The sequence below is a fragment of the Paenibacillus kribbensis genome (assembly GCF_002240415.1).
GTDB lineage: Bacteria > Bacillota > Bacilli > Paenibacillales > Paenibacillaceae > Paenibacillus > Paenibacillus kribbensis.
In genome coordinates this window covers 4,499,430-4,614,772 of sequence record NZ_CP020028.1, presented here as the reverse complement: position 1 = coordinate 4,614,772, position 115,343 = coordinate 4,499,430, and the positions used below count along the sequence as shown (strand labels likewise).

95 protein-coding genes and 2 pseudogenes (2 of these 97 cut by a window edge) are annotated in these 115,343 nt (G+C 48.5%); 81 read left to right on the top strand and 16 right to left on the bottom strand.

Annotation, left to right across the window (positions count from 1 at the left end; translation table 11 throughout):
• The 12 genes from B4V02_RS20530 to B4V02_RS20475 form a co-directional block, all read left to right on the top strand.
• On the top strand, positions 1–757 hold the 3' portion of the coding sequence (locus B4V02_RS20530) for a TatD family hydrolase (RefSeq protein ID WP_094156193.1). Its footprint begins 41 nt before the window's first position; the window shows 757 of its 798 coding nt (coding positions 42–798); its start codon lies off the left edge, out of view; it ends in the stop codon at positions 755–757.
• 456 nt (positions 758–1,213) lie between these two features.
• Positions 1,214–1,810 (top strand): ECF transporter S component, encoded by a 597-nt coding sequence (locus B4V02_RS20525; RefSeq protein WP_007428950.1) that lies wholly within the window; start codon positions 1,214–1,216, stop codon positions 1,808–1,810.
• Entirely contained in the window at positions 1,810–3,303 is a 1,494-nt protein-coding gene (locus B4V02_RS20520) for an ABC transporter ATP-binding protein (RefSeq protein WP_094156192.1), read from the top strand. The genes B4V02_RS20525 and B4V02_RS20520 overlap by 1 nt, the downstream gene beginning before the upstream one ends.
• Positions 3,278–4,069 (top strand): energy-coupling factor transporter transmembrane component T family protein, encoded by a 792-nt coding sequence (locus tag B4V02_RS20515; RefSeq protein ID WP_094156191.1) that lies wholly within the window; start codon positions 3,278–3,280, stop codon positions 4,067–4,069. The genes B4V02_RS20520 and B4V02_RS20515 overlap by 26 nt, the downstream gene beginning before the upstream one ends.
• A 139-nt stretch (positions 4,070–4,208) precedes the next feature.
• Positions 4,209–4,934 (top strand): methionine ABC transporter ATP-binding protein, encoded by a 726-nt coding sequence (locus tag B4V02_RS20510; protein ID WP_094156190.1) that lies wholly within the window; start codon positions 4,209–4,211, stop codon positions 4,932–4,934.
• Positions 4,927–5,598 carry a methionine ABC transporter permease gene (locus B4V02_RS20505; protein ID WP_094156189.1) on the top strand — a complete coding sequence of 224 codons (672 nt, stop codon included), beginning with the start codon at positions 4,927–4,929 and terminating at the stop codon, positions 5,596–5,598. The genes B4V02_RS20510 and B4V02_RS20505 overlap by 8 nt, the downstream gene beginning before the upstream one ends.
• A gap of 374 nt (positions 5,599–5,972) precedes the next feature.
• Complete coding sequence (locus B4V02_RS20500; RefSeq protein WP_094156188.1) at positions 5,973–6,830, top strand: MetQ/NlpA family ABC transporter substrate-binding protein; 858 nt, start codon at positions 5,973–5,975, stop codon at positions 6,828–6,830.
• 348 nt (positions 6,831–7,178) lie between these two features.
• A complete protein-coding gene (locus B4V02_RS20495; protein ID WP_094156187.1) occupies positions 7,179–7,598 on the top strand; it encodes a hypothetical protein in 420 nt (139 codons plus the stop codon).
• A 15-nt stretch (positions 7,599–7,613) separates the two neighbouring features.
• Positions 7,614–12,581, top strand: a complete 4,968-nt coding sequence (locus B4V02_RS20490; protein WP_094156186.1) for a DUF4132 domain-containing protein — start codon at positions 7,614–7,616, stop codon at positions 12,579–12,581.
• 296 nt (positions 12,582–12,877) lie between these two features.
• Complete coding sequence (locus tag B4V02_RS20485; RefSeq protein ID WP_094156185.1) at positions 12,878–13,861, top strand: Gfo/Idh/MocA family protein; 984 nt, start codon at positions 12,878–12,880, stop codon at positions 13,859–13,861.
• Between the two features lie 494 nt (positions 13,862–14,355).
• Positions 14,356–17,094, top strand: coding sequence for a beta-glucosidase (locus B4V02_RS20480; protein ID WP_094156184.1), 2,739 nt, complete (start codon positions 14,356–14,358; stop codon positions 17,092–17,094).
• A gap of 228 nt (positions 17,095–17,322) precedes the next feature.
• The gene (locus B4V02_RS20475) at positions 17,323–18,849 is read left to right on the top strand and encodes a glycoside hydrolase family 30 protein (RefSeq protein WP_094156183.1); all 1,527 of its coding nucleotides are present in this window, start codon (positions 17,323–17,325) and stop codon (positions 18,847–18,849) included.
• Positions 18,850–19,098: 249 nt separating this feature from the next.
• On the opposite strand, the gene B4V02_RS20470 is transcribed toward B4V02_RS20475, so the two are convergent.
• Positions 19,099–20,061, bottom strand: a complete 963-nt coding sequence (locus tag B4V02_RS20470) for a hypothetical protein (RefSeq protein WP_094156182.1) — start codon at positions 20,059–20,061, stop codon at positions 19,099–19,101.
• Between the two features lie 212 nt (positions 20,062–20,273).
• Between B4V02_RS20470 and B4V02_RS20465 the strand changes: the two genes are divergently transcribed.
• The 9 genes from B4V02_RS20465 (at position 20,274) to B4V02_RS20425 (ending at position 27,929) form a co-directional block, all read left to right on the top strand.
• Entirely contained in the window at positions 20,274–20,954 is a 681-nt protein-coding gene (locus B4V02_RS20465) for a response regulator transcription factor (RefSeq protein ID WP_007428963.1), read from the top strand.
• A complete protein-coding gene (locus tag B4V02_RS20460; protein WP_094156181.1) occupies positions 20,947–22,353 on the top strand; it encodes a sensor histidine kinase in 1,407 nt (468 codons plus the stop codon). Before B4V02_RS20465 ends, B4V02_RS20460 begins: the two co-directional genes overlap by 8 nt.
• 266 nt (positions 22,354–22,619) lie before the next feature.
• A complete protein-coding gene (locus B4V02_RS20455) occupies positions 22,620–22,949 on the top strand; it encodes an iron-sulfur cluster biosynthesis family protein (protein WP_094156180.1) in 330 nt (109 codons plus the stop codon).
• A 35-nt stretch (positions 22,950–22,984) separates the two neighbouring features.
• Positions 22,985–23,449 (top strand): V4R domain-containing protein, encoded by a 465-nt coding sequence (locus B4V02_RS20450; RefSeq protein ID WP_094156179.1) that lies wholly within the window; start codon positions 22,985–22,987, stop codon positions 23,447–23,449.
• Positions 23,450–23,567: 118 nt separating this feature from the next.
• Entirely contained in the window at positions 23,568–24,125 is a 558-nt protein-coding gene (locus tag B4V02_RS20445) for an SLOG family protein (protein WP_167383812.1), read from the top strand.
• A gap of 154 nt (positions 24,126–24,279) precedes the next feature.
• Entirely contained in the window at positions 24,280–26,145 is a 1,866-nt protein-coding gene (locus B4V02_RS20440; protein WP_425270777.1) for a rhamnogalacturonan lyase, read from the top strand.
• Positions 26,146–26,318: 173 nt separating this feature from the next.
• Entirely contained in the window at positions 26,319–26,552 is a 234-nt protein-coding gene (locus tag B4V02_RS20435) for a hypothetical protein (RefSeq protein ID WP_094156177.1), read from the top strand.
• 111 nt (positions 26,553–26,663) lie between these two features.
• Positions 26,664–27,527 (top strand): DL-endopeptidase inhibitor IseA family protein, encoded by an 864-nt coding sequence (locus B4V02_RS20430; protein ID WP_094156176.1) that lies wholly within the window; start codon positions 26,664–26,666, stop codon positions 27,525–27,527.
• Between the two features lie 156 nt (positions 27,528–27,683).
• On the top strand, positions 27,684–27,929 hold the full coding sequence (locus B4V02_RS20425) for an HPr family phosphocarrier protein (protein WP_007428972.1): 246 nt from the start codon (positions 27,684–27,686) through the stop codon (positions 27,927–27,929).
• Positions 27,930–28,011: 82 nt separating this feature from the next.
• Here B4V02_RS20425 and B4V02_RS20420 read toward each other — a convergent pair whose 3' ends face one another.
• Positions 28,012–28,800, bottom strand: coding sequence for a formate/nitrite transporter family protein (locus B4V02_RS20420; RefSeq protein WP_007428973.1), 789 nt, complete (start codon positions 28,798–28,800; stop codon positions 28,012–28,014).
• 85 nt (positions 28,801–28,885) lie between these two features.
• Positions 28,886–29,668, bottom strand: coding sequence for a Cof-type HAD-IIB family hydrolase (locus tag B4V02_RS20415; RefSeq protein ID WP_094156175.1), 783 nt, complete (start codon positions 29,666–29,668; stop codon positions 28,886–28,888).
• Between the two features lie 199 nt (positions 29,669–29,867).
• On the opposite strand from B4V02_RS20415, the gene B4V02_RS20410 reads away from it, so the two are divergent.
• From B4V02_RS20410 to B4V02_RS20335, 16 genes are all read left to right on the top strand, one after another.
• Positions 29,868–30,260 (top strand): WXG100 family type VII secretion target, encoded by a 393-nt coding sequence (locus B4V02_RS20410; protein WP_244188371.1) that lies wholly within the window; start codon positions 29,868–29,870, stop codon positions 30,258–30,260.
• Between the two features lie 463 nt (positions 30,261–30,723).
• On the top strand, positions 30,724–31,665 hold the full coding sequence (locus B4V02_RS20405) for an ATP-grasp domain-containing protein (RefSeq protein WP_094156174.1): 942 nt from the start codon (positions 30,724–30,726) through the stop codon (positions 31,663–31,665).
• Between the two features lie 280 nt (positions 31,666–31,945).
• Entirely contained in the window at positions 31,946–32,392 is a 447-nt protein-coding gene (locus B4V02_RS20400) for a tellurite resistance TerB family protein (RefSeq protein WP_007428978.1), read from the top strand.
• 27 nt (positions 32,393–32,419) lie between these two features.
• A complete protein-coding gene (locus B4V02_RS20395; protein ID WP_007428979.1) occupies positions 32,420–33,013 on the top strand; it encodes a TerD family protein in 594 nt (197 codons plus the stop codon).
• 45 nt (positions 33,014–33,058) lie between these two features.
• The gene (locus B4V02_RS20390; protein WP_010347450.1) at positions 33,059–33,634 is read left to right on the top strand and encodes a TerD family protein; all 576 of its coding nucleotides are present in this window, start codon (positions 33,059–33,061) and stop codon (positions 33,632–33,634) included.
• A 31-nt stretch (positions 33,635–33,665) separates the two neighbouring features.
• Positions 33,666–34,247, top strand: a complete 582-nt coding sequence (locus B4V02_RS20385; RefSeq protein ID WP_007428981.1) for a TerD family protein — start codon at positions 33,666–33,668, stop codon at positions 34,245–34,247.
• 102 nt (positions 34,248–34,349) lie between these two features.
• On the top strand, positions 34,350–35,603 hold the full coding sequence (locus B4V02_RS20380; RefSeq protein WP_094156173.1) for a TerD family protein: 1,254 nt from the start codon (positions 34,350–34,352) through the stop codon (positions 35,601–35,603).
• 26 nt (positions 35,604–35,629) lie between these two features.
• Positions 35,630–36,364: a TerC family protein gene (locus B4V02_RS20375; RefSeq protein WP_094156172.1), complete on the top strand. Its 735-nt coding sequence runs from the start codon at positions 35,630–35,632 to the stop codon at positions 36,362–36,364.
• A gap of 232 nt (positions 36,365–36,596) precedes the next feature.
• On the top strand, positions 36,597–37,709 hold the full coding sequence (locus B4V02_RS20370) for an HpcH/HpaI aldolase/citrate lyase family protein (RefSeq protein ID WP_244188370.1): 1,113 nt from the start codon (positions 36,597–36,599) through the stop codon (positions 37,707–37,709).
• Between the two features lie 52 nt (positions 37,710–37,761).
• A complete protein-coding gene (locus B4V02_RS20365; protein ID WP_094157052.1) occupies positions 37,762–39,102 on the top strand; it encodes a phosphoribosyltransferase family protein in 1,341 nt (446 codons plus the stop codon).
• Entirely contained in the window at positions 39,099–40,250 is a 1,152-nt protein-coding gene (locus B4V02_RS20360; protein ID WP_094156171.1) for a cysteine protease StiP family protein, read from the top strand. The genes B4V02_RS20365 and B4V02_RS20360 overlap by 4 nt, the downstream gene beginning before the upstream one ends.
• Positions 40,247–41,083, top strand: a complete 837-nt coding sequence (locus B4V02_RS20355) for an HAD family hydrolase (RefSeq protein ID WP_094156170.1) — start codon at positions 40,247–40,249, stop codon at positions 41,081–41,083. Before B4V02_RS20360 ends, B4V02_RS20355 begins: the two co-directional genes overlap by 4 nt.
• A 17-nt stretch (positions 41,084–41,100) precedes the next feature.
• The gene (locus tag B4V02_RS20350; RefSeq protein ID WP_094156169.1) at positions 41,101–42,132 is read left to right on the top strand and encodes an ATP-grasp domain-containing protein; all 1,032 of its coding nucleotides are present in this window, start codon (positions 41,101–41,103) and stop codon (positions 42,130–42,132) included.
• A gap of 58 nt (positions 42,133–42,190) precedes the next feature.
• Positions 42,191–42,871, top strand: a complete 681-nt coding sequence (locus tag B4V02_RS20345; RefSeq protein WP_094156168.1) for a hypothetical protein — start codon at positions 42,191–42,193, stop codon at positions 42,869–42,871.
• Between the two features lie 98 nt (positions 42,872–42,969).
• Positions 42,970–44,070, top strand: a complete 1,101-nt coding sequence (locus tag B4V02_RS20340) for a toxic anion resistance protein (RefSeq protein ID WP_094156167.1) — start codon at positions 42,970–42,972, stop codon at positions 44,068–44,070.
• A 474-nt stretch (positions 44,071–44,544) separates the two neighbouring features.
• Positions 44,545–45,090 carry a hypothetical protein gene (locus tag B4V02_RS20335; protein ID WP_094156166.1) on the top strand — a complete coding sequence of 182 codons (546 nt, stop codon included), beginning with the start codon at positions 44,545–44,547 and terminating at the stop codon, positions 45,088–45,090.
• A 150-nt stretch (positions 45,091–45,240) separates the two neighbouring features.
• Here the strand turns inward: B4V02_RS20335 and B4V02_RS20330 are convergent, their stop codons facing one another.
• From B4V02_RS20330 to B4V02_RS20310, 5 genes are all read right to left on the bottom strand, one after another.
• Positions 45,241–46,371 carry a Fic family protein gene (locus tag B4V02_RS20330; protein ID WP_094156165.1) on the bottom strand — a complete coding sequence of 377 codons (1,131 nt, stop codon included), beginning with the start codon at positions 46,369–46,371 and terminating at the stop codon, positions 45,241–45,243.
• A 418-nt stretch (positions 46,372–46,789) separates the two neighbouring features.
• Positions 46,790–47,170: a DUF3899 domain-containing protein gene (locus B4V02_RS20325; RefSeq protein WP_094156164.1), complete on the bottom strand. Its 381-nt coding sequence runs from the start codon at positions 47,168–47,170 to the stop codon at positions 46,790–46,792.
• Positions 47,170–48,813 (bottom strand): peptide ABC transporter substrate-binding protein, encoded by a 1,644-nt coding sequence (locus B4V02_RS20320; RefSeq protein ID WP_094156163.1) that lies wholly within the window; start codon positions 48,811–48,813, stop codon positions 47,170–47,172. The genes B4V02_RS20325 and B4V02_RS20320 overlap by 1 nt, the downstream gene beginning before the upstream one ends.
• Positions 48,814–49,024: 211 nt before the next feature.
• On the bottom strand, positions 49,025–49,975 hold the full coding sequence (locus B4V02_RS20315; RefSeq protein ID WP_094156162.1) for an ABC transporter permease: 951 nt from the start codon (positions 49,973–49,975) through the stop codon (positions 49,025–49,027).
• 1 nt (position 49,976) lies between these two features.
• Complete coding sequence (locus B4V02_RS20310; protein ID WP_094156161.1) at positions 49,977–50,903, bottom strand: ABC transporter permease; 927 nt, start codon at positions 50,901–50,903, stop codon at positions 49,977–49,979.
• A 329-nt stretch (positions 50,904–51,232) separates the two neighbouring features.
• Between B4V02_RS20310 and B4V02_RS20305 the strand changes: the two genes are divergently transcribed.
• Genes B4V02_RS20305 through B4V02_RS20295 form a run of 3 tightly spaced genes read left to right on the top strand, consistent with a single transcriptional unit; the run spans position 51,233 to position 53,448 of the window.
• The gene (locus tag B4V02_RS20305; protein WP_007428999.1) at positions 51,233–52,000 is read left to right on the top strand and encodes an amino acid ABC transporter substrate-binding protein; all 768 of its coding nucleotides are present in this window, start codon (positions 51,233–51,235) and stop codon (positions 51,998–52,000) included.
• A 20-nt stretch (positions 52,001–52,020) separates the two neighbouring features.
• Positions 52,021–52,680 carry an amino acid ABC transporter permease gene (locus B4V02_RS20300; protein ID WP_094156160.1) on the top strand — a complete coding sequence of 220 codons (660 nt, stop codon included), beginning with the start codon at positions 52,021–52,023 and terminating at the stop codon, positions 52,678–52,680.
• A 15-nt stretch (positions 52,681–52,695) separates the two neighbouring features.
• Positions 52,696–53,448, top strand: coding sequence for an amino acid ABC transporter ATP-binding protein (locus B4V02_RS20295; protein ID WP_094156159.1), 753 nt, complete (start codon positions 52,696–52,698; stop codon positions 53,446–53,448).
• Between the two features lie 283 nt (positions 53,449–53,731).
• Here B4V02_RS20295 and map read toward each other — a convergent pair whose 3' ends face one another.
• Both map and B4V02_RS20285 read right to left on the bottom strand, forming a co-directional pair.
• Positions 53,732–54,478, bottom strand: a complete 747-nt coding sequence (gene map, locus B4V02_RS20290; RefSeq protein WP_094156158.1) for a type I methionyl aminopeptidase — start codon at positions 54,476–54,478, stop codon at positions 53,732–53,734.
• Between the two features lie 125 nt (positions 54,479–54,603).
• Entirely contained in the window at positions 54,604–54,900 is a 297-nt protein-coding gene (locus B4V02_RS20285; protein ID WP_425270776.1) for a DUF6809 family protein, read from the bottom strand.
• A 293-nt stretch (positions 54,901–55,193) separates the two neighbouring features.
• On the opposite strand from B4V02_RS20285, the gene B4V02_RS20280 reads away from it, so the two are divergent.
• Positions 55,194–55,394, top strand: a complete 201-nt coding sequence (locus B4V02_RS20280; RefSeq protein WP_094157050.1) for a helix-turn-helix domain-containing protein — start codon at positions 55,194–55,196, stop codon at positions 55,392–55,394.
• Between the two features lie 312 nt (positions 55,395–55,706).
• Here B4V02_RS20280 and B4V02_RS20275 read toward each other — a convergent pair whose 3' ends face one another.
• Together B4V02_RS20275 and B4V02_RS20270 are read right to left on the bottom strand one after the other, a co-directional pair.
• Positions 55,707–56,120, bottom strand: coding sequence for a MarR family winged helix-turn-helix transcriptional regulator (locus tag B4V02_RS20275; RefSeq protein WP_010346642.1), 414 nt, complete (start codon positions 56,118–56,120; stop codon positions 55,707–55,709).
• 276 nt (positions 56,121–56,396) lie between these two features.
• The gene (locus B4V02_RS20270; protein WP_094156156.1) at positions 56,397–57,443 is read right to left on the bottom strand and encodes an NADH:flavin oxidoreductase/NADH oxidase; all 1,047 of its coding nucleotides are present in this window, start codon (positions 57,441–57,443) and stop codon (positions 56,397–56,399) included.
• Between the two features lie 412 nt (positions 57,444–57,855).
• Between B4V02_RS20270 and B4V02_RS20265 the strand changes: the two genes are divergently transcribed.
• From B4V02_RS20265 to B4V02_RS20255, 3 genes and pseudogenes are all read left to right on the top strand, one after another.
• A complete protein-coding gene (locus B4V02_RS20265; RefSeq protein WP_094156155.1) occupies positions 57,856–58,281 on the top strand; it encodes a MaoC family dehydratase in 426 nt (141 codons plus the stop codon).
• Positions 58,282–58,704: 423 nt separating this feature from the next.
• Positions 58,705–59,808, top strand: a complete 1,104-nt coding sequence (gene tnpB / locus B4V02_RS20260) for an IS200/IS605 family element RNA-guided endonuclease TnpB (protein WP_094156154.1) — start codon at positions 58,705–58,707, stop codon at positions 59,806–59,808.
• A 110-nt stretch (positions 59,809–59,918) separates the two neighbouring features.
• Positions 59,919–60,258 (top strand): annotated as a pseudogene (locus B4V02_RS20255) (MmcQ/YjbR family DNA-binding protein).
• Between the two features lie 138 nt (positions 60,259–60,396).
• On the opposite strand, the pseudogene B4V02_RS26775 reads toward B4V02_RS20255, so the two are convergent.
• Positions 60,397–60,546 (bottom strand): annotated as a pseudogene (locus tag B4V02_RS26775) (GNAT family N-acetyltransferase); the annotation flags it as partial.
• A gap of 587 nt (positions 60,547–61,133) precedes the next feature.
• Positions 61,134–62,114, bottom strand: coding sequence for an NADP-dependent oxidoreductase (locus B4V02_RS20250; protein WP_094156153.1), 981 nt, complete (start codon positions 62,112–62,114; stop codon positions 61,134–61,136).
• 171 nt (positions 62,115–62,285) lie between these two features.
• Between B4V02_RS20250 and B4V02_RS20245 the strand changes: the two genes are divergently transcribed.
• Positions 62,286–62,870, top strand: coding sequence for a TetR/AcrR family transcriptional regulator (locus B4V02_RS20245; protein ID WP_094156152.1), 585 nt, complete (start codon positions 62,286–62,288; stop codon positions 62,868–62,870).
• A 271-nt stretch (positions 62,871–63,141) separates the two neighbouring features.
• Here B4V02_RS20245 and B4V02_RS20240 read toward each other — a convergent pair whose 3' ends face one another.
• The gene (locus tag B4V02_RS20240) at positions 63,142–63,354 is read right to left on the bottom strand and encodes a hypothetical protein (RefSeq protein WP_094156151.1); all 213 of its coding nucleotides are present in this window, start codon (positions 63,352–63,354) and stop codon (positions 63,142–63,144) included.
• 211 nt (positions 63,355–63,565) lie between these two features.
• On the opposite strand from B4V02_RS20240, the gene B4V02_RS20235 reads away from it, so the two are divergent.
• The 32 genes from B4V02_RS20235 to B4V02_RS20085 all read left to right on the top strand — a co-directional run bounded on the left by B4V02_RS20235 (position 63,566) and on the right by B4V02_RS20085 (position 109,191).
• Positions 63,566–67,609, top strand: coding sequence for a DUF5695 domain-containing protein (locus B4V02_RS20235; protein ID WP_094156150.1), 4,044 nt, complete (start codon positions 63,566–63,568; stop codon positions 67,607–67,609).
• Between the two features lie 133 nt (positions 67,610–67,742).
• Complete coding sequence (gene melA / locus B4V02_RS20230; RefSeq protein ID WP_007429012.1) at positions 67,743–69,041, top strand: alpha-glucosidase/alpha-galactosidase; 1,299 nt, start codon at positions 67,743–67,745, stop codon at positions 69,039–69,041.
• A gap of 13 nt (positions 69,042–69,054) precedes the next feature.
• Positions 69,055–70,881 (top strand): cache domain-containing sensor histidine kinase, encoded by a 1,827-nt coding sequence (locus B4V02_RS20225; protein ID WP_094156149.1) that lies wholly within the window; start codon positions 69,055–69,057, stop codon positions 70,879–70,881.
• A 16-nt stretch (positions 70,882–70,897) separates the two neighbouring features.
• On the top strand, positions 70,898–72,487 hold the full coding sequence (locus tag B4V02_RS20220; RefSeq protein WP_094156148.1) for a response regulator: 1,590 nt from the start codon (positions 70,898–70,900) through the stop codon (positions 72,485–72,487).
• A 162-nt stretch (positions 72,488–72,649) separates the two neighbouring features.
• Complete coding sequence (locus B4V02_RS20215; RefSeq protein WP_007431941.1) at positions 72,650–73,966, top strand: ABC transporter substrate-binding protein; 1,317 nt, start codon at positions 72,650–72,652, stop codon at positions 73,964–73,966.
• A gap of 33 nt (positions 73,967–73,999) precedes the next feature.
• Positions 74,000–74,905: a carbohydrate ABC transporter permease gene (locus B4V02_RS20210; RefSeq protein ID WP_094156147.1), complete on the top strand. Its 906-nt coding sequence runs from the start codon at positions 74,000–74,002 to the stop codon at positions 74,903–74,905.
• Positions 74,902–75,828, top strand: coding sequence for a carbohydrate ABC transporter permease (locus tag B4V02_RS20205; protein WP_094156146.1), 927 nt, complete (start codon positions 74,902–74,904; stop codon positions 75,826–75,828). The genes B4V02_RS20210 and B4V02_RS20205 overlap by 4 nt, the downstream gene beginning before the upstream one ends.
• An 18-nt stretch (positions 75,829–75,846) precedes the next feature.
• A complete protein-coding gene (locus tag B4V02_RS27025) occupies positions 75,847–75,972 on the top strand; it encodes a hypothetical protein (protein WP_279628240.1) in 126 nt (41 codons plus the stop codon).
• Between the two features lie 54 nt (positions 75,973–76,026).
• Positions 76,027–77,124, top strand: coding sequence for a M24 family metallopeptidase (locus tag B4V02_RS20200; protein WP_425270794.1), 1,098 nt, complete (start codon positions 76,027–76,029; stop codon positions 77,122–77,124).
• A gap of 35 nt (positions 77,125–77,159) precedes the next feature.
• On the top strand, positions 77,160–78,683 hold the full coding sequence (locus B4V02_RS20195) for an Ig domain-containing protein (RefSeq protein WP_094156144.1): 1,524 nt from the start codon (positions 77,160–77,162) through the stop codon (positions 78,681–78,683).
• Positions 78,684–78,850: 167 nt separating this feature from the next.
• Entirely contained in the window at positions 78,851–80,071 is a 1,221-nt protein-coding gene (locus B4V02_RS20190) for an NAD(P)/FAD-dependent oxidoreductase (RefSeq protein WP_094156143.1), read from the top strand.
• Positions 80,068–81,087: a 4-hydroxyproline epimerase gene (locus B4V02_RS20185; RefSeq protein ID WP_094156142.1), complete on the top strand. Its 1,020-nt coding sequence runs from the start codon at positions 80,068–80,070 to the stop codon at positions 81,085–81,087. The genes B4V02_RS20190 and B4V02_RS20185 overlap by 4 nt, the downstream gene beginning before the upstream one ends.
• Before the next feature lie 66 nt (positions 81,088–81,153).
• Positions 81,154–82,041 carry a dihydrodipicolinate synthase family protein gene (locus tag B4V02_RS20180; protein ID WP_094156141.1) on the top strand — a complete coding sequence of 296 codons (888 nt, stop codon included), beginning with the start codon at positions 81,154–81,156 and terminating at the stop codon, positions 82,039–82,041.
• A gap of 14 nt (positions 82,042–82,055) precedes the next feature.
• Positions 82,056–83,492, top strand: a complete 1,437-nt coding sequence (locus tag B4V02_RS20175) for an aldehyde dehydrogenase family protein (RefSeq protein ID WP_094156140.1) — start codon at positions 82,056–82,058, stop codon at positions 83,490–83,492.
• Positions 83,485–83,982 (top strand): (2Fe-2S)-binding protein, encoded by a 498-nt coding sequence (locus tag B4V02_RS20170; protein ID WP_094156139.1) that lies wholly within the window; start codon positions 83,485–83,487, stop codon positions 83,980–83,982. Before B4V02_RS20175 ends, B4V02_RS20170 begins: the two co-directional genes overlap by 8 nt.
• The gene (locus tag B4V02_RS20165; RefSeq protein ID WP_094156138.1) at positions 83,979–84,314 is read left to right on the top strand and encodes a (2Fe-2S)-binding protein; all 336 of its coding nucleotides are present in this window, start codon (positions 83,979–83,981) and stop codon (positions 84,312–84,314) included. Before B4V02_RS20170 ends, B4V02_RS20165 begins: the two co-directional genes overlap by 4 nt.
• Positions 84,311–85,534, top strand: coding sequence for an NAD(P)/FAD-dependent oxidoreductase (locus B4V02_RS20160; RefSeq protein WP_094156137.1), 1,224 nt, complete (start codon positions 84,311–84,313; stop codon positions 85,532–85,534). The genes B4V02_RS20165 and B4V02_RS20160 overlap by 4 nt, the downstream gene beginning before the upstream one ends.
• A 584-nt stretch (positions 85,535–86,118) precedes the next feature.
• Entirely contained in the window at positions 86,119–87,063 is a 945-nt protein-coding gene (locus B4V02_RS20155) for a stalk domain-containing protein (protein ID WP_094156136.1), read from the top strand.
• A gap of 5 nt (positions 87,064–87,068) precedes the next feature.
• Positions 87,069–90,350: a DUF5704 domain-containing protein gene (locus B4V02_RS20150; RefSeq protein WP_094156135.1), complete on the top strand. Its 3,282-nt coding sequence runs from the start codon at positions 87,069–87,071 to the stop codon at positions 90,348–90,350.
• 328 nt (positions 90,351–90,678) lie between these two features.
• The gene (locus B4V02_RS20145) at positions 90,679–91,566 is read left to right on the top strand and encodes a LysR family transcriptional regulator (RefSeq protein ID WP_157136307.1); all 888 of its coding nucleotides are present in this window, start codon (positions 90,679–90,681) and stop codon (positions 91,564–91,566) included.
• 196 nt (positions 91,567–91,762) lie between these two features.
• Entirely contained in the window at positions 91,763–92,986 is a 1,224-nt protein-coding gene (locus tag B4V02_RS20140; RefSeq protein ID WP_094156134.1) for a M20 family metallopeptidase, read from the top strand.
• A complete protein-coding gene (locus B4V02_RS20135) occupies positions 92,979–94,397 on the top strand; it encodes a YfcC family protein (protein ID WP_094156133.1) in 1,419 nt (472 codons plus the stop codon). The genes B4V02_RS20140 and B4V02_RS20135 overlap by 8 nt, the downstream gene beginning before the upstream one ends.
• Before the next feature lie 396 nt (positions 94,398–94,793).
• A complete protein-coding gene (locus B4V02_RS20130; protein ID WP_244188369.1) occupies positions 94,794–96,488 on the top strand; it encodes a PucR family transcriptional regulator in 1,695 nt (564 codons plus the stop codon).
• A gap of 342 nt (positions 96,489–96,830) precedes the next feature.
• On the top strand, positions 96,831–98,063 hold the full coding sequence (gene allC / locus B4V02_RS20125; RefSeq protein WP_094157049.1) for an allantoate deiminase: 1,233 nt from the start codon (positions 96,831–96,833) through the stop codon (positions 98,061–98,063).
• 64 nt (positions 98,064–98,127) lie between these two features.
• Entirely contained in the window at positions 98,128–99,366 is a 1,239-nt protein-coding gene (locus tag B4V02_RS20120; RefSeq protein ID WP_007429024.1) for an MFS transporter, read from the top strand.
• 78 nt (positions 99,367–99,444) lie between these two features.
• A complete protein-coding gene (allE, locus tag B4V02_RS20115) occupies positions 99,445–100,212 on the top strand; it encodes a (S)-ureidoglycine aminohydrolase (RefSeq protein WP_007429025.1) in 768 nt (255 codons plus the stop codon).
• A gap of 77 nt (positions 100,213–100,289) precedes the next feature.
• Positions 100,290–101,339 (top strand): ureidoglycolate dehydrogenase, encoded by a 1,050-nt coding sequence (gene allD / locus B4V02_RS20110; protein ID WP_094156131.1) that lies wholly within the window; start codon positions 100,290–100,292, stop codon positions 101,337–101,339.
• A 58-nt stretch (positions 101,340–101,397) separates the two neighbouring features.
• Positions 101,398–103,158, top strand: a complete 1,761-nt coding sequence (fdrA, locus tag B4V02_RS20105; RefSeq protein WP_094156130.1) for an acyl-CoA synthetase FdrA — start codon at positions 101,398–101,400, stop codon at positions 103,156–103,158.
• 78 nt (positions 103,159–103,236) lie between these two features.
• Entirely contained in the window at positions 103,237–104,496 is a 1,260-nt protein-coding gene (locus B4V02_RS20100; protein ID WP_094156129.1) for a YlbE family protein, read from the top strand.
• Positions 104,471–105,475, top strand: a complete 1,005-nt coding sequence (locus B4V02_RS20095) for an oxamate carbamoyltransferase subunit AllH family protein (RefSeq protein ID WP_094156128.1) — start codon at positions 104,471–104,473, stop codon at positions 105,473–105,475. The genes B4V02_RS20100 and B4V02_RS20095 overlap by 26 nt, the downstream gene beginning before the upstream one ends.
• Positions 105,405–106,340, top strand: a complete 936-nt coding sequence (gene arcC / locus B4V02_RS20090) for a carbamate kinase (protein ID WP_094156127.1) — start codon at positions 105,405–105,407, stop codon at positions 106,338–106,340. The genes B4V02_RS20095 and arcC overlap by 71 nt, the downstream gene beginning before the upstream one ends.
• Before the next feature lie 391 nt (positions 106,341–106,731).
• Positions 106,732–109,191: a rhamnogalacturonan lyase gene (locus B4V02_RS20085; protein ID WP_094156126.1), complete on the top strand. Its 2,460-nt coding sequence runs from the start codon at positions 106,732–106,734 to the stop codon at positions 109,189–109,191.
• Positions 109,192–109,491: 300 nt separating this feature from the next.
• On the opposite strand, the gene B4V02_RS20080 is transcribed toward B4V02_RS20085, so the two are convergent.
• Complete coding sequence (locus B4V02_RS20080; protein ID WP_094156125.1) at positions 109,492–110,532, bottom strand: LacI family DNA-binding transcriptional regulator; 1,041 nt, start codon at positions 110,530–110,532, stop codon at positions 109,492–109,494.
• A 457-nt stretch (positions 110,533–110,989) separates the two neighbouring features.
• Here B4V02_RS20080 and B4V02_RS20075 point away from each other — a divergent pair, with 457 nt between their 5' ends.
• The 4 genes from B4V02_RS20075 to B4V02_RS20060 form a co-directional block, all read left to right on the top strand.
• A complete protein-coding gene (locus B4V02_RS20075; protein WP_007429036.1) occupies positions 110,990–111,952 on the top strand; it encodes an ABC transporter permease in 963 nt (320 codons plus the stop codon).
• A 15-nt stretch (positions 111,953–111,967) separates the two neighbouring features.
• Positions 111,968–112,849, top strand: coding sequence for a carbohydrate ABC transporter permease (locus tag B4V02_RS20070; protein WP_007429037.1), 882 nt, complete (start codon positions 111,968–111,970; stop codon positions 112,847–112,849).
• A 61-nt stretch (positions 112,850–112,910) separates the two neighbouring features.
• The gene (locus B4V02_RS20065) at positions 112,911–114,500 is read left to right on the top strand and encodes an ABC transporter substrate-binding protein (protein WP_094156124.1); all 1,590 of its coding nucleotides are present in this window, start codon (positions 112,911–112,913) and stop codon (positions 114,498–114,500) included.
• Positions 114,501–114,525: 25 nt separating this feature from the next.
• A protein-coding gene (locus B4V02_RS20060; protein ID WP_094156123.1) for a glycoside hydrolase family 32 protein crosses the window boundary here: on the top strand, positions 114,526–115,343 show its 5' portion. The gene runs 640 nt beyond the window's last position; 818 of the gene's 1,458 nt are visible here — the first part of the coding sequence; the start codon lies at positions 114,526–114,528; its stop codon lies beyond the right edge, outside the window.

Genomic DNA, 115,343 nt, shown 5'->3' with positions numbered 1-115,343 from the left:
GATGCACCGTTCGTTTCATGCGGATCGGGAGCAGGTGGTAGAGAGAGCGTCAGCCGAAGGGATTACGCCGCTGATTATTACTGGGACAAGTGTCCGCAGTAGCCGAGATGCTTCTCAGTATGCAGCGCGTTATCCAGGCAAGCTGTACACGACGGCTGGCTTGCATCCTCATGATGCCAAAAACTGCAGCGCAGATACGATTCAGCAGCTCCGCCAGCTCGCGGGTCAGCCGCAGGTCGTATCCATAGGGGAATGCGGACTGGACTATAACCGTGATTTTTCTCCACGTGATGTGCAGCGTCGATGGTTTGGGGAGCAAATCCAACTGGCAGGTGAGCTGAATATGCCGTTATTTCTGCATGAACGGGATGCGCATGAGGACTTTGTCGCTATGCTGCGGGAGCATCAGGGGGTGGTGGATAAGGCAGTGGTGCATTGCTTTACTGGAACTGCACAGGAATTGCATAATTATATAGAAATGGATCTGTATATTGGTATTACAGGCTGGATCTGTGACGAACGGCGCGGCAAGCATCTGCGTGAACTGGTCAGGGATATTCCGCTGGACCGTTTGATGATTGAAACGGATGCTCCATTTCTGACCCCGCGTAATCTGCCCGTGAAGCCAAAAGATGGCCGTAATGAGCCCATGTATCTCGCTCACATTGCTGCTACGGTTGCCGAATGCACAGGTCGGAGCATGAGGGAGATCGAAATTGCGACCACGGAGACGGCCAAACGCTTTTTCGGATTATAGGATTGTCAAAGCCATAGATGTGGTGTACATTATAGTGAATTAAGAAAGCATTGTCGGGAGCTTGAGAAAGTCAGGCTGAGAGGGTGGCCCCTGCCGCCGACCGTGAAATCTGATCTGGGTAATGCCAGCGTAGAGAAACCTGGAACACTATACAAGTAACAGGAATACCGCCTGTTTTGTGGTTTGTCGATGGACTCATATCATATAACAAGCTAAGGATCTGTGGGTCTGTAAAATGCTGCGGACGACTATGGAGCATTTTGTTCTGCCCCTGACTTTGGTTGATTTTAGTAGAACGGCTTAGGCTACGGTTATATGAGATATATCGACAAATGATGATTTGTATGGTGATCACCTTAGTACTGCGCATAAAGCTTGCCTGGAGATTCGGCTCCGGACAGGCTTTTTTTATTGGCCAAGAGGCCTATTTTAAGGAAAAAGGGGAGCATATCATCAATGAATACGAATGTAAGAGCGTCCAAAGGGTTGAAGCTGACAGATATTTTGGTCACGATTGTGATATCCGTTGTGTTCGGGCTGGTCTATAAAATATGGGGGCCTGCCTATGATTTGATGAAGCCATTCGGTCTGCACGCTGAACAACTGATGTATGGCATGTGGTTTATGGCAGGCACGTTCGCTTATCTCATCATTCGCAAGCCGGGGGTTGCGATTTTGGCAGAGGTGGCTGCGGCCACGGTCAGTGCTTTTCTGGGCAGTGAATGGGGTATGTCCACCTTGTACTATGGTTTGCTGCAAGGCTTGGGAGCGGAGCTGTTCTTCGCGGTTTTCCTGTACCGGAACGCCAACCTGTGGGTCACATCACTGGCTGCTGTTGGAGCGGCTGTTGCCTCTCTGATTTTGGACTTCAGCTACGGGTATATTGATCAGCTTTCGACCTGGAACTATGTTTTGTATATTGGATTCCGTATGCTAGGCAGCATTGTGATTGCCGGGATATTCGCATTCTATCTGGCCAAGGCACTGGAGGTAACCGGGGTCACACGAACCTTGAGACCTGCAACGCAGCAGGATTACAAGGGGCTGGATTAATGAGTCGGGCAGCCGAGGATGTGGTGGCATCGATCACCCGTCTTCGTTTGAAATTTCCCGGTGAGCAGAAGCTGCTTTTTCATAATATGTCTTTATCCGTCCGTAAAGGGGAAAAGCTACTGCTGCTTGGGCCAAGCGGATGCGGAAAATCAACGCTGCTTCAGGTGCTGAGCGGTCTGATTCCACGTACGATAGAAGTACCTATGAAATGCGATGCTGCCGTAATCCCGGCTCTTTCCGGTATCGTATTTCAAGACCCGGATACGCAGTTTTGCATGTCATATGCAGATGAGGAACTGGCTTTTGTGCTGGAAAATAATCAGGTTCCGCGGGAGCAAATGCCGTCCCGTATTCGCAAGCTGCTCAAGCAGGTCGGACTTTCGCTAGATGATGTACACATGCCTATTGGCAGCATGTCACAGGGAATGAAGCAGCGTCTGGCTATTGCATCTGTGCTGGCGATGGAGCCGGAGGTGCTTTTTCTGGATGAACCCACGGCTCTGCTGGACGAAGAAGGCACCGCACAGGTGTGGGATGCGATTCGCCACATTTTGGAAGACCAGACGCTGGTGATCGTAGAGCATAAAGTGAATGAAATTGTCCATGATGTGGATCGGATTGTAGTGCTTTCTGCTCAAGGAGAGATCATTGCGAACGGGGACGCGGAAGAAGTATTTCATGTGCATCGGCAGGCCTTGTCCGATTACGGTGTATGGTATCCGGGGGTATGGGATGAAGCTTCCTCGCCGCGTTGGAGAGAGCAAGTAATGCAGCAAAATGGGGCGGGTAATGTCGATAGACCCTCCGTCTCGGCCGTCTCGGCGGCTGAATCTGCTTTGCTGGAGCTGGAACGTTTCTGCGGTCTTCGCGGATCAAATCCGGTTATTCAGGTGGAGCAGGCACGGGTGAAGCCGGGTGACTGGATTGGCGTAGTCGGTGAAAACGGGGCGGGTAAAAGCTCGCTGCTGCTTTCCATGATGCGTTTGCTTCACACACAGGGGCGTTATCATGTGGACGGAGTAGAGGCTGGCGGTACGGAAGAGCTGGCAGAGCGTATTGCGTTTGTGTTCCAAAATCCCGAGCTGCAATTTGTAGCGCATACCGTACGCAAGGAATTGGAGTATTCGTTACCCAAAAGCTTGTTTACGGCTGAACAGCGCCGGGAACGGGTTGATCGAATACTGGTACAGTTCGGACTGGAACGGCTGGATGAACGTCATCCGTATCAGCTTTCACTCGGACAAAAGAGACGGCTGAGTATTGCCACGGCTATGATCCGTGAGCCAGCCGTGCTGTTGCTGGATGAGCCGACCTTTGGGCAGGATGCGCGCAATACCTTTGTTATTCTGGACATGCTGGAGGAGCTTAGAGCGGCAGGTACAGCCATAGTGATGGTCACACATGACCCGGAAATCGTTCGTCGGTACTGTACAGGTACATGGCGGGTGCAGAAGGGAGAGCTGCGGCATGAACCTGTCTTTTCCCCATCGTGAAACCTGGCTGCATCGTGTTAATCCGGGGCTAAAGCTCGTGATGTTTTTCTTGCTGTTCGTGGTCGTGATTGTCATTCATAATCCGAACGTCATGTTGAATGCAGCGTGTGCTATGCTGCTGCTGCTCGTCTGGTCGGGGCACCCGTGGAAGCGACTGCTGCTGTATGGTTCTCCTTTTATACTGGTGTTTATTTCGACTTCAACAGGCATGATGCTGTTTGGTAAAGGGGTAACGACCTGGTGGACATGGGGCCTGATCCATATTACGCAGGAAAGCTTTTATCGGGGTATGCATTTGGGCTTTCGTGCGCTGAGTATGGCGGCAGCAGGGCTGCTATTTGGTTTGACGACTCGCCCGGTGAATCTTTTTTATTCGCTGATGCAGCAATGGAGACTTCCTCCGAAGTATGCGTACAGCTTTTTGGCAGCCATGCGGCTGATGCCGATTATGCTGGAGGAATTCCAGACATTGAGGCATGCCCATCGCATTCGAGGCTCGCGGCAGCATGTGTCCAAATGGAATATGTATGCCACGCTTCGCAGATATGCGATTCCCCTGCTCGCTCAGAGCATCCGGCGGGCACAGCGTATCGCTGTCGCCATGGAGGCCAAGGGCTTTGTGAACGAAACCAGGCGCACGTATTATTATGTGATCCGTTATTCGGCTGTAGATATTATGTTTATTTGCTATTTTGTGGTGATGCTTACGCTGGCCTGGGAGTTAGGTATCCGCTTTCCTTATGTAGAAGTGTGGGATGTGCGCTAATCTACTGCCAAAAGGCTATGCCCGCTTTCTGCTCTGTGTTATATTAATGCAATGGGAATTGACCGCTCGTACAGACCTGACTGGGCTGGCGAGCTTATTGCATTTTCCCTGAGAAAAGGAACATCAGGAGGCCGGTTTCATGATTACGCTGCATCAGGTAAGCAAGCATTATATCACCTCAAGCGGCCCATTTCATGCGGTTCAATCCGTGTCCCTTCAAGTGGAGGAAGGGGAAATCCACGGTATCATAGGTGCCAGCGGTGCCGGTAAGTCCACGTTGCTCCGGCTGATGAATGTATTGGAGCGGCCGGATGAGGGGAACGTGATTGTGAATGGGGAAGAGCTGACTCGCATGCCGGAAAAACGTCTCCGTGAATCGCGGCGATCCATCGGGATGATTTTTCAACATTATCATCTCGTTCACAATCGAACGGTTAGTGGAAATGTGGCAATGCCGCTGGAGCTGGCGGGCGTCCCGAAAAAAGAGAGAGCGGAACGCGTGCGTGAATGCCTGCAATTCGTAGGCCTAGCTGATAAGGCAGAGCAGTATCCAGCACAGCTGAGCGGAGGTCAAAAGCAGCGTGTGGCGATTGCCAGAGCACTGGCCAATCGACCTGCGGTGCTGCTTTGTGATGAGCCGACCTCGGCGCTTGATCCGCAGACGACTGCGGATATCCTTGGCGTGCTGCGGGAGATTAACCGAGAGCTGGGGGTTACCATTGTGATCGTAACGCACGATATGGACGTGGTGCGCAGCATTTGTACCCGTGTATCAGAGATGCGGGACGGACATTTGCTTTCAACGAAGCGGGTGGCTGGCCCTGCGGTCGGCTCAACCGTGAAAGCAGGTGAAGTTGATGAATGACATGCTGAGCATCATTGCACAGTATCAGTCAGAGATATGGAAAGCCATCGGAGAGACGTTTATCATGGTGGGGATTTCCATCGCAGCGGCTGTTCTGCTGGGGCTTCCGGCAGGAACGATTTTGTATTTGTGCGGCAAAGGGCAAAAATATGAAAATCGGCTGTTGTTCACCATACTGAATAGTCTGGTCAATGTCATCCGCTCGTTCCCGTTTTTGCTGCTCGTCGTATTTATGATCCCATTTACACGTCTGGTTGTGGGGACGGCGCTGGGTACGATGGCTGCTACGGTTCCCTTGTCCGTAGTTGCCATTGCCTATTATTCAAGGCTGGTAGAGCAATCGCTGCTGGAGGTGCCCAAGGGTGTGATTGAAGCCGCTACTTCAATGGGCGCGTCTACCCTTCAGCTTGTCTTCAATTTTTTATACGTGGAAGCCCGTTCCGGGCTTGTACTGGGGTTGACCACGTCGACCATCAGCTTCATCTCCTACTCCACGGTGATGGGCATTGTGGGCGGCGGCGGGGTTGGTGATTTTGCCATCCGCTACGGTTACCAGCGGTTCGAAACAGGCTTGATGGCGTTCACCATCGTTGTCATGATCATTTTCGTACAAGCCATCCAGTTCACCGGAAGCACCATATCCCGCCGGATCGACAAGCGGTGATGATAAGTCGTAGCCAGCTATGACTTATCATCCTTTATTGAGCATCAAGCGCCATTGCAGTCTATGGCAAAAAAGGAAACTGGGGAATGTTATCCTTGAGTACCAATAGATTGTAGGCACACTTGCACCACCCACTATGGGAAATAAGAATGACTTTACAGTGGCTCAAAAGCGGAGAGAAGGATTTGAATCTGGAGAAGCGTTAGCGTTCGCCTTTGAAATGGGATTCTAACCTATAAATTACTTTATAAATCAGAGAGAATCCCATTTCAACAGCGATCGTAAGATCAAATCATTCGCGGAGCGGCTGCGGTCCCCTCTGTAACTCACTTTTTATCTTCCCAATCACAATTTACTTGGAGGTTCCTCATCGAATGAGTCGCAAAAACAATATGAAAACAAACCTGAAATTAATCACACTATTGGCTGTCGTTATGCTGTTGGTTGCCGGATGCGGCGGTCAAAAGCAGGCATCGCAAGAAACACCAACGAAAGAAGCGGCTTCCCAAAAAGAAGTGACCCTGAAAGTAGCAACACTGATCCCGCCGATGACGGATGTGCTGGATATCGTGAAACCGTTGCTCAAGCAGGACGGAGTCAATCTGGAAATCGTCGTGCTGTCAGACAATATCCAACCCAACAACGCCTTGGCAAGCCACGAAGTGGATGCTAACTTTTTCCAGCATGCTCCTTATATGCAGCAATATAATGAAAGCAATAAGGCCGATCTGGTAGCGGTAAAACCGATTTACAACGCCATCTACGGCGCGTATTCCAAAAAATACAAGAACATTAAAGACCTGCCCGAAGGCGCGACCATTGCTATTGCCAATGACCCGGCTAATACCGGACGTTCTCTAGTTATGATGGAGCAAAACGGTCTGATCAAGCTTAAAGCAGGTGTAGGCTATAATGCTACACAGGCCGATATTATTGAGAACAAGAAAAAATTTGTGTTTAAAGAAGTGGATCTGTTGATGCTGGCGCGGTCACTGGATGATGTGGACTTGGCTGCCATGTACCCTGCCTATGCCAAGCCGCTGGGTCTGACGCCGAAGAAGGACGCGCTGATTACAGAAAAGGATGATGGTCACTTCGCCATTAATCTGGTAGCACGCAAGGATAACGCGGATTCGGATGCAATTCAAAAGCTGGCGAAACGTATGACCGGACCAGAGGTCCGCAAATTTTTTGAGGATAATTTCAAGGAAAGCGTTGTTCCTGCATTTTAAAACATATGTATTGTGAAACATCGTTTTATGGTGAAATGTGACCTGTATAAGGTAATGAAGTCTGTGACGAGCAGATGAAATTACTGGTGCAGGTCTTTTTCTTTTCTAACCTTTATATGGATATTTTTTAGTGAAAACAGGGTATAAAGTCTTGGTTTTTAAGGTTTTGGCGTACGATACTGCTATAAATTTTGGTCATTAAGGGTGATGGAGTAATGCTTGTGAGCATATTAAAATAAATATACGAACAAACATTCGTTTTCATTTTCGTTAACAATGTTTTGTATATAGGCAAAAAATTCAGCTGACAACAGATCAAAAGTGGAAGTAAGAAGGAAGGGGAACGCTATGAAGCTGGTTGTAACTGTAAAAAGTTTGGGAAAACGCAAGCCAGCACTCGCACGACAAGAGATGGAGCTGAGTCCTGTTCCACAAACATTACGAGAATTGATTGCCGCAACCGTTGCCCTGAATATCCAAAGACTGCAGGAAAAGCAGGATAGCGTAGCGCTGATTCCTTTCCTTACAGGGGAGGAAATTCAGATGCAAGGCGAGACAGGCAAGGTCGGATTTGGTTCCATTTATAATGACGCTATACCTGATATTAAGGATGCTGTAGACACTGCAATGCAGGCTTTTGAAGATGGCTTGTACAGGGTTTTTGTACGTGACGAGGAAGCTGCTGAACCAGACGTTCCTTTGTTGCTGAAGGATGGAGACGAGATCGTATTTATAAGGCTTATAATGCTGGCCGGAGGCCTATGGTAGAGGGGGAAATGAAATATGCATCAGGAGAAAAATGAGCAGGAATATTTCACCATACTGAAGGAGCGCGCGGCGCAACTGGATGGACAACAACAGGAGTTGGCACGGTATGTTGTAGAACTGGGTCAGCTTCATTACATACACGAGGATGAGAAGGCTTTTAATGAATGTCAGAGAATATTGAAAGCACAGGCGGCAGAAAGCGGAGAACCGCTGTTCAAGCCATTGACAGAGGTGTTGCGTCGGCTGATTGGGCACACAGCAGGTGATGTGTTCGCACATCTAACGGAGCATGTGACTGAATATCCGTACAGTACAGGGTATGAGCGCAAACCGTTTCGCACTTCGGATATTACGGCTCATACTTCCCGGATTTATAAAAGAATGGTGCAGTTGATCCGAATGGACTGGATCGGTTTCTCCATCATGGATTATTTAACGAAAAAGGACTATGAACAAGGCAGGGATTACCGGATTCAGGAGACGATTAGTGATTGGATAGCCTATGAGCTGGATAACGGCAATTCACAGGTGCTTGAGGCATTAAAAGGTATTATTTATGGTGACAATCAGGTGGCGTTGCTTACGCGCAATATGATTAAAGGCATGCTCCTGAGCCATCAGGAAGGGAATTATCACATGATTGGCGAGCTGCTGACAGCGGCCAAGCTACAGGAGGGGCTGCGCCAAAGCATTGTGGAACAAATGGATGAAGGAACCCTAGAGGCTCTTATATATCTGTTGAAGTTGATTATAGACCAAGGCTTTATTCGTTACAGCTCAGTAGTCCGGGCGCTTGCGGTATGGACGGGCATGGGACTGGAATCTGCCAATCAGCGGGTAGTTCGCCAATTGATCGAGCAGGCGTATGAAGCCTTGACCCGCAGCGAACTGCGCCAAGAGTGGTTGACCAGCGCAAATGCCAATGAAGTGTATATGAGTCTGTGGGCAACGGCAGTACATGAGGAGCGTGACTTGTATGGGCAGGTCCGAAAACTTATGGAGCAGGGGGCACCTTACCAGAAAATCGTAGCGCTTTATGTGCTGTCTAACAGTGAGAACAAGGATGTACGTCTCGGAGTTGCCAGAGAGTATCTGGACCAGACGGACCCGGAGCTTCAATATTGGATACTGACGAACTATACAAGCAATTATTTTTATGAATGGGTAGAAGGCGGGACGGTCGCGGATCGGATTGTTAAGGTAGCGCATACTCCTTTGCTGGACAGTAAAGAGGAGCGGCGCAAGGATTTTGAGCGACTTCATGACCTGTTTGTACATATGAAAAAAGGGGAGTCCACCGAGCCTTCCAAGGTGCTGGATTTTGTAAACGTCTATCACCGTTCGGATGCTCCAATTCAAAAAATGCTGTATCTCGCTGGCTATGATATGGACGCGGCCTGGATTGGGGAAATCATAGCCTTGAAGGATCAGATTAGCCCTAACCTGCGTGGTGAGCTGTTAAATCATTTTGTGCAAAAACCTGATGACAAGGTGCAACGTGATTTTATATTTTCTAGCCTGTCCGACAAAAGCATGAGTATCCGTGAGTTCGCTGTTGCCAAGGCACGCAAGCTGACGCTGACGGAAGCAGAAATGCAGCAAATGGAGGCTTTATTAAAGCTTAAGACAGGCTCTCTGCGGCAAAGTGTCATTGGTGTGCTGCTCTCACAGCCGCAAGAGCCTTTGGCTGGCTCGCTGGAACGGTTGCTTCGGGCCAAGGCGGAGCTGCAACGATTGGGTGGACTAGAAATACTGACGAAGATCTATGCAGACCCCGAGTGTGCAGAACAATATGAAAGCCTGCGAGCTTTGGCGGATATCATCCAGCAACCGACAGCCAAGGAGGAGCAACTGCTGTCCAAGCTGGGGCAGGATGATGCTTATACAGGAGCAAACGGCTTTGGTTTGTACGATCCGAATGCCAGAGAAGCTTGGCTGGAAGAGAAAGCTGATCTTGGAGATTTTCGATTAGCCGATGTTTTTGTATGCCCCTTGGATAAGCTCAAGCAGTTCTTGAGTGGACTGGATGAGCTTGTCCACCATCATCGTGATGTGGAATATACTGCGGAATATTATTCGGGCTACAAAGATACGTTGCTTATTGGGACAAACCTTCGTCCTCTGCGGCTGGTTCAGGTCGACGAAGAAGTAGCTTCCAGGCTGTCTTTATATCCTCTTTACGAGGAGTGGGACCGTTATTTGCAGGAAAGCGGCGTGGAAGCGCGTGAACTGCTGGAGCTTGTTTTTTATGACCGTTTGGAGCCTATGGATCAAACGCTGGATCGCTACTATCGGTATTTCTCTTATAACATGGACTATTCGGAACGAAGCAAACACAAGCTGCTGGAAGGGTGGCGCAAAGACTTCGCCGAGCAAATGTATCCTGTGGATCGGATTAACGAGGTTCAGAAGTGGCTGGCAGAGCTGACCTATTCCGATCAGGTAAGCACACTGATTAATGCTTATTTCATGGATACATCCGGCGAGGAAACATTTGACGTAATCGACCTTGCTTTAAATTCACTAATGCAGGCCATGCCCAAGGACAGACCTGCTGAGGATATGGGAATGTTTCACCTATTGTCCGGTCCGTGGGTGGCACTGGAGAAGGGGCGGGTCTATGATGGCGAGTCCTTTAAGCGTTTTTTCCATACCTTTGTGAACTACGCAGAATTGCCAAGAGCGGAAAACCGCTTTTATTCGCCACTGGATCTGGAAGATTATTTCAAGGCATATGGCAACAGATTGATTGGTGTAGGGGAAGTATATCGGGAGCTGCTGGCTGGCAGTGATAGCCGGAGTCATATGAGTACCTTAACGAATGCCCGTAATACATGGATTACCAGCTCGCCAGAATTTGTAGAAATACGACGTACAGTTATTGATCGGATGCTGGAGGTTGAATTGGCTCGGGGGGACTTGCCTACTGAGGTTACGCCAAAGGTCATGGGCTTGAGACGGATAGAAGGCATGGACTATTTTGTCCGCATTCTGGAAGGTCTTGACAAGGAAACGTTCGTCCGTGGTTATGTGTACGGCTATGGCGATCGTATTACCAAAAAAGAATCATTCAGCCACTTGCTCAAGGCGTGTTATCCGAGTGAAGGCGAAGATGCCGTGCTGCTCAAGGAAAAGCTGAAAAACGCTAAAATTACGGATAAACGTCTGCTGGAGGCGGCGATGTATGCCCCGCAGTGGATTGAAATTGTAGCCAGTTATCTTGGGTGGCAAGGGCTTCGCAGTGCGGCATGGTACTTCCATGCGCATATCAATGAAGGTTTTTCGGCTGAGAAGGAAACGATTGTAGCCCATTATTCACCGATTGCTCCACAGGATTTTAATGACGGTGCCTTCGATATTCACTGGTTTCATGAAGCCTATGAGACGTTGGGCGAAGAACGATTTGATCTGCTGTACGATTGTGCCAAATATATTTCGGCTGGAGCCAATCACCGCCGATCCCAATTGTTTGCGGATGCGACGCTGGGCAAGCTGAAGCTGGATGAAATAAAACAATCCGTGGAAGATAAGCGGAATAAGGATCATTTGCTGACCTATAGTTTGATTCCACTTGCAGGGCCTCCTGAATCAGATATACGGGAACGTTATGACTTTATTCAACGGTTTCTCGAGCAAAGCAAAAAATTCGGAGCACAGCGGAAGGCCAGTGAAGCTCTGGTCTCGCGGATTGCGCTCGGAAATTTGGCACGCAATGCAGGTTACGATGATGTAACCCGGCTCGTATGGGATATGGAAGCACGTAAGCTGGAAGATCTCCGGTCTTATTTTGAGCCACATGCATTGGAAGAGGGGACAACGATACAACTTGTCATTGATGCAGAAGGGGCAGCAGATATTGAGGCTGTCAGCAAAGGGAAGACGCTGAAGTCTATTCCGGCTCGTTTTAAGAAAGATGAGTATGTTGCTGCCTTAAAGGAACTTAAAGGGGATCTGGCAGACCAGTACCGCAGAGCCCGCAAGGAGCTGGAACGCTCTATGGAATCCGGTACGGCTTTCATGGTGAAGGAGCTAAAGGGATTATTGGGTAATCCTGTGCTTGCTCCGTTGGTACGGACGCTGGTATTCAAGGCTGGGGATCATCTCGGATATTTCAATGAGGATACGTTGGCATTGGCCGCTCCTTCTGCAGAACAGCATACTGTGGGAGAAGAGGACAAGCTGATTATCGCTCATCCGCTTCATCTGTACGAAAGCGGCTGTTGGGGCGACTTCCAGAAGGACTTATTTGATCGTCAGATTCGTCAGCCGTTCAAGCAGGTGTTCCGTGAGCTGTACTTGCCAAACGCGGATGAACGTGCAAGCGCAACGATTTCCCGCCGATATGCAGGACATCAGGTACAGCCGAATAAGACGGTATCCCTGTTGAAGGGCCGCCAGTGGACGGTCAGCTATGAGGATGGACTCCAAAAGGTGTATTATGCCGAAAATCTGATTGCTAACCTATATGCCATGGCGGATTGGTTCTCTCCAGCGGATACCGAGGCTCCTACGCTGGAAACGGTGCAATTCTTTGATCGGACAACGTATAAAAGTGTACCGTTGGAGGAAGTTCCCCCTGTCCTGTTCTCCGAAGTCATGCGGGATGTGGATCTGGTTGTCAGTGTTGCTCATGTGGGCGGCGTCGATCCGGAAGCCAGTCTTACGACCATTGAGATGCGCAGTGTTATTGTGCAGGAATCATTGCGTTTGCTGAAAATCAGCAATGTACGCCTGGATGGAAATTATGCACGTATAGATGGCACGCTTGGTGAATATGCGGTGCATTTGGGAAGTGGTGGTGTCTACAAGCAAGCGAAGGGAGCGCTGCATATCATTCCGGTGCATTCCCAGCATCGCGGGCGCATTTTCCTGCCGTTTCTGGATGAGGACCCAAGAACAGCCGAGATTTTATCCAAAATTGTGCTGCTGGCTGAGGACCAGAAGATTAAGGACCCGCAAATTCTTACACAGCTTCAAGCGTAGGACGTATGAACTCAACTTTCGCGCCTGGAAAATTGTTTCGAATCCTTGACTGTTTAGGTGGAAACTCAGTTTGGTCACTATTTACACCCAAACACCCGCTTGTTTGATATCATGGAAGAGAAATTGGTTTTAAGTCTGGCTGCGGAAGTTGAGTGATTTTATACTAAGGAGTAACAATTTATCGGGAATCACACTCGTCACCAAGCAGGAATTCCTTTTGTTTAGGGCAGGCGTTTGCTAGAATAAAGAAGAATGTGTAAGTCAACGTTAACCATATTGCTGGGAGGGACACAAGCATGAGCAATAAGATTAAATGGGGAATTGTCGGCACAGGATGGATCTCAGATCAGTTTGTGGCGGATTTGGCACATGCTACGAACGGAGAAGCGTATGCCGTTGGATCACGCACTATTGAAAGCGCTACCGAATTTGCAGCCAAGCATCAAATGGCTCGGGCTTACGGAAGCTATGAGGAATTGGCGCAGGATTCCGAGGTTGATGCTATTTACGTAGGAACCCCTCATCCTTTTCATACAGAAAATGTTCTGACAGCTCTTCGGGCAGGCAAAGCCGTTTTGTGTGAGAAGCCCTTCACCGTGAATAGCAAAGAGTTGGAAGAACTGATCGGCTTTGCGCGTGAGCGCAAGTTATTTTTGATGGAAGCCATGTGGACACGTTTTCTGCCTCCGATTCGCCAAGTGCGGGAGTGGGTATCTGCGGGACGCATTGGCGAGGTCAAGCTGGTTAAGGCGGAATTTGGTTTTCGTGTAGACTGGAACCCGGAGGGGCGGCTTTTGAACCCTGAGCTGGGCGGAGGTGCTTTATTAGATACGGGAATTTATCCGGTTTCTTTTGCTTCGATGATCTTCGGTCCTGAACCTGAGCATGTATGGAGTACTGCTCATATCGGGGAAACGGGCGTTGATGAGACATTTTCCATCCTGCTGGATTATGGCAAAGGACGCACGGCCATGCTGAATGGGGCGGTTCGACTTGGACTGACGAATGAAGCCTATATTCATGGAACAAAGGGCTATATCCACATTCCGTCCTTCCTGAACAGCAAATCAGCTGCTTTATATGTGGATGGTGAAGAGGTGCAGCATTTTCAGGATGACCGTGCTTCTACAGGATACGCCTTTGAAGCGGAAGAAGTGGGGCGCTGCCTGAACGAAGGCTTGCTCGAAAGCTCCACGATTTCGTTGGATGAATCACTAGGGATTATGAAGCTGATGGATCAAATTCGCGCACAGTGGGGACTGCGGTATCCGTTCGAATAATCACATAATCATATCTAATCCAGGGACCTTTCAGGTCGCTGGATTTTTTGTTTTTATCGTCGTATTTTCATACATCATGTACTTCCAATTTTGCAACAGTGACTTTGGTCGCAGGCGATGAACCGGCATGGAAAGATCTCACAGAGTGGGACATATGAATCATTTTTTATAATTAAAATTAGTTAAAAAAACGTCATTAAAAAGTTACAAAAGTGTAATTTTATTGTCGGTTAAATGAATTGTTAGCGCTCTCTTTTTGAGGAAGAGAATGAGGGTCCCAGTGTTTGATTTCCAGAAACTTTCAATGAAATTTTCGAAAATGTACGGTAGGGTGTTACGTGTCACTTGAGCCATTTCGGCTTTTGCTGACTTGCTTGCTTATCCCGTGGCTCTTGATTCTTGTCGGAGCTCGCAGGATCAAGAGACTTTGCAAGCCTGTGAAAGTGAGTAGGCGCATTCACTTCATGACCAAACATCAAGGAGGAATTACAAACGTGAACGTGAAATCAACATGGTTGTACCGAATGGTGATGATGATAGTTATCGTGGCTGTTGTGATCGGACCAATGAATATTGCAGGAGCGGCAGGCAGCCGGACAGATCGGGTAGATCGGCCCTGGATGAATACGTCCCTCTCGGCAGAGAAACGGACAGCTTTGCTGTTACAGGAAATGACACTGGAAGAAAAAATAGATTTGGTGACTGGCAAGGTCAACAATTATTATGGATTTTACAATAATCCGATTGAGCGTCTGGGTATCCCGGCGTTGACGATGGCAGACGGTCCTGCGGGTGTGCGTATCGCCAATCCGGATGTACAGGACAAGCAATCGACCGCGCTGCCTGCTCCAATTGCGTTGGCTGCAACGTGGGATACCGAGGCTGCCAAACAGTACGGTGATCTGCTCGGGGACGAGGCTTATAATACAACTCACAATGTTGTGCTTGGGCCGGGAATGGATATTGCCCGAATTCCATGGGGATCGCGAAACTTTGAATCCATGGGTGAGGACCCGTTGCTGCAATCGCAAATGGCGACCGCTTATGTCAAAGGCATACAAAGCCACCCTGTGTTGGCAACAGCGAAGCATTACCTGATGAATAATCAGGAAACGGAGCGCTTCACGACAAATGTCAAAGTCAGTGACCGTGCGTTGCATGAGATTTACATACGCCCGTTTCAGGAGGCCATCGCCAAAGCTGATTTGGGAGGGGCCATGTGCTCCTTTAACAAGGTCAATGGGGAGCCTGCTTGTGAGAACAAAACGCTCCTGACAGACCTGTTGAAAAAGGAGATGCAATTCAAAGGCTTTGTGATGAGTGATTACGGTGCAAACCTGAGTACAGCCGAATCGGCCAACAGCGGTCTGGATTTGGAAACACCGGGGACACCTTATGGGAAATGGGGAGATCAGCTGCTGGCTGCTGTCAAGAATGGCAAGGTCAGTGAAAAGACGATTGATGATAAGGCTAGACGCATTTTGGTGCAAATGTTCAGCAAAGGGCTGTTTGATCACCCAGTCCAAAATAACCAGATTGATGTTCGTGACCATGGTAAGAAAGCCCGCCAATTGGCTGAGGAAAGTATGGTACTGCTCCAGAATAAAAACAATGCATTACCATTGTCTAAGGATAAGCTTAAATCCATTGCTGTGATTGGCCCTGATGCGGATAACGGCACTGTGGCAGGCGGAGGCAGCTCATTGGTGAATCCGACATATACCGTGAGTCCGTTGGAGGCTATCCGTAATCGTGCCGGCAAAGGCGTGACCGTCCAGTACGCACCAGGTACAGACCCGATCTCCGCCGGTGACATTATGCCAGGCCCATCGGCTGTTCCGTCTTCACTGTTGACGACATCCGATAAGAAAGAAAATATCAGTGCCGGATATGCCACTTATGGAGATGTTGAACAGGGGCTGCGAGGCGAATACTGGAGCAATAACAAGATGGAAGGCAATCCGATTCTTGTACGTAATGATGGCCAAGTCAACATGAATCTTGGATTTTATAATTATCAGGGCCTTAATGCGAAGTCCCCTAAAATTCCGAATACGCCCACGACACTGAACGGCTTGATATCTGCCCGCTGGACAGGCGCAATTGCAGCACCCAAGGACGGTGACTATGCGTTGTCCTTAACCAGCCTGGGATCAAGCAAGCTGTATCTCGACGACAAGCTATTCGTGGATAATCAAGGTGCAAAGCTGAGCACGACGAAGAAAAACATCTCGCTCAAAGCGGGTGAAAAGCACAAAATACGCATCGAATACCGTGCCGATTATCAGGTAAATGGCCGTGATTCCGGCGGTATGGTTCGTCTGGGCTGGGAGCCTCCGGCAGATGCTTCGGACAAGCTGATTGACAATGCAGTGAAGCTGGCGAAAAAGTCGGATGTCGCGATCATTGTTACACGTACGTATGATAGTGAAGGCTATGTGGAGCGCTCCGATATGGAACTGCCGAATAATCAGGATCGTCTGATCCGTGCGGTTGCCGCCGCGAACCCGAAAACCATTGTCGTACAAATGAGCGGCAGAGCTGTGCAAATGGATACATGGCAGGACAAGGTCCCTGCTATTGTGCAGGCATGGTTTGCAGGACAAGAGCAAGGGAATGCCGTAGCGCGTGTCCTGTTTGGCGATGTGAATCCTTCCGGCAAGCTGCCGGTAACCTTCCCGGTTAACGAGCAGTCTACCCCTGTATCCTCACCGGAGAGATTTCCGGGTGTGAACGGAATTGGCGACTATTCTGACGGCATTTTTGTAGGCTACCGTGGATATGAGAAATCGGGTATCCAGCCGGCATTTGCCTTTGGGCACGGATTATCCTATACGACATTCGGATACAGCGATCTCAAAGTAAAACAGCACGCGAGTGGAAAGAAATCGACTCGTACAAGTACTGTCGAGGTTTCGCTAAAATTGAAAAACACCGGGAAAGCTGCCGGAGCAGAGGTTGTACAGGTGTACAGCGGCAAGCTTCCGACAAACGTAGAGACGCCGTCCCGTCAGCTGGCAGGCTGGTCCAAGATCGAGCTGAAGCCGGGTCAGGAGAAGAAGGTTCGTATAGAGCTGGACCCGAAAGCTTTATCGTACTGGGATGAAAAATCTAAAGCCTGGGTTATGCCGTCCGGTGAAGTGCCGATCTATGCAGGCAGTTCCTCTCAGGATATTCGATTGACAGGAAGTGTTACGATTCCGGCAGCTTCCAAAGGAAAGGCAGCAAGGTAATCCCGTTACAAAAGTAATCCCGTTACAAAAGTAATTCCATTACATTTGTTTTAAGTGGTTATATTCAAGAGAGCGCGGGCGTTAGCACCGGCTCTCTTTTTGCCATGGCTATGCAACGCCAATAGGGATGCAATTTCCAATAGGTATGCAAAGAGATACCCGAGTGAAAGCTGAAATAGAAGGAAGGATGAGGATGAGCCAAGAGTTATGGAGAGAGGAGGTCGTTAGATGAAGAAACTCCAGAAGCAACGACGCGCCAACCTCTGGCTGCTCGTAGCTGCAGCTGCCATTTTGATCTTTGCTGTTCTGGTCAGTATGGTTATACAGAAGGTTCTGAAACCGGAACCTGAGCATGATGTCAGCATGTGGCTAACAACACCGGACCCGGCGAATCGCCTAACTGAGCAAGCCCCCATCCATTGGAAAAATGACAACAGTAAAGAAAGTATTGAAAAAGCAGCAATCTCGGATACACTGACGGTTGAGGTAAAGCCGGATATTCGTTATCAAAAGATGGAGGGGTTTGGCGCAGCGGTGTCCGGCTCATCTGCTTACTTGATGAACCATGGCATGTCTGCGAATCAGCGTGATCAACTGCTCAATGATTTGTTTACCGCCAGCGGCATTCAATTGAGCTATATACGGCATACGATTGGGGCATCGGATTATTCGGTGGATGAACAGGGGCAGCCTGCCAGCTATACCTATGATGATGTGGCCACAGGCAAGGACTATGAGCTGAACCATTTCTCCATTGCCAAGGATCGGGACGTGATTGATGTACTGAAGCAAATCATGAGAAGAAACCAGGATCTACAGATTATGGGGACGCCATGGACTGCCCCGCCCTGGATGAAATATGGAGAGCAGATATATAACGGCTGGTATTTGGACTATACCGATCCGCGTGTCTACTCGGCGTATGCCGACTATTTTGTTCGTTATATACAGGCTTATGCGAACGAGGGCGTTCCGATCCAGGCGATTTCCATTCAAAATGAACCGGAATTTACGACATCCAAGTATCCCAGTATGAGTATGGGAGCAGCCGAGCAAGCGAAATTTATCAAGCAATATTTGGGCCCCGCCTTAAGTCGAAACCATTTGCCCACCCAAATTATTGCCTTTGACCATAACTGGGATATAGGGGGCGATTATGCCAAGACTGTGCTCGGTGATGAGCAAGCCCGAAGCTATACGCACGGCACGGCCTTTCATTGCTACAAAGGGGAGCCCACAGCGATGACAGACGTGCATCATGCTTTTCCGGATAAGCCTGTTTACATGACAGAATGCAGCGGGGGAGCATGGAGCCCTGGGTTTGGGGATGATTTGAGCTGGGACATGTCGAAGCTGATCATTGGTGCACCCCGAAACTGGTCGCAAAACGTGCTTTTCTGGAATATTGCACTTGATCCGTCCGGCGGCCCAACCAATGGCGGCTGTACCAACTGTAGAGGTGTAGTTACCATCGACCCGTTAAGCGGTGCCGTTACGAAAAATGTGGAATACTATGCGCTTGGTCATGCCAGCAAGTTCGTCCGTCCGGGTGCGGTACGTATTGATTCTACGCATTATAGCGGAAGTATCGAAACGGTTGCTTACCGCAATCCCGATGGCACGCTTGTCCTGATTGCTGCCAATACGGGAGCGAGCGAAAAGACATTTAAGGTTCGGCAGGGAAGCAAAGTTTTCACATCTACACTTCCATCCAAGTCGGCGGCTACCTTTCAATGGAATTCTGTAGCTTCATGATACAGCCTCACAACAATGTTTATAGAAGATTTTAGAGCGTTTGAGATTGGTGCAAGTATAGGCGACCAAGCTGAAAGGGGGATTAATTTTCGACTGTATGGGTGGTTGTGTGAAGCTTAAAGTTTGCTGAAAGTCTGACGCTGTCACGATATCGCACGTTGCAAAAAAATGGAGAGTCTGGTACACAGGACTCTCCATTTTTTTTGGTTTGGTGGTAGATTGGGGTTTTGAGGATATGAAGGATCGACTTTAGTTCGCTTGGTCACACTGGGCAGTTACTTGCTGCTTGGCATAGGCGTGGAGTGTATCCGTAAGTTTGCTGGAATCTACGCCTTTTTCTTTGGCAATGGCGGTTAACGTTTTCCCATTTTTCAGTTGGGTTTGCAGATTGTCAGCTGAGGTGCCGAATAACTGGGCAGCCTTGTCCAAATAGCCGCTTTCTTTGAATTGTTGTTGCTCTGTTGTTAATGTACCGGAAGTGTTATTCCATGAATTATTCAGCTGAGAGGTTACCCAGTTTTTTTCCTTGGCAACGACGGTATCAATGACTTTGCTCTTGTCGACGCCCTGATCCTTGGCAATGTCGACAATGGATTTGCCAGCCTTGATCTGTTGGTCCAACTCAGGCTGGGACAGGTTGAGCACTGAGGCCGCTGCGGATTTTTTCAGATTTGTCAGGGCGTGGGTAGACGTCGTATCCGATGATTTCGCCCAAGCTACAGCTGGATTAGATGTTGTTGAAGTGGTAGTCGACGTTGTAGTTACCGTAGTCACGGTTGTCACTTTTTTGGTCAGTGAATTGTTCAGCTGTTTGGTCAGATCTGTCTTAATTGAAGCCACTTTGTCTTGAGTCAGTTTTCCGGACTTATGATCTCCCGCAAGCTTGGTCAACTGCGGTTGAAGCAGGGCGTTGGTTACTTCGTCTGTGTTGATACCTTTAGCTTTAGCCAGATCCGACAATGTTTTGCCAGCCTGGAATTGCTTTTGCAATTCGGTTTTGCTCAGGTCGAGCACTTTTTGCAGCGATGTATTGGAGCACAGGGAGTTCTGATCCAGACTAATGTTGTATCCATTCGAACTCGCCTTGGCATTGGTCGAAGTGGAGACTTGAGTTACAGATGTCGGTGTTGCGGCAAATACCGAAGCTGATGTGACAGAGAATATCATCGTTGCACCCAGCATTGCAGGAATCCATTTTTTCATTTTGTTCATTGTACATTCACTCCTATTTTCGTGTGTGTTTGTTGTTGCCCCCTTACTGTAATCCCGAAAGGTGAAAAAACGGAGAAAAGCAAGCTGGAGTATTTTTACAAAGACGAAGAATTGGACATAGGCATCCGAAAGTGCGAGAATGTTTGAAAATTGAAACTGTACAGGGGTGGAGAGCCTCCCTTTATCACATACTGATTCTTAGGAGGTTCATTATGACTAAACATCGCATTTTACTGGCTGAGGATGATCCCTTGTTGGGTGAGTTGGTTGTTCATATGTTGGAGAAGACGGGATTCGGTACTGTGGATTGGGTCGAAAATGGAGAAGAAGCCTATGAATATTGCATGGGTTCCCATTATGATGTGGCCGTGCTGGACTGGATGTTGCCTGGTTGGACAGGGCTGTCGGCATGTAAAAAATTGAGAGAGAACGGTTATACCGGAGCGATCCTGATGTTAACCGCCAAAGACGCGCTGCGCGACCGGGTTCAGGGGCTCGATGCCGGTGCGGATGATTACCTGGTGAAGCCCTTTGAACTGGAGGAGTTGCAAGCCAGACTGAGAGCCTTGTGCCGACGCAATTATGCACCCCTGCTGGAGGAAATCGCTGAGCTGGATGGATTGCACCTCAATCGTTCCAGTCTGACGCTCAGTCTTGAAGATGAAGTCATCCAATTAAGTCCCCGTGAATTTCAGATGCTGGATCTGTTATTGCGCAACAGGGGTGCTGCTCTCAGCCGTGAGCTGGTTTTGGAACGGATCTGGGGATATGATTCGGACGTTTCAACCAAAATTGTCGATGCCACCATTAAGCTGCTGCGCAAAAAGCTGGAGCTGTTTAACAGACAACATCTGATTCATAGCATCCGAGGGGTGGGTTACAAGCTTGAATAACAAGAAACGAATGGCTGAAGAAGAGGGCACTGAACGTGGCAAACCCGGGGGCAATTTGTTTGGACGTACGCAAAGTCGGCTTACGCTTGCATATAGCAGTCTGACGATCGTTTTGCTTGCATTATTTATAGGCGTGGTCTACCTTCTTTTGTCTTACATTGTCATTAGCGGTCAGAAGGATAATCTGCTCTCTCTCGTTGCTGTGGAACGGATCATGGTGGAGAACAACATGCAGAAAGGCAAGCCTGAAGATACGCTGGACAATCAAAGATTATGGGGATCGGGAAGCGAACAGTTTTTCTATTATGTGGTCAACGATAAGGGTGAATTGATCTCGGGGAACGAGATTTTTCCAGGGATGCGTCCTGAGCTTCTGGGACTGGTTCAAGACTGGAAACCACGTGCCAAGGAGATCATGGAGGTCAGTCTGTCTGTACCTGCGGATGTGCTGGATAACGGGGAAGCGGGTGCGAAGCCTGTTGCTCCGTCAACTCTCCATCTGATGGTGACAGGGCAGGCAGCTCTGACCAAGAACGGCCCTGATCTGACACTCTACGCAGGCATTAATGTTACACCCCAATACAATCTGCTCCACAGATTGCTAATGTTGCTGATTTTACTTGCTATTGTCTTTGTATTTATTGCCTGTCTGATCGGCTGGCTGATGTCACGTAAAGCAATGGTTCCGATCGTGAAATCCTACAACCGGCAGCGGGAATTCGTGGGCAATGCATCGCATGAGCTGCGAACACCACTCAGTGTGCTGCTTGCATCCGTCAATGCGCTGGAACTGGAGCTTGGGCAGAGCGCACCGTCTTTTGCCAAACACACCCTTTCCAATATGAAGGATGAGATCAGACGAATGACACGGATGGTTCAGGATTTGCTAGTGCTGGCACGCTCCGATTCGGACGACCTTGAACTGGTGAAGCGTGATTTTGATTTTCGGCCGCTTGCCGAGAAGACGATTCAATCCATACGGCACCTCAAATCCGCAAAGGGGGTTTGTATTGAGCTGATTGGCCCGGAACAACTGGTTCTCAATGGCGACCCGGAAAAGCTGAGGCAGGTGCTGACCATTTTGCTGGATAATGCCGTCAAGTTCACTCCGCGGGGCGGTGAGGTCCGTGTGGTAATATCGGATCGGGACGAAACAGGTAGTCCGGGTTTTCACCTGTCCGTTGAGGATACAGGCCCCGGGATTAGGGCAGGGGATGTGGATCGAATTTTTGACCGTTTCTATCGAGGAGATAAATCGCGAACGCGAGGTCTGGGAGGGCACGGTCTGGGGCTCGCCATTGCCAAGTGGATTGTTGAAGCACATCACGGTCAGATCACGTTATCCAGCGAAGAAAGCAAGGGTAGCATATTCCATGTAGATATTCCTGTGAATAAATAACATCTCGATTTTCGAATGACCTGACACGAGATCATCTGGTTTGTGAACTGTTTAAATTGGCTTGACTTCATTTGGATATTTTTGTATCCATTTTTGTTCATTTATAGTTCTTTAAAGGAATCCTGAATAACAAACTGTAATGATAAGTGAGTGCAGTCACATAGATAAATAGAAAAACATGACTATAATGTGCATATAGTTTAAATTTAGTCTTTTTGGAGCTGACGGTTCCAAACACTTCACTCACAAAGGAGAGGATTCATCTCATGAGCATACATTTAGACTTGGATTCCTTGTCCGTTGAAAGGCTAGCAATGGCCCTTTCAGGACGACCGGGAATGTTCAAGTTGTTTTATGACACCGAGGATTGTGGATGCAATGGCGTACTCGTCATCTTGCTTGTCACTACGCCGAATGCAACTGATAAAGTAGTTCAGTCTGAGCCTTATTCTTTTTGGGTAGATCGGCAGCAGGAGCAGCAGTTCGATAGCAGAATGCGGCTTGAAGCAGACCCTGGTTACCCGTCGTTCAAGCTAAGTAGTGATGCTGGTATATTTAGTAGCAACATTAGAATTAAAGATATGCGCGTAAAATAAATACAACATGATTGACAGAAATAGGTGGGAAAATGATGAATAAAACAAGTTCTGTACAAGAATTTACATTTGATGATATGAAAAAAATCTCACGAACCAAAATGGGAAAATCGCTCCCTATCGAGCTTTACAGAGCCATCCGTTTAATTGGGATGTATCAAGGACTTCCTATGAAAGGGAAGGGAACTACGGTTACTGTAGGCAGAAAAATCGGTGAGAGCTTGCCTGTTCATTCATTAGAAGAACTGCTAGATTTATTCCGTGATTTAAAAATAGGAGATCCCCAGATTGTTCTTGAGGAGGAGCATAAAATCCATGTAGCTGTTAAAGACTGCTTTTGTGAGGGATTGCCCGAGATGGAAGGCAGTATGGTATGCGATTTGGAAGGAGCGATTATGGAAGGCGCCTTGAACAAAATCATAGACAAGAGAGTTTATGTCAGAGAAATAAAATGTAATGTAAACGGAGACGAACATTGCGAATATGAAATTCGTTTTTAGTGAAAAAGACAAATCTCTTCCAGCGCAATTGGAAATGAGGTTTGTCTTTTTTAGTGTAGTCAGTTCCTTTGAAATGGTACAATAACAGTTATGATCATTCGAGAAGGACGTTGAGATGATGAAAAATTTGCTCGTTTCGGGCTATCGTGCCCATGAATTAAATATTTTCAGCCAAAAGCACGAAGGCATTCCCTATATCAAAAAGGCGATTGCAGGCAGGCTCATTCCCCTCATTGATGAAGGACTGGAATGGGTAATTACTCCCGGTCAATATGGGGTGGACCTGTGGGCCTGTGAGGCAGTCATTGCACTCAAACAGCAATATCCCCACCTGAAATGCTCTATTATGATGGCTTATCAAAATATGGAGGAGAAATGGAAGGAGGACAAAAAGGAGTATTTTCAGCAAATTTGTGATGCAGTTGACTACGTGGGCGTCGTTAGCCGCCAGCCTTATCAGGGAATATGGCAGCTCAAGGCACGGGATGAACTGCTTTTCCGCAAAACAGACGGTTTGTTGCTCGTTTACGACGAGGATGCAGGAGAGGGCAGCCCGCGTTTTATGAAGGAGCTGGCATTGAAGAAACAACAGGCAGAAGGCTATCAATATATCAGCATCAACTCGGAGGATATCCAAAGCATAGCGGATGAAGAACGTTTATTCCTGGACCTCTGATTTTTAAAGCATCAGCACGGATTTTTGAACAAAAAGGCTAAGTTTGCCTCTTTATATTTATGTAAGCGCTATCATAAAATTTAAACAACAATAACTTATCAGTCACATAAAATATATTTATTGAAAAAACAAACATAAAAGGAGCCAAGGATGTATGAACAAAGGATTTCGGTATACCGCATTGCTCTGTCTCGGTGTCATGTTGTGTGGAATGGTCACTCCGATGGATAGCCAGGTCTCTGCTGCCTCCACGAGGCAAATGGAAAAGCTGAACCGTGGAGCGGTTGCGGTCAAGGTGCCGGAGGGTGTGCTTGTGAGCTGGCGTTTGCTGGGGACGGAAGCAGATTCGATCAGCTTCAATCTGTACAGAGGGGCAAGCAAGGTGAATAGTACGCCGATTACATCAAGAACCAACTTTTTGGATAAGGCAGGTACGACCTCATCTTCGTATACGGTTCGTGCCGTGGTGAATGGAACAGAACAGGCCGCTTCTCCTACGGTAAAAGTATGGAGCAACAACTATCTGGACGTTCCCATCCAGCAGCCTGCGGGCGGTACAACCCCGGATAAGGTGAGCTATACGTACCAGGCCAATGATGCCAGCGTAGGGGATCTGGATGGGGACGGCGAGTATGAGATTGTGTTAAAATGGGACCCTTCCAATTCCAAGGACAATTCGCAATCTGGTTATACGGGAAATGTATTTTTGGACGGCTATGAACTGGATGGAACACGCAAATGGCGAATCGATCTGGGACGGAACATCCGCGCTGGAGCGCACTACACGCAATTTCTCGTCTATGATTTTGATGGTGACGGCAAAGCGGAAATTGTATGCAAAACAGCAGATGGCACGGTGGATGGCACAGGTGTAAAAATTGGCGATGCTTCTGCTGACCATCGTAACGCCAACGGGTATATTTTGGCTGGTCCCGAGTTCTTGACCGTGTTCTCTGGCAATACAGGAAAAGCTCTCAGCACGATTGACTATGTACCGCCACGCGGATCGGTATCCAGTTGGGGAGATAATTATGGCAACCGTGTGGATCGTTTTCTCGCCGGGGTTGCTTATCTGGATGGGGTGCGGCCCAGCATAGTGATGGCACGGGGCTATTACACCCGGACGGTTCTGGTTGCCTATGACTGGCGTAATGGAAGCTTGAGCCGGCGCTGGACCTTTGACAGCAACAGCTCCACGAATCCCGGGACAGCCGGGCAGGGAAACCATAGTTTGAGCGTGGCGGATGTGGATGGAGATGATAAGGATGAGATCATATACGGCTCGCTGGTGGTGGACGATAACGGAGCGAAGCTGGCCAACACGAAGATGGGGCACGGCGATGCACTTCATGTCGGGGATTTGGACCCGGACCGCTCAGGATATGAGGTGTTTAAGGTAAATGAGGATAAGAATGCTACTTACGGGGCTGCCATGTACGATCCGCGTAACGGCAATATTTTATGGGGCGTAAATACAGGCAAGGATACCGGAAGAGGCATGTCGGCAGACATTGACCCACGCACGAAGGGGAACGAGCAATGGGCGCCGGGGATCGGCTTGCGTTCGGCTAAAGGAGCGCTGATTACGAATACGCTGCCGTCCTCCATTAACTTTGGCATTTGGTGGGATGGCGATCTGCTGCGTGAACTGCTGGATCATACCTCGTCAAGCGCTGGTAAAATCGACAAGTGGAACTATTCCAACTCGACCACTTCCAATTTGCTAACGGCGACAGGAACCAGCTCTAATAACGGGACGAAAGGCACACCATCCTTACAGGCTGATCTGTTCGGTGACTGGCGTGAGGAAGTCATTTGGCGCAAAAGTGACAATTCGGCACTACGAATCTACACAACACCCTACGAGTCAGAATATCGATTCTATACACTTATGCACGATCCAGTGTACCGCTTGAGCGTGGCCTGGCAGAACGTAGCGTATAATCAGCCGCCACACACCAGTTTTTATCTGGGGGAAGGGATGTCCAAGCCGCGGCAGCCGAGTATATACACTCCTTGATTACAGATTGAAATGAAATGCGAATGAACCAAAAAACGAAAGAGCTTCGGGGTATCGGAGCTCTTTTTGTTATGTTTTTCCATAACATGCAAAAGAGAACGTATGATTTTCTTGAAAATGGGAACATTAGTTCTTATTAATAGAACATACGCATGAAAAAGGAGGCGGGATATGTGACTTCTCTGACAACCGAAGGCATGATTGAGCTCGTAACCAATGTCGGATTCCCTGCTGCGTTAAGTCTGATTTTGTTAAAATATATTCTTGTCACCCTCAGCCGCAGATTAGAGCAGCTTGACCGATCTGTTAAGCAATTGTCACAATCACTGGAAGAGATGGAGGCAAAGCAAGCCAAGCAGCCAGAAGAGCCGTGCAGGGCAAATACGGATAAACTTCGTGTCGAGTGAGCAAATAAAGGAAAATAGAAACAATTTAGCAACCCAATCACGACGCGAGATTCTTATAATAGAAACGTATGCAGTTTATGCAGGCATATTTTTATGGGGGTGTATATTAAGATGAAAATAAATACGAAGCTATCCGCGTTGTGCATCGCTGCTACACTTTTGAGCGTAGCGCAGGCCGCAGCCGCAGCGCCAGCTGTGACCGCTCCAGCGGAAGCGACGCAACCGGGCGTTGCCAGTCCGGCCGCAGCTGCCCTGGCCCAGGTGCCAGCACCAGCGGTATCTGCGTCGGTTACGACACCGGCCCCGGCACAGGTCCCGTCTGCACCAGCAGCGTCGATCCCGGCCGCAGCCGCAGGCTCAGCCAAAGCTGCTACACCAACAGCTCCATCTGCGCCAGCACCGCGTTCGTCCGCGTCGGTAGCGCCAGTGGCTGCTCCAGCCGTGCCGTCGACTGCGAAGCCGATGACTCCGCAGCAGCCATCGGCATCAGCGCCAGCCGCTGCGAGCGTGAAGCCAACGCAGCTGGACAAGCTGAACCACGAGAGTGCCATTCCGCTTGTGCTGGAGGCACAGTCACGTTATCTGTACGCGATCAGCAGTGGCAGCTCGGTGGGCGAGTCGTTCCAACGGAACGGCAAAAGCTACCGTTACCTGTCCGAGGACATCGGGACCAAGACCAAGCTGATCAACTATCTGACGCAGGCTTATACCAAGCAGGCGAGTGAACAATTTGTGGGCAAATTTTTTGTTGAAATCAACGGTAAACTGGCGCAGTTGGATGCAGATGGCGGTAATTTGCTAGAGTTTAACCGGGCTACGGCGAAAATGGTAACGATGACTCCAGTGAAGCGCAGCTATCTGCTGACCGTGCCTTATCCGGTGAAAACGAAGAAGGCGAACGAAAAAATCACCGTGAACTTCGAAAAGGTTGGCAGCTACTGGAAAATCAGCTCCGCACCGCACGTTATTTTTTAGATCAGCCATTTTTTAGATTAGCCATTGCATAAATTAGGAATTTTCTAAATTTAGTATTTTCTAAAATTAAAATTTTGCAAGGCTGTTCACGAATACGGTAAAGTGATGTTAGACTTGTTTCGCAAGCTCTAATTCAACTCAGGGGAGTGCTGTGCAATGATGACACCCATTAAGGTAAAAAACGTTAAGGATATTGAGAAGATCAATCAAATTGTATCCAACTATACCTACGATATCTGGATTCATGGCAAAAGCGGCATGGCAGATGCCAAATCCATTCTGGGCATGTATGTGCTGAAGCTGGATGAGCCGCTAACTCTGGTTGTACCTGATAACGTTAATCCGAAGAAGCTGTTTAAGGAGCTGGAGGAATTTATTCATTTTCCTGCTCAAGAAGCATAAGAGGCAAGATACACCTGTAGACACTGCATACTCTATTTACACGCAAAGAAGCCTAGGGATACGAACTCCCAAGGCTTCTTTTTTAATGCTCCTCCTCGTCCAGAAACGGGAGATTCACCGAGTAGTACATAACCCCCATAAGCAGCACACCGCCGACCAGATTCCCGAGCGTAACCGGAACCAGATTATGAATCACGCCAGCGACAGAGACGGTGCCCGGATGGTCTAGCACGAGCGCAATCGCGAAGGTACACATATTGGCTATGCTATGTTCATATCCTGAAATGAAAAAGCAGAATACAAACAGCATCATCGCAAACATTTTTGCCCCGTTTTCCTTCATAAACATCGGAACAAAAAAGGCAAGGCAGACCAGCCAATTACACAATATAGCCCGGAAGAACAACTGCATTGCAGGCGCTTCCATCTTGTGCTCAACCACGTTCAGCAGAAAGCTGTTCACGCTGGAGGAGTCAAACAGTCCGGTCAAATAAATAAGGAGAGCAAATACTCCGGCACCCAGCAAATTACCGCCATAGCTGGCAGCCCACAGACGAAGTACCTGCCCCCAGCGCAGCTTTTTACGGAGTGCCGCATAGGTGTAATAGAAGGTGTTGCCTGTAAACAAATCCCCGCCGCCGTATGCGATCAAAATGATGGCTGCCCCGAACGTGACTGCCGCCATGGGATAAGTGAATGGAGAATGCTCCATGTAAAAAAAGTTGCCCGTCTTGAACGCTACAATAACGCCGAACCCGATGAACATACTCGCCAGCATGGAACGTGCCAAATACCGGAGCAGGCTTTGCTTGTAAATTTTGTACTTCTTCATGGCTAGCTGTTCGACATTGCGTAAGCCTTCCGTCTCCATTCCAAAGACAACCCCCTATTTTCTTAGATGCAAGTCTTAAATATACTCGTTTTTTCAAAAATATGCCTAGTTAGCCAGCAGCCTATCAGCTTAATAAACCAAGTTTTTGCAGTCCATACAAAATGCCGTCTTCATCTGCGCGTTTGGTCACCATTTTCGCCGCAGCCTTGGCCTCATCACAACCGTTGCCCATCGCTACGCTATTATGTATAGTGGTCAACATTTCTACATCATTCAAACCATCGCCAAAAGCGTATTGATTCTCTTCGGCAATGCCCAGTCTGGATGTAATTTCACGAATGCCCTTCGCCTTGGAGCCGGCGTGAGGAACAACGTCCACAGAACTCGGATGCCAGCGTACAAAATCAAAAGCGTTGAATACCGATTCATAAAACGGTTCCTCTTCTGTCGTACACATCAACAGCGTCTGATAAATATCTCTTCCATGGAAATAGAGCGGATCGTACCCAACCGAAATCTTGGCCTTAAGCGTTTGGACCGATTTCTGCACAAGCTCATCGTTAGGAATATTGGCCTTCATGTCCATATGATCCATATATACGAGAGCATGATTATGTGTGAGGGCCAGATCCGTCATCGCCTGCAAAGCTTCCCTGTTCAACGGATTGGTAGCAACGACTTCCCCGCGCAGTACCACATATTGCCCATTAAAGCTAACATAGGAATCAATTTCCAACTGCTCGCGAATTTCCTTGAACATAAAAGGCGCACGGCCTGTTGCAATCGCCACCTCATGTCCTTGCTCTTTCAAAGCAAAGACAGCCTTTTCTGCCGTTAGCGGCATTTTCTTGTCATCGTCCAGTAACGTACCGTCGATATCAAAAAAGATAATCTTTTTGTCTGACATGTCCCAACACCTGACTTTCAATAATATTATTGTCGAAATTGACTCATATGGATTCATTATATCAAAGGAACTGCTTATGAATACACAAATACGCATAAATCCTCATGAATACCTGACTTTTATAGCTTACAATATGAAATAAGGATTATTGTAAAATAGAACGTCTATCTCCTATTTTCATAGATGGGATGTGATCAACATGACAAAAATCCAGGTCTCACCGGAACAACTGGATAGCGTGGCCTCTCAATTTGCCGATGCCCACGGAACGCTGTATAACCAACTGAACGGTCTGGATCGCATAATGAACAACCTTCACAGCCAGTGGGATGGTATGGAGAGAAATCGCTTTTATAACGACTATCGGACAGCTAAATATACACTTTCTTCTGCATTAAGCAAGGTTCAATCCATTGAAATTGAGCTAAAAAGCATCGCATCAAAGTTCAGAAATGCGGATGGCGAGAGCACACGCGGCTTCTGGACAGCTTTGGCAGCGGCAATGAGTTCTAGTGCAGCGCCGACGGATAACGAAGAAGATGAAAGTTTCACTGGCGACCCCGCCAAGCGGACAAACCATCCGGACGAATGAAAAGAGGGGCAGCTGCGGATCAATTTCATCAATATGAGGACTCGGTTACTCGCACAGATTACAGTACAGGAGAAACTTCCAGGATCACGTCCGTTTCCCTCGTGGTGGTCACCGAGCTGACAGGTAAAGATGGAACCCAAACCTAATCCGCCGGAGAACACGCTCTAGGTAAAACGGCCCAGACCGTCACCGTATAAGGTATAGGTCTTATTTTGCCGCGTGGAATAGGCGTTGGTGGCGCAGGATCATATACAATCTACAGTCTTTTTTCTGGTACAGATGAGCGGCAGTTGGAAACTGTAAAGCTCGCTAACCGGAGAAGTCTGTAGATTTTTCCAAGTAGATTAGAGCGTCGGCGCTTCAAAGAACTATTGAAAACCCAGATTGGATCAGAGAGATGGGATTATAACTTTATAGATAAATTGAACAAGTTAAATAGAAACTGAGCATAGGGAGGAATCATATGCATCTTCTATTTTGTAGCGATCCTTTGGATTCCAAAAGTGTGGATATGGATTACCGTGAAGAATATGAGGTTGCATGCAGTCTTGGTTTTGATACAGGACTGGTCAATTTCGATCATATAATTCAGGATGAACTGGCAGGTGCTGCGCCTTTTATTGTTCCCAAGAGGATTCGAGAACATATTGCTAAGCGGGGAAACGAGCATGTGAACGCTCTATATCGTGGATGGATGCTAAGTCCCAAAGCATATGAAGCCTGGACTGCGTTATTGGAGACACATCGGATCAGGATGCTGACAAGCGCTAAGAGTTATAGGAACTGTCACTATTTCCCCGATTCATATCCGATAATTCAGGAATTTACGCCACGCAGCGTATGTCTGGAGCGGAACCAATTAACTACAGAGTATATTCAAGAGGCGGCCAAGTCTTTTGGAGCATCTGCATTAATGGTCAAGGATTTTGTTAAATCACGGAAGCATGATTGGCTGGAGGCCTGTTATATTCCAGATGCGTCAGATCAGGAGCATGTGGAGCGGGTGGTTCGTCGGTTTGTTGAACTTCAGGGAGCGGAAATGAATGGCGGGATTGTACTAAGGGAATTCGTAAACCTGGAGTTTCTAACGAATCATCCGAAAAGCGGTATGCCCTTGTCCAAGGAATATCGAATTTTCTTTATGTTCGGAGAGCCAATATTTATGGTCAATTATTGGGATGAAGTGGCGTATGAGGAAGTTCGGTCAGATCTGGAGGACTTTATAAAGATAGCGGCTCAGGTGCGGAGTCCATTTTTCACTATGGATATTGCTCGTACACAAGCGGGGCAATGGATCATTATAGAATTAGGAGACGGGCAGGTTTCGGGATTGCCGGAACACACGGATCTTGAAGCATTTTATACAAGTTTAAAGAATGCGGTGGTAAACCGCGGATTATGGTAGAAGGCGCAGTGCTTCCATTGAATTGGAAGGCTGCGCCTTTTTGTTTCTGGAATCCTACCCAATCTATGAATTTGCAATTGGGATGTCGAGTGGTGGATAATGGAATTGACTCTTTCAGCAAAAAAATAGGACTAATGATAGGGATGATGCCTAAAAAAAGTAGATCGGATTTACCGTATTTCTGTATATTATTGTAGAAAAAGATCGTAATTCAGGTTATAGTGAAGGAAGAATTTAACTAGGATGAATTTTACCCAAATACGTAATTGTGGAGGGAAATATGAGTACATTCAAAAATTGGCTGAATACAACAAAAAAGGGACTTGGAGATCAAGTTAAGAAGTTTAAGAATAAAGATTTTATGGAAGCTGTGGTTGCGGGCTGTGCGTTGGTGGCATTTGCAGACGGTACGATTAGTCCGGAAGAGAAAACAAAAATGGCCGGATACATAAATATCAGTGAGGAATTGAAAGTGTTTGATATGGGAGAGGTCATCAGCCGTTTCAATCACTATGTGGCGAATTTTGAATTTTCGCCTGAAATCGGTAAACAGGAAGCATTAAAAGCGATTGGCAAATTGAAAGGCAAGCCCGAAGTAGGCCGACTCGTCGTTGGTGTGTGTAGCGCTATTGGCGCAGCCGATGGTGACTTTGATGCTAATGAACGACGAATTGTTGCTGAAATTTGCGGCGTACTTGGCTTGAATCCGTCTGAATTTAGTCTGTAAATTTTACGGAAGGAGGTGTGTTAATTAGTGGCTGTAATTAATCTGGTCAAGGGTCAGAAAATTGATTTGACTAAAGGAAATACAGGACTAACCAAGGTTATAGCAGGATTGGGATGGGACCCGGTACAGTCCAAGGGATTTTTTGGCTTTAAGAAGCAACCCAATATTGATTGTGATGCTTCTGCCATTTTGCTGGACGCAAACGGGAAACTGACCCAGTCGGACAACGTAGTGTGTTTCCACAATAAAAAAAGTCCATGCGGCTCTGTCGTGCATTCCGGTGATAATTTGACCGGACAAGGTGACGGCGATGATGAACAAATTGCGATTGACCTGGCACGTATTCCTGCCAATGTCGACAAAGTGCTTGTTGTTGTAAATATATATGATTGCGTCAACCGGAAACAGGATTTTGGCATGATCGAGAAAGCGTATATCCGCATTCTGGACGGTGCGAACTCCAAGGAACTGGTGACGTTCAATTTATCTGATAATTATGAAGGACTGACTGCGCTGGTCTGTGGAGAGCTCTATCGTCATAATAACGAATGGAAGTTTGCTGCAATCGGTGAAGGCACCCATGCCGAACATATTGATGTGCTGGCTCAGCGTTACATGTAATTTTAATTGCTCATACAAAACTAATCAGAAACGGGGTTCTTACTCATGGCAATTAACTTATCTAAAGGTCAAAAAATTGATTTGACGAAAACAAACCCAGGGTTGTCCAAAATTACGGTTGGTCTCGGCTGGGACACCAATAAGTACGATGGCGGTAAAGATTTTGACTTGGACGTATCCGTATTCTTGGCGAATGCGGACGGTAAAGTGGAAACGGAAAAGAACTTCGTCTTCTTTAATAATCCACAAAATGAGAACGGTTCTGTCGTTCATACCGGTGATAACCGTACAGGTGACGGTGACGGAGATGACGAGCAAATTAAAGTTGATCTGAGCAGCGTACCTGCTAATGTAGAAAAGATCGCATTTACGATTACGATCTATGAGGCACAAGAACGCAGCCAAAACTTTGGACAAGTGTCACGTGCTTATGCGCGTATCGTAAATGAGGCCAATAATGAAGAATTGGTTCGCTTTGATCTGGGAGAAGATTTCTCGATCGAAACAGGCGTTGTGGTAGGCGAACTGTATCGTCATAGCGGTGAGTGGAAGTTCAATGCCATTGGCAGCGGCTACCAGGATGGTCTTGCAGGGCTGACGCGCGATTACGGTTTGGCTTAAAAAATCTATACAAAGAAGGCAGGTATGCGGTATGACCATTAGTCTTTCCAAAGGACAACGTATTGATCTGACCAAAACAAATCCAGGCTTGACTCGTGTCGTCGTTGGTCTTGGATGGGATACCAATAAATATAGTGGCGGCGCGGAATTTGACCTGGATGCTTCGGCTTTCCTGCTGTATGAAGACGGTAAAGCGAAGGCAGCTGACGATTTTGTATTCTACAACAATCCAACCGGTGGAGCGGGGGCTGTCACCCATACGGGCGATAACCGTACAGGTGAGGGCGACGGGGATGACGAGCAAATTATTATTGATTTTGCAAAAGTACCAGCGAACATCCACCGTATCGGGATCACGGTTACGATTTATGATTATGAGGCACGTGCGCAAAACTTTGGACAAGTATCCAATGCTTTTGTACGGGTGGTAGATGCAGCTACGGATCGTGAAGTACTGCGCTACGATTTGGGTGAGGATTTCTCCACCGAAACGGCCGTGGTTTTCTGTGAATTTTACCGTCACAATGCAGATTGGAAATTCCAGGCGATCGGTAGCGGCTTTGCTGGTGGATTGGGTGCGCTTGCTAAAAACTATGGCTTGGACGCTCAGTAATATCCACTTGGGGTGGTGTCCATTGGGGCGCTACCCTTTCTTTTTAAGCCATTGAATGGCGTGCGCTGACACATGACAAAAGGACAGAAAGGTGACACAATCATGGCTGTTATCGTAGTAAAGGGACAGAAGGCGGATTTGACGAAAACCAATCCGGGTTTGACTCATGTCAACGTAGGAATCGGATGGGAGTCCCCAGCCGCTTTGGAGCTGGATACTTCTGCATTTTTGCTGGGTCCCGGAGGGAAAGTATCGGGCGATGAGGATCTGATCTTTTACAATAATCCGACCACACCTTTTATCACATATTCAGATGGACAACAGTTTGGTGACAAGAAACAATTTTCCCTTGATCTAACCAGAATCCCTTCACATATTGAGAAGATTGCGTTTACGCTCACCATTTATGATGCGGATCAAAAACGGCAAAATTTTGGACAGGTTCAAGGCGGATTTATACGTTTTGCTCATCCGGTTAGCGGAGAGGTTTTGCGCTTTAATTTGGACAGTGGATTTACAGTCGAAACGGCCATTGTTATAGGTGAGCTTTACCGCCATAACGGTGAATGGAAATTTAACGCGATTGGCGCGGGTTTTTCCGGTGGATTGGATGCGTTGTGTGGAAATTTTGGAATTGAAGTGGAAAATAATCCGGCGCCAGTTCCTACACCACCGCCAGTTCCTCAGCCAACCCCGCCGCCGGCGCCTCCTGCTCCAAAACCAGAGCCACCTGCAACTCCGGTGAATCTGAATTTGCGGAAAATTGAACTGAAGAAAAAGGGCGACACCATTAATCTGAAAAAGGACTCTAGTGGTGGATTAGGTGAAATCCTGATCAACCTGAACTGGAATCAGGTGCAGCAGAGCAAGGGCTTTTTCAGTCGTGGCTCCAAGGGTGTCGATCTGGATCTGGGCTGCTTGTATGAGATGAAGAACGGAGATAAGGGTGTCGTTCAGGCGCTCGGAGAAGTTTTCGGTTCTCTGAATCGCTTCCCGTACATTGCCCTGGATGGCGATGATCGTACAGGCTCTGTGAAAACAGGGGAAAATCTCCGCATTAATGGCGCTAAAATTTCTGAGATCAAGCGAATTTTGGTATTCACGTTCATTTATGAAGGAGTCACGAACTGGTCACAAGCGGACGGGGTGGTCACGCTGTACCAGAAGGATGGTCCGGACATTATCGTTCATCTGAATGAACATGACAACCGCAAAGGAATGTGTGCAATTGCCATGATCCAAAATGTGAACGATGAAACGTTCAGTATTGAGAGACTCGTGCAGTTCTATGGCGGCCATCGTGAGTTGGACCGTGCACATAACTGGGGCATGCGCTGGTCGCAGGGTAGTAAATAAACTGAATTATCGGAGGCACTCTTTTCATGTTGAATGATTTATTTCGAAATATCAGCGAGAACTACGGTCACTTCTTTTCATGGAGTGATGTTGTATCTACACTTACTGACCCGGTGAGCTGGGGGATTATTGGTACTCTCATTTTGCTGGAAGGTCTTTTGTCGGCAGATAATGCCTTGGTTCTCGCGGTTATGGTTAAGCATTTACCGAAGGAGCAACAGAAGAGAGCCTTGTTTTACGGGATTTTGGGTGCCTATATATTCAGGTTTCTGGCCATTGGCTTGGGTACATTCCTTATCAAGTTCACGTTAATCAAGGTGTTGGGTGCGGCCTATCTTCTCTATATTGCTTATAAAGGTTTATTCAAATCCGAAGCAGAAGGAGAAGTGGAAAACAAGCCTACTTCCTTCTGGAAAACGGTATTAATGGTCGAGCTGATGGATATTGCCTTCAGTATTGACAGCGTCATTGCCGCTTTTGGTGTGAGCGAGAAAGTATGGGTTTTGTTCCTGGGTGGTATTCTTGGCGTTCTGATGATGCGTGGTGTTGCTCAAGTATTTCTCAAGCTCATTGATAAATTTCCGGAACTGGAACAGACAGCCTTTATATTGATCGCCATTATTGGAGGTAAAATGCTGGCTGCTGCTTTTGGCTTTCATATGCCGCAACTCTTGTTCTTCGGCATTTTGATCGCCGTCTTTGTAGGTACGATGGTTATGAGCTCGGCAAAAAGAAAGAAAAAGGCCGACAAAGAGGCTTAATGTAGTACAAAGTATAGTGAAATCCCTCCTGAACTAAAGGGGGGATTTCTTTTATACCCGAGGCACAGGGCTTCAGTCAGGCAAGAAACAGGAGGAGGAGGAGAAGGCCCTGAAATATTTTAATGATTTGACCTTTGAGGAAATGGAAGCGATCTTTTGTACGCCGCCGTCGGAGTTTCATAATCGATCTCCCAAAAGTATATTAGCATATGCGGTAGGAGCGGCTTTGTATATGCCCGCGACCCGCCCGGAGGTAGCGGAAGAGATCAAAAACGGAAAACACGAAGGACTAACGACGGTCATGCTGGATTTGGAGGATGCTATAGGAGATCAGCAGGTCGGACAGGCGGAACAGTCACTGGCGGAGCAGTTGCTTCAGCTCATGTCGTATGTACGGACAGGTGTGATGAGTGAACAGAGTATGCCGCTGCTGTTTGTACGTGTGCGCTCTGTGGAACAGCTGGAACGGCTGCTGAGCGGGTTAGGAGAATCATTGACACTGCTGACCGGCTTTGTTTTGCCCAAGTTCTCTTCTGATAATGGACGGGCGTATTTTGCACTTCTTGCCGAATATAACCGGAGTAGGGGGACGGATGCTGACATTCCTGTATTGTATGGTTTACCAATCCTCGAAAGCTCCAAAATCATATACCGGGAAACGCGCTGGAAAGAGCTACTGGAGATCAAAGAGATTTTGGACGAGTATCAGGAGTATGTACTGAATGTGCGCATTGGAGCAACTGATTTCTCCAGCCTGTTTGGCTTGAGACGTAGTCCGGATATTACAATCTATGAAATTGCCGTCATTCGGGATTGCATTGCGGACATTATTAACCTGTTTGGACGGGTGGGCTCGGATTATGTCATTTCCGGTCCTGTATGGGAATATTTTTCTCATCGGGAACGTGTATTTAAGCCTCAATTAAGAGTGTCGCCTTTCGAAGATGCATTTGGCAAACAGGGACGCAACGTGCGGATGGACTTTATTTCAGATGCGATGGACGGACTGATCCGGGAAGTCATGATGGACAAAGAGAACGGGATTATCGGCAAAACGATCATCCATCCCTCCCATATTAAGCCGGTACAGGCCATGTACGTGGTGACACATGAGGAGTATATGGATGCCCTCGCCATTATGGAGCGTAATAACGGTAGTCTGGGTGTGTTCAAAAGTACCTATGCCAACAAAATGAATGAAATTAAGCCGCATCTGAATTGGGCTCATCGTATTATTAATAGATCAAAAGTATACGGGGTGTTACATGAACAACAACATTTTGTCAGTCTCTTACCCAAACACGAAAACACATCTGCTTCCCATCTTGGAGCAGTTCAGCGTTAAAATTACCGAGACACATAATCCATTCCACCTTCCTGTGGACAAGCTGTTTGCAATGGCGGCGCGGGTGAACAAGAAGCGTGCGTTTTTGTTTGTCAGCAAGGTGCTGGGCAAGCATATTCCAGTGAACCCTTACACCTCTCTGCTCGGCGGTGCGGCGCTGGCGGTCCTGCTGTATAAGGAGCTTGTCCCACAGGCGGGACCACAGATGGATCAGCTTATTGGAGAAGCCGTAAAAGGGCTTCTAAACGTGGAATATGCGGAGGAAGCCTATCGAAAGCTGATGAATGAGCGTTTAACTTTTGCCGAGCCCATCAAGTTTGTTGGTTTTGCCGAGACGGCTACGGCACTGGGACACAGTATGTACCATGTGTTTGCAGACGGTGCTTCGTATATTCATACGACGCGTGAGGATATTCCGGACCTTCTGCCGATCATTCGGTTTGAAGAAGAGCATTCGCATGCTGTTGATCATCGCTGCTATGCGCTGGATGAGTATGCATTTGCCGGAGATGGCCCCATCGTATTAGTAGATGATGAAATGACGACAGGTAAAACAACCCTTAATATCATTCGGGATATTCAGGCACATTTCCCAAGGAAGCAATATGTGATTGCTTCGTTATTGGATTGGCGGACAGACAGCGATGAGCAAACTTTCACCGATCTGGAGACAGAGCTGGGGATTACGATTACGACTTTAAGCTTGCTCAAAGGTGAAATCCAATTACTGGGGGTGCCCATGCTGGATCACGCAGCATACGCTGGGCAGGTCAGACACACCGAACATGCTGCTGCTAGCTTGGTCGAGGATACGGCAGAGGCTTCTGGAATAATTGACCACTGTTTTGAAAAGGATGCTTTCAGTTTTGAGCGAATACTGCACAGCTCCATCTCAACAGACGGTTACACTAATACGGCGCCTTATTTGAAATATACAGGCCGTTTCGGCCTGCAATCCGCTGATAATGCGGCGTTGAATGCAGAAATTACGCGTGCAGCTGAACAATTGAATAAGCTTCGTTCAGGGCAGCGCACGTTGGTGATGGGTACGGGTGAATTCATGTACATTCCCATGCGGATTGCAGCGGAGTTAGGCCCGAATGTATTTTATCAGTCCACGACACGCAGCCCGGTTTACCCCCATCGAGAAAAAGGGTATGGCGTAGCTTGTGGTGTAACCTATCCCTCACCTGATGATAGTACAGTACGCAATTTTATTTATAATGTAGACCCCGGTCAGTATGATGAAATATTTGTCTTGCTGGAAAGGGAGTCGAGCCCAGAGCGAATGCAGCCTATGCTGGATGCTTTGATCGGCCTGGGCTGCGATAAAGTACATGTAGTTTATTTTAACCGTTTAACTAGCCAGGAGAGTAAAGGAGCGCGGATATGAAGCAAGCACTTATTGAGCAAATACAGCAGAAGAACATTCATCCGCCCGAACCGTTAGGCAGTTATCCTGCATCGGATGTCACTTTCTTATTGAAGGATTTGAGCCGTGTTGCGTTGGAAAAAGGGACGGAGGATCGTGAAGAGGCGATTCAGTCAGGCGTCCATTATTCCGAAATGCTTCCAGTGGAGTATGAGCCTACAGCAGAGTATATTGCTCTGTTTCACGAAACGCTTGCCCAATCTGCTGCAAAGGTTGCGCTAGCCGCAGCTTCTGTGGCTGAGATGATTGTAAGAAAAAGGGGGCTGAACACGGCAATTGTTTCGCTTGCCCGAGCGGGAACGCCCATCGGTATCCTGATCAAGCGTTATATTGACTGGAAGTATGGCGTTTCCTTGCCGCATTACAGCATTTCCATTATTCGCGGCAAAGGCATCGACCGGAATGCCATTTTGTATATTTTACAGCAGCATGGGCTGGATATTGAGCTTCAGTTTGTAGATGGCTGGACGGGAAAAGGAGCAATTCGGCAGGTACTGATCGAGGCTTGTCGTGAGATGAACGCGGACTACGGATTGCGCCTGAATGATGATCTGGCGGTGCTGGCCGACCCGGGGAGGTGCTCAGATACCTTCGGTACACGGGAGGATTATTTGATCCCGAGTGCTTGTCTGAATTCGACCGTATCGGGTCTGATGAGCCGGACGGTATTGCGCGACGATCTGATAGGGCCGGACGATTTTCATGGGGCCAAATTTTATGAATCCTGGCGGTCGATGGATCAGTCCATTACGTTTGTAGATACGGTCGCGGGTTACTTTCAAGATGTGGCTGCAACTGCCGCTGCGTATGCGGGACAGATGACCTTGAATCCACCTGCGGTGACATGGCAGGGCTTGCGGGATATCGAGTCCATTCAAAAGGCTTTTGGTATCCGGGATATCAATCTGGTCAAACCCGGTGTGGGGGAGACGACCCGTGTGTTGCTGCGCAGAGTGCCGTGGAAAATCCTGATCAACCGTGAAGACAATCCGAATCTCCGTCATATCATGCTGCTGGCACAGGATCGTGGCGTACCTGTCGAGGTTTTTGAGGGATTGACGTATTCCTGCTGCGGGATTATCAAGCCGCTCAAGGGGGGACAAGGATGATTTATGCAAGCGACCTGGATCAGACGCTGATATATTCCAAACGTTCGCTTGGCGTGCCGTTGGAGTCCGCGGGGCTGTTGCCTGCGGAATACATTGACGGCGCAACAGCGGCGTTTATTTCAGCACAGGCCCTCCAACTGCTGAAGACGCTGCCGGAAAATGTCATGTTTATGCCTGTGACGACTCGCACGATGGCACAGTATTCGCGGATCACCGTATTTCAAACGGAGCTGGTTCCAGCTTATGCCGTGACGAGCAATGGCGGTAACATCATCGTCGGGGGCGAGGTGGATCGAGAGTGGAATCGGCGTATTCACGAACAAGTACGCCGAGAGGGTGCCCATGCGGAAGAAGCACGTCAAGTGTTCGGACAGGTGCTGCATGAGGACTGGGTTATAAGTGAGAGTTACTGCGACGAGTTATTTTATGCTTTCGTAATTGAACGGGATCGTATGCCGCTGGAGCAGGTGTTGGAGAAGGCACGAATCATGCGTGAAATGGGCTGGGAGGTATCCATTCAGGGGCGAAAGGTGTATCTGGTGCCTGCTGCCGTGAATAAGCAGGCAGCCGTGGAGCATATTCGTCACCTTACAGACGGCGGGCCTGTTGTGGCGTCTGGCGATTCTTTGCTGGACCGCTGTCTGCTCGACTATGCCAACTATGCGATTGCTCCGCGCCATGGTGAGCTATACCGGGAACAGCTGCGGGATGAGCTGGAGGTCAATTACCGCTTTACGGAGCTGTCGGGTGCTTATGCAGCGGACGAAATCATGGCGTATGTCTATGAAATACACCGGAGTGTGTCTGCAGCTCGAGCTTCATTTTCAGAATAGATAGGGGACGTGGCGCTGTGAAGAAGGTCAAGGTGTATTTTAACCGCTGGTTTTCAGTGGCGTATCATTATATGAATGCTATTCGTAACAATGAGGATGGTATTCCGTTCGAGATCTATGCGACCCACTCAGATCCTGAGCATATGGCTCTGCAGGCCAGTGATGTAGCTGAAGTGGAGCCATGCACAAGTGGTGTGGAGTATGTACGTTTTTGCGCCGATTTTTGCAGACGCCACGAAATTGACGTATTTATTCCACGCTGGAATATGCTTGATATTAGCAAGCATATTCATTGGTTCGACGATATTGGAACCAAGGTGATTGTCTGCCGGGATACCGAACTGCTGGAGCAGCTGATGGAAAAGGATTTATTTTATGAATCCATTCGTCAAAAAGATATTGTCGCGATTCCGGATTATGCTATTGCCAGCAATGCAGAGCAGTTTAAAGAGGCTTATGAATCGTTAGCAGCACGCGGGCATAAGGTATGCTTCAAGCCATGTAATGCAGAAGGGGGAATGGGCTTTCGTGTCATCGACAACGAACGTAACCCGCTGGAAGAGCTGTTCGGCCATGCGCTGAACCATATTTCCTTCGAGGAGGCACATCATGTGTTGTCATCCACCGAATCGTTCCCCAACCTGATGGTGATGGAACTGCTGGAGGGATACGAATACAGTATTGATTGCCTGGCTGACCGGGAGGGGAAGCTGCTGGCAGCAGTTCCGCGCAGGAAGGCAGGGGGGCGATTACGGCTGCTGGAGCAGCATACCGAACTACTGGATGTAGCGCATAAGATCGCTGACGCGTATCACATACCGTACAATTATAACATTCAGGTAAAATATAACGGCGAGCGCCCCAAGCTGCTGGAAATCAATCCGCGGATGTCCGGAGGACTCCATGTATCATGCTTGTCCGGCATCAATTTCCCTTATCTGGCAGTGAAATCGGCCTTGGGTAACGAGGTCGGTCCACTTTATCCGCAATACGACATTTTAGCCAGTCATATCGAGCAGCCGATCACCATACGTAAATCCTTACATTGACACATGTAGAGTGTATTTTCTACAATATGGTAAGGGTTTACGTCAGGAGGTACAAGCTATGACGTCAAAAATGTGGGGCACCACCATTGCTGTGGTCAGCTATCTGATTGCGCTTTTATTGAGTTATTGGTTGCCCTTGTTTGTATGTTTGGCAATTCCGGTCATTTCTCTAGGAGGATATAGCGTCATTATGTCTGTCCGCCATCCTCGTCCCAATCTGACCGGTTCCGTGATTCCGATAGTACAGGAGCAGGCCGCTGATCCAGGGCAGCCAGTTCAGAAAGCTTCTGCTCCATTGGAGTCTACAACAGGAAAACCACATATACCAGACCCGATTTCCAGTGAATTTGCTCAGGTGATGGAGTATCTGGAGGTACTGGAGGATATGGTGATTTCCGAGGGACAGAAGGATGCGCTTGATAACGAAATTGTCGAGAAGGCACTGGCTCTGTTTGCACGTTTGCAACGGGTGATTCCGCTTTTACATGAATTAAACAATAGCGAAATGAACCACACGGTTCGGAGGCTGATTTTAAAGGATCTGAATGGGCTGATTAACCCGTTCCTTCGGCTCAGCGGCGAAGCCAAGCGGACCAACCGGAGGACATTATTAAACGGATTGCGAGATGTGGATAGCAAAATATCAGTGATTGTATCCACGGTGGAGCATAAGGATTTGATGGAATTACAGAGCAAAGCCGAGCTGATTCATCAGCGGTATAGCGGTTCGGAATTGTAAGCTCATTTTTAGGAAAATAAAAAATCAGCAGCATAGCTGCTCTGAATAACAACGATTAGCCTCGGGTAACAGTTGTATTCAGAATAGGAGGTAGCATGATGGCGACCCCATGGGCTGAATTGAAAAAAGAAGATGAACAAAAGGTGACCGAGGAGGCTTCACAGCTGATACAGAAGGTATCACGCAGCGATGTCATGAGCCTGGATACCTTAATGGATGACATCGGCAAGCTGGGAGTGAAAACGCAGGAGCGTGCTGGACAGACTCTTAAAATGCTGGATCGTCCGGTGAATGATCTTATGTCCGGTGATCGGGCCGAGGTATCGAACATGATCTTAAAGCTGCGGGACGAATGTGAAGCGCTCCAGCAGAGTAAAAATGTGAGCTTTTTTGGCAAGCTTATACGCAAGAGTCCGCTGAAAAACTACATTTACAAGTATCAGTCGGTTAAGACGAATATCGAGAAAATCATTACTGCCTTGAGAGATGGCAAGGACAATCTGGAAGAAAACATTGTCAGCATGAGGCAGTTGAAAAGGGCTTCCATTGAAGAAATCTACAATTTACAGACGAAGATTGCCTTTGGCAATCGCTTGAAAGAGCTGTTCGAGACGGAGATTGCCAAGCCGGGGAATGAAAACCGTAAGCCTCATCTGGAGCGGGGGTTACGTAAGGTGGTTACACGCACGCAGTCGATGACTGAAATGATTTTGTTGTATAATCAGGCGATAGCGGCAACGGATATTATTAATGATAATAATGATAAGCTGATTGACTCTGTAAATAATGCGATTGATAAAACATCAAATCTGATTACCGTATCGGCTATGATCGCGATGGCACTGGCCGATCAGGACAAAATCATTTCAGCCGTCGATGCGACCAATCGCACCATTGAAGACCAATTCAAGGAAAATGCCAAGCTTCTCAAAACGACGACCGAGAGAACGACGGATTTACTTAGCAAGCCTTCTATGTCACTGGAGGCTGTGAATCAGGCGATTGGCGATTTGGTAGCTGCTTTGGATCTGTCGGAAAAATCCAACCGTCGAATTATTGAGAGCTGCCAGGATTATACAAGCAAAATGACGACAATCAACGCTAACCTTAGCCAACGTCTAGGGATCGAAAGGAAAGAACAGTCCACAACACTGAAGGATAACGATTCCTCCGATGGTCTAAGCTCGTTTCTGAACTGATTTTACAAATGCAAATAAAAGCCCTATATAAGCTGAACTTAAAAGTTTCATATTGTGCCACTGCGCAGTCGGATGGTGCTTCCCATCGCCACCGCTTCGCTTGTACAGCACCATTCCGCCTACTCCGTTTTAATGTGTATTTTTCGAGTTTAACTTATATATAATCTATTGAAAAGACGCCAGGGCGACCCTGAAAGCGTCTTTTTTGGTTTGACAGTGGCCAATAAAGGACATGATGAACATACATAGCCTTCTCGTGCATAAACTCTTAAAAAGTGAATCACAAAGGAGAGAACGAGCGTATGATGTCCTTTATTCTGGTGTGTGTGATTGTCTATTTACTCGTGGCTGCCAGCAGCGAAAAAGCCGATTCTATTATGGAATTAAATGATTCTGTGAAATAAAATTTTTTATTGAAAACCATGCATTTTCTGATAGGATAGAGTTAAATATTGGAATCTAAAAGGAGAATGCATGCTGGAATTTTCATTTGAAATCATCGACGAATCGAAAATCAACATTGTGTATCAGTATGGAAGCAGCAGCTTTAATTTCAATTTGTTTTTTAAATACGGTGTGTGGACGCTGCATCCTTTTGACGGGATTCTGCTGCAAAACAAGGAAATGTGCCGTCTGATCGTTGCCGAACTGTTTAAGAACAAGGATTTTCATGTCATGCTGGCGCGGGAAAATATTTTATTGTCGGCCCTGCGTACCTCCATTGATCTCAATCCGGAAATAAGAGGAGAGCGATATCAAGAACAGGAGCCTGATGAGCTGTCTGAATTTGCGGAGACGCACAGCTTTGAAGAGGTGCTGCAAATCGAGCAGGATTTCATCCGCGAGCGTATGGATTTTTTCCAAAACATTATTCAAAAAATGTATATGGAAGGATTCGGTCCGGAAGACAGTGATTTTAACAAGGTACAAGCTATCATCCGAATTTACAAAGCTGCACATGACCAACTTGGAGATTTGAGCGACTTCCCCTTGAGAGGCGACGAACGACGCAGATGGTAGAGTAGAGGAGACAAGGCAATAAAGTGACCCGCGAGAAGGTCACTTTTTTCAAAGTTTCCGTCTTACGGATCACAGTTCAAACCCACAGACTGTCTCTTTTTCGTTATCTTTCTCGTGTAAGCATAGTGAGGCAAGGTGATTACTGTCCATTTAGTCATCAATACCCAAAAGATACTGGTATTTTTCTGGTTCATTGCGAATATCGACGGCAAGCTCTTCGTATTGGGTTGAAAGAACGATAGTACGAATACGTTGCGCTTCCGGATCTTTTGGTTCCAGGAAGCCTTCTTCAATCCACCTTTTAATTTTTTCTCTTACCGTCCGTTCACCAGCGTCCAATAGCCTACAAATTTCAGTTATAGAGGAGGTGTTTTGCTTAAATACCAATTGACGGAATAGCGAGCGTTGCTGTATGTCCAGTTTACGGATCAGTTCAGGTTCTACCCTGAGCATCTCGCTATTTTTTTGTCGAACAATTTCTGATGCTTCTGAGTATACTTCGGCTAATCCATTCAAAAAGTATTCTAACCAAAGGGTTATATCTGCATCATTTCGACCGAAATAATAATTATGGGAAAGCTTCATTTGCAATGCACGGTAATAATCATTTAGGTTTCGATCATAGAAATTTTCTAAGACAAACAATCCTTTCAGACCATAACCCCCTCTACGCAAAATGTATGTGGCGATCATACGAGCGGTTCGTCCGTTGCCATCCATGTACGGATGAATAGTTAGAAACTGCCACATTGCTATTCCTGCTTGAATCGGAACAGCTAAATTCACATTCTGTGGTGAATTGACCCATGCAATCAAGTCTTCCATCAGAGTAGGAACATCTTGAGACTCCGGTGGGAGATAAAAGCCTGTCTGATTGCGGTCGCCCACTTTGTTTTGTTCATTACGGTATTCGCTCAGCTTGGGTCTCCGCCCATGTACTACTTTGATGATAGCATGTAGTTTTTTAATCCATTCCTCGGTAATAGGCAGTTCACGCTGCTCCGACTCATCAAGAAATTCAATTGCCTTCATCAAGTTATAAATTTCTTGTTCCTCATCGTTTTTACTGGATTTATAAAGAACCCTACGCTTAGCTTCATTGTCCAGTGTATTACCTTCCATTTTGGTTGAAAGAAGGACAGTAACCTCTTGAGCTTCTTTTTTTAATTCCTCAAGAATCGTTGCCGGAAGCGGAAGCTGTTCTACAACTACGCTGGAGCGTTCTATTTTCAGTAAGTTATTAATCATTGACGACGTAATAGTAAATCTTGGTTTAAACATAATAAACCCTCCTCTTAATTATATTTTAACACATTTACCGCTAAATTACCGCAAATGAAATAATGATTAGTGATTTTAATGAAAAATCAATAAAAAAGAGCCCCACGAATAAACTTCGCGGAACTCTCTCTTTTATTGTTATTCAGTTATTAGTATTTTAGAAAAAATGTAGTCCAAATTTTCCTTGGACTACCACTTCAAACTACTACACCTACTCTAAAACGTATAGAAGCATTACGGCGGTTGCCAGCGGAGCGGGCAGAATTGTTCTGGAGAAGCGGAGCGGTCGCTTTTGTCCTCGGATTTTAACCTTTACAGGTTTTATACAATAATAAAAATCCGAGGGCGGTGGCGATCGGAAGAACAATCTGCACGCGCAGCGCCTACCAACCGCAAGAAAGCTTCTCATACGCCCTAACTAACTTATTCCCATTAAAATCAGCGAGCACAACATAAGCCCCACCCCGCACCCCGAGGTATACACCTTGAGGTAGCGAAGCATGGACATTTTCCAAGCCGATAGAGCTTCATCGGAACGCAAGCGTTCGTTTTCCGCCTGTAGTGCCTTGGATTGGCGGATGAACAGCTGTCTGATGTCGGCAAATCCCCGCAGGAAAAGGGTGAGAAAGCCGCTTTGCAGGACGTGGAAGATCGCACCGATCACCAAGCCGAGCAAGCCCAACAGGAATAGCAGGTTGGCAGTAGCCATCGCTTCACGACCATTCATGAGCTGGGGTGAGGCGTACATAAAACCCAAGGTGCCGACGATCAGAGCAGTGATCCCGAAACGTAAAATCATTATTTTTCGACCCGTTTCGCAAAGCGCAGATCCGGGTTCGAACGAGCATCGAACACAATGCCTTGAATTTTAGGACTGATTAACGCTGTGTCCGCAGAGAACTGGATCGGAATAATCGGCAGATCCTCCATCAATACGTCTTCCGCCTGATGAAGCTGCTCGAAGCGCTTGGCCGGATCAAGCTCATAGGTTGAGGATTCAATCAGCTTGTCATACTCCGGATTGCTCCAGTTGGTAAAGTTGTTCGAATTTTTGGAAGTATAATGTCCCAATACGCCGAGTGGATCCAGGAAGTTGCCTTCCCAGCCCATACGGGCAATCTGGAAGTTCTTTTGCTTAAAGGTGTCAATGTACGTTTTCCATTCCTGATTTTCCAGTGCGACTTCAACGCCCAGGTTTGTTTTCAGCATTTCCTGAATCGCTTCGGCTACTTTTTTGTGCTTGTCCGATGTGTTGTACTTGAAGGTGATCGGTGGCAGCTTGGTCAAACCTTCTTCTTTCAGGCCTTCGGCCAGCAATTGTTTCGCTTTCGCAGCGTCGAATTCATAGTATTTCTTCGGAGCTTCATCACGGAAGTCCTTGCCGGATGGCGTTGTTGTTCCGTATGGAACGTATCCGTAAGCGGGAGTTTCGCCACCCTTGGTGACACTGGTCGCCAGTGCTTCGCGGTCAATCGCATAAGCGATGGCCTGTCTGATTTTTTTATTGTCAAAAGGCTTTTGTTTTACGTTAAAAGAATACGTGTACACACTGAAAGATGGGTGTGACAGGAATTCCTTATTGCCTTTTTCCTGATCCAAGGTATCCACTGGAAGGCTCAAAATCAGGTCCAGATCGCCTGTTTTGTACATTTGATAATAGGTTGTGGAGTCTTGAACCATTTTAAAGTTGATGGTTGCCATCGTAATGGCGTCCTTGTTCCAATATTGATCGTTTTTCGTCAGCGTAATTTGCTCATTATGCTTCCAGTCCTTGGCTACATACGCGCCGTTGCCGACAATTGTACCCGCTTCTGCTGCCCATTTGTCGCTTTTCTCAACCACGGCTTGGTTGACTGGCAGATAGGCATGACCCACGGCGATGGTTGGGAAGAAGCTCAGCGGTGATTTCAGCTCAACCACCAGGGTTTTGTCATCCTTGGCTGTAACACCTACGTCTTCGATTTTACCTTTGCCTGTGTTGTAGGCTTCGGCTCCTTTGATGTAGTACAGGGCGGAAGGATCGTAGGCAGCTGTTTTTGGATTCAGTACCCGCTTCCAGGAGTATTCAAAGTCCTTGGCTGTCAGCGGGTCGCCGTTCGACCATTTGGCACCGTCGCGGATGGTGAAGGTGTATGTTTTGCCGTCAGGAGATACGTCAACTTTGCTGGCAGCACCTTCTACGATTTTGCCGGCTTTGTCGTATGTATACAGCCCTTCGTACAAGTTATCAATAACAAAATAGGACGTTGTATCGGACGCGAAAGCAGGGTCCAGCGTGTAAGGCTCGCCACCTGCCAGATTGGCTGTAATTTCTTGCGGGATATCTGCTTGAGACGCAGCGGACGGATCGTTGCTGGCTGCTTTGTCCGCAGTACCGGAGCATCCGGCCAAAGCCGTTACGGCCAAAAGTAAGATGATAGTCATCCAATGCATTTTTTTCATCGTGGTTTTCCTCCATTACTATAATTAGTTATGCAAAAGGGGTAGTTATCTAAAAAATAAGATGTATTCTCTTGGGATTCATTCCTCCTCCCTTCCGGCAGGTATGCCGCGTGTGCGCACTTCCATAAAGGAACTGCCGTTTGTTCTGCACTCAGGCGAGAAACAGCGGATCATGTTACACCCCTCCTTGTCCATTGGTATATCCCTGTTTCTAGTGCTGCGAACGCGGATCAAGCGCATCCTGAAGCCCGTCTCCAAGCGTATTGAACGCCAGCATGGTGAGCGAGATCATCAACCCCGGAAAGAATAGGCGCCACCATTGACCACTTAAAATAACGCCAAGTGAATCGTTAGCCATCGTCCCCCAGCTGGCGGAAGGAGACTGAATCCCCAGACCAAGAAAACTGAGGAACGATTCGGCAAAAATAGCCGATGGAATGGTGAACGTCAGGTTCACGATAATAATGGCCGCTGCATTTGGCAGCAAATGCCTGAAAATAATGCGCGAATGAGACGTCCCCAAGCTACGGGCAGCCAGCACATATTCCTGCTGCTTGAGCTGCAAAATTTGTCCGCGAACCACACGCGCCATCCCGACCCATCCGGTAATGGACAAAGCAATAATCATCGTGAGCAGTCCCGGCTTCATAATGACGAGCAGCAAGATGATGATCAGCAGATAAGGGATGCTGTATAAAACTTCAATAATACGCATCAGAATGCTGTCGATCCGGTCGCCCGTTTTACCGTGTCCCGCACAATAGCCGGCAACACAGCCCACGAGAATGCCCAGCACCAAATCAATGGCGGCAGCGGCAAAGCCGATCATGAGTGAAATTCTGGCCCCGGCCCATGTCCGTGCCCACACATCACGTCCCAGATCATCCGTGCCAAACCAGTGCTCCCCGGAAGGAGGCAGGTTTGTCTTCAATAAAGACTGGTCGCTGGGCGCATAAGGAACCATGGAAGGGCCGCAAATCGCTAGCGCTATGATGATGATCAGCAAGGAAAGTCCCAGCAGGGAAAGCTTATTGTTGAGAAGTCTGCGAAGCCGATTCCGCCAAGGTGATTCTTGGGGTCTGGTCCACGTGGGGACGGACATCTGGCTGCGGTCTACGGGACTGAACAGGCTGTCCCTTTCGACGGTAGGTGCTGCTTTCATGTTAATCTCCTTTGCTGACTAATTTGATTCTTGGATCGACAAGACGATAGGATATATCAATTAGAAATAACGTAACGACCAGAATCGCACTGTAGAAAATGGTCGTACCCATAATGACCGGGTAATCCCGGTTAAAGATGCTGTCTACAAAATATTTACCGATGCCGGGAATGGCGAATATTTTCTCAACGACAAAGGTTCCTGTAATGACGGAAGCAAATAGCGGTCCGATAAAGGACAGCACGGGGATCAACGCATTGCGCAATCCGTGACGAATGACAACAGCCCAAGAGGAAAGCCCCTTCGCTTTGGCGGTACGTATGTACTCCTGGTGCATGACTTCCAGCATGCTCGTCCGCATAAAACGGGCGATAACGGCAAGAGGTGAAACGGCGAGAGCCAGCGACGGAAGCACGGTATGCTGCCAGGTGCCCCATGAGGCGACTGGAAGCAGGTGCCATTTGACGGCGACATATTTGATCAACAGCGGCGCCAAAATGAAGCTGGGCACGGAAATACCAATAATCGCGATAAACATCGAGATATAATCCAGTGGTCGATTATGATGCAAGGCAGCCAGCGTTCCGAGCGAAATGCCCGCAATAATCGCAACCACGATGGATTGAATACCGAGGAGTGCAGAAGGTGGAAAACCTCTGGCAATGAGCATATTGACGTCCGTCGTTTTCGACTGAATAGATGGGCCCATATCCAGCACCAGCAGATTTTTGAGATACAGCACATACTGCACTGCGAGCGGCTTGTCCAGATTGTACCTGGCGCGCATATTTTGCAGCACCGCTTCTGGAATGGTTTTGGAATCGTTCGAGAACGGATCACCCGGAATGATGTGCATGATGATGAACGTTAAAGTGACGATAATCCACAACGTAACAAGCATCGTAAAAAGACGTTTTAAAATGTACATGGGGCTTTATTTCTCCTGTCTTTCTTGCTGATTTCCTTACTGATTTTTTTACTGCGGATGCAGTATTTTAAAATAAACAAATGTATATAAGAATACTAGGAAATGATAAAACGGATAAGGTGACATGTCAAGGTAAGGTTTTACATTATAGAACATTGGTCAAATTTTCGTCACAGGTTTTCCATTTTTATAAGGCTAACATTCCGCTTATTCCTCTCGACGAGTATCTTGCGGTATGTTATGATGATACTCTGATAACGTGTTAACGAACTAAAGCGTTTGCCGCCTGTTTTTGGATACGGGGGTCACCATTGTTGGAGGGGAAAAAGATGAGAAAAGCAGCCATGTTTACGATGATGATTGGATTGATTATGATCGTGCTGGCCGGATGTTCCGGTGGTAAGGATAGCAGCAAGTTGATTATTGGAATTGACGATAAATTTGCGCCGATGGGCTTTAGAGATGAAAATAACGAATTGACCGGCTTTGATATAGACTACGCGAAGGCGGCTGGGGAACAGATGGGCAAACAGGTGGAATTTCAGCCGATTGACTGGTCTTCCAAAGAATCTGAGCTGAATAGCGGACGTATTGATCTGATCTGGAATGGATACACCATTACCGATGAGCGCAAGCAAAAAGTGCTGTTCACGAAGCCATATCTGAAAAATAGCCAGGTCATTGTCGTTCCGGCTGCTTCCAGTATTACCAAGCTGGCCGATCTGGCGGGCAAAACCGTGGGTCTTCAAACGTTGTCCTCGGCAGCTGATGCACTGGACGCAAACCCGATCAAAAGCAAATTGAAGCAAGTATCCGAGTTCCCGGATAACGTTCTCGCTTTGACGGACCTGAAAACAGGACGTCTGGATGCGGTTGTCATTGATGAGGTTGTTGCCAAGTATTATATGTCCAAGGAACAAGGCACGTATAAGCTGCTTGATGAATCGCTGGCTCCTGAGGAATACGGCATCGGTGTGAAAAAAGGGAATGAAGAGCTGTTGACGCAGCTGCAATCCGCTCTGGATGAGCTGCACAAAAATGGAAAGGCGGCTGAAATTTCGAAAAAATGGTTCGGTGAAGATAAAGTATTGAACTAAGGGTTTAGGAGTCGAAGGTCATGAGTATGGAATATATTTTGCGAATTATGAAGCCTATGCTTGAAGGGGCGCAGATGACGGTTATTTTATTTTTCATCACGCTCATTTTGTCTATTCCGCTGGGTTTTATCGTTACGTTGCTGGCGAAAAGCCGGATTAAGCCTATTGCCTGGCTGATGCATACGTACATTTATGTTATACGCGGCACGCCGCTTTTGCTGCAATTATTGTTCTTTTGTTTTGGTCTGCCGATGTTGCCTGTCATTGGGGAGTATCTGGTACTGGATCGGACAACGGCTGCGGTGCTGGCATTTGTGCTGAATTATGCGGCTTATTTTGCTGAAATTTTCCGAGGCGGGATGCTGTCGATTGATAAAGGTCAATATGAGGCTTCGCAGGTGCTGGGCCTGAGCAAATCACAGACGTTGATCAGAGTCATAGTGCCGCAAATGGTGCGAATTGCTTTACCTGCGGTCACCAATGAGGCGACAACGCTGGTGAAGGATACGGCGCTGCTGTATGCGGTGGCGGTACCGGAGCTGTTGCATTTTGCGAATACGGCTGTAAACCGTGATTTTACGATTGTGCCTTATGTTGTAGCGGCGATTATTTATTTGTTGTTAGCTTTGGTGCTGACGCTATTCTTCAGGGCGCTGGAAAAACGTTTTAAATTTGAGTAAAAGGAATGTCGGGATATGAACACTAACGCAATAGAAGTAACCGATTTGAAAAAATCGTTCGGCAAGCTCGACGTTCTGAAAAGAGTGAGCTTTAACGTTAAGGCGGGCGAGGTTGTAGCCGTCATCGGTCCATCAGGTTCAGGCAAAAGTACCATGCTGCGCAGCCTGGTGCATCTGGAGGATGTGACGGGCGGGACGATCCGTATTCATGATAAAGCACTGGTGCAAAATGGTCAGTACGCCCCGGCAGGCGATATTAAGAGCATTACCACCGGGATGGGCATGGTGTTCCAGCATTTTAATCTGTTTCCTCATTTGACAGTGCAGGATAATCTGGAGCTCGCTCCGAAGCTGGTCAAAAAGATAAGCAAGGCCGAGCTGCGCCGCCAAAGCGCTGAACTGTTGGCTAAAGTCGGCTTGGCGGATAAAGCCGATGAGTATCCGTCACGATTGTCGGGGGGACAGAAGCAACGGGTGGCAATTGCCCGGGCAATGATGATGAATCCCGACATTTTGCTGTTCGACGAGCCGACCTCGGCCCTTGACCCCGAGCTGACAGGTGAGGTGCTGCGGGTCATCAAAAAGCTGGCTGAGGAGCATATGACGATGGTCATCGTGACCCACGAGATGAATTTTGCGCGAGATGTGGCGGATCGCGTCATTTTTATGGACAACGGAGAAATTGCAGAATCTGGTACACCAGAGCAGATTTTTGGCAATCCGCAGCTGGAGCGGACAAAGACATTTTTGAATCGGGTGGAGGCTTAAAAGCATATTTGCTTGTTTGGGGGTGTGTTGGGGAGGCGCTACGCGTGCAGATTGTTCTTCCGAACGCTCCGCCCTTCCTACCATCCAGCTTACCCTGCCGCGCTCAGGATGAAGACACGGTGAAGCTACCCAAGAGGGGTGACGCTGTTGTCAGCAGAAAATAAAGTATTAGACTGAGCCTAGAAATTGAAACAGCGACAGCCAAGGACGAGAAAATAAAGTCCTAGACTGTCGCTGTTTATTGAACTTACGTGCTCCGTTAGCACGGATTCATTCTGATGCTCTATACTGCAGTCACGATAATTGGTTGATTCTTTGTAATGATAATGGTGTGCTCATGTTGTGCCACAAAGCTATTGTCGGGTACACATAAAGTCCATCCGTCCGCTCGCTCAACGGCATACCCTGCACCTGTAGATAAAAAGGGCTCAATTGTAATGACCAAACCCTCTTTCAATACCCGTTTATCGTGCTTATTATAAACGGGTAGAATATCTTGTGGGGTCTCGTGCAGAGATTTTCCAATACCGTGGCTACACAGATTCTTAATGACATTATAGCCGCCTTTTTTAGCCTCGATTTCAATAATCCTTCCGATTTCGTTCAATTTTACTCCATGCTTAAGTGAAGAGATTACTTTCATCATTGTATTGTGTGTATATTGGCACAGACGCATTAATGATGGCTCGTATGGAGGTATCAGAAAAGAATGTCCCGCATCCGCATAATAGCCTCCCAATTCTGCCGAAACATCGATGTTTACTAAATCGCCCGGTTGAATGATTCGATTTCCCGGTATTCCGTGGGCAACGTCGTGGTTAACACTAATACAAGTGTTGCCAGGGAAATTGTAAGTTGTCTTAGGTGCTGGCACAGCCCCATGCCTTTTCAAAAACTGTCCTCCAATATCATCCAATTCCTTTGTCGTAATTCCGACACGTGCGTGACGTTTCATTTCACTAATCGTTAATGCAACGATTTTGCCAATTTCCTTCAGACCATCAATATCGTTTTGTGATCCTATTGTCATAAAGGCTCCTCCATATTTCCAGATTGATTTATTATAACACAATATTGGATATTCCATTATTCTGCCCGTTTAGCTTAATGAAGCATCGAGATTTGAATTATTTTTAAATTTCTCCATCATCTTTCTTATGGTTTATTACCAGCAACCAATTCTTTTTCCCCGCTAAATACTTCAATCATCGTCATTACCCCCGTTCGGTACCCGTGGATGAACGCTGCTGCGGAGTGCAGGGAAGTTGACTCGCTTAATAAATCAAACATGACTTCAATTTGCTCAAAATCGACTGCTGGTAATTTATTTTTCAGCATCTCCATATATTCGCTTATTTTTTGATTCACTTTTTGAGACTCAGGGTCGGTTGACTTTATTTGTTCACTAGGACGCCAATTCCCATAATACAGATCCTCCAAAATCATTTTCATCAAGCCCCCTATGAATACTGTTGTGTTAAGTTCTTGTCCTCACGTAAATCTATCACCCAAACAAAGTTTACTACATATGGAAGCTACATATTGATATTTATGCGTTATTCGCATAAAACTTTTTTTAGTATACAAGCTGAGTTAGAAATGTACATAAGGTGCCACTACGCGGTCGGATGGTGCTTCCCATCGCTGTTGCGCCCGGATTTCTTAATCAAGCTAAGAAGGTTGAAATCCGGGCACAAAGGCGAACGCTATCGCTTGTACAGCACCATTCCGTCCACTCCGTTCTTATTCAACTTGGTGCTGACTTCTTAAATATCTCACAAACGACCTACTCTCGATATGAAAATGGGAACCTGGACGTTCCAAGTGTTGTCTTAATCAAATTGGCAGATTTCCACAAGGTGAGTATCGACTTTATTCTTGGTCAGACAGATAATACTGAACGTTGTACAGGCAAAAAGAATAGCATGCCAAATAAAGCTCTTTGATGACCACAGGAGCTTTATTTTAATATTTGTTATATGCTTCATTGGAAAATATTTAACTTTAATAAAACGAATTTAGGAGAATCTGCTGTTCCAATTGAGAGTTTTTGCATATTTACCAAAAACTCACTCAGACTGATTTTTGACGTATTTCCCAAAGGGAATAGAGACACAGCGGCACACTTAGACTAGAAATATAGTCTTAAGTTGCCGCTGTAATATTTTAACTATCGTATCCGTTAGTTTAACAATGATATGAATCGATTACTTCGATGTTGCATCCTAGATAGGTATAAGATAAGCCGCAAACCTTGTTTAAGACGTGAATAATCGAATATTAGTCTTGTCCTTTTCAGACATAGAAGCCTCTAAAACAGAACTAACTTCCGTAATTATATTGGTAGTAAATTTCTCCCCACGTGTAGTCAGAACGACGTAAAAACCTCTCTTATCTTCTTCATACACAACTCGTTCTACAGGTTGAAATGCATGGTTTTCCAGTCTGATGATCAGACGAGAAAGAGCACTTTGGCTTAAACCAATCATGTTTGATGCAGTGGATAGACGAAGTTTTTTGTCTTCGGATTGATAAAGAAACATAAGCAAATAAAACTCTTTCAAGCTGAATTGGTATCTTTCCTGAAGTATATGGTTTAAAGCATTATTGATCCGATCATGGTATTTAGAAAAATTGACCCAGTCATTAATCAGAAATTCTGATTCACTCAAGTTTATCGTCCTTTCAATACTATATGTTGTTTCATCTTCACATATAGTATTGCCTTAACTTAAGCTGATGTCAAAAGATCATCTCTTTACCACCAGATTAGCCATTAAAGCCTTTTTAAAGAAAACTGTAGCTTCTTCAATATCTGGTACTGTTACTCCAATATGGTCATTCCTCGTGTAATGTTTGTCATACCTGTAACATCCACTTTGATAAATATTTCATTAGTTTCCGTATTTTTCTAAATCGCATGCACATAGTTTCAAACAAGACTATCCTTAACGAATTCCTCTTGCATATTGAAGGGGAGGTTCTACTTTGTCTGTTGTCGCCTTGATTGCATGTAATGCCCAATAGGGATCATTCAACATTCCTCTCGCCACTGCGACAAGATCTGCATCTTCATTTGCAAGGGTTGCTTGAGCGAGTGAAGCATTATCAAGTTTCCCAACAGCAATAACAGGAAGGCCAAGTCGATCTTTAAAAATTCTTGCAAAGGGTACCTGATAACCTGGCGTGTTTAAGGGCTTCAATTTTCCTGGTATCCCTTCACCTCCGCTGGAAATATGGAAAATGTCTACACCTGCTTCTTTAAATTTCTCTCCCATTTTCAGGGCATGTTCAATGTCGTACCCACCATCGATGTATTCAATTGCAGAGAGTCTCATGATCAATGGCATATGCTTAGGAATGACGCTTTTCACAGCTTGGATGACCTCAACACCAAATTTAGATAAGTCTTTGCCATAAGCATCTTCCCTGAGATTAATACTTGGTGACATAAACTGATGAAGCAAATATCCATGTGCTCCATGAAGTTCGATGGTATCAAACCCTGCTTCTACTGCACGTCTGGCTGCGTCCTTAAATTGACTAACTACTCGATCAATCTCTTCAATCGTTAAGGCCCGAGGAAGTTTCAATTCTCCGTATTTTGACTCTTCAGGAAGCGCCCCACCTTGAACAGCAGATGGCCCTACAGGTTCAATTGCATCCTCTGCTTTTCTGCCAGCATGCCCAATTTGTATGCCTATCTTAGCTCCATGCTTTTGGACTTCAGAAACGAGACGTTGATAGGCTGGAATCTGTTCATCGGACCACAAACCGAGATCCCCATCCGTTATTCGTCCGTCAGGGTTTACTCCTGTCATCTCTACAATAATTAATCCTGTCCCACCAACAGCTCTGGAAGCGTAATGCACAAAATGCCAATCATTCGGTACGCCGTCTTTGAGGTCAACAGAAAATTGACACATCGGAGCCATGACAATTCGATTTTTGAGTTCTAGATCTTTAAGTTTGAATGGTGTAGATAAACTATTCATATAGAAACCTCCTCAAAAAATAATTTGTATGCACATGCAAATTATATTGCTCGAATTTTATCTTTGTCAATTAGTCGATAATTGGAAGATTCTTGAACTCCTGTTTTGCATCAGAAAAGAACCGAAATCTATTTCAGATTCGGTCTTAACATAGGCCAAATTAAACTATGCTGCCAGTAAGCGTAACGATCGATCCTCGATAAATGCTTTTCTTCCTCAATCCTTTTGTTTTAATAAATTTTTCTCAACCAAGGTCTTGATAACGGTAAGTCTAAAACTTTATTTTTTCGGAACACATAACCGTGTTGTGGTACTTACCGTCGGACAGAATTTTGTCCTTTTTTAATATACCTTCGATCTCATAGTACGAACGGGCAGATTAGCTCATTTGACCTAGAGGAGAGGTACATTCATGCGGTATCATGAATTTTATATCGGACAACGATTTAGAACCAAGTCTTTAACATTAACAAAAGAGGATATTACCAGATTTGCAGCGGAGTTTGACCCACAATATATGCATTTGGATGAAGATAAAGCAACGCAGGGAAGATTTAATGGAATCATAGCATCAGGAATTCAAACGCTGGCAGTTTCATTCAAGCTTTGGGTTGAAACGGTTAGTTATGGTGATGATGTCATTGCTGGAACTGCTATGAACAATATTAGATTTATAAAACCCGTGTACCCGGGAGATGAATTACATACGATGGTGGAGGTAACTGCCCTTAGAGAGAAACTGGATGAAACAGGAATAGTTACTGTTATGCTGACGACTTTCAATGACAAGGATGAGAAAGTATTTGAAGGTGAATTGTCCGTTTTAGTTCATAAATAAGGTGTATTCGAACAGTAAATATAGAATCTACAGAAGAGAGCCTCCTAATATTAAGTTGATTAGAGAACACTTGTTCTTTATAATGGTTTTAAGGTGAGGACTACCTGCTGGCGGTAAACTAAATGTTTGATTCCACTTACGATGCGCTTTGAGCGCTAAAGGTTGCTTTTGAAAATAGATTTATGACTTAGCCGAGAACACTCGTGATTTCAATCATGAGATGAATCGGTTTCGGACAGTCGTATCTTTTGATACGTCAATAGTCCGACATATGTTAACTTTGTAATTAACGAAAACACTGATATTGAAGGGTAATAGATTGAACTTTTTAACATATGTTATCCTAGGATTGAAAGGGTTCCCCAGTTAAAAAAGAAGCTATAGGAAGGTGATTTTCAAAATTAGAAAGTGAGGTGAAATCATATGTTAGTAAACAAAGCATACAAATTCCGTCTCTATCCAACCAAGGAGCAGGAAATGCTGATTCATAAGACCATCGGTTGTAGTCGTTTTGTGTTCAACCACTTCTTGTCGAAGTGGAACGATACGTACAAAGCAACAGGCAAAGGATTATCGTACGGAGTATGTTCTTCTGAACTGCCGAATCTGAAAAAAGAATGGCCCTGGCTTAAAGAAGTAGATAGCATCGCCATACAGTCGTCCGTAAAAAATCTTGCTGATGCATACTCACGATTTTTCAAGAAACAAAACGATGCACCCCGTTTCAAGTCAAAGAAGAACAAGGTTCAGTCCTATACAACGAAATACACCAACGGGAACATTGCGATTGACGGAAACAAAATCAAACTCCCGAAGCTGGGACTTGTTCGTTTTGCAAAATCAAGAGAGGTGAAAGGTCGTATCCTATCGGCTGCAATCAGACACAATCCTTCTGGCAAATACTTTGTATCGTTGTTGGTAGAAACAGATGTACAATTATGGCCAAAAACAAACCAGGAAGTCGGGATTGACGTTGGGTTAAAGGATTTTGCTATTCTATCTAACGGTGAAGTGTTTGAAAATCCCAAATTCCTACGGAATATGGAACAAAAACTCATTCGTGAGCAACGGATCTTGTCCAGACGTGTGAAAGGCTCGGCTAACTGGAACCAACAGCGAATGAAGGTTGCTCGAATCCATGAACGGATTGCCAGTGCAAGAACAGATTACTTGCAAAAGATTTCAACGCATATTGTCAAAAACCACGACTTCATTGCAATTGAAGATTTGCAAGTATCTAACATGATGAAAAACCACAAACTGGCCAAAGCGATTAGTGAAGTGTCTTGGTATGAATTTAGAACCATGCTCGAATATAAAGCCAACTGGTTTGGGCGTACTGTCATTGCAGTAGGCAAAACATTTGCTTCTTCTCAGCTTTGTTCGTGTTGTGGATACCAAAACAAAGAAGTAAAGAATCTGAACCTGCGTGAATGGACATGCCCATCATGCGAAACTGCCCATGACAGAGATGTAAATGCAAGTAAAAACATCCTTGCCGAAGGCAAAAGATTACGATCTGCCTAATGCAGTAACCGTAGGAACTACGGGGATAGCCTACTTAATTAGAAACCGATAGGTTTCCGTACTTAGGAATCTAGTGGCTTTAGCCATGAGAGGTTCAAGGAGGAAGTTAGATGACTAAAGAGGAAATAATCAATTATTGTCTCACTTATCCCGACGTTTATAAAGACTATCCCTTTGACGAAAAATGGACTGTAATACGTCATAAGGATAATAAAAAAATATTTGCGATGCTTTACAAGAATGATGGCCACCTTTGCATCAACCTCAAATGTGAGCCGAATCGAGCCGATTTCCTGCGCAGCATATTAAGTTAAGCCGGGATATCATATGAATAAAGTGCATTGGAATACCGTTATTTTAGATGGCAACATGCAAGAGGATGATCTTTTTGATATGGTGCAACATAGCTTTCAACTGACGAAACCGAAGAAGAAGAAAGAAAGGACATAATTCCCCCATTTTCTTATCGTATATGCGTGAGAAACTACGTGTTTCAATACTATAATCACCTAATGTTGTTCTTAATTAGTTGATGTGAGTACGCTCTACAAATGTTCAAATATCTTTTAAACTCCCTCGAAATGATCATAAATTTCTTGGTTTCACAGTGTCCGTTTGTATGATCTGTTCGAACCTCGATGTATCTATTAATGCGTCCCCTTGCTCTCTATCTAAATTTTCTGTTTCTCCATCAATCTGTAATCTTAATTCAGATCAATCTGCCGCATCTTTGTTGATTGCCGATCAAACGGTATAATGTAGTCCCCGTAAAGGAAAACCATATGCACCAATTCCGCTATACATATGACGTCAAAATATTGAATGGCGGTGCTGATATATGCAGAGGCCTATCAAAAAATTTGAGGAAAAGCGAAAAGATAGCCATTGAATGACCATCTTATCGCCTTATCATTAATTTGACAGTTTAGTTGGATCAACCCCTAGAGGGAATGTTTCTTCAAAGCGATTCTTTCTTTCGTAAAAGTCATACCAAACTTCTACAATGTGATCAGGATTACCTACAGTACCCGGCTGTATAAAGGTTTTATGTACCGATTTATGCCAACATCATCCTTGAAGCCGGTTACTTATGGGCTTCTGGGAAAATATCATTTGACAAAGAGACAATAGCCAAGAAAGTCTCATTATTAGTATTAGGAGGACAACAGCCTTCCGAGAAATTAGTTTCGCTAACGAGGAACGATAGTTAAATATAAAGGGTTCAATATATTAGTCATGACTAATATGTTGAACCCTTTGTTCTATCTGACTTAAATTTAGATTTTGGTAATATAGTGAAATAAAGTATAAAGTTGGCAAGATATCTATTCCATGTTTTTCGATATGACGATTTTTCCCCGTTTCGGAAGCTCTTCGCTTTTGCGGTACGCCTGAAACAGGCCTTGAGCAGTAAAGGGATAGGTCTTATCGATGTGGATATTTAGCTTGTTCTTTTGTATATGGTGAACAATGGCTTCAAAATCGGCACGGTTAGGTCTTGCCTGAAAGAAACGTGCGTCAATGCCCCGGACCTTTGGATATTGATTGATCGCAAATGCTACTACTGAAATATAGGTGCCGGCATCCTTGATGACCGAGTAGTTTTTATCTCCGATATCTCCCGGTAGCCCGGTACCGAAGGTGGATGGGTCCATAGCGGAATCCAGCACGATATCGACAGGCTCGGTTATTTTGGTGGCAAAGTCGACTTTCGTGTAGTCGAACACCTCGTCCGCACCGAGTCCTTTGACGAAATCATGGTTATAGTCCCTCGCAGTTGCGATAACATATGCTCCATGTTGCTTGGCCAACTGGATCGCCGCATGTCCCACGCCTCCGGCCCCGGCATGAATCAGAATGCGCTCTCCCGGTTGCAGACGGCCATGCTCGAACAGCGCTTGCCAAGCTGTCAGGGCAACTGTAGGCACGGCGCCTGCCTCTTCGAAGGAAAGACTCTGCGGAATAACGACAAGATGATCTTCCTCCACCGCAACATAGTCCATGTAGGAACCCATCGGAACCATACCCATGACACGATCCCTCGGCTTGAAATGACGCACTTTTTCACCAACCTCTTTTACGATGCCAGCTACATCAATACCAAGGACAAGCGGCAATTGAGCCGGAAATTTATCGGCCATCGGGCTCTGAAGAATCGCACCGCTGCGCAATTGAATATCTGCGGGATTGATGGAAGAGGCGCGCATTTCGATGAGAACCTGTGTGTCGGTGAGTGGAGGAACTGGTATCTCCAGTTCCTCCAGCGCTTCGGGGACTCCAAAGCTTGTCAAAGCAATAGCTTTCATGATTCTACCTCCTCGTAAATTGAACATACGTTGAATTTTCAACATGTGTTTTATATAGTGAATGTATCAGGCTGGCAGATGGTATTCAATGGTTAAAACAAGCTCGGTTGTTGATTTTTCAACAGAGGGGCTCGATATGTTCATTTTGCATGGGATAAAGGGGAGAACAGTATGGACAGGCGTATTCAAAAATCGAGGCAAGCGATTATGAATGCTTTTATGAAGCTGATGTCGGAAAAGGACTTCGAGAGCATAACGATCAACCAAATTGCGGAGGAAGCGAATGTCAATCGAGGAACAGTGTATTTGCATTTCGCTGACAAGTACGATCTGCGCGATCAATGCATGGAAGCTCAAATAAACCAGTTGCTGCGCAGTTGTATGTCTGAAGAAGGCTTGGTTCATCTCACTTCCAAAACCGCGTTGCAGCGCACGTTTGAATATTTGGAGCAGCATGCTTCTTTCTATTCTAAAATGCTGACGAGCAAGGGAAGCGCGGTTTTCCGAACCCAAATGGAGACAATGTTGCGGCAAAGTCTGAGCGAGCATTTGGATTCGATCAATCTCGATCGGGAGTTGAACAGGGACATTACGGTGCAATTTTTAATTTCAGCAGGTGTGGGTTTATTGGAATGGTGGATTACCCGTTCGATGCCGTATCCGGTATCGGTCATGGTTGAACAATTTTGGAATTTGCTAAATCGAATTCAATTGCAATTGTTCGAAGAAAATAGCGTTTTAAAATTAGAAAAATAAAGTAATAGACAGTGGAAATAAAAGCTCTAAATTGGTAACGACCTTCAACTAACGGGAGACGTTAGTTCAATACAACAGCGGCAGTCTAAGACTTTATTGTCCGGTCCTAGTCCGTCGCTGTTTCATTTTCCGGTTCAGTCTAAATATGTAGTAATCCCAATTGTTTTAAGTTTTTTTATTTTAGGTCTTAATAAGTTACTCTTCCTGCTCCTTTTTCTGTACCAATCAAGAAGCTGCAAGCCTTCTTGCTACTCCGTCCTTTGCAGTCCTCCTACTGCCCCAATTCCCTAAAAAGGGCGATGACTTTACGGCGGTTGGTCAGCGGAGCGGGCAGAATTGTTCTGGAGAAGCGGAGCGTTCGGTTAAAAGCTTTCCGAAGGAAAGCTCGCATCGTAAGCATAAGCTGCCCCCGGATTTCGCCCTTGATCATAGGCTTTAATTTCAGAAATCCGGGGATAACAGCGATCGGAAGAACAATCTGCACGCGCAGCGCTCACTCCCCCGCCGTAACTCATCCCACGATTAGGTTGAAATCCTATATAAATCGGTTGAAAATGTTGATTTTACCAATGTACAAGGCTTTGTACAATAGAGTTGTAGCGCTTACATTTCCAAGGAGGTTGCGGCGAAATGAAGAGACTTCAGGTGATTGGCAAGCAAATAAGAACTCCAAAATCCAAAAGGAGGCCGTGTTGATGAAACTTAAGGGAATATTGGCTGCATTTTTGTTTTTAACCGTAGCGTCTGTGCTATTGGGGGCGCATAAGGCAGAAGCTTATGAACTATCCAATGACAAGCTGACGATTCAGACAGGCGAGCATGGGGAAATTTCATCCATTCGTATCAAAGGGGATGCTTTCCCGACTGAGTATGTCATGAATGCAACGGTAACACCTGAGCAGAACACCGCAGATCATCAATGGCTGGGTGAACTGATGTTCACGTACCGACTGGACAATGGCAGCTGGACAAAGGCTTGGACGAACAAGTCGGCAGACGCACGCAAGATCACGACCAGTGGCAACCGTGTCACCGTCACGTACGAGAATTCCAGCAACGCTGAGGGCATACGCAATTTTAAGGTCATCGAAACGTATTCAGCGGAAGCGAATGGTTCGGTGTTGTGGAATATACAGATCCAGAATACGAGTGGCAAAAAGTTGGAGATTGGCGATTTCGGTTTGCCTTTGCCTTTTAATGAGCAGTGGACCAACGGTGATGCGATTTACGAAACCAGAGTCGTGACGCACTCCTTTGTTGGCAATAACAGCTCCTATATTACAGCTGGACGTCCCAGCGGCATTGGTTCTTCCCTGCTGCTGATCCCTGATGCCTCAACAGGTGCAGGCTTTGAGTATCAGGACCGTTGGCGGGATGAGGAGCATCCGGGCAGCAAATGGGCGTGGAATCCGGCAAACGAAGGTAAATGGATAGAAGGACTGAATGTATTTTATATTCATTCCAATGTCATCAAGTCCACCAACCGTGGATATTTGCCTAATACAAGCCTGGTCCTGAATCCCGGGCAAAGCAAAAACTATGGCTTCAAGTTTCTGGCGGTGAAGGACGAGCATGATGTAAAGGATACGTTGTACCAAGAAAACCTGGTGGACACTACGGTCGTACCGGGCATGATCGTGCCTACGAATCAAAAGGCGAAGGTGGATCTGCGCACCAAGCAAACGATCAACAAGGTGACCTATCCAGACGGAACCGTTATTCCGCAGACAGATAGCAAGGCCGGAGGACACCACATTTATGAACTGAAATTGACCAAGCTGGGCCCGAACTTTATAACCGTGGAATATGGCAATGGCAGCAAAACGGTTTTACAGTTCTATGCCATCGAGCCGATTGATCAGGCGCTGCAACGGCATGCTACCTTTATGGTGGACAAAACCCAGTGGAATGTGCCGGGAGATCTGCGTGACAAGGTGTTTGACGATTGGATGATGCATACCAAATCCAAGCGCAATATTTTTAACGGCTATTGGGGCTGGGGGGATGATTGGGGTCTGACCCACGGACAGTTCCTGGCTGAGAAAAATGCACTGTCTCCAGTTGCCAAAGAGGTGCGGGCCGTAGACGATTATTTGGAAACGGCGATCTGGACGAATCTGATGAACGGACATCATGAGGATTATTTAATTCATGATTTCCTGATGCCGGAGCCGAACGATACACCGACCTATCGGGGCTATGCGTACCCACACGTATACAATACGTATTTCAGCATGTACAAGATTACCAAGGAATACCCGGATCTTGTCACTTACAAGCACCCCAAGGAAACCTATTTGCTGCGAGCTTATAACATTTTCAAAGCATTGTATGAAGGGCCAGTCGCGTACAACTGGGAAACAGGCTTGATGGGTGAACTGACCACACCGGATATTATTCAGGCACTTCAAGATGAAGGCTATGATGATGAAGCGAACGATCTCAAGGATAAAATGGCCCGCAAATATAACAATTTTAAAAATACAAAGTATCCTTACGGCTCCGAATACAGCTATGACAATACCGGAGAAGAGGCTGTATATACGTTAGCCAAACAGAATATAGATACAGAAGGCGAGCAAAGCAAAGCCCTGGAAATGATGAGTAAAATCAACGCCAAAACCCGCGCGGCACGCGGTCATATGCCGGTATGGTACTACTACACCGATCCGGTGACGATTACCGGGGAGAACTGGTTCAACTTCCAGTATACGACCTCACTCGCAGGCTATGCGATGGATGACTGGATTCGGTATCATGAGGACAATCAGCGTGAGGAGCAACAGCGGCTGTCCTACGCAGCCAAAATTGCCAATGTCGGAGCGATTAATTCCGGGCAAATCAGCTCGGACCCCGAGAACATCGGGGCGGTAGCATGGACGTATCAAGCGGAAAAAGGCAATAACGGAACGAACGGCACAGGTGGTGGTAAAAATGTTCCGCTCTTGAACGGCTGGCGCGGCATGAGCGGCGAGGCTGACCTCGGATTGTTCGGTGCGCTCAAAACGTTAAGCGCCGATATTGCGATGGACCCGATTTTCGGATTGACGGGCTATGGTGCAGAGGTGAGCAAAAACGGCAACGTGTATACGATCAAGCCGCTGGACGGCCTGTTCAAGCGGGTCAATCTGATTACGGAAAAGCTGTATATCGAGCTGGATAAGGATCAATATACAGAAGCCAAGCTGGCCACATCCAAGGATTATGTATGGTTCCAACTGAAAAACCAAACGCCGGGCCAAGCCCATTCCACATACGTTACATTTGACGGTTTGAAGAAAGGAACGTATCTGGTTAAAGTAGGCGGTCAATCGCAAGGCAAGTTTAACGCGTATGCGCCTTCCAACAAGCTGAAATTGGACATTGGCACAGCATCCTCCTACACGGTGGAGCTGACACCGACCACGCCTGATCCAAACAAGGCGCCTGTCGTCGATGCCGGCAAAGCTTCCAAGATGAAGCTGCCGGATCAGATCATTTTGAAAGGCACAGCTACAGATGATGGACTTCCGCAAGGAAAGGTGACAAGCGAGTGGAGTCTGGTTGAAGGACCACAGAACGCCAAGGTCACATTCAGCAGCAAAACATCGCTGCGCACGAAGGTGGACGTTTCCGAGCCGGGAACGTATGTATTCAAGCTAGCAGCCAGCGATTCCCAGTTGTCGGCGGAGGCCAAAGTAACTGTGGTGGCTGAACCGGCGGCTCCGCTGCTTGAACAGCTTGCGTTTTACAAGTTTAACGAAACCAGCGGCTCTCTGGCAGCAGATTCATCAGACAGCGGCAATGATGCTACCGTAAAAGGGACCGTGGCATGGGCAGCGGGTAAAACAGGCAATGCCGTCAGCCTCAATGGCAAGGATAGCTATGTACAGCTTCCAGCGGGCATTGTGAGCCGGGCACAGCAACTGACCGTATCCGGCTGGGTCAAAGCGAACAGCCTGAGCGATTATGTGCGGATTTTTGACTTCGGCTCCGGGACGAATGAATACATGTTCCTGACCCCTAAAGCCGGGGACCGGATGTTATTTGCCATTACGAACCAGGGTAACGGGCAGGGACAGGAACAGACGATTGATGCCCCTGTACTGCCGACAGGTGTATGGAAGCATGTCGCGGTCACGCTTTCAGGCTCCACAGGTATTTTGTATGTGGATGGGAAAGAAGTGGGACGCAACACCAGCCTGACCTTGAATCCGATCAGCCTTGGTCAGACCAAAAATAATTTTATCGGCAAGTCCCAGTACCCTGATCCGTATTTCAATGGTCTGGTGGATGAATTCCGTATCTACAGCCGCGCTTTGAATGCAAGCGAGGTGGCAGGTCTGGCCTCCGGTACAGCACAGAGTCTGACAGCAGCCGAGAAGATCACCGCGCTCAAAGAAGTAAGTATAACGACTCACGCGGGTGAAAAGCCTGAACTGCCAAGCGTAGTGGAAGCTACGTATGGAGAAGACTCGACCCAATGGGTGGCTGTGGAATGGGAGGATATAGATCCTGCACAATATGCTGCTCCGGGTTCATTTGAATTACAGGGCAAAGTAGAAGGGACAGAGCTGAAGGCGATTGCGAAGGTAACTGTCATCGAGGCAGGGAGCGCGGCACCATCGGCAACTCCGGTTAACCCGGGGACTCCAGCACTCTCAGCAACTCCAGCAACCCCGCCAACTACGACACCCTCAGTCACATCTGCCTTGCTGGCTCGGCCAATCAGCTTCGCTAAATCAGTAGGGGAATTCTGATTGGGAGGCAACAACACATAGTCATGGCTAACCTTTCCCACCGTCACCTTCTTCTGCAAAGAGGGTGGCGGTGGGTATCCTTACATTTGGAGTGCGCAGCTGCTGCGAATACAATGTGAATGGAGGAACGGGCATGAGCAAGATTGCATTTTTGGGTGCAGGCAGTACGGTTTTTGCGAAAAATGTGCTTGGCGATTGTATGTTGACACCTGCTTTGCAGGGCTTCGAGCTGGCATTGTTCGATATTGATCCCGAAAGGCTGAAGGATTCGGAAAATATTTTATTGAATCTGAAAAAAACGACAGGGAGCACCTGTGTGATCCGCTCTTACACCGACCGCAAGGAAGCGTTGCGTGGAGCTGCCTATGTGGTAAATGCCATTCAGGTGGGCGGCTATGATCCGTGTACGATTACGGATTTTGAAATCCCAAAAAAATACGGTCTGCGCCAAACGATTGCCGATACGGTTGGCATTGGCGGTATTTTTCGCAATTTGCGGACGATTCCGGTGATGCTCGACTTTGCAGCAGATGTGCGTGAGGTATGCCCGGATGCATGGTTTCTCAATTACACGAATCCGATGGCTGTGCTGACGAATGTGATGAACGTATACGGCGGTGTCCGTACGGTAGGGCTGTGTCATAGCGTGCAGGCATGTATACCGGAGCTGTTCAAAAGCCTCGGGCTGGAGCAGGAAGGTGTGAAGGCCAAAATTGCAGGCATCAATCATATGGCTTGGCTGCTTGAAGTGAGCAAGGACGGGGTAGATTTATATCCCGAAATTAAAAAACGGGCCGCCGCCAAGCAGCAGGAAAAGCATCATGATATGGTGCGCTTTGAAATGATGCTGAAATTCGGCTATTACATTACAGAATCGTCTGAGCATAATGCGGAGTATCATCCGTATTTTATCAAACGGGCGTACCCTGAGCTGATCGAGCGCTTCAATATTCCTTTGGATGAATATCCGCGCCGCTGTGTGAGCCAGATTGAACGATGGCAAACGATGCGCGAAGAGCTTTTAGGCAATCAGGATCTGCGTCATGAACGGTCGAACGAATATGCTTCGTATATTTTGGAGGCCATCGAAACGGATCGGCCTTTTGCCATCGGCGGGAACGTGATGAATACAGGCTTAATTACCAATCTGCCGAAGGAAGCATGTGTGGAGGTGCCTTGTCTGGTCAATCGGGGTGGGGTTACGCCGACCTTTGTCGGAGATTTGCCGCCCCAATGCGCTGCGCTGAACCGGACGAATATTAATACACAGCTGTTGACGATTGAAGCAGCGATCACCGGGAAAAAAGAGCATATTTATCATGCTGCCATGCTGGACCCGCACACATCAGCCGAGCTGTCCATGGATGATATTGTTTCTCTGTGCGATGACCTGATTGCGGCACATGGAAAATGGCTTCCAGCCTATGTGTAAGGGAGGCGGCTAAATGGGAGGCCGGGGTCGTCAAAAGTTCGCCGGAATTCCTACGATCCGTGGGAAATTCATTGTACTGACGCTGGTGCTCACCGTCTTTCCGATGGTGGTGCAGACCTTTACCTTTTACCGGATCGCGGCCCACTCCCTTGGTGAAAAGTCAGAAGCGCTGGCTATGCAGTCCAGGCAAATGAGTGAAAATTACGTCAACGCCACGCTCTCCGATTTGAACGATCTGACCAATGCCATTCTCAGCAATCCCGATGTGCAGGCCACGCTGGAGACCAAGCCGGGAGACGATTATGAATACTTACGGAACGATGAAACACTCAGCATGGTCGTTCGAACGCAAACCCAGACCAAGCCGTATATCATGTCCTCTTTCATATATGCCGCCAATGGCGGGCTCAAGCATTCTCTCTATCAGGGGAATGCTTCGGTCCGCTTTGGCGGCCTTCCTACATTAGAGGAAGCACGTGTGTACTATCGCCGCCTGCTCACCGAGCGGCCTATGATGTGGATGGTTCATTCGCCGTTTGCATCAGCACACGGGATGGCGGAGGATCGCATATATGTCGGGAAGCTGCTGCGAAAAACGACTGGGGATTATGCTCCGCTTGGATTTTTGCTGCTGGAAATTGACAAGGCCAGTCTGTTCAGGGGACTTGCTTTCCATGAAACAGACGGCAATACCCAGATGTGGGTGCTGGATCAGGAGGGCGAGCCTGTGTATCGATTGCCGGAGCAGGGCGTTGCGGACCCATCGCTGCTGCGGCAGATTGCCAAATCGGCTGTGGACAAACCCGTGCTTACAAAGGACTGGAGAACATGGAATGGGCGACAGACGATGATCTCCTATGGCCCGTTAAATGAAGGGCAATGGACGCTGCTGCAAAAAGTCGATCAATCCGTGCTGTTCGAGGATGCGCGGAATATTGGAGCCTGGACGATCTGGACTTTTTTGATTGCACTGGTGCTGGGCTGGATGCTGTCTTATCGGCTGAGTGATACGATTCGTCGTCCTCTGCTTCAGTTGAGCCGATTAATGGCGGTGGATGGGAGTGTGGAAGAAACAGGATCAGCCAATGGTCCAGAAGCTCCTGCCCCCGTTGTGTTTAACCCCAAGGATGAGGTGGGACAGATCGGCGAGCGTTTTCTTCATATGATGCAAAAAAATCATGAGCTGTACGGGCAGGTGTACGAAGCATTGCTATCGCGCAAGCAGGCGGAGTTTCGTGCGCTTCAGGCGCAGATTAATCCGCATTTCTTGTACAACACGCTGGAGTCGCTCAAGGGAATGGCACTGGCAAATGGACAACGGGATATGGCAGAGGTGATCGGGGCGTTTGGCAAATGTTTTCGCATCTCGCTAAGTTACGGTCGGGAGCAAATAAGCCTGGGACAGGAGGTCGAGCATGTAAGCGCCTATGTGAAGGTGCAGCAGTTCAGGTTTCGGAATTCGTTCGAGTGGATTTGCGAGGTGGAGGAGGATATTTGCGAATTTTACGTACCCAAGCTTATCCTCCAGCCACTTGTTGAAAATGCTATTTACCACGGGTTAAAGGGTCGTACCGACCGTGGATATATCATGTTATCCGGTACACGGGAAGGTAATATGCTGCGCTTGACGGTGAGTGATGACGGGGACGGTATCGGAGCCGAGCGTCTGGACGATATTCGGAAATCGCTGGAGGCCGAGCGGGGGAGTGCGATTGGCTTTGGGCTGCGCAATGTGCATGAGCGTCTTCGGCATTATGGCCCGGAATATGGGCTGTCCGTGGCAAGCGAGCCGGGGCATTACACCTCGGTTACTTTGCTGGCACCAATTCGAACCGAATAAGGAAGGGGGAAAATGCATGTACCGGCTGCTGATTGTGGACGACGAATACCATATTCGGGAAGGACTCAAGCTGATGGTGGCAGAAAGCGGCCTGTCTGTGGAAGTCAGTGATGTGGCAAGTGACGGCGAGACGGCGTTGCGTTTGTATACGGAGCGGCGACCGGACATGATTTTACTGGATATTAATTTGCCAGACATGAGCGGGCTGGACATAGCCAAAACCATTCGGGAAAAGGATCAGCAGACGCCTCTGTTATTTCTGACAGGTTACGAATCCGTGACCTACATTCGTCAGGCAGTTTCGCTTCAGGCGGTTGACTATCTGCTCAAGCCAGTAACCAGCGGGGATTTTGAAGCAGCCCTGCGGCGGGCCGAGGACCGGATCGCACAATGGCGAAGAAGCGAGGAGGAGGCCATTCACCGTCATCGTTCATCGGAGCCATTGTATAGGGAGCATCTGCTGCTGGATCTGTTGCAGCAGCGGCGCCCCGCAGCCGAGGTCATACGGGAGCTGGATCGGCTGGGGCTCTTCGAGACAGGCGGGCCGCCATATACTGTCCTGTGCTGCGAGCTGGAGGAGCCGGAGCAGCAGGAAGCTGCCGCTACAAGCGAGCTGCACGGCTGCAAGGAGCCAAGCAGCCATCTATTCGCAGAGCTGGCTTGGGAGGCCGCGGCGGCAGCCGGGGCGAAGGCGCACGGTGCGGCGGTTTCCCGCGATCGACGGGTCGTGCTGCTGGCAGCAGCATCTTGCCGGGCCGCGGAGCGGACGGCACAGCAAATCCGGCAGGCGGTGCAGGAGCGGCTGAACCGGGCGGTGTCCATCGGGATTAGTCGTCCTGTAGGGCGGCCGGAGCAGCTCCCCGAAGCTTATGAGGAAGCGGTGCAGGCGGCGGAGCATCGGGGCTGGGTCGGCTATAGCCAGATCATCCCCTATGAGAGCATTCAGGCGGCCGAGCCGAGCAGCGGTTATTTGCTGGAGAAGGAGCTGCTCATGATCACGGAAATTCGGGCCGGAAATGATGCAGCAGTCCATGCGATTTTACAGGAATGGTCAGGACAATTGGCAGGGCTGCCCGTCAAGCAGGTGAAAATGATCGTCACCCAGCTTGTACTGTTCGTTATGCGCATCGTCCAGAGCGATGCATCCGTCTGCCAACTGCCCATGCAGGAGCAGGACCCGCTGCTGGAGCTGTCCCGCTTGCGGCACGGACCGGAGATGATCGACTATGTATCCCGCTATTTTGTCCGGGTGGGTCGTCATGTACGGGAAGCGCGCGAGAAGGGGATTCCGCGCAAATTTCGGCGGGCCAAGGAGTGGATTCGTGAGCATCTTCAGGAGGATGGCGGTCTGAACAGCCTTGCGGCTTACATGAATATGAGCCCCAAATATTTGAGCGCCCGTTTCAAGCAGGTCACAGGGGAGAGCTTTGCTGAGTACCAGACCCGTGTCCGTTTTGAGCGTGCGCGTGAGCTGTTGCTCGACACGAACCGGAAGGTGGCGGAGGTGGCCGAGATTGTGGGGTTTTCGGATACGAATTATTTTAGCATCGCCTTCAAAAAACATACCGGACTGACCCCGACGGAGTTCCGTAGAACATTTTTGTAAACGCGCTGTTAAAAAAATCATACCAAAACAAAGAGAGTCTGGAGTCGTTGGGTGGTCGGCTCCGGACTCTCGGCGCATAATAGGCTTGTAAGGAGAATCCAGTTCAGGAAGGGGCCGATTGATTTGCTGAAACGAAGGTTACGGACATGGATGGCTCTTATAATGACGGCGATGTTGACAGGACTGGCGGCTTGCAGCGGCAATGCTGGCGAACCGGTCAATCCGAATGCGGTCGAGCTCAAGTTCATGTACTGGGGAAGCAATGACGAGAAGCAGGCAATGGAAAAAATGATTCAAAGCTTTAATGCATCCCACCCGAATATCCGCGTAAAGGGCGAGCATGTCCCTGGTGACTACACGACCAAAATTAACACGTTAATGGCCGCTAATCAGCTTCCCGATATCGCCTACCTGGGTGATTCGCTCACGATGAAATGGGCAAGTGAAGGCAGACTCCTGGATTTATCCTCCTATTATGATGAATATCCCGAATTAAAAAACAAGCTTAAATCCTCCTATCTCTACAGTGAACCCGGCAAGTCTATCGGCAATTATACCGCCTTGGAAGTGATGCAGTTATTTTACAACAAGGAGCTGTTCACAGAAGCGGGGGTACCTGTCCCTCCGGCCGATCCTCAAAAAGCGTGGACATGGGATGAATTTCTGGAAATTGCCAAAAAGCTGACCAAGGATCAGAATGGCAAGCATCCCGGTGAAAGCGGCTTTGATCCGAAAAATATTGTGCAATACGGCTTTGCCTTCGGCAATGACCGCAGCTCCTGGGGGCCGCTCCTGGCGAGCAATGGCGGAGCTTTGACCGACAAAACGGGCAAGAAGTACACCCTGAACCGTCCCGAGTCGGTGGAGGTATTTCAGAAGCTGCAGGATCTGGTTTTCAAGGAGCATGTTGCTCCCGATTTGATCCAGCAGCAGGACATGCCATCCAATACGATTCGGCTTCAGACGAGAAAAGTCGCCATGGTGGTGGACGGGACGTGGTCCCTGCTTGATTTTTCGAACAACAAGCAGCTGCAATGGAGTATCGGCGTATTGCCGAAGCTGAAGGAACCCAAAACGATGATCGTTGCGGGAGCCACTGTCATTTTCCAGAGCACCAAGCATCCGAAGGAAGCGCTCGAATTCTATTTGTACCACAACAATCCGGAAAAGGTGGACCTGTTCAAGTCCGGTCTGTGGATGCCTATCGAGGAAAAATATTATACCGATGAGCAGGCCATCCAGTCATGGACGAATAATGCGGCCCATCCGCCTGAATTTCGGCAGGCAGGCATTGAATATGCCAGAGACTACGCCATCAAGCCGTCCACCTCTACGCTGCGCAACTGGCCGGATATCGGTTCCAAGCTGACCCCGGGACTGGATCTGATCTGGACGAATAAGAAGACGCCGCAGCAGGCATTGGATGAGCTGGAGCCTATTATTCAGCCGTTGCTCCAGGGAGTGTATCCGGATGAATAAACCGACTGCACAGCTGCGAAAGGAGATTGGCCCATGAAGCGGCAGCAATCAGGAATGATGCGCATGGAGCGTAACTGGGGTCTGTTGTTCGCGCTTCCTGCCATTCTCGGACTACTCATATTTACGATTGGGCCAATCACGGCCTCATTCATATTCAGCCTGACCGACTGGACCATTGGCGGCCAGATGAGCTTTATAGGGCTGGAGAATTATCAGACCATTCTGACCAAGGATACAACCTTTTCCCAATCCATGTTTGTGACCACGTATTATGCGCTGGGCAGCGTGCCCCTTGGCTTGACGGCGGCTTTTATCATTGCGCTGTTGCTGAATCAGAAGGTGAAAGGTTTATCGATATTCCGCACGATTTATTATTTACCCACCATTGTGCCAAGTATTGCGAATACGATGCTGTGGCTGTGGATGTTCAACCCGGATTTTGGCTTGCTGAATTCGCTGCTGGAGAGTGTCGGACTGCCGGGCAGCAAATGGATTTATGACGAAAGCACTGCGATACCCTCCCTGATTATGATGAGCACCTGGGGGATCGGGAACACGGTCATTATCTTTTTGGCAGGACTCCAGTCGGTTCCCACCCATCTGTATGAAGCGGCTGAGGTGGATGGCGGCAATCTGTGGCACAAATTTTTTCATATTACCATTCCCTCAATGACACCCACCATTTTCTTCAATTTGGTCATGTCGTTAATCGGCACCTTTCAGGCCTTCAATCAGGCGTACGTGATGACCAACGGAGGACCCAACAATGCAACCCTGTTCTACGTGTTCTACTTGTGGCGTACGGCTTTTACGGAGACCAAAATCGGCTATGCCTCAGCGCTGGCCTGGATCTTATTTTTCGTCATTATGGTGCTGACCGTCCTGATTTTCTCCACGTCCAAAAAGTGGGTCCACTATGAAGGAGGGGAACGATCATGAAGCAGATCACTTCTGCTGCCCATGCTTCCGAAGCACAGCAGCATCCGCCTCCACAGCCAGAACGCTCCCGCAGTCCTGCACCCGCTACCCGTGCCAAGTCCTTCCCAATCAGTCGTGTTCTGCTGTACATCGTTTTAATCTTGGGCAGTATGTTGATGCTGTTGCCGTTTGTATGGCTTATTCGCAGCTCTCTGATGGGGACCTCGCAAATTTTTGTGTTCCCGCCAGAGTGGATACCGTCACCTTTTCAATGGAGCAATTACCCGGAGGCGCTGACTTCGGTGCCGTTCGGCAGGTATTTTATGAATACATTCCTGATTGAGGTGTGTGTGCTGACAGGTGTGATGTTGACCTCGATTGTATCGGCGTTTACGTTTGCCCGTCTGCGCTGGCCTGGACGCAACTTGATCTTTTCCCTGCTGATCGGATCGATGATGCTGCCGTACGCGGTGACGCTGATTCCCACCTTTGTCATGTGGCGTGAGCTGGGGGGACTGAACACCTTTCTGCCGCTGATTGCTCCTGCATGGTTTGGCGGGGGAGCATTTAATATCTTTTTGATGCGCCAGTTCATGCTGACGATCCCGCGTGATCTGGACGAAGCGGCTTATATGGACGGAGGTACACCTCTGACCGTGCTATGGCGTGTCATTATTCCCTTATCTTCACCCGCATTGATCGTGATCGGGATATTTACTTTCATTGATGTGTGGAACGATTTTTTGGGCCCGATTATTTATTTGAGTGACGAAAAGCATTTTACGCTGGCGCTGGGGTTGGCGACTTTTCGCGGGCTGAACAATACGAACTGGCCTTACCTGATGGCGGCTTCCAGTACCATTTTGGCCCCCATCGTTCTCATTTTCTTTATCGGACAACGGTATTTTATTGAAGGTATTACACTGACAGGCATCAAAGGCTAGCAGGAAGCTGGAGCTGGAATGAGCTTGAGTATTGGGGAAATGAACAGGGACAGTGGACGCAGGAGCTACGGGAGGCAGCAGCGAGAAGAGGATGGATGGGTTCACAAGCATGCGGTGGATCGTGTGCCAAGTCGTATTACTTGAAAAGGAATATGGAGCAGGGAGGCAGTGCGAGTGAAAGAGGAAGAAGTTCGAAATGTGCAGGCTGCGGCAAAGCCGTTACAAGGTATTCCAGGCAGACTGGCCCGATTGCGCTCGGAATTCCCGGCACTGGGTATAGACGCGCTGCTCATTACACATGGGCCGAATCGGCGCTATATGACCGGATTTACAGGCTCGGCCGGGATGGCGCTTATTACGGAGGAAGACGCTTTTCTGGTAACGGATTTCCGATATATGACACAAGCAAAGGATCAGGCACCAGAGTATTCGGTTATTCAGCACGAAGTACAAATTTTCCAGACGATAGCCGCGCTGACGGGGAAATTAGGCGTTCACCGACTGGGTTTGGAAAGTCGTCATGTTTCACTCCAGCAGTCGGGTCAGCTTCAAGCCGCGCTGGGTCCGCTGGAGTATGTGCACACAGAGGATGTGATAGAACGGCTGCGCGATGTAAAGGACGAAGATGAGATTCGGACGATCAGCGAAGCGGCGCGTATGACCGATGCTGCTTTTACGGAAGTGCTGAATTACATCCGGCCAGGGGTTACAGAGCGACGGATCGCGGCGGAACTGGAATATCAGCTGCGGCTGGCGGGTGCGGAATCGGGTGGCTTTGCATTCATTGTCGCTTCGGGTGAGCGTTCGGCACTGCCGCACGGGCTGGCCAGTGACAAGGAAATCGGCCAGGATGAGTTTGTCACAATGGATTTTGGCGCGAATGTGCGTGGTTATCTGTCCGATATTACGCGCACTGTCTTCGTCGGCAAGCCGTCGGAACGTCATAAGGAACTGTATGCCATTGTGCTGGAAGCGAATATGAAGACGATTGCAGGACTTCGCCCCGGCTTAAGCGGCCGGGAGGGGGACAGACTGGGGCGGGATGTGATTGCCTCGTATGGCTATGGGGAGCAGTTTGGCCACGGGCTGGGTCACGGCTTTGGCCTGGAAATTCATGAGCAGATACGGCTGTCCCGTGAAAGTAAATCCGTGCTCGTACCGGGCCATGTCATTACCGTGGAACCGGGCATTTATATCCCCGGGTTCGGCGGGGTACGGATCGAGGATGATGTGCTGATCACGGATGACGGTGTGAAGGTACTGACCTTCTCGCCGAAGGAGATGATTTTATTATAAAAAGCAGCCATCCAAAAATGATATGGAGGGATCGAATGAACACGCAAAAAAGACGCACGAAAATATGGCTGACCGCGCTGGCGGCTTCACTCATCGTTGCTTTAACACCAGCTATTCCGGGTCATGAGGCTTATGCCAAGGCGGAGTCGGATGCCAAAGTCATCGACATCTTTAGCCGGACGGTGAACGATTACGGTATAGAGCTGGTCGATTGGCAAGGGTATCTTGCGAACCCGTATGTGAAGCTAAAGGTCAAACCGCCGGCAGACGCCGCCTTTCCGGTAACGATAACGCTGAATGCGCAGGGCACATCGCGATTGATGATGGATTTGCCAAGTACGCTGTCGGCGCAAGGTGCAAGCAAAACGCTGACCTTTGCCAATGCTCAGGAGGAAAAAGATTTCCGTCTAGCTATCCATCCCGACCGGATTGGGGGAAATGGTGAAATTGAGCATTATACACTGTCCCTATCTGTGGCGGGAAACGATGGGCGCAAGACCACCCAGTCGATTCCGATTCGGGTGTTGGATCAGGACGATAATGAAGAGCCCCAAGTCCCCATCCATTTTGACTACCGCTTTGATACGATCATGCCTTATTTCAATGATGCTGCTACGAGAAAAGCCGCAGAGCTGGCGGTGAAGGACTGGTTCTATTTCTTTGATCTGAGCCCCTTCGATGAGGTTCCGGCGAATGCGGAGGTCAACCATCTGCCGGGAGACGACTGGCAAAATGAAATCCAAGTGACGAATGACAAGCCATATAAAGGCATGTGGGTGTTTATGAGAGGATTGAACGGGCCTTATTCTACGGGCTTTCCAGCCAATAACGGCAATTATCATACACGTAACGGTGTGACCGTTCCAGGGAATCTGAACCGTTCCTATAGTCTGATTCTGGATTTCTATGATGATGCAGTTCCATTCACATCGGTGGACGATGAAGAATGGTATCAATCCGATCTGTCCAAGGTGACGGATGTGCATGGGCTGATCATGCATGAATTTGGTCATGCGATTGTGTTCAGCGACACGTTCCCGGGTGTCAGGGCGTTGAAGGAAGCAGCAGGCAATGACCCGGATATTCTGGCTTATCAACACAGACCGGCCGCGCTGGACGACAGCTATCATCTCTCCGGGGAGCTTGCCGAGGTCGACAGACTGAGCGGACAAAACGGTGGCTGGCGCCACATGTTCCCGACACGGCGCTGGATGAACACGAAGCTTTCGCTGCTGGTAGCAGAAAAAGCAGGCTGGCCGCTTCGCAAGGACCTGACTCCTTTCCTCGCGCCGGAGATCGTGACGAAGGAACTGCCAGCACCCGTTAAAGGGAAAGCGTACAATGCCAAGCTGGAGGCCAAGGGAGGCGTTCCGTTTTACGATTGGACGGTAACGGGCGGTCAGCTGCCCGCAGGCTTCACGCTGGATCGCTTCACAGGAACGATCAGCGGTACGGCAGAAAGCGGAGCAGCGAACAAGATATATACGTTCACCGTACAGCTGCGGGATTATGACGAGCTGAGCAAGCCCGTGACCCAAAGCTTTACGCTCAAGCTGTAACTGAATTTCCCAGCGCGGCTGCCCCGAATTTTCTGACGGAGCTTACATTTGACTGACTAACATTTAGCTGGGCTAACATCTACTGGACGACCATGGTTGAAATTTGGGGCAGAGCGACCTGAGTGTTGCGACATTCGGGTTGAAACGGTCGAAGGGAGGAAAAGCGAGTGAAACACGACGCGGCGGATCTAGTCATTGTCGGCGGTGGAATCATTGGTGCGGCCATCGCTTATTATGCGGCTAAATCCGGTTTGAAGGTCGTACTGGCTGAGCGGGGAGAGATTGCCGGAGGCACTTCGTCCCGTTGTGATGGAAATATACTGGCAATCGACAAGGAGCCGGGATTTGACAGCCGGATGTCGCTGGTATCGCAGGAGCTGGTGGCAGAGCTGGCCAGGGAGCTGGAGGATGAGTTTGAGTACCGTGCGCCTGGCAGCATTTTGGTCTGTGAAAATGAGCAGGAGATGCAGGCGGCAGAGCAATGGGTAGCCCGTCAGCAGCAGGAGGGACTTCCGTTTCGCATGCTGGATCAGCAGGCTTTGCGGAAGGAATGGCCGCATTTGGCCAAAGATTTGCCGGGCGGGCTGGAGTGTGCGACAGATTCTACCGTAAATCCGGTGCTGATGACGTATGCACTGGCCAACGCCGCGCGTCGGATGGGTGCCAGACTATTGCCGCGCACGCCGATACGGTTCGTCCTCAAGGACGAAGGGGGAAACGTCCGCGGAGTGGAGACGCCAAATGGTGTGATCCATGCGGGGACCGTGGTATTGGCAGCAGGTGTGTGGACACGCAGCATCGGTCATTCACTCGGTTTGAGCCTTCCGATCATGCCGCGCAAAGGACATATTCTGGTGTCTGCCCGAATGCCTTCGATCGGGAAGCGAAAGGTGATGGAGTTTGGGTACCTGATGAGCAAGTTCGGCGGGCAGCGGAGTGTCGATGAGGTTTATGAAAAATATGGTGTAGCGCTGGTATTCGAGCCAACCGCATCACAAAACATTCTGATCGGCAGCAGCCGTCAGTTTGTTGGTATGGATACGGGGGTCGATCAGCAGGTGATCCGCTTAATTGCCCGCAGGGCGATACGCTTTTTTCCAGCCCTGGCAAACGTGCCGCTGCTGAGGGCATATACCGGCCTGCGTCCATGGACGCCTGATCATTTGCCGATTGTATCAGCCGTGGATGAAGTGCCGGGGCTGTTTATCGCTTCTGGCCATGAAGGGGACGGCATTAGCCTCGCTGCTGTCACGGGCAAGCTGGTGTCCGAAATGGTACGCGGCGAACCCACTTGCATCCCGGTAGAGCCGCTGCGATATGACCGATTTGGGGAGGCTTTGAACGGGTATGAGAACGGGCATGAGTTTCACGGGGAGGTAACCGGATGAGTGTGCCAGGCAAGCTTGCTATATCAGGAAAGATTACGACGATTGATACCCACACCGGAGGAAATCCGACGCGGACGGTCATTCACGGCGCACCTAAGCTGGTAGGTCATACGATGCTGGAAAAGATGACTTACATGGCAGCGCATCATGATGATTTTCGCCGTCTGCTGATGTTCGAGCCGCGGGGCCATGAGGTCATGTCGGGCTGTATTTTAACAGAGCCATGCCATCCAGATGCCGATATCGGTGTAGTCTTTATAGAGACTGGCGGTTATTTGCCGATGTGCGGTCACGATACGATTGGAGTATGCACGGCGCTAATGGAAGGTGGACTGATTGCTGCGGATAAAAAGTCTGTACTGCTGGATACTCCGGCAGGTCCGGTTCAAGTGCGGCTGGAGGTGGATACGGGCAAGGTGCGGCAAGTAACGTTCACGAACATCCCTTCCTTTGTGTACCGCCGTGAGGTGGAGGTCGATGTAGAGGGTATCGGCCAAGTCGTGCTGGATATTGCGTATGGAGGCAACTTTTACGGCATTGTAGAGGCGGCTTCCATCGATCTTGCGTTGGAGCAAAGCAATGCGGCAGAGATTGTACGGACGGCGGTCCGGATTCGGGAAACGGTGAATGCTGCTATTGAGGTAGTCCATCCTGAGAATCCGGTTATTCAGGGATTGACCCATATTGAATTTTACGGGGAGCCTGTGGCTCCACAGGCCGATTGCCGCAATGTCGTCGTCATTCCGCCGGGAGGTATCGACCGTTCCCCTTGTGGCACAGGAACCTCGGCCAAGGTAGCAGTGCTGCATGCCAAGGGAAAGCTGGGCTTAAATGAGTCGTTTGTACACGAAAGTATCACAGGCTCCATGTTCCGGGCTGAAATTGTGGGCGAAACACAGGTAGGTCCTTATCCGGCGGTGGTCCCGCAAATTACAGGCTCGGCCTGGGTAACAGGACATCATCAATTTGTGCTTGATCCGAAGGACCCGCTGAGAGAAGGATTTTTACTGATGTGAGTATAGTGCCGGGAATCGAATGATGCAAAATGCTGAATATAAAAATGGGAAAGGGTTGGTGAGTAAATGGCACGTTTTGAAGGTGTATATGTGGCCTTGGTTACACCGTTCACGGCAGAGCTGGAGGTCGACTACAAGTGTCTGGCCGAGTTGTGTGAGCATCTGATTGCGAACGGCATTAGCGGACTGGTCCCCACAGGATCACTGGGGGAGTATGCGGCGTTGTCCCCGGAAGAACGGTCGCAGGTGGTGCATACGGTGATTGATGCTGCGGCAGGGCGTGTCCCGGTCGTTGTTGGCTCTGCGGCTCCATCCACCAGGCAGGCAGTGCATTGGGTTCAGCATGCCAAGGATGCCGGAGCTGCTGGTGTCATGGCGCTGCCGCCTATTAATTACAATCCGCTGCCCCATGAGGTAACGGCCCATTTTGAAGCGTTATCGGAGGTGGGCTTGCCGATCATAGCGTACAACAATCCCCATGATTACAAGGTTGACCTGACTCCAGATATTCTTGCAGACCTGTCACGAATTGAAAATATCGTAGCAGTCAAGGAATTTTCCGGTGATGTGCGACGTATTCACGCTATTTTGGAGAAGACAGAGCTGGAGGTCATGATCGGGGTGGATAATCTGGCGATGGAGGGGGCATTATTCGGCGCGACAGGCTGGATTTCGGGCGTGCCTAATGCACTGCCCAAGGAAGGGGTAGAGCTGTTCCGGTTTGCGCAGGCGGGAAATATGGCGGAAGCTTCTGCGTTGTATCGCAGGCTATTGCCGCTGTTCCACTATGATGCTAGCCCACAACTGGTGCAGTCCATCAAATATATGATGGAGCTGGCCGGATTCCCGGTCGGCCCGACACGTCCGCCCAGACTTGCGCTGCCGCAGGCGGATTACGACCGTATTCGCGAAGCTTTTGAGGCGGCGGTTCGTCCGAGCGGGGTTTCATCCTGATGGAGGTGAAGGCGATGGAAAGCCGAAATTGGATTGGCGGCGAGTGGCTGAGTCCTTCCGGCGAAGAAATGGTGGTTCGCAACCCTTCAGCGTTAAAGGAGGAGGTGGGAGTCGTTCATTTTTCCACTGAGGCTGATATTGCACAGTCAGGAGAAGCGGCACGGCTGGCACAAGCGGGCTGGGCGGCTTTGAGTCCGGCGGCGCGGGGGGCTTATCTGTTCAAGGCAGCCGGTTTGCTGGAGGCGAATCTGTCCGATTTGGCGGAGCTGGCCAGCCGGGAAATGGGGAAGCCGATTACCGAGATGCGCGGAGAGGTGATGCGCGGCGTCCATCTGCTTCGATACTACGCAGCAGAGGGTGTACGTTCGATCGGTACGGTCATTCCGTCGAATGAGCCGGGAGTACTCCAATACACGAAGCGCATTCCGCTGGGTGTGACTGCTCTTATTACTCCGTGGAACTTCCCGGTAGCTATTCCCTTGTGGAAAATCGCGCCCGCGCTCCTGTGCGGAAACACAGTCATCTGGAAGCCCGCCGAGCATGCCTCATTAACGGCGGTACGGATTGCGGAGTTGTTTGAAGCGGTGCAGCTTCCGCCTGGCGTGCTGAATCTCCTCATTGGGCAGGGAAGCCGTATTGGCGATGCCTTGCTGGAACTCCCGGTACTGGAAGCGGTCAGCTTCACGGGTTCTACGAAGACGGGATTGGGCATTGCCGAGCGGTGCGCACGTCGGAACATCAAATACCAGACCGAGATGGGCGGTAAGAATGCCGCGATCGTGCTGAAGGACGCGGATATGGCGCAGGCGGTAGCGATGATTGCCAGCGGTGCCTTTCGGTCAGCCGGACAAAAATGCACGGCCACCAGCCGCGTGATTGTCGAGCGGTCTGTCTATGACGCGTTTACAGAAGCCTTGCGCCACGCGGTGGCAAAGATCCATATGGCCCCGGCACTGGACCCCGGCGCGTATCTCGGGCCTGTCGCATCCGCAGGCCAGTATGAGAAGGTCATGTCCTATGTGTCGCTGGCTCGACGGGAAACGGACATTTTGGTTGAAGGCGGAGTCGGCGCCGCGACAGATGACGGGTACTATGTGCGTCCGTTGGTGGCAGCCGGGCTGGACTCGTCCCATCCGTTGATTCAGGAGGAAATTTTTGGGCCTGTGGTCGGTGTAATGCAGGCGGACGATTTTGAGGATGCCATTCGACTCTGCAATGCGTCTATTTACGGACTGAGTGCTTCATTATTTACCCGTGATTTGCGGCTGGCTCATCGCTTTCTGGATGAAGCGGACGCTGGAATGGTCCGAGTCAATCAGGAGACGGCGGGTGTCGAATATCAAGCTCCGTTCGGCGGTCTGAAGCAGTCCAGCTCACATACCCGGGAACAGGGGCAGGCGGCGCTGGATTTTTATTCAGCGATTAAAACCTGCGCAATCAGCTATGAGTAAACGGGCGACGGGACGAGGTGAGTCGGTTGGAACGGAGGTACAGGGTGAAGGGACCCGATATGAAGAGCCTGGATGTGTAGCGACCCGATATAATGAGACTGGATGTGTAGAGACTAGAAATGATGAGACGCGGTATGGAGATGCCCGGTATGCAGGCAATCCGAATACAGGCAATCCATATACTGATTCACAGGGGGGACAGTCCGGAGCGCTTGGCGCATCAAGTCATTTGCTTGTATGCCGCTGTGAAGAAGTGAGCTTGGCACAGCTGGAGCAGGCTTGCCATATGGGAGCGGAGACGGTGCGCCAGCTTAAAATGGCTACGCGAGTCACGATGGGAGCGTGTCAGGGCAGGGTATGCAGACAACTGGTAGAGACTTGGTTTTATAGTCAATATCCCGCTGCCCGCAGGGAGGCAGAGCTATTATCGCAAAGACCTCCGGTACGTCCCGTGACGTTTGGTCAGCTGGCAGAAGGAGGTTCTTTATGAGTCGCGTACGTATTGTGAACCATCCTATTTTGGGACCGAAGCCGGAGCGGCGGCAGGTGTCTTTCGTTTTCGATGGTCGTCCCATGAAAGGATTGGCTGGAGAGCCGCTCGCGGCAGCGCTGCTGGCAAGCGGCGTTCGTTTGCTGAGAAGGCATGAGGAATCCGGCACGGCCAGGGGCGTATACTGCGCCATTGGGCACTGTAACGAATGCCGCCTGACGGTTCATCCGCTCGGTACTGTCCGCTCCTGTCTGACCCGGTTGGAGGAAGGCATGATCGTCGAAACAGGCAGACAGCTTTCGAATGAAATTACAGGGAGAATCGTGACATGAATAAAATGGCGCATCTCATCGTCATTGGAGCAGGTCCCGCCGGGTTGTCAGCAGCGGCTACAGCAGCTGAACAAGGATTGCCAGTCACGGTACTAGATGAGTTTACCGAACCGGGCGGACGGATGCCCGGACAATATCATGAGGAAGGCAGCAAAGGCTGGTGGGTCGGGAAACATGTTTCGGATGAACTGATCACCCGTTGCAGCGAGCTTGGGGTGGATATCCGCTGTGGCGTATCGGTACATGGCATGGAGTATACGACAACATGGGAAATTTCCACCTCCTGTGGATTATTCACTGCCGACTACGTATTACTGGCGACCGGAGCCGCCGAAATTCCCGTTCCGCTGGACGGCTGGACGCTGCCGGGCGTGATGTCCATCGGGGCCGCGCAGGTGATGACCAACGTTCATTATGTTAAGCCGGGGGAACGCGGCATTATTGTAGGCATGAACGTCCTGTCCATGACGATTGCGCGTGAGCTGTCCGTCGCCGGGGTGAAGGTGGCGGCGATTACACTGCCATGCACCAATCCGCTAGCTGGTGCGGCGGCAGATCCGACAGCCTCCGCGAAGCTGCTGCTGCAGCTGTCGGGGCTGGCTCCGGCCGCATGGATGCGTGCTGGCGGCAAGCTGGCAGCGGCGATGCGGATGGAGGGCCTCATCGCGCGCTGCTATCCCCACAGAGGCTTCCGTCTGTGGGATATTCCAGTCCGTTTGCGGACGGCAGTGCTGTCCGTCAACGGGCAGGACCGGGTCGAATCCGTGACCTTGGTCCACGTTAAACCGGACGGCTCGCCTATACCCGGCAGCGAGCGCGTCGAACCCGCCGACTTCGTGGCGCTGAGCGGCGGACTGTATCCGCTCGCCGAGCTGGCGGCGGTAGCCGGGTGCAAATTCGTGTACAGCCCCGAGCTGGGCGGGCATGTTCCACTGCATGGTGAGCGAATGGAAACCTCGCTCAAAGGGCTGTACGTTGCCGGCAATATTACCGGCATCGAAAGCGGGCTGGTCGCCATGGCCCAAGGCCGATTAGCCGCCGCTTCCATGGTCCACGCCGCCGGGCTCGGCGGAGCCAAGGGGGAACAGCGGGTGCAGGAGGCGATCCGTGAGGTCGATTTTACACGGAAGCACGCGCTGATTCAGTTTCATCCCGGCATTACAGAGGCGCGAACGCAGCTGTACCAGCAGTGGGAGCAAACCTGCGGCAGCGGCGTATAATCGCTCGTTATGCCTAATATGCGCTTGCTTTTTTTACATCCCCGCCTTAAAGGAGGAACGGAAGATGACGCTTAAAGCCAAAGCACATATGAAAGCAAGACCGTTCGCACTGAACGAGATCGTATTGGCTGAAGGTTAGTATTGGATAGATGTCATTTGAGATGTTTTGCGAGTAAAAATAACGTTTGATTTTTAGTCGACCATGATTTATGATAGAGGAAATATTGGATGATGTTGGAACATCGATTATTATATGAACTGATTTATTCATAGTCATTTGCGCGTGAAGCACACGGGCTGTTTCTTCCTTAACTAGGGAGAAGCAGCCCTTTTTTGTTGGTTTAGCACTATTCCGCCTACTCTGTTTTTATATTCATTTTTCGAGTTCGGTTGATATAGATATGATATGGCTTTTTTAGAATGTCTATATATTTAGAAGTTTTCCTTATAGATTTTGTAATAGGGAAACCATATAATAAATAAGTTGGAATCCATTATTTTCCGAAAGTGGGGATGCGATAAGTCTATGAGAGCAGGGTTGATATACATAGTTTGGAGTATAAGCAGACAAAGGGGATAGAGAGATGAGTATAAAAAAATGGATGCTGAGTTTGACTACGGTTACGTTGCTATGGGGCGCGACAAGTACAATGCCAACGACAGAGGCGGCCAGCAGCTCCCAACCGATTGAGGTCTTGTTAAACGCGAAAAAGATACAGTTCCCGGATGCTAAGCCTTTTCAGGATAGTAATGATTACGTGATGGTTCCCATTCGTTTTGTATCCGAGGCGCTGGGGGCCAAGGTAGGTTGGGAGAAAACAGACGGTCTATTAGCCGTGTCAATCAAAAATGATACACATGCTGTTAACATGACAGTCGGACAAAACACCGCTACTGTGGACGGACAGACCAAAACATACGAAACGAAGATTATTTTGAAGCAAAACCGTACTTTTGTACCGCTGCGGTTAGTAAGTGAAGGCTTGGGCCAGACGGTGGAATGGGATAAGGTCAGCCGCTGGGTCTGGATCGGGAAGAAGGAAATCGCTGCGCTGGAGGATACGGGGCATCAGGCGGTGAGTATTGAGCCGTATAAGAAGGCGATCAACACTATTCCCAACCTCATCAACGATATTACAGGTAAGCCGTATGAAAAAGTAGTGCTCTTTAAACAGTCTGACTTACCTATAAAGCTATTGCACGATATTTACTCTGTCGAGCCGTATACGTCTCCAAAGGGTGTTCCTTACCTGAGAATCAGAATGAAGACTAATTCTACTGCAGGTAGCATTTTTTACCTGACCAAGAACAGGGATACACGTCTTCGTTCTCCTTTGAGAGAGATTACGCAAGATAACGGAGACGGTACAAAGATGATTTACTACCCAATTTATTCATCAGGTGATGAGCTCTTTCAAGGCATAAAAAACTATAAATCCTTTAAACTACAAGACATTGAGTACATTGCGTTTGACCTTGCATCAACGGAATACATCCCGATGATGCTCAACCCATGGAAGGGTAACTAAAACCGATGATCAAGACGAAACAATTTCTGGCCGTATTGCTGGTGGGGGTACTGCTATTGTTGCAGCTCCCGCCTTTTTCTTTTCCCACCGATAAGGCGGCAGCTGATACGGAAATCACACCGCTGTCTTATTTTGCTGATAAGAATGATCGCTACTTTGTTGGTATGATGTATTTCGACATGTGGAAAAATACCGCTGGGACTTGGGTCACTGATGGTGGTAAGCAGCCCGACAAGGACATGCAGGGCGAAGCCAAGTTCACCTATAAATTTAATTTTCCGGGCCGTAAGATCAAGAAAGTAACAGCTCGCTTGTATACGGCGGAAGACTATGTGAGTCATGGAGAATATTTTCTTAAATCCAGAGCTGATAATTATATGGACTATGCGCGTGCTATGAGTAAAGGCACAGATAATGAGAAGGATATTCGTCCCTTTCAGGAACAGGGAATCGGTACGGATACCACCATCATTCCGATTACTGTAAATATAAGACTGAATGCGATGGTTCGAGCTGAAAATATAAAAGAAGAAAGCTGCCCCACCTGCGCCAAAGAAGTAGAGGCCTGGCGCATCTACCAGCCCATCCTATTCAAGATCGAACTGGAGAGCAACCTAATCGTCAAGCATTTTACGACTGATGGAAAATCGCTTAACAACGTATTTACACCAATAGAAGATGAACTAAAACCTGATCAACCGTATGATTTTCCCCCGCCCACTAATCCGAAATATGAGTATGTGGGTTACAAGAAAAGCACGACAGGTAAACCACCGAGCGGAGATATTTTGCCGGGAGTTGTACCCGGATTTACGTATGACGGTTCTTTTGAGCAGTTTACCGCTTATTTGTATTACAAAGAAGGTCAGGGCTGTCCTAAGCCTGGAGAAAGCCAAGAGGGCGCACCCTCAGATTGCCAAGACGAGGAACAGCCGACAAAAGGTGTTGTCTGCTCCCGTCCAGCTCCTGGCTTGCGTTTGGAAGCTGCCGAGCTGGACCCGACAGTATCTGCCGTTATCAAAGCGGATCAGCGTGGGCGGGAACAGTTTGACGTATCCAAAGGTATCCCTACATCTGAGAGCCTGTACGGTCATGTACAAGCCAAGAGATACCTTTTTCAGCATAAATTTGTGAACATGACGGGTCAGTGTACATACACGGTGAACGTAAAACGGGAATATCGGTTAAGCTGGCGGCCCAAGGAAAAATCTACGCGGAGAGAAACGGTGAAAAAAACCTATACCTACAAAGTTATACGTCCGTACTCTTTTTGGACAATAGACAACTTGGAGGTATACGGTATCAAGAAGGCTACTCTCCGCAATTATGCGTTACCTAATGAAACAATCACTATCCGTCCGCAATCCTATACCCCTCCTTCCTATATTGCAGCGACCCAGGGCAACTTTTATCCGCCTCCTGCACCGGGTACAGTGGATGCTGGTAGTCGCAGCAAGAACGGAGGCAGCAGCAAGCCGAGTGTACCTGACGAACGCAGTTCACTACAATCCAAGGCAGAAGGAGCTGTAAAGGAAGTTGAAGTGGAGAATGATGCCCTGACCTTTGAAAACAAGATCATTATGAATCCGGAGCGCATGAAGGTGAATGGACCTAAACCGGGTGTTATTCCCACTTCCGGGGCGATTGGACCGGATGTGCTGTACAGTCCAGGGCATGTGATTGATAAGCACAAGATCAATAAGCCCAATACGCCTAGCAGCGGCAACATTGCCTACGCTATTCTCAAAGGGAACATCAACGGTGGGGCAGATAAGACGTTTCCGATACAGGGGATTAACACGGTGACTGTCCACACTCCTGTCGTGAATCTTTCCAGTGTGTCGGATGATGCTGCCCATAACCAGAAAACCAAGCCTACAAAGGGGCGATCGGCACTTATTTTGGAGCGTCCTTTCCGGGTGAGGATTTCGACGGCAGGCCCGCATTTGAATATTCCCGGCTATGGGGAGCGGGAGTATGCCAAATATGTACGAACCAAGCAGGTGCGGTTTCCGTTTGACGTGTACAGCAAAGGGAAAACTCAATTTTATCCACGGGGTACCTGGATTGACATTCCGGTGCTGCAACTGGACACAGATTTTTATTTGCCAGTATGGGTGGATGAAGGCAACTACACCGTCGAATTCCGTACCATTGCTGAAAATGCACCGGACGGGTTCACCGAGCAGCGTCATGCCAATATGGAGCTTGATCATCATGTTGCCAATGATGTGGTCAACATTGAAGTCATCGGACGGATGTATGATTTTCATATCACGGATATTGCCGATTACCATTGGGAACGGGTATTTCGTCAGCACAAGGGAAGCCCGCTGCATAGCGGTCTGTCCTATTGGACAGGACTGGGCGGCATCGACGGATTGCCAAGGGGGAATCAGGAGCCGTTTACTTTGCCTGTACGTCCCGGTAGTCATCCGCATGAGGGCTACCAAAATGTAGCGGTCAAGACGGGCTACCATTTCAAGTTTGATCTCAAAACCAAAGGCAATATGTTCAGTACCAAAGATGGTATCCGCATCACGCCGTCGTTTTATTGGGTGAGTAAAGATGGTCGTCAGCGGGAAGAGGTGGACTTGTATACACATGCGGGAAGCCGCAAATTTATCCGATTGGGATCGGCGGAGGATCGAGAGAAACGGTATGTTATTCTGAATGAGCGGCTGCGCAATGTACCGGCAGAGGAAATGCAGGACACAGCCGCATACAAATACAAGCATGAATTGAGCGAAACACAGCGAGACCAGTCGACGTTGGAACGTTATGTAGCGCTGTATACTCAGCGTATCACGCGTAACAAGACGTGGATCGGCCGCTACGATTGGCTGGTGCTGCCCGCGGCGGTGCGTACCTTGATCGGTCCAAAGACAGACCTGCCGGAGGGGGTGGATGTCGACCGTGCGAATGCGGCAATTCAGCGCTGGTATGGCGAATATAGCCTGCCTGCCGATGTGTACGCCGTCACCAAAGGGACGGATTTACGTAATGAAAGCCGTCACTGGGAACTAAACGAGCATGCGGCTATATTCAAGAAAACGGGCTTTATCGTGGTTCGCTTCAATTTGGAATCGCTCCGTCAGGGGGACACCGAGCATCCTCATCTGCAATATATTAATGGTCCGCTGATGAACCAATGGCAACTGGAAGGTTATAGCAGAGAGATTAAGGACCCGTACGGACACACCTTTCATTTACAGGATGGGGATGTCGTGTTTTATCATGCTGACCAGTCCAGCCGGGACGATTTCAGTTCATTTGTCCCTCACTAACCTGAAGACATAAAATACAGACCAGTTATCATCAATCCTAACGCGAAAAACGGACTACGGAAATCATTCCATGGCCCGTTTTTTATCTGCTCTCAGGAGCTTGGTATGAAGATTTTGACGGAACAGAAGTGGCGAACGACCGGAGAAATACCTCTTACTGCTGGAAAAAGACAAAAAAAGGCGAGCATGTGTAGTTGGAACCTGGACTTTCTCCAAGCCCCTCATGAGGTATAATAGACCGAACCGTCTGTGGGCTTTTTCCTGCGGAGAACATGAGAACGGCTGGAAAAGGGACAGGATAACGGACAGGATCACGGAAGGAATGACGATGATGGATGAAAAGGATTGCCTGATGTTGTGCTACATTGCAGAAGAACATAGCTTGAAACGCGCCGCCGACCGTTTGTATATTACACAGCCCGCCTTGACCTATCGTCTGAACCAAATGGAGAAGGAGTTCGGTGTACCCATTATCGTTCGTGGAAACCGAGGAACCCAGCTGACCATGGAAGGTGAGCGACTGCTCCAGTATGCCAAGCGAAATTTGAGAGAACTGACCGAATTAAAAGAAGCTGTCATTCACCTGAGCGGTGAGGTAAAAGGAACGCTGCGTCTGGGAATTTCGAGCTACTATGGTCACTACCGGCTTCCGCCGATTTTAAAGAGCTTCAAAGATATTTATCCAGATGTGCAATTTTCGGTAACCTGTGGACTCAGCGCAGAAATTTATGAAATGCTTCGCGGGGATGAAATTCATCTGGGTGTCATCCGCAACGACTATCCCTGGTCCGAGGGAAAGCATCTTCTTCATGAGGAGCATATTTGCGTGATCTCCAAGGAAGCTGTAGCGCTTGAGCAATTGCCAGAGCTCCCGCTGATTCGTTATAAAGACCCGGGCAATCCGCAGCTTTCCGGTCACATGTATTCCTCGTTCAACGAATCTGTGCAAGCGTGGTGGAGTGAAAGATTCGGCAGGCCGCCACGTGTTTCCATGGAGGTGGACAGCTACGAAACCTGCAAGGAAATGGTCCGCCACGGACTGGGATATTCTATCGTACCCGAAATATTTGTTTCTCCAAAGGATGAATTATATGCATTTCATTTGATTCGCCAAAATGGAGATCCTGTTCTGCGTCGAACCTGGATGTTGTATAAAAATAAATCCAGCCGCTTGATGGCGGTGGAACGATTTGTTGAATGGATGCTCCAAACATAATTCTTTGATTACTGTGAGTAGCCCTATTTATTGGTGTAAAACGGCGTTTTTCAAGGATTCCCATGTCATATATAAAATAATTTTAAGTGTAAAACCAAAAAATATTAAATTTACTTCACTGAAATTCGCTTATACAATGTTGATTAATAAATTGTATAATTATTCGTTATGACGAATGAAAGGCGGCATTTCACTGATGGATTCAACGACGAATGGACAGACTGGCAGAGCACCGTCTCATGAAGAGATTTTGAAGGCTGTAGATGCAAAGGATCACGAGCTGCGGGAGCTTGCCCGAACGATACATGCACATCCTGAATTGAGCTTTCATGAATATCAGGCTCAGGGATGGCTCACCAATACATTGGAACAGGCTGGCTTTGCTGTGGAAAAGGGAATTGCCGGACTGGAAACCTCCTTCCGCGCAGTATGGGAAGGGAAGCCCGGCGGACCGACCATCGCCCTGCTGGCAGAGTATGATGCCCTGCCGACGATTGGACATGCCTGCGGGCACAACCTGATTTGCACCGCCTCGGTCGGAGCAGCCATGGCCCTGAAGGAAGCGGTGCCGGACCTGCCCGGACGCATCGTGGTATTGGGCACACCAGCCGAGGAGGAGGGCGGCGGCAAAATCATCATGTGCGAGCAGGGCGTATTCGATGGCGTGGACGCCGTGATGATGGTGCATCCGCAGAGCAAAACGATGGTTTTGCGCGGGGGACTGGCCTGTGTAGATGCCACGTTTACGTTTCATGGCAAGCAGGCTCATGCTGCTTCCTCCCCGGAGAAGGGCATCAGTGCGCTGGATGCCATGATTAATGCCTTTGTGGCGATTAATTCCGTTCGCCAGTTCGTCACCAGTGACGTGCGTATCCACGGCATTATTACTAAAGGCGGGGATGCCCCGAATGTTGTACCGGAGCTGTGTGAGGCCGTGTTTATTTTGCGTGCCCAAACCGTTGTTGGCTTGGCCGAAGTACGGAACAAGGTGTACCGTGCTGTTCGTGCTGCGGCAGAAGGCATGGGCGCGACCGTGGACATTGCCGAGGGACTTATTTATGCGGAGCGCAATACCAACAAGACATTGGCTGCCTTGTTCCAAAGCAATCTGGAGCAGCTTGGTCTGGAGGTTCACGAGCCCCCTGCACAGGGAGGGATTGGCTCGTCGGATATCGGCAATGTCAGCCAGATTACCGCAGCCATTCACCCTTATATCCGACTGGGGGATGCGTCCACGCATACGCCGGAATTCGCCCGACTTGCGGGAGCGGAGGAAGGCATGGTTGAAATGAATTATGCTGCCAAAGCGCTGGCGATGACTGCTTATGATCTATTGACCGACCCCGTGGCTTTAAAAGAGGTACGAACTGAATTTGAGCAGTGGCAAGCGCAGAGAAACGGGGGGCATCCGAATGAGTAGCAACAGCGCCGTACCGAGCGGACCTAGAAAATGGCTGAAAATGCCGCACACCTTTGTCATTCTTATTTTCCTGACGCTAGTGGCCGGGATCCTTACCTATGTCGTGCCTGCTGGAGAGTTTGAACGGGTGAAAAATGAAGCGACCGGTAAAACACTTCTCGTTCCCGGTTCATACGCTCATGTCGATCCGAATCCGGTTACGCTGTGGGATATTCCGAAATCCATTGTATCCGGTCTGGTCGATTCGGCCGATGTCGTCTTTTTTATTCTCATCATCGGCGGTGTTTTCCAGATTATTACGTCCTCAGGAACAATTGAGGCGGTGACTGGAAGAGTCGCAAGGTCCTTTTCCAACAAAGGCATATGGGTGATTCCCGTATTTATTACCCTGTTTTCCGTCGGTGGCTTCACCATGGGCATGTCCACCGAGGTGATGGTATTTGTACCCATCGGTATTGCTATTGCCCGGGCGCTGAAATTTGATGCCATGACAGGCACGGCCATGATTTCACTCGGGGCTTCCTGCGGATTTACGGCCGGATTGCTGAACCCGTTTAATGTCGGATTGGCACAGGCGATTGCGCAAATTCCTATTTTTTCAGGACTGTGGCTTCGTGTCATTCTGTTAGTCATTTTGATTGTGATTACCAGCTTATATATAATGCGCTATGCCAGCAGAGTGAAGAATAGCCCGGAGAGCAGCCTCGTTTACGAATTGGAACAGAGTGCTGATGACAAGCCGGTGGATTTATCGAATCTGCCCTCCATACAGCTTAGGCATGTCCTGATCATTTTGACTGTCGCGGTGAGCTTTGTAATGTTGATCTGGGGGGTGTCCAAGCAGGATTGGTGGATGGAGGAACTGGCCGCTCTGTTTCTTTCGATGGGAGTGATCTCGGGATTTTGCGCAGGCTATGGGCCGAGTCGTATTGCTGCAGAGTTTGTAAAAGGAGCCAAGGATATCACGTATGGTGCCTTGATTATCGGTTTTGCCCGTTCCATCGTAGTTGTACTGGATCACGGCAATGTCATTGACTCCATTGTCAACAGTCTGGCTATCGCAGTTGGGCATCTGCCTGAATCGGTGCAAGTGCTGGGAATGTATGTGTTCCAAAATATCATGAACGTATTCATCACCTCCGGCTCGGGTATGGCTGCGACGACGATGCCGATTATGGTGCCATTGTCCGATCTGCTGGGCATTACAAGACAGACGACGGTGCTTGCCTTCCAATTGGGAGACGGCTTCTCGAACATGATTTTGCCAACTTCCTCTGCCTTAATGGGAAGCTTGGCTGTATCGGGTATTCCCTACCAGAAATGGGTTCGTTTCTTTTGGCCGCTACTGGCCATCTGGTTCGTACTGGGTGCAATATTCGTAGTTGTGGCCCAAATCATCGGGTATCACTAAAATATAAAAGCAGGATTAGTCCTGATACCATTTGAACGTTCATAGCAAATACAGGGATCAAAACACTCTGCACGTGTAAGCAGCCAGTCGTCGAAATCAATCGGCGACTGGCTATTTGGTTTTATTTTCGTATACATAGCTTCTTTATTCCGTACTATTTAAAACTCTAAAATTTAGATTTGGAGATAGTGAAACGATTACAGTATTATTATGGTAGAAAATGTCCCGAGAATTAGCAGTGAAACCGGAGGTGGATATTTGATCGAAGACTTCGAGAGTGAAATGATATTCAAATAAAAATCCTTTCGAATACGTACTAATAGATACCAAGAAAATAAGAGATTGGGCTTGTTTCTTTCCTCGACTAATCTACTTCTATATCGATGGGAGCCAGAAATGATGGAATTCAAGGTAAAGGATTTGTTTCTAATCGATACACTAAAACAAGCGTTCGTCATCAGTGGCAAGCAAGGCCTGAACAACCCGATTCGCGGAGTGACAATTATAGAGGCACCGGATATCGCCGAGTGGATTAGCGGGGGAGAATTGCTACTGACTAGTTTGTATCCGCTGCAATCCTACAATGTCAGCGAACAGAAAGCTTTTATGGCCCAGTTATCCGAAAAACAAGCGAGCGCATTAATTATAAAAACAGGTAGATTTGTACACGATATTCCTTCTGGCATCATCGAAGCGTCGGAGATGCTCCATTTGCCCGTTATTCAGATTCCAAAGCAGGTCCCTTACCGAGAGATCATATATCCGGTGATGGAAGCTCTTTTCAACAACCAAGTGGTTAAGCTCAAATACTTTAAGGAAGCCCATGACAAATTTATTGCGCTTACACTTGCTAATAAAGGCTCGGAACATATTATTGCTTCCCTAACAAAGCTGATTGGCAATCCTGTGACTTTATATGATCGGAATTTCCACTCCATATCGTCGACTGATCCTCATTTAGTGCAGTTTGAAGTGCTGGAACAAGAGGAAGCGGATGCTGCCCGGATGGATACCGAGTTCCCTTTTTATCGGCAGCGCGTGAACTATCCGGATTGGGACGGCCGAATATGCAACCATTTTGTCATTCCGGTTGAGACGGTGAATCATATCAAGATTCATCTCGTTATTCATGAAACGTGCAAAACAGTGGAAGCGCTTGATTTCATTGCGATTGAAAACGCGGCCACTTCCTTGTCACTCGATCTCGTCAAGCAATATGCCGTAGCTGAAGTAGAAATGAAATTCAAAGATGACTTAATCGACGATCTGCTGCATGCCAAAATTGAATCCCTGCAGAGCGTATATCAGCGGGCCAATTTGATCGGCTGGGATTTGAACAAGATATATGTCGTCGTACTGTTCCGCTTGCGGACCGCGGATGGATACGATGCGATGAAGACAGATCTGTATGGACTACATAATCCATATCAGCGTATGCTGTATGAATTCATTCATCAACAGGTTCCGGAAGGCACCATCCGAAGCCGGAGCGATCAACTCATTGTTTTGTGGAATGTGGAAAACGTCGAAGAAGACAAATCAGCCTGCTTGCGCACGATAAAGAAAGCGGCCGAGAGCATTCAGAAAATGTTTTATAAAAGCTTTGAGCATCTCAACTTGCAGGTCGGCATCGGGAGCGCGGCCCATTCGATAACGGAGCTGCCCCGCAGCTATAAGGAAGCCCAGGACGCTTTACAGCTTGGGACGATGATGAATGGCAGCTCTGCAATCGCGGCCTTTTCAGATTTGGGTATATACCGTCTGCTTTGTCAAATCGAGGACGCCGGAGAACTGGCGAAATTCATTCCGCCCTCGTTAAAAAAATTACTTGCCTACAAGCAGCCGAACAGGGAGGATTTAATCAAAACGCTGCAAACGTTTTTGCAGCACCATCAAAACGCCGCCAAAACAGCCGAGGAGTTGTACGTCCATTATAAGACAGTGACTTACCGGATTGAACGCATCAAGGAAATTACAGGCATTGATCTGGAAGATCCGGATGAGGTGCTGTCTGTGCAAGTCGGCTTGAAAATTCTCGTCTTGATTGGCGATAATCCTGTCACTTGGCATTTAGATCATGCAAACGTGTGAGTAGAATAAGGCCTTTCTATTCAGGCTTCGCTTCATGAGGGGGAAGAAGCTCCCGTGAAGCGGAGTTTTTTTGTTGTCCGTTTATCCGATATGGATAAAAAGACGGGGCTCTTTTTATCGGGATGCCTCGATGTTATTCCCTTTTTAAGCGTTTACAATTAATAAGCAAGCAAAAAAAATGGCCTTAAAAAGCGAGTTCAAAAAGGTCACTTCCTACTTCGTGTTTCGCAATCAAAAGTGGACTGTTTGAACAACCTCTAAAAGGTTGCGCCACGGATAAGCAAAATGCCGATTATCCCGCTTGGAAAACGCGCACATTTTACGGAAAGGACAGATATGATTATGGATAAGATCCAAACGGAAACCGTTCGCCTTGTCGAGTGGTTGAGCCAATTCGGCAACGACCCGGCTGGAGGCGTCTCGCGCCTGCTGTATTCCAAGGAGTGGACGGCTGCACAGCAAGCACTGGAGCAGTACATGCAAGAGGAAGGGTTCAGCACGTATTACGATGAGATCGGCAACTTGTACGGACGGTTGGAAGGAAGCCAATACCCGGATCAAACGATTATGAGTGGTTCCCATGTAGACACGGTTCGTAACGGCGGAAAGTATGACGGGCAATATGGCATTATTGCCGCTTTGATGGCGATGCGGACCTTGAAGCAGCAGTATGGTCAACCGCTGCGTACATTGGAAGTGGTATCGTTCGCAGAAGAAGAAGGCAGCCGCTTTCCTTATGCCTTCTGGGGCAGTAAAAACCTTGCCGGTGTGGCAAAAAAGGAGGATGTTCAGGGAATTGCGGATTTTAATGGCTTTCCGTTTACGAAAGCGATGGAGCAAGCGGGATTCCGTTTTCGCGATGAGCCGGCGGAGCCGCGCACCGATATTACAGCGTTTGTCGAGCTGCATATTGAGCAAGGCAGCGTCTTGGAGCACGAAGGCCTGTCAGTCGGCGTCGTCCACAGCATCGTTGGCCAGCGGCGCTTTACAGTCGAGATCGCAGGAGAGGCGAATCATGCCGGCACGACGCCGATGGGATACCGCAAAGATGCCGTTCATGCAGCGAGCCGGATGATTAAACAAATTCTGGACCTGGCACAAGAGCATGGCGATCCGCTGGTGACAACGGTCGGCAAGATCGAAGTGAAGCCGAACGTGGTGAATGTCGTGCCGGGCAAAGCGCTGTTCACACTGGATATTCGTCATACGGACAAAGCGGAGCTGATCCGATTCACGGACGAGGTGACAGAGCTGATGCAACTCACCGCCAGCACAAGCGGGGTGGAATTGAAGATAGACATGTGGATGGATGAAGACCCTGTCCCGATGGATCGCCGGATACTCGACGTATTGGAACGGCAATGCAAGGAACATAACATTCCGTTCAAGCTGATGCATAGCGGAGCAGGTCACGATTCCCAGATTATGGCGAAGTTTGTGCCTACGGCGATGCTGTTCGTTCCAAGCCGTAATGGAATCAGCCACAATCCGGAAGAGTATACCCGCCCGGAGCATCTTGCAGACGGGGTTCAAGCTTTGACCCATGCCCTGTATGAGCTGGCGTATCAAGCATGATTGCAGCGAAAAACAGGACAAGCAGGCAGGCACAAATCGATTTGCGCTGAGGAGAGTGATAAATGTGAGGGACGCAGGTCAACAGGGAAAGTCGGAATATTGGAAAAAAGTCATCGTCATGCTTTGTCTTGGATGGACAGTAATTTGGATTTATCGCACGATCTTGAATCCGATTCTTCCCGAAATTGAACGAGATTTGAATGTGACATCAGATGCGAGTATGGGTCTTATCTTCAGTGTATTTTTCTTTGCCTATACGATGATGCAAATTCCGTCAGGGATGCTGGCGGATAGGTTCGGACGGAAGTCAATTATCATACCGGGATTCATCCTGTTCACCGTCGGGGCGCTGCTGGTCGGATTCTCTAGCTCGCTCATGTTCATATTGGTAGCGAGCTTCGTCACGGGACTGGGACAGGGTACCTATTATGGTCCGGCATATTCCCTCTCGTCGGAGACGATCCCGAAGGAGAAGCGTGGCATTTCCACGGCGATCATTAACAGCGGTTCCGCCATTGGCATGGCCATAGGTCTCATTGGCTCAAGCTTCCTTGTGAAGGATGCCGGCTGGAATTGGCGGGTGCTGCTCTTTATTACGGCAGGCCTGGCCTTCAGCTTAATGCTGGTGTTTGCCAAGAATATCAGGAAGACCGTGGCGTCGTCAAAAACGGCTGCGGAGGGCACGGATGAGGGGGCTCAAGATAAGGCGACATTCAAACGGCTGTTAGCCAATCCGAAGATGATTGCGTCCTATGTGCTTTATTTTGCGACCTGCTACGGATATTACATGATCGTGACCTGGCTTCCATCTTATTTACAGAATGAACGTGGCTTTCAAGGGTCAGCCATCGGCTTTGCAGCTGCTTTGGTTGCCTTCAGCGCCATACCCGGAGCCCTGCTATTCAGCCGGCTGTCCGACAAGTTTATGCACAAGAAGATTACGTTCATTATCATTTTGGAACTGCTGGCTGCGGCAATGTTATATTTGACTGTTTCGGTAAATACGAGCACCTTGCTTATCGTCTGCCTTATGCTTTACGGCTTTCTTGGCAAGCTTGCCGTCGAGCCTGTCTTAATCTCGTATGTGGCGGATATCGCACCAAAGCAAGGGGTAGGGGCAACGTTTGGTTTCTTCAACTTCTTTGGCATGATTTCATCTGTTGTGGCTCCCTTCGTCACCGGTCTCATATCCGATGCGACGGGCAGCAAGGTATTGGGCTTCTATCTGGCGACGATCATCATTGTCATCGGGGCAGCGGTAATGCTGCTGGCCAATATGAAGAAGAAGCCTCAGATATCTTAAAGTTTCTCGGCTTTCAACATCTGCAATTGTAAAATCCGTTCCGGAACCAGGTTCATTAAAAAAAGGAGAGTGTGTAACATGGGTTATCCAAAAGATTTGTTATCGAGCCGTTCCATTATCAAGCGTGGCAACTTCGCCTTAATTCCGCCGGAAGGTCTGGTTAAAAATACTGTGCCCGGCTTTGAACAATGTGATTTGACGATACTGGCTTCCCCGCGTCTTGGTGCCAAATTCGTCGATTATGTGGTGACGATGCACGAGGGGGGCAAGAACGAGCAAGGCTTCGGCGAAGCTGGCGTGGAAACATTCGTGTACTGTATGGAAGGGCGGGTGAAGGCTTCTGCGGGTGAAGAGTCATACTCGCTGCAGGAAGGCGGATACTTGTATTGTCCGCCGGGCGTAAAGCTGTACTTGAAGAACGAGCAGGCCGAAGATACCCGGTTGTTTTTGTACAAGCAGAAATATACGCCGCTTGAAGGAAATAGCTTTTTTCCATGGGTTGTTTCAGGGAACGTGCACGATATTGCGCAGATCGATTACGACGGCATGACGAATGTAAAGCTGCAGGACTTACTTCCAACTGATCTTGCATTCGATATGAATTTTCATATTCTGTCGTTTGAACCTGGCGGCTGCCATCCGTTCGTGGAGACGCATTATCAGGAGCATGGGGCGATTATGCTGTCCGGTGAAGGGGTCTATAATCTGGACAATGAATGGATTCCGATTAAAAAAGGGGATTACCTGTATATGGGACCTTATGTGCCGCAAGCGACCTACGCTGTAGGCAGAGAGCCGTTCGCCTACTTGTATTCCAAAGATTGCAACCGGGATGCGTCCCTATAAGTGACGGGAATTGACCGCCTTTTGTTGCTGTTCGAATCGGCAGCAAAAGGTGGAATATGTGCAAAGAGGGGATTGACATGAGAGTAACCAAACGAATACTGCATGAGCTTATCCGAACCAAATTGTCCCGCGCCGGATTGTCTGTCGACCATGCGGATGTGGTGGCGGACGTGCTCGTACATGCCGATGCCCGTGGCGTCCACTCGCATGGGGCCATGCGCGTCGAATATTATGCGGAGCGCATTGCGAAAGGCGGAACGAATGTGAATCCCCGTTTTGTGTTCGAGAAGACAGGACCATGCTCTGCCGTTTTCGACGGGGATAACGGAGCCGGGCATGTGGCGGCCAAGGAGGCGATGCGAAAGGCAGTGGATATCGCCAAGGAAAATGGTGTCGCCGTAGTCGGGGTAAGACATATCGGGCACAGCGGCTCCCTGTCTTATTATGTACAGCAAGCGGCGCGGGAAGGGCTAATTGGCATTTCAGTCTGCCAATCCGATCCGATGGTCGTGCCTTTTGGCGGGGCCGAGCCTTATTACGGCACGAATCCGATTGCCTTCGCTGCGCCAGGAGAAGGCAGCGAGCTTATTACCTTTGACATGGCGACTACCGTCCAGGCATGGGGGAAGATTTTGCATGCCCGTTCAAAGCACGAGCCGATTCCGGATACATGGGCGGTGGATAAACAGGGCGTAAGGACGGATGACCCGTTTAAAGTGCACGCATTGCTTCCGATTGCAGGGCCGAAAGGGTACGGACTGATGATGATGGTCGATGTACTGTCCGGCATCCTTCTTGGTTTGCCGTTCGGCAATCAGGTCAGCTCCATGTACCACGACCTGACCGAAGGCCGCAATCTGGGTCAGCTTCATATTGTGATTAACCCGTCCTTTTTTACCGATTTGGATACGTTCCGACGCAACATTTCGAAGACGATGAGTGATTTGAACGGCATTAATCCGGCGCCTGGCTTTGAGCGGGTTCTCTATCCGGGACAGAATTATGACCTGATCGAGCAGGAGAATGAAGCTAACGGCATTGAGATTGTAGACGAGGTATATAACTATCTCGTATCCGATGTCGTTCATAACAACACTTATGATCATAAAGATCCATTTGCAACGTAACACCTGCATGATAAGAAATGTCAATTACTCAAAACGGACAAGTGAGGCGAAACCAGGAATGCTGCATACGATCATTAAAAAAAATTCGTATCAAGATTCGGTCAATTTGATGCTTCTGACCAATTATATTTCTGCGCTTGAAGGTGTGGTTCAAGCGTCTATCATGATGGGGACGCCGGCCAACAAAGACATTATGCGTAATTCCGGGTTGTATACGGATGAGCTGGAGCCGGCCGGGGCCAACGATATGTGCATTGTCATCGATACCGAGGCGCATAGCGGACTGGATGATATTCTCGTTGCGGTTGACAACTTCTTAAGCGACCAATCCGTCAGCAGCAGCCAGTCCTCAATGGAGAGCGTACGCTCGTGGGAGCGCGCGTTGAAGGAGAACCCGAATGCCAACTTGGCCATTATTTCGGTGCCAGGTCAATACGCGGCGGCAGAAGCGGAAAAAGCGCTCGATTACGGACTGCATGCCTTTATTTTTAGTGACAATGTCCCGGTAGAAGAAGAGTTGAGTCTAAAACAGAAGGCACATGACAAAGAGTTGCTCGTGATGGGTCCTGACTGCGGTACAGGTATTATATCAGGCGTTCCGCTTGCCTTCGCGAATCGGGTGAAAGCGGGCAATATCGGTGTCGTCGGTGCATCGGGTACAGGCATCCAGGAAGTGACCACACTAATCGACCGCATGGGCGGCGGCATCAGTCACGCGATTGGCACCGGGGGACGTGACCTCTCGGAGATCGTCGGGGCGATTACGATGTTGGACGGTATCCGCGGACTGGCGCATAACGACCAGACCGAGGTAATCGTCATTGTATCCAAGCCGCCGGCCAAGGCGGTGCGCGAGAAGGTCGTAAGCCAGCTACAGGGGCTGTCGAAGCCAGTGGTCACTCTTTTCCTTGGAGAAAAACCGTCCGCACATGAAGGGAATGTCTATGAGGCTTATACGTTGGAGGAAGCGGCGATGATTGCGATTGATCTGGCAAAAGGCGCTGCCGTGCAACCGTTATATAGCTTGCCGATCGATGTGCCGAAGACCGCATTGAATCCGGAACAAACCTCGATTCAGGGTTTGTATGCAGGCGGCACATTAGCTGCTGAAGCGGCTATGCTCATCGCGGATGCTCTTCAACTGAAGGATGGACTTATCCATGAAGCGGGTTATGTCCTCAGATCAAACGGCCATGCCATCGTTGATTTAGGCGACGATATGTACACGCAAGGCAAGCCGCATCCGATGATTGATCCAGCTACCCGGATTCAGCATATTGAGAAGGCTGCGCAAGATCCGGCCACTGCGGTCATTTTATTCGACGTCGTGCTGGGATACGGCGGTCATGACGACGTGGCGGGCGTACTGGCTCCGGCTATTGAGAAGGCCGCAGCCAAGGCGAAGACCGAAGGGCGCAACCTCTATTTTGTAGCTGCCCTGTGCGGTACCCATCAAGATCCGCAGTCTTATGAAGAGCAGAAGCGCAAGTTCGAACAGGCGGGCGTGTTAGTCAAAGAGAGCAACAACCAGGCGGTGCGCACGGTGCTAGCCATGATGCAGCTCTTCCTCGAAGACGTGCCAAAGGCACACCGTCCTGCAACAACATTCGCTCCCCAGGCGTTCTCCACCTCTGCCGCAATCGAAGCGTTGCTTGCCGGGAAGCCGTCTGTCATTAATGTGGGGCTGCGGAAGTTTACAGAATCCATTACTGCAAGCGGTGCTCCGGCAATCCAGTATGATTGGAGACCAGTAGCGGGCGGCAGCGTGAAGATGCAGCAAATATTAAACCAATTAAAAGATTACCGGTTTACGAGTTAACGATAAAATCAACTGCTATGAACTGCGCCTACGTTGAATAATCAACGTTGCAGATGAACAGCCAGGAGGGAATATCATATGAAATATCAGACTATTGATGAAGCCAATCGGGCGGTTATTGACAAAATTGCTGGCGGAGCGCCGTTTCTCGTCGATGTAGTACCGGCACATACCGTCATTCCGGAGTTGGAAGGCAAGACGCTGCTGCATGCGGGGCCGCCGATAGCATATAAGGACATGACAGGCCCCATGCAAGGCTCGTGCGTAGGTGCTGCTTTATTTGAGGGCTGGGCGAAGGATGAAATGGAGGCCCGCAGCATGCTTGAACAGGGCGATATCCATTTCATCCCGTGCCACCACGTCAAGGCAGTCGGACCTATGGGAGGAATCACATCCGGTAATATGCCAGTATTCGTAGTCAATAACCGTTCCGAAGGCAATGAGGCATACTGCATCATGAATGAAGGCATCGGCAAGGTGCTTCGCTTTGGGGCTTACTCAGAAGAAGTTATTACCCGTTTGACATGGATGAAGGACGTGCTTGGTCCGACGCTTTCGCGGGCGCTTAAGGTGACGAAGGAAGGTCTTAACCTGAATGTCATGATCGCAAAAGCCATTACGATGGGGGATGAATTCCATCAACGCAATATTGCCGCTTCGCTCGTTTTTTTGAAAGAAATCAGCCCTTATATCGTAAATCTGGATATGGACAAGCAGGAGATGCAAAGCGTTATCAAATTTTTGGCGGATACCGATCAATTTTTCCTGAATATCATGATGGCAGCGTCCAAGGCTGTAATGGACGGGGCCCGTACCATCCAAGCAGGCACGGTCGTAACCGCCATGTGCCGGAATGGACAGGACTTTGGCATCCGCATTAGCGGTATGGGAGACGAATGGTTTACCGCACCCGTAAATACGCCGCAGGGGCTGTTCTTTACCGGCTTTTCACAAGCGGATGCCAACCCGGACATCGGCGACAGCGCGATTACGGAAACGTTTGGCGTTGGCGGGATGGCGATGATTGCCGCTCCAGGCGTTACGCGGTTCGTCGGGGCCGGAGGGTTTCAAGATGCGTTGGCAACGAGCAATGAAATGGTCGAAATCTCTATCGACCAGAACCCGAACTTTACTGTTCCGACCTGGAACTTCCGCGGAATTTGTCTCGGTATTGATGCCAGAAAAGTAGTGGAAACGGGAATTACGCCAGTCATTAATACCGGTATTGCCCACAAGGAGCCGGGTGTGGGGCAGATCGGCGCTGGTACAGTTCGTCCGCCTGTCGAATGCTTTGAGAAGGCGCTTGAGGCTTATGCGTCGAAGCTCGGACTTCTGTAAAGCGTCGCTTTATACATCTTGTCTCATGGGAGAGGAGATTCACGCCCAGCTTACGGCATTCCTCTCCCGGAGGCCGATTGGCCGTGTCCACAGCATTTTCGAGAACGGAATCAACCTGGCTATGGAAGACGAGTTGATTTTTGTCGGGACAACGAAGAACGGCAGGGTTCCGTTCGGCATTCATATGGGACAAGAAAGTGTCAGAAGGCTGCGTTTTTATGTCAGGTGCAATGACGAGGTTGTTGCCAGGACGCCGGACATGCTTCAATTCTGTCATCCCCAATACCCGGTGACACTTGATCTTTCGCGAGCCACGTCATTCCATTATGAAATCCGTGCCTATCATTACAGTAGTTTTCTTGATTTATTTCACGTGGATACATTAATGGCAACATGCCTCACTTGGGGGGTGCCGACGGGACTCGACGTTGAATGGAATCGCTTTCTAGCGAATGATTACAGGCCGGATGATCGGCAGTATGCTACGATACAGCATGCGGAGCAATTGCTTGACGCCTTGTTATCCGGCGAGGTTCGAGCCATCGCGGCGCCTTTGCGTTATTTTCTGGGGCGTGGGCCAGGACTGACACCGTCGGGAGACGATTTCCTTATCGGATTGTTGGCCGTTCATAGATTGACCGGCGCTTTTCATCCAGCGTTTTTGACCATCTTGCGTCATATTTTGGAAACAGAAGCCATTACGACAGATGTGAGCAAAGCTTATTTGCTCCATGCGCTGGATGGCCGATTCAGTGACAAGGTAACCCGGGTGCTGAACGCGATGGTTATGAGAAATGTATCTTATTTTCAAACCAGGCTTTTGCTATTGCTGCAAACCGGACACAGTTCCGGAATCGATACGGTATTTGGGATCGCCAATGCCATCATGGCCCTAAGGAGGTATAAACATGTCAGAACGAGTTGTGATTGCATTGGGGGGCAACGCCATTTTGCGGCCACACCAAGAAGCAACCTATGAGAACCAGCTAGAAAATGTACGCAGCAGCAGTGAAAAGATTGCTGATATCGTGGAAGCGGGCTATAAAGTCGTCATTACACATGGCAATGGTCCGCAGGTGGGATTGATTTTGCAGCAAAATGAAGAAGCAAAAGAGGTTGTCTCTCCTTTTCCGTTAGACGTATGCAGTGCGGAGTCTCAAGGATTGATCGGTTACATGCTCGATCAATCCTTAAAGAATGAACTGCGGAAGCGGGGCCTGACACAGCAGGTCGTCAGTGTGCTGACACAAACGCAGGTATCCGAGGAAGATGAAGCCTTTCTGCATCCGACCAAGCCAATCGGCACCTTCTACAGCGAAGAGCAAGCCAGACAAATGATACAGAAGAAAGGCTGGAACATGCAGGAAGATGCGGGCCGGGGGTGGCGTCGTGTCGTTCCTTCGCCGCAGCCGCAGTCTATTTTGGAGGCAGAAACCATTATGGGGCTTGTCGAGAGCGGAGCAATTGTCATTGCTTCCGGAGGCGGAGGCATTCCGGTTATCCGGCAAACGGACGGCACGATTAAAGGCGTCGAAGCGGTAATCGATAAGGATCGCAGCGGCCGCAAATTGGCCGAGGAAGCGAACGCCGATATCTTCATGATGGTGACAGACGTGCAAAATGTTTTCATTCATTACGGCAAGCCGGAGCAGCAGGCGCTAGGCCATATCAGTATGGAGGAAGCCAAACAGTACGTTCAGGAGGGACATTTCTCCACAGGCAGTATGGGACCGAAGATAGAGGCGGCTATATCATTTGCAGAACAAGGAAAATACACCATTATATGTTCGATCGAAGATGCCGTTTCGGCTCTCAGGGGAATAGCTGGTACGCATATTTCCTGATTAGCCGGCACAGTCAAGAGGGTGCAAGCGTCCACATTAGTCATAATTTGTAAAGTAGACGAGAGAGAAACACATCATCATGCAGCAACCGTTTCCTGGTATTCAATCGGGGAGCGGTTGTTTCGTTTTTTCTGAAAGAGCTCGTAGTTTATAGAACATAATATATTCTCTTACGGTCTGCTTAAGCTCATCTTGCCATGTTTGCACAGGCTTGGTGGTGGCTATTCCAATTAATTGGCAACAACACGGATTTGTGTAGAGAAATCCCCGGATATTTAAACGCCTTTGGGATAACAGCAAAACTATAATAAAAAGGAATTTAAATTATGTAAGCGCAATCATTTTTGGGTATTTGCTTGTCATCACAATACAATCGAGGAGGACGACTTGGATGGCTCAAAGGAAAGGCGCATGGCGAAAGGGAAGCTTGACGGCCGCGTTGGCAGCGATGCTGGCGATGACAGGCACGACTGGAGGAGTGGCTGCGGAAGACTTGACCGAACCGACGACGCTACAGACGGAATCAACAATTGCTACTGAACAGTATCGCAGTGGCAGCATCCAACTGGAAAAGCTGGATCGCGGACTGGTAGCTGCGGTGACGCAGGAGGGTGTGTTTTTAAGTTGGCGGCTATTGGCCCAGGAAGTGAATGGCTACGGCTCAACAGGACTGACGGGAGCGGACTTTAACGTATACCGTGACGGCAAGAAAATTGCGACGGTGACCGATAGCACCAACTATGTCGATAAGGAAGGAAGCGGAAATGCGGTGTACAGGGTGGCTTCACTCGTTAACGGGAAAGAAAAGGATCGCAGTGCCAAAGTGAAGCCATGGCAGCAGGGCTACTATGAGCTTCCTCTTCAAAAGCCTGCCGATGGCACAACACCCGCAGGTGAAGCCTATACCTACTCAGCCAACGATATGAGTGTGGGCGATGTGGACGGAGACGGACAATATGAGTTTTTTGTAAAATGGGACCCGTCGAATTCCAAAGATGTATCTCAGAAAGGCTACACCGGAAATACGTATGTCGATGCGTATACGTTCGAGGGCAAACTGCTGTATCGGATTGACCTCGGTGTGAATATTCGATCAGGTGCGCATTATACACAGATGATGGTGTACGATTTTGACGGAGACGGCAAAGCCGAGTTGATGTTCAAGACGGCTCCAGGCACCAAAACGATTACCTTTGACAAGAAGGGCAAGCCGAAAAAAGAAAAATATATTACCTTGCCCCGCGAGGATCGCAAAGCTGGAATTACACATCAGGATGATTACCGTTTGAGCCGCACGGATTATTATGAGCATGTAGTGAACATGTTCATGAACTGGACGAAGCATGAAGAAGTGGTCAAAGGACAGTGGCCTGCTACGCTGGAGGAGTGCTTTGGTATTGCTCCCAAGTACAGCTATCCGTTATCCCGAAAGGATGCGGAAAGCCTGACGGACTATTTTATGGATGTATACGCCCCTTCGCGGAGCGACAAAAACAAGCTGAGAGAGTTCGAAGGCTTTATTGTGGATGGGCCGGAGTATTTGACCATTTTCAAAGGAAAAACGGGAGCTGAGCTGGAAACCATCCGCTATGAGCCGGAGCGCCATGACGACGGCCTCATGTGGGGAGATTACGCTATGGCCCGGATTGAACCTGCCAACCGTGTAGATCGTTTCCTGGCAGGGGTGGCTTATCTGGACGGCCGCAAGCCTTATGCTGTTTTTGCACGCGGCTATTATACCCGTTCCACGCTGGTCGCCTATACATGGGACGGCCGCCATCTCCAAAAGCATTGGATGGTGGACAGCGGTTGGGCACCCATGACCAATCCGTTTAACGATAGCCCACACGGACGGGACGGAACAGACCCGAAATTCGGCACCTTGACTACACAGGGAGCGCACTCACTGAGTATGGTGGATGTAGATGGTGACGGCAAGGACGAGATCGTATACGGCTCTGCTACCATCGACCATGACGGCAGCCTGCTGTACAGCTCGTTTGATGTCATGCCTCCTGAAAGCGCCATTCCGGGCCAAACCGCCAGACTGGGACACGGCGACGCACTGCATGTGACTGATATTGACCCGGATCGGCCGGGCAAAGAAATCTTTATGGTGCATGAGGGTGGAACCTATGCTCCATATGGCTATTCGCTACGGGATGCCAAGACGGGTAAAGTCATCTACGGCGGATATTCCGGCAAGGATACAGGCCGCGGAATGATCGGCGACATAGACCCGGATCAGCGAGGGCTGGAGACCTGGGCTATGGGCTTGTGGACTGCGGCGGGCAAGCAACTTGATACGAAGATGCCAGGCACCAATATGAGTATCAAATGGGCTGCCAATATGACCACACAAATCGTGAACGGGGCGATCGACGTAACCCCTACCATTGAAGACTGGAAACGCGGCACATTGCTGACCGCAACAGGCACCAAAACGAACAACTATACGAAAGGAACGCCATCGCTGGTTGCTGACGTTTTCGGAGATTGGTGCGAGGAAATGCTTGTCCGTACAGCGGATAGCTCGGCGATCCGTATCTATTTGAGTACCGAGCCTACGACGCATAAGTTATACACGTTGATGCATGATCCGCAGTACCGGGCGGATGTGGCGCGTCAGAATACCGGCTATAACCAGCCGTCCTACACGAGCTTTTACTTCGCATCCGATATGGATTGGGCGAACGTGCCGATTCCCAAGCTCTACACACCAAGAGCCTTGATGGAGGAAGAGAGCAGTGACGAAGCTGATGAGGCAGAGGCATCGAAGATCGATGCAACAAAGTTGGATGAAAAGGAAGTCGGTGGAGTGAAAGTTGATGGGGCGGAAATAGATGGATAGAAATAAAAGCCGAGTCAGTGAAATTAGTAGACGATTTATAATGCTAGTTGAACACTAAGATTCTATCCCGGATAAATTAATTAATGGATTAGCAAAATGGCAAGCCTCTGAATGATGTAGGGGCTTGCCGTTTTGTATTTTTAGAGCTTTTACAGCAGAGTTGAATCTATCCAGGGTCGGCATTTCTGGTTTTAGAACATCTCTAAAATAGCAAATCTGCTGAAAGCAGCGGAGAGGACGGAACGATTGCAGAAAAGCGTCAGCGGAGCGTCGTCAGAACACCTTTTTTACTCTCACCATCTATCGCAATGTCGGAGTGGACTCTCTAAATATCGGCTCTGTTTTGATATGTGTGATTTGATAAGGTCGTGAAGGATCCTTGACCCGCGCCAGCAGCATCTCAGCCGCCATAATGCCCATCTCGTTGTTGTAAATATGGACGGTAGATAGATGAGGCTCTACAATCCGGGATTCAGGAGCATTATCAAATCCAAACACAGCAATATCCTCCGGAATTCTCATGTTTTTATTTTTGAGCGCTTTCATGACACTGACCGCAATAAAATCATTGGCACACACAAACGCAGACGGCAGCACGTTCATATGCTGCAATTGTTTATCCATCCAATCCGACTCGGAGAAAAAATTTCGGTCCTGATCAATGATACAGCAGGATAAATCCACATTTAGACCGGCTTCGATTAGAGCTCGGTTATATCCAACCCACCGCTCGTTGAAGCTTTTGCAATGCTGATAATCCCCCACAAAACCGATTCGCGTTAAGCCGCCCTGAATCAGGCTTTTGGTGACAGAATAAACGCTATGTTCATTTTCCATCAACAATAAATCCGCTTTCAGGTCAGGGGAAAAAATGTCCACAGAGCAATCAATAAAGATCGTGGGCAGCCCCAACCCCGTAACAAGCTCACTATACTGTGGATCAAACATTTCAATACAAATGATTCCATCGACCTTGGAGGCTTCAAAATTATTAGGAAGTGTTCCCGCATGAATTTCATTGTCCCGCACAATATGAATCGACAGATTATACCCTTCCGCGCTTATTCTTTTCTCCAGACCACTGATGAGAAAGGAGCCAAAATGCGAGCTGTTCGGCAGATTGCATGTAAACAAGGCAATGTTACCTTGATTTTTCGGGATGAAGCTCTCCGTTTCTACATAGGCAAATTGCTTATATTTGAGTTCTATCGCTTTTTTTATGACTTTGTTCCGGGTCTCAACCGGGATGCTGTCACTCCCATTAATTGCTTTGGAGGCGGTGTTTCGGGAAATCCCCAAAGCATCGGCGATATCTTGAATAGTTACTTTTTCTTTCCTCATGGACAGGTTCCACCTTCGCTTATATATGATTGTCGGTGAGATACGGTTGCCCTTTCCGATTCTCCGTATAGACCTTAAAAATGTATCCTAAATGTATAATAGTTCGCATAAAATAGCAACGTTCGCATTACAAATGATTCAATTATTTTTACATTTGACAAGTGTGTTTAACTCAATCCTTTTAAATGATGAGTTTGAATTTAAATATAGGATGAACACAAGGATGAACAAAAAATTATATGATAAACAGAGTAATTAGGGTAATTTTAAAAGGTCTTTTATCATTTTATGTTACAAAATGACAGCTTATTAGTACAAATAACTTGGTCAAATGTAAAAATATTATTTTACAAAAATTATTGACGAATAACGTTCTGATTGGTAAATTGAAGATGTGAATTGTAAGCCTTTTCAAATTTATTGTACAAACGGTTTATTACAGACAGGGGGGATGCAAATGGCAAACTTGGCCAAGGCGGCTCAAAGAACTGCCAGACTGGGGGAGCAAAGGTCCATTCGTAGCAAATTAGACTATATTCACAAGAACTACTTTCTTTACGTACTGCTGGCGCCTGCATTGATTCTTACGATTCTTTTCAAGTATGTCCCGATGTATGGAGCCATTATTGCGTTCAAGGATTTTAGTCCACTCAAAGGAATTTGGGGAAGTGATTGGGTCGGGCTGAAATACTTTTCTAAATTCTTGAACTCGCCCAATTTTACGGATATTTTCTTTAATACGCTGAAGCTGAGCTTCTACGGTCTTTTGCTCGGGTTTCCTGTGCCGATCCTGTTGGCGGTCATGCTGAACCAAATCCGCAAGGCGGGATTGAAAAAGAATATCCAGCTTGTATTGTACGCGCCTAATTTTATCTCTGTCGTTGTCATTGTGGGTATGCTGTTTATTTTCTTGTCTCCCACAGGTCCGATCAATCAGCTCATCGCGTCGGTGACCGGCAACCCTGTGATCTTTATGACAGAGCCTGAATATTTCCGCTCGATTTATATCCTGTCTGGAATTTGGCAGGGGGCAGGGTGGTCTTCGATCATTTATGTAGCAGCCCTGGCCAATGTAGATCCTGAGCTGCATAATGCAGCCAGTCTGGACGGGGCCAACCTGCTCCAGCGCATTTGGCATATTGATTTGCCGACGATTAAACCGATCATGGCCATTGTTTTTATTCTCGCAGCCGGAGGGATCATGTCGATTGGCTTTGAGAAAGCGTATCTCATGCAGACATCCATGAATTTGCCTACCTCTGAAATTATTCCTACCTATGTGTATAAAGTCGGTTTGCAATCCGGTAATTACGCCTACTCTGCGGCTGTCGGGCTGTTCAATTCGGTAATTAATGTGGTTTTGCTGCTGACCGTTAACTTTATCGTCAAGAAGCTCAATGAGGGAGAAGGGCTGTACTAGGAAAGGAGCCTCTTTATGCATGTCAAACATTCCAATCTGGACCGCTTCATCATCAGTGTGAATTACATTTTGCTTGGTCTGGCTGTTTTAGCTATCGTAGTTCCCTTGGGTTATATCGTTATTGCGTCGTTTATGGACCCGACTGTTTTGTTAAGTAAAGGGCTATCCTTCCGGATTTCGGATTGGAGCGTGGAGGGATATCGGAAAATTTTGTCCAACCCGGCGATGCTCCGTGGATTTGCCAATTCGGTGTTCTATTCTACATGCTTTGCCCTGATCTCAGTGACCGTTTCGATTTGCGCCGGCTACGCCTTGTCGGTAAACAGCCTGGTGGGACGGAACTTCTTCATGACATTGTTTATCATCACCATGTTTTTCAGTGGAGGGCTGATTCCAACCTACCTGCTGGTCAAAAACTTAGGGATGCTGGATACCGTATGGGCCATTCTTCTTCCCGGTGCGATCAACGTGTGGGATCTGATTTTGGCGCGAACCTTCTTTAAGGGGGTGCCGAATGAATTAAAAGAAGCTGCCAACGTGGATGGAGCTTCGGATTGGACGATATTTTTCAGAATCGTGCTGCCGCTGTCCAAACCGATTATTTTTGTAATTGCGCTATATGCCTTTGTCGGTCAGTGGAATTCTTATTTTGATGCCATGATTTATCTGGATAATGCACAGCTGCATCCGCTTCAATTGGTGCTCCGATCCATTCTGATCCAAAACCAGACGATGCCTGGCATGATTAGTGACCAATTAGCGATGGCTGAGCTGAAACGTCTCTCCGAAATGATCAAATATTCATCTATTGTCATTTCCAGTCTTCCGCTACTGGTAATGTATCCTTTTTTTCAAAAATATTTTGAGAAGGGCGTTATGGTCGGTTCCTTAAAATAATAGGCGCTGTACACACCATACGCAACATGCTCCTTTACTTTATTCCATGGAGGTCATCCAGATGAAAATGCTCAAAACTGCCTCATTTGCTGCATTGGCGGCGATTCTGGTTCTTTCCGGCTGCGGCAGCAGCAGTTCCTCTAATGAGAACGATTCAACAGATGTGAATGGAAAAATGACGCTTAACTTTTTAACCCAAAGCTCACCACTCGCTCCGGCAGACCCGAATGACAAGCTGATTAACAAACGGCTGGAAGAAAAAATGGGTATTCATATTCGTTGGAAGAACTTTACCAGTGATCAGTTTGTTGAAAAAAGAAATCTGGCCATTGCCAGCGGCGATTTGCCGGATGCGGTGTTCGATGCGGGCTACTCGGATTATGATCTGCTCAAGCTCGCCAAAGACGGCGTCATTATTCCAGTGGAGGATTTAATTGAACAGCACATGCCGAATTTTAAAAAGGTGCTGGAGCAAGCGCCGGAATATAAAGCGATGTTGACCGCGCCAGATGGACATATTTACTCCTTTCCGTGGATCGAAGAATTGGGGACGGGAAAAGAAGCGATCCAGTCTGTGGATGATTTGCCGTGGATTAATGTGGAGTGGCTGAACAAGCTGGGGTTGTCCATGCCGACAACGACCGAAGAGCTGAAGCAGGTCTTGATTGCCTTTAAAACAAAAGATCCCAACGGCAACGGGCAGGCGGATGAAATTCCGTTATCGTTTATAGATAAGCCCGGCGGCGAGGATTTGGCCTTTTTATATGGGTCCTTTGGGCTTGGGGAGAACTGGGACCATACGGTAGTGACAAACGATGGAAAAGTCGTATTTACGGCGGCGGATAACGGATATAAGGAAGCGGTCAAATACATTCATGATTTATATCAGGAAGGGCTGGTGGATATTGAATCCTCCCAGCAGGATTGGAATACTTATCTGGCCAAAGGGAAGGATCACCGCTATGGCCTGTACTTTACATGGGATAAAGCGAATATTACAGGCATGAATGATAAATATGAGCTCATGCCGCCGCTGGCTGGTCCGGATGGACATGTGAATGTCACACGGACGAATGCCATAGGCTTCGATCGGGGGCGCATGGTGATCACCAGTGCCAATAAGAAGCTGGAGGCTACCGCCAAGTGGATTGACCAGCTCTATGAGCCGCTCCAGTCCATACAGAACAATTGGGGGACTTACGGGGATACCAAGCAGAAAAATATTTTTGAGTATGATGCCACAAAAGGAATGCTGAAGCATCTGCCGCTGGAAGGCTCGGCGCCGGTGGAAATCAGACAAAAGACGAACATTGGCGGACCGTTAGCTGTGTTGAATGAATACTACGGAAAATACACGACGCGGCCGGAAGATGCTACGTGGAGACTGGGTTTGCTCAAAAAGGTGATGGTTCCCCATATGCAGGCTGATCATAATTATCCCAAAGTATTTTTCTCCATAGATGAGCTGGACCGCTTATCGACCATTGAAACCGATCTGTTCGCCTATGTTCTTCGAAAACGTACGGAATGGTACCAGAACGGCAAGGTGGAGGAGGAGTGGCCGGAATATTTGCAGGAGTTGAACAGTCTGGGGCTGCAGGAATGGCTGCAAATCAAACAGGCGGGCTATAACAGAAACGCAGGCAAATGATTCTTATTCGAGGGAGCTGGAGTGTATGAACGTGATTAGGCAGGATAAATACCGCCCATCCTATCACTTTTCACCGAAAAGCGGATGGCTGAATGATCCGAATGGACTGGTTTATTTTGAAGGACGTTATCATTTGTTTTATCAGCATCACCCATTTGGCACGACATGGGGGCCTATGCATTGGGGGCACGCTGTCAGCACCGATTTGGTGACCTGGGAGGAGCAGCCGATTGCTTTGGAGCCGGATGAGCATGGGATGATTTTTTCCGGGAGTGCCGTAGTGGATGAGCAGGATACCTCCGGATTTTTCGGAGGCAGGCCGGGTTTGGTAGCTATTTTTACCCATCATGATTCACCTCCGGGTACGGGGCAGGTACGGGAGTGTCAGAGCCTTGCCTATAGTACGGATTCGGGTAAAAGCTGGATTAAATACGCGGACAACCCGGTGCTGGAGGATAAGCATTGCCTTGATTTTCGGGACCCCAAAGTATTTTGGCATAAGCCTACAGAGCAATGGGTGATGGTGCTGGCTTGTGGTCAGACGATTCGCATCTATCATTCTCCGAATCTGAAGGAATGGACCTTTGCCAGTGAATTTGGCCATGGCATCGGTAGCCATGACGCGGTCTGGGAATGCCCGGATTTATTTCCGCTGCATATTGATGGGAAGCGGGCACAGGTGAAGTGGGTCATGCTCGTAAGTATTGGTGATGCTCCGACGATTCGGGAAGGGTCCAGAACACAGTATTTTACGGGTGAATTTGATGGAACGACCTTTGTACCCGATGCAGATAGTGAAAAGGTCCGCTGGCTCGACCATGGCAGGGATAACTACGCAGGTGT

Coding starts and splice junctions, on each gene's coding strand:
- B4V02_RS20285 (WP_425270776.1), bottom strand. CDS start 54,900: ATGAAAATGATTTTGGAGGATCTGTATTATGGGAATTGGCGTCCTAGT.
- B4V02_RS20495 (WP_094156187.1), top strand. CDS start 7,179: ATGAAGCTGGTTGTAACTGTAAAAAGTTTGGGAAAACGCAAGCCAGCA.
- B4V02_RS20070 (WP_007429037.1), top strand. CDS start 111,968: ATGCATGTCAAACATTCCAATCTGGACCGCTTCATCATCAGTGTGAAT.
- B4V02_RS20245 (WP_094156152.1), top strand. CDS start 62,286: ATGGACAGGCGTATTCAAAAATCGAGGCAAGCGATTATGAATGCTTTT.
- fdrA (WP_094156130.1), top strand. CDS start 101,398: ATGCTGCATACGATCATTAAAAAAAATTCGTATCAAGATTCGGTCAAT.
- B4V02_RS20210 (WP_094156147.1), top strand. CDS start 74,000: ATGAAGCGGCAGCAATCAGGAATGATGCGCATGGAGCGTAACTGGGGT.
- B4V02_RS20180 (WP_094156141.1), top strand. CDS start 81,154: ATGGCACGTTTTGAAGGTGTATATGTGGCCTTGGTTACACCGTTCACG.
- B4V02_RS20485 (WP_094156185.1), top strand. CDS start 12,878: ATGAGCAATAAGATTAAATGGGGAATTGTCGGCACAGGATGGATCTCA.
- B4V02_RS20315 (WP_094156162.1), bottom strand. CDS start 49,975: ATGAAAGCAGCACCTACCGTCGAAAGGGACAGCCTGTTCAGTCCCGTA.
- B4V02_RS20075 (WP_007429036.1), top strand. CDS start 110,990: ATGGCAAACTTGGCCAAGGCGGCTCAAAGAACTGCCAGACTGGGGGAG.
- B4V02_RS20175 (WP_094156140.1), top strand. CDS start 82,056: ATGGAAAGCCGAAATTGGATTGGCGGCGAGTGGCTGAGTCCTTCCGGC.
- B4V02_RS20135 (WP_094156133.1), top strand. CDS start 92,979: ATGAGTAGCAACAGCGCCGTACCGAGCGGACCTAGAAAATGGCTGAAA.
- B4V02_RS20295 (WP_094156159.1), top strand. CDS start 52,696: ATGAACACTAACGCAATAGAAGTAACCGATTTGAAAAAATCGTTCGGC.
- B4V02_RS20470 (WP_094156182.1), bottom strand. CDS start 20,061: ATGAACAAAATGAAAAAATGGATTCCTGCAATGCTGGGTGCAACGATG.
- B4V02_RS20085 (WP_094156126.1), top strand. CDS start 106,732: ATGGCTCAAAGGAAAGGCGCATGGCGAAAGGGAAGCTTGACGGCCGCG.
- B4V02_RS20465 (WP_007428963.1), top strand. CDS start 20,274: ATGACTAAACATCGCATTTTACTGGCTGAGGATGATCCCTTGTTGGGT.
- B4V02_RS20520 (WP_094156192.1), top strand. CDS start 1,810: ATGAGTCGGGCAGCCGAGGATGTGGTGGCATCGATCACCCGTCTTCGT.
- tnpB (WP_094156154.1), top strand. CDS start 58,705: ATGTTAGTAAACAAAGCATACAAATTCCGTCTCTATCCAACCAAGGAG.
- B4V02_RS20145 (WP_157136307.1), top strand. CDS start 90,679: ATGATGGATGAAAAGGATTGCCTGATGTTGTGCTACATTGCAGAAGAA.
- B4V02_RS20380 (WP_094156173.1), top strand. CDS start 34,350: ATGGCTGTTATCGTAGTAAAGGGACAGAAGGCGGATTTGACGAAAACC.
- B4V02_RS20325 (WP_094156164.1), bottom strand. CDS start 47,170: ATGATTTTACGTTTCGGGATCACTGCTCTGATCGTCGGCACCTTGGGT.
- B4V02_RS20065 (WP_094156124.1), top strand. CDS start 112,911: ATGAAAATGCTCAAAACTGCCTCATTTGCTGCATTGGCGGCGATTCTG.
- B4V02_RS20095 (WP_094156128.1), top strand. CDS start 104,471: ATGCGTCGAAGCTCGGACTTCTGTAAAGCGTCGCTTTATACATCTTGT.
- B4V02_RS20410 (WP_244188371.1), top strand. CDS start 29,868: ATGACAAAAATCCAGGTCTCACCGGAACAACTGGATAGCGTGGCCTCT.
- B4V02_RS20140 (WP_094156134.1), top strand. CDS start 91,763: ATGGATTCAACGACGAATGGACAGACTGGCAGAGCACCGTCTCATGAA.
- B4V02_RS20080 (WP_094156125.1), bottom strand. CDS start 110,532: ATGAGGAAAGAAAAAGTAACTATTCAAGATATCGCCGATGCTTTGGGG.
- B4V02_RS20415 (WP_094156175.1), bottom strand. CDS start 29,668: ATGTCAGACAAAAAGATTATCTTTTTTGATATCGACGGTACGTTACTG.
- B4V02_RS20155 (WP_094156136.1), top strand. CDS start 86,119: ATGAGTATAAAAAAATGGATGCTGAGTTTGACTACGGTTACGTTGCTA.
- B4V02_RS20505 (WP_094156189.1), top strand. CDS start 4,927: ATGAATGACATGCTGAGCATCATTGCACAGTATCAGTCAGAGATATGG.
- B4V02_RS20235 (WP_094156150.1), top strand. CDS start 63,566: ATGAAACTTAAGGGAATATTGGCTGCATTTTTGTTTTTAACCGTAGCG.
- B4V02_RS20195 (WP_094156144.1), top strand. CDS start 77,160: ATGAACACGCAAAAAAGACGCACGAAAATATGGCTGACCGCGCTGGCG.
- B4V02_RS20220 (WP_094156148.1), top strand. CDS start 70,898: ATGTACCGGCTGCTGATTGTGGACGACGAATACCATATTCGGGAAGGA.
- B4V02_RS20385 (WP_007428981.1), top strand. CDS start 33,666: ATGACCATTAGTCTTTCCAAAGGACAACGTATTGATCTGACCAAAACA.
- allD (WP_094156131.1), top strand. CDS start 100,290: ATGAGAGTAACCAAACGAATACTGCATGAGCTTATCCGAACCAAATTG.
- B4V02_RS20270 (WP_094156156.1), bottom strand. CDS start 57,443: ATGAATAGTTTATCTACACCATTCAAACTTAAAGATCTAGAACTCAAA.
- allE (WP_007429025.1), top strand. CDS start 99,445: ATGGGTTATCCAAAAGATTTGTTATCGAGCCGTTCCATTATCAAGCGT.
- B4V02_RS20265 (WP_094156155.1), top strand. CDS start 57,856: ATGCGGTATCATGAATTTTATATCGGACAACGATTTAGAACCAAGTCT.
- B4V02_RS20310 (WP_094156161.1), bottom strand. CDS start 50,903: ATGTACATTTTAAAACGTCTTTTTACGATGCTTGTTACGTTGTGGATT.
- B4V02_RS20515 (WP_094156191.1), top strand. CDS start 3,278: ATGAACCTGTCTTTTCCCCATCGTGAAACCTGGCTGCATCGTGTTAAT.
- B4V02_RS20355 (WP_094156170.1), top strand. CDS start 40,247: ATGATTTATGCAAGCGACCTGGATCAGACGCTGATATATTCCAAACGT.
- B4V02_RS20165 (WP_094156138.1), top strand. CDS start 83,979: ATGAGTCGCGTACGTATTGTGAACCATCCTATTTTGGGACCGAAGCCG.
- B4V02_RS20475 (WP_094156183.1), top strand. CDS start 17,323: ATGAAGAAACTCCAGAAGCAACGACGCGCCAACCTCTGGCTGCTCGTA.
- B4V02_RS20340 (WP_094156167.1), top strand. CDS start 42,970: ATGGCGACCCCATGGGCTGAATTGAAAAAAGAAGATGAACAAAAGGTG.
- allC (WP_094157049.1), top strand. CDS start 96,831: ATGGATAAGATCCAAACGGAAACCGTTCGCCTTGTCGAGTGGTTGAGC.
- B4V02_RS20305 (WP_007428999.1), top strand. CDS start 51,233: ATGAGAAAAGCAGCCATGTTTACGATGATGATTGGATTGATTATGATC.
- B4V02_RS20405 (WP_094156174.1), top strand. CDS start 30,724: ATGCATCTTCTATTTTGTAGCGATCCTTTGGATTCCAAAAGTGTGGAT.
- B4V02_RS20320 (WP_094156163.1), bottom strand. CDS start 48,813: ATGAAAAAAATGCATTGGATGACTATCATCTTACTTTTGGCCGTAACG.
- B4V02_RS20100 (WP_094156129.1), top strand. CDS start 103,237: ATGAAATATCAGACTATTGATGAAGCCAATCGGGCGGTTATTGACAAA.
- B4V02_RS20130 (WP_244188369.1), top strand. CDS start 94,794: ATGATGGAATTCAAGGTAAAGGATTTGTTTCTAATCGATACACTAAAA.
- B4V02_RS27025 (WP_279628240.1), top strand. CDS start 75,847: ATGAGCTTGAGTATTGGGGAAATGAACAGGGACAGTGGACGCAGGAGC.
- B4V02_RS20440 (WP_425270777.1), top strand. CDS start 24,280: ATGAACAAAGGATTTCGGTATACCGCATTGCTCTGTCTCGGTGTCATG.
- B4V02_RS20375 (WP_094156172.1), top strand. CDS start 35,630: ATGTTGAATGATTTATTTCGAAATATCAGCGAGAACTACGGTCACTTC.
- B4V02_RS20425 (WP_007428972.1), top strand. CDS start 27,684: ATGATGACACCCATTAAGGTAAAAAACGTTAAGGATATTGAGAAGATC.
- B4V02_RS20390 (WP_010347450.1), top strand. CDS start 33,059: ATGGCAATTAACTTATCTAAAGGTCAAAAAATTGATTTGACGAAAACA.
- B4V02_RS20365 (WP_094157052.1), top strand. CDS start 37,762: ATGGCGGCGCGGGTGAACAAGAAGCGTGCGTTTTTGTTTGTCAGCAAG.
- map (WP_094156158.1), bottom strand. CDS start 54,478: ATGACAATAGGATCACAAAACGATATTGATGGTCTGAAGGAAATTGGC.
- B4V02_RS20150 (WP_094156135.1), top strand. CDS start 87,069: ATGATCAAGACGAAACAATTTCTGGCCGTATTGCTGGTGGGGGTACTG.
- B4V02_RS20205 (WP_094156146.1), top strand. CDS start 74,902: ATGAAGCAGATCACTTCTGCTGCCCATGCTTCCGAAGCACAGCAGCAT.
- B4V02_RS20225 (WP_094156149.1), top strand. CDS start 69,055: ATGGGAGGCCGGGGTCGTCAAAAGTTCGCCGGAATTCCTACGATCCGT.
- B4V02_RS20170 (WP_094156139.1), top strand. CDS start 83,485: ATGAGTAAACGGGCGACGGGACGAGGTGAGTCGGTTGGAACGGAGGTA.
- B4V02_RS20185 (WP_094156142.1), top strand. CDS start 80,068: ATGAGTGTGCCAGGCAAGCTTGCTATATCAGGAAAGATTACGACGATT.
- B4V02_RS20360 (WP_094156171.1), top strand. CDS start 39,099: ATGAAGCAAGCACTTATTGAGCAAATACAGCAGAAGAACATTCATCCG.
- B4V02_RS20300 (WP_094156160.1), top strand. CDS start 52,021: ATGAGTATGGAATATATTTTGCGAATTATGAAGCCTATGCTTGAAGGG.
- B4V02_RS20370 (WP_244188370.1), top strand. CDS start 36,597: ATGCCCGCGACCCGCCCGGAGGTAGCGGAAGAGATCAAAAACGGAAAA.
- B4V02_RS20330 (WP_094156165.1), bottom strand. CDS start 46,371: ATGTTTAAACCAAGATTTACTATTACGTCGTCAATGATTAATAACTTA.
- B4V02_RS20490 (WP_094156186.1), top strand. CDS start 7,614: ATGCATCAGGAGAAAAATGAGCAGGAATATTTCACCATACTGAAGGAG.
- arcC (WP_094156127.1), top strand. CDS start 105,405: ATGTCAGAACGAGTTGTGATTGCATTGGGGGGCAACGCCATTTTGCGG.
- B4V02_RS20345 (WP_094156168.1), top strand. CDS start 42,191: ATGACGTCAAAAATGTGGGGCACCACCATTGCTGTGGTCAGCTATCTG.
- B4V02_RS20215 (WP_007431941.1), top strand. CDS start 72,650: ATGACGGCGATGTTGACAGGACTGGCGGCTTGCAGCGGCAATGCTGGC.
- B4V02_RS20250 (WP_094156153.1), bottom strand. CDS start 62,114: ATGAAAGCTATTGCTTTGACAAGCTTTGGAGTCCCCGAAGCGCTGGAG.
- B4V02_RS20335 (WP_094156166.1), top strand. CDS start 44,545: ATGCTGGAATTTTCATTTGAAATCATCGACGAATCGAAAATCAACATT.
- B4V02_RS20160 (WP_094156137.1), top strand. CDS start 84,311: ATGAATAAAATGGCGCATCTCATCGTCATTGGAGCAGGTCCCGCCGGG.
- B4V02_RS20420 (WP_007428973.1), bottom strand. CDS start 28,800: ATGGAGACGGAAGGCTTACGCAATGTCGAACAGCTAGCCATGAAGAAG.
- melA (WP_007429012.1), top strand. CDS start 67,743: ATGAGCAAGATTGCATTTTTGGGTGCAGGCAGTACGGTTTTTGCGAAA.
- B4V02_RS20445 (WP_167383812.1), top strand. CDS start 23,568: ATGAAAAATTTGCTCGTTTCGGGCTATCGTGCCCATGAATTAAATATT.
- B4V02_RS20450 (WP_094156179.1), top strand. CDS start 22,985: ATGAATAAAACAAGTTCTGTACAAGAATTTACATTTGATGATATGAAA.
- B4V02_RS20500 (WP_094156188.1), top strand. CDS start 5,973: ATGAGTCGCAAAAACAATATGAAAACAAACCTGAAATTAATCACACTA.
- B4V02_RS20510 (WP_094156190.1), top strand. CDS start 4,209: ATGATTACGCTGCATCAGGTAAGCAAGCATTATATCACCTCAAGCGGC.
- B4V02_RS20525 (WP_007428950.1), top strand. CDS start 1,214: ATGAATACGAATGTAAGAGCGTCCAAAGGGTTGAAGCTGACAGATATT.
- B4V02_RS20430 (WP_094156176.1), top strand. CDS start 26,664: ATGAAAATAAATACGAAGCTATCCGCGTTGTGCATCGCTGCTACACTT.
- B4V02_RS20455 (WP_094156180.1), top strand. CDS start 22,620: ATGAGCATACATTTAGACTTGGATTCCTTGTCCGTTGAAAGGCTAGCA.
- B4V02_RS20400 (WP_007428978.1), top strand. CDS start 31,946: ATGAGTACATTCAAAAATTGGCTGAATACAACAAAAAAGGGACTTGGA.